Raw genomic sequence first — 110622 nt, 5'->3', positions numbered from 1 at the left:
CATGGCGCACGTGACGACAGCCCGGTCGAGGTGCTGGCCGCAATCCGTCGCTGGAAAGATCGGTTCTGACCATCCGGCGCCGGATCAAACGCTTGCGTTGACAGCGGTGTCGGGGGTCGGCACCATCCTGCAACTGATTAAAAAATGAGCGTGCATCATGCGTTTCCTTTCCCTGGCCGGGCTGCTCGCCGGCCTGAGTTTCGCCAGCGCGTTCGCAGCGCCCCAGCAAGCGGGCCTGAATGCCGACGGCCAGCTCAACAACCCCCAATTCCGCATTACCGACGACACCAGCCGTACCGTCGACACGCTGTTCGGCGAAGTGGCCCGTGTCCAGTCGTACGACGACTTGTGGGGCCGTGTCCGCGCCGGCTTCGCCATGCCCGAACTCGACGATCCGCTGGTCGAGAAATGGGAAAACTATTACGCCAGCCGTCCGGAGTACCTGAACCGCATCATCGAACGTGGTGGCCGCTACCTGTATTTCGTCGTCGACGAAGTCGAACGCCGCGGCATGCCGATGGAGCTGGCGCTGCTGCCGATGATCGAATCGGCGTACAACCCCAAGGCCGAGTCGTCTGCCAAGGCCGCCGGCATGTGGCAGTTCATTCCGGCGACCGGCAAGCGTTACGGCCTCGAACGCACCTGGTGGTACGACGGCCGCCGCGACGTGATCGCCGCAACCGATGCCGCGCTCGACTATCTCGACACGCTGCACGGCCAGTTCAACGACTGGCAACTGGCGCTGGCCTCGTACAACTGGGGTGAAAATGCCGTCGCACGCGCCCAGACCAAGAACACTGCTGCCGGGCTCGGAACGACCTACAGCGATTTGCGCATGCCGAACGAGACGCGCAACTACGTGCCCAAGCTGATGGCGGTGCGCAACATCATCGCCAATCCGTCGGCCTACGGCGTCACGCTCGCCAGCGTGCCGAACAAGCCCTACTTCGCCGCGATCACCACCGGTCGCCACATGGATGTGCAGGTGGCGGCCGAGCTGTCGGAAACCCCGGTGCAGGAGCTGCTCCGGCTCAACCCGGGCTTCATCCGCCCGGTGATCGCCTACAAGGACGACCGCAAGCTGGTGATTCCGGCCGACAAGGTCGCCGCCTTCCAGCGCAACCTCGCCAACTACGACAAGCCGCTGCTGAACTGGCAGCCCTACGTGACCAAGCGTGGCGAATCGTTCGCACAGCTCGCCGGCCAGTTCGGCATCAACGTCAGCGAGCTCAAGGACATCAACGACATCGGCAACGATGGCATCGCCCGCGGCCAGACCATTCTGGTGCCGAACCTGCCGGGTCTCGACGTCTCCGACCGCCAGACCCTGGTCGCGCTGCACGAGAACCGTGCTGCCGAGCCGGTCGACACCGGCGCCAGCGATGCGCCGCTGGCCGTCATCAAGCATCGCGTCACCCGTGGCGACACGCTGTACAACATCGCCAGCCGCTACGGCATGAATGTCGCCGACCTGCGCAAGCTGAACAAGCTCGACGGCGACGACGTCCGTCTTGGCACCACGCTCAAGGTCGCCAGCGTCACCCGCACTGCAACCGGCAAAAAAGCGCCGATCCAGCGCGAGTACGTGGTCAAGAGTGGTGACACGCTGGCGTCGATCGCCCGCAAGCATCGCGTCGATGCCGAAGACCTGAAACGCTGGAACCCGCAGAAACTGTCGCCGGGCACCCGGCTGGTGATTTACCAGCCGGGTTGACCGCTGCCGCTGCAGCCGGGAGCGTGATCCGGCAACAAAAAAGCCCGTCGTTGGACGGGCTTTTTTGTTGCCGGCTGCTGCCGCATCAGTCCGGCGTGTAGTCGGCCACGTAGGCGAGCAGCGCCTCGACCCGACCGCGCATGCCATCGTAGCGGCAGTACAGCAGCTGGCGTTCCGGTGCCCCCTTCTTCAGGCCGTTGAGAAACCAGGTCACGCCGCCGCTGCTGGCCTGATACGGGCTGGGAAACTTCAGCTGCTTGTAGCCGGCCGCGCGCGCGGCCGATGCGCAGGCGTCGCGGGCGACGCCGGCGGTCGCCTTCCAGGCATCGCCGCTGGTCGCCCAAGCCGGGCCGGCCAGCAACAGCGCCAGCACCATCATCCGGCATTTCATTCGGAGGCGGCACCGTTCGGCTGACCTTCGGCCAGCCACTTGGCATGGTGTTCGCGCATCAGGTGGACCGCGTCTTCGATCGTGTCGACCACGACCGGAATCTGCATGTCCACACCGCTGGCGAGACCGGCGCCGTTGTCGACCATGTAGCGCTTGGCCCAGTCGACCAGCTCGTGCCACATATCGCCGACGAGGATCAGCGGCGTACCGTACAGCTTGCGGACCTGCAGCAGCTGCCAGACCATCGCCAGCTCCAGCAGCGTGCCGACGCCGCCTGGCGTGACGATGAACGCGTTCGAGCGCAGGATGAAGTGGTGCAGACGCGAGAAGAAGGTCTTGTGCTCGAACACCCGACCGACGAAATCGTTGACGTGCTGTTCGAAGTCGAGATCGATGCGGATGCCGACCGATGCTTCGGGCTTGTCCGGCGCGCCTTCGCGGGCGCCTTCGTTGGCGGCCTGCATCAGGCCCGGACCGCCACCGGTGACGATGCGGCAACCCATTGCGGCCAGTTCGGCTGCCAGCTGCTTCACCGCCTCGTAGGCGGGCGTGGCTTCTTCGATCCGGGCCGAGCCGAAGATCGTCACGTGATAATGCGGCGTATGTTGCGGACGCAACTTCGACAGATCGTCGACGACATCCCACAACTTGAGTACCGCGCCCGTGACCAGGCGCAATGTGGCTTCGCTGTCGGCCGGAGTATCGGATTTTACGATTTGATCCATATCGCTCTGCAGTGCATCCAAAGTATGAAACTTAAACGCAACCCTTTCTTCACAAAAGGGAAATCTTGAAAAAAGCCAGCCCGAACCGCCACCAGCCAGCCGGAGCGGCAGCGCAGTTGAAGGGGCGGTTATGGTAGCAGATTGCGCGCTGCACAACGCGATGCCGCAGCGGGAGTGCGCAACGGCAGCGGCATTGCCGCAGCGGCTCCGTCGCCAACGCACTCCCGCGCCGGACGGCTGTCGCTACCGTTCCGGCAGGACGGCGCAGTACACCCCGTCACCGACTGCGGTTGCAGCTTGATGCACGCACTTGCTGGTAACGGGATAGCCTGCGCCGAAGACGCGTAGGCCGCCAGCACAGCGAACGTGTGCGCTCAACGACGCGCCACGATGGCCGCCGCGCCACCCGCGTGTAGCGTCAGCGTGCCGTCGGCGGCGATCGAAAAGCGCTGCACCTGATTCAGCGTTTTCAGGAAGGCCGCTTCCTGCTTCATCACCGCGGCATCGCACCCCATTCGCGTCGCCGCGACCTGCGAGAAGGTCAGCGCGTCGCCGTTTTGCGTGTACTGGCCGAAGTAGCGGTTGCAGCCGGCAACGCCGGTGATGCGGCCGTCGGGCGCAAAGTTCAGCGTTGCCGGTCGAGGCCCGGCGTCGACCACGCGCCACTCGGCGCCCTGCAGCATCGCAGCATTCATGCCCCTGACCTCCTGCTTCACCGGTGTGCACTCGGGGTACTGTTTCCCGTTCAACTGCAGCATGCCGCCCTGCCCCTTGGACCAGAACCAGGTCTGCGCGTCGCTGTCGGCGACGTACTTGGCGCCCGACGCGGTCCGGACCTGCGTCAGGGCAAAGCGCTTCTGGCCGGCCTGCAGCACCATCGTGTCTCCCTTGAAACCGGCATCGATCTGCTGATCGCCGCATTGCAGGCGGCTGGCGAACGCCAGTGCCTCGTGCGGCTGCAGCTGGACCGTTCCCAGTTGCAGCGTTCCGGCCTGTTGCGACAACGGCACCGGCGCGCTCACCCAGACCGGTTGTCCGCCCTGCTTGATCCCGCCGCGCACCTCGTAATCGCCGTCGGCCCTCAGCGCGCCGTTCGGAACCGTCAGCAGCATCGGCACCGGTACCTGTTTGCCCTTGAGTTCGATGCGTTGTTCGGCAACCACCTGCCCGGAAATCAGGTCGCGGACTTCCAGCACGGCCACCGCACTCTCGGGCAACGCGATCCGCGCGCGGTACGCGAGCGAGCCCATGATGACCAGCTCGCCCCCCGGCGCACTCGGAAACGACGTTGCCGACGCCGGCTCGGCGGCGGACGGTGCCGGCAGCGTCGTGCAACCGCCCAGAACCAGCCCTGCACCCAGCAGGACCGACAGCATGGTTCGAGTCATCGGTTTCTCCTTTTTGCAATGCCTTCGTCCACAGTCTAACCAGCCGTCATCGTCGGGGCATGGGGATTATTGGCAACGCAGCCGCGCCTGCCGCACGGGCGCGGCGCAAAAAAACAGCCCGGGGTGAGCCGGGCTGCGAGGGATCAGGTCACGCGGCAATGCGGGTCAGAACGGCACGCCGAGCATCAACCGGACCGCCTGCTCATAGCCCGAGCTGTTGTTGAGCGTGCTGCTGTAATCGAGCGACAGCGTCAGCTGGTCACGCAACGCCAGTTTGCCGCCAAACTCGATGATCCACTGGTTCTGCTCCATCGGCACCAGATGCGCCACATAGCCCAAACCGTAGGCCGCGAGGTCGGCATAGCCCATGCGCGCATCGTCGCTGCCTTCGAACTGGTGCTGGTACTCGATCCGCAGCCGCGGCATGAGTTTGCCGACCGGGACGTCGAAGCTGGTCTCTCCCCGCAGGCCGAGCTTGCCGGTCGTCATCCTCACCTTCTGCTCGCCGTAGCGCAGGGCATTCAGACCTGCCGCCGACTCGGTATAGGCGTCCAGCGTCGCCGACATCAGGTCGATGCGGCCGTATGGCGAGATCAGCCACGTTCCGTTGCGGTACTCATAACCGGCGGCAAGCAGGCCGAACAGCTGGCTGCCGTCACGCGAGCCCGAGGCAAAGCCGCCGTTGCCGGTGATGTAGCGGTCCAGATCGAAGTTCAGCCAGCCGTAGCCGAGCATGCCGTCGACGAACATCGACTCGGTCGGACGCAGCGTGCCGTAAACCGCGACGACGCCGCTGCGGCCCTCGCTCTTCGAGCCGTTGTCGCCGACATCGCTGACATCGCGGGCGAAACCGCCGCCGGCCCCGATCGAAAGCAGATCGTTGACGCGGTAGTCGCCGCCGATGCTGATGCCGTCGGTACTGAAACGGAACTTGTCCTGACCGGTTTCGGCATCGCGACGGCCGAAGTTGAGCGCACCGCCGATCCAGAACGCCAGCTCGTCGCGCTGGACCTCCTTGTTGCCGCCCTCGCCCTCGCCGGCGTCGGTCTTCGTCGCGTTGCGGCCCGACGCATCGGCCAGTCGGGCCGGGTTGCGCCGCGCATTGCGGTCGGCGTCGCGATCGGCGTGCAGGCCGAAGGAGTTGGCACTCAGACCGAAGTCCGACTCGCCCCAGCCCTTGCCGTGCAGGCTTTCCAGCCGGCGACTGAAATTGTCGAGCTGCACACGGGCAAAGCGCCGCGTCGCCTCGGTCTGTGCCGACAGCAGCCCGGTCACTTCCGCGTCTTTCGACGGATCCGGACGGGCATTGACGGTGACCGTCGCCGTGCCCTGGGCCGTGCCCCAGGCATTGCTCAGTGCATAGCCGATCGTGACCACGCCGGCGAACGTCGGCCCCGGGGTATAGACGATGCTCATCCCGCGCACTTCGGCCGTACCATCAGCCGGCGGCGTGACGATGGCGAGACCGGTGAACGGGCCGCCGGTCGCCTGCGCGGTCACGTCGAGGGTGACCGGCGCACCGGACACCGTGGTCGCGCTGACCGGTGCGAGAACCGGCGCCGGCGGTGTCACCTGCAGCGTTACCGTGGCCGCAGCCGAGGTCCCTGCGGCGTTGGTCGCGGTGTAGCTGAAGCTGTCGGTGCCGGCAAAGCCCGGATTCGGGGTGTAACTCACCGCCGGCTGAACGCTGCCCGGCGCCGTCATGCTTCCGAGCACCTGACGGTTGGCACCGAGGCCGATCAGCGTCAGCTTGCCGTTCTGCGGCGGCGTCACCACGGTGATGCTGGTGGCCGGGCCGCCATCGATCTGCAATGCGATTACGGTCGCGCCGCTGTTGGCCGGAATCGTTGCCGCCATTGGCTGCGGCGCCGGTACCGGCGGGTTGACGACGATGTCGACCTTGGCCGGTGCCGACGTACCGCTGGCGTTGGTGCCGGTGTAGGTGAAGCTGTCCGTGCCGGTGTAACCCGCCGTCGGCGTATAGCTGATGGTCGTGCCGCTGACGGTGGCGGTGCCGTGCGCCGGCGCCGTGGCGACGGCAACACTGGTGACTGCGCCACCGCTCAGGTTGAGGGCGATCGGGTTCGCACTGCTGTTGAACGCAACGGTACTGGTGACCGCGCCGGCGACAACGCCTTGCGGATTGACCGTGATGCTGACGATCGCCACCGAGACGCCGCTGACGTTGGTCGCGGTGTAAGCAAAGCTGTCGCTGCCCGAGTACCCCGGCGCCGGCGTATACGTCGCCACGGAACCGCTGATCGTCACGCTGCCGTGCCCCGGTGCCGTGCTGACCGTCACGCTGCTCGCCGGCCCACCGGTCATCACCGCCGCCAGATCGATCGGCGTTGCGGTATTCCACGGCACGGTTGCGCTGACCGGGCCGGCCACCGGCACGGCCGGATTGGTCAAGATGCTGTAGCTACGGCTGGTCGTGAACGCGTGGGCATCGGTCGCGGTGATGGTGAAGGTCGAGCTGCCGGTCGCCGTCGGCGTACCGGACAGCACACCCGCACTGCTCAGCGTCAGCCCGCTCGGCAGGCTGCCGGTTGTCACCGCATAACTGTAGGGCGCGCTGCCGCCCGCCGTACTCAGCGGCTGGTTGTACGCCGTGCCCTGGACCGTATTCGGCAGTGTACCCGGCGACAGTACCAGCGTCGGCGCAGCCACCGTCAGCGTGTACGAGTGGGTGACCGGGGTCGAGCCGGCGCCGCCGGTGCTGTCGGAACCGGTGATGTCGAACGCCACGGTACCGGCGCTGGTTGGCGTACCGGACAAGACGCCGGTCGCGGTATTGAAGCCCAGCCCGGTCGGCATCGTGCCACCGGTCACCGACAGTGTGGCGAACTGGTACGGCGCCACCCCGCCGGAGACGGTAAAGGGCTGGCTGAAGCCGGTCCCGACGTTGCCGTTGAACGCGGTGCCGCCGGGCGGGCTCAACGCCAAGGTGGGCGCGTTGACGTTCAGGGTATAGGCGCGGCTGTTCTTGTACGGCGCACCGGTGCCGGTACTGCTGTCGGTGGCCTCGATCGTGAAATTGAACGCACCGGCCGCCGTCGGCGTGCCGCTAAGCGTGCCGTTGGCCGTATTCAGGCTCAGACCGGCCGGCAAGGCGCCGGCCGTTACCGCATAGCTGTACGGCGCGGTACCGCCGCTGGCCGAAACCGTCTGGTTGTAGCCGGCCGCCACCGTGGCCGCCGACAGACTGGTCGGCGAAACCGAAATCGTCGCTGCCCCGACGGTCAGCGTGTAGGACTGAATGCCGTTGTACGGGCCACCGCTCGCGCTATCGGTCGCCTTGAGCTGGAAGTTGTACGTGCCGCCGGCAGTCGGCGTACCGCTGATGCCGCCGGTACTGACGTTCAGGCTCAAACCTGGCGGCAACGCGCCGGAATTGAGCGTGTAGGTATAAGGCCCGACCCCGCCCGACGCGGAGACGGCCCCGCTGTAGGACGTTGCCACCGTGGCCGATGCCAGCGTGGTCGGATTGAGCGAAATCGTCGGCGAGCTGATCGTCATCGACAAACCCGTCGTGATCTTGTTGAACGGCCCGTTGCCGGTACTGCTGTCGGTTGCCTTGATCGTGAAGTTGAAGGTGCCGTGCCCGGTAGGCGTACCCGACAGCAGACCGTTGCTGGCCAAGGTCAGCCCTGCCGGCAGGCTGCCGGTTTCCAGAGTGTAGATATAAGGTGCCGTGCCACCACTCGCCCCGCCCAACGACTGGCTGTACGCCACGCCGACCGTGCCGTTGTTGGGCGTGGGCGCGTAGCTGATCGTCGCGTCGCTGACAGTGACGGAGACCGTTGCCGGTGCCGACGTACCGCTGGCATTGGTCGCGGTATAGGTGAAACTGTCGGTCCCGGAGTACGACGAGACCGGGGTATAGCTGATCGTGGTGCCGGCCGCGGTCGCGGTGCCGTGTGCCGCTTGCGTGCCAACGGCCACGCTGGTCGCGGTTCCGCCGGAAAGGTTCAGGGTAATCGTATTGCTGCTGCTGCCATGGCTCACAGTGGCATTGGCACTGCCGGCGACCGGGGCTGCTACATAGGTGAACTGATCCGCTGCACTGGTCGTGCTGGTGCCGCCGGGCGTCGTCACGGTGATGTCGACGGTGCCCGAACCGGCCGGTGATGTCGCGGTAATCGAGGTATCGCTGTTGACGCTAACCGATCCGGCATTCGTCGCACCGAACTTGACCGCAGTCGCACCGTTGAAGCCGGTACCGCTGATTGTGACGCTGGTGCCGCCGGCGGTCGGGCCGGAGTTGGGGGAAACACTGGAAACGGTCGGTACGGGCGCGGTGTAGGTGAACGCATTCGTCAACGTAGCGGTGCCGCCGGGCGTCGTCACGCTGATGTTGACCGTGCCCGAACCGGCTGGCGACGTCGCGGTCACCGACGTTGAAGTGGTGGCGGTAATCGAACCGGTGTTACTACCGAATTTGACCAAAGTTGCACCCGAAAGATTGGTGCCATTAATCGTCACGCTGGTGCCACCAGTACTCGGGCCGGAGGTCGGGGAGACCGATCCCAATGTGGGAGCGGCGCCGGTCACGTTGATGGTGACCGTGATCGGCCGATAGTTCACGTCATACCAGATCACGTTATTCGTGCCGGTATAGTTAGGGCTGGGCGGCGTGTAGTACACAGTATTGGACAGATTCTGCCAGTCGACCCCCTTGACGCCGCCACCTTCCGCGGGCTGGTCGCCAGTACCACCATCGGGAGCAGCGGCATTTCCGGTGTAGGGACCATCGCCCGAAAGACATGCCGAAGCCTCACCTAGGCTAAACAGGTGAGCGTAAGAGCCGGTTCGTCCGTCATTGGTGATATTCCACGTAAACGAGCAGGGTGCGGCAGCAACCATGGACGACGACAGGCCTATCATCAGTCCCGCCAAGCAGGCCAGCCGCGATCGGCGAAACATGCCTGCCACCGAGCCGGTCAACGGCATGATCCGTCTGCCCAGGCCGACAAGCGCCAAAATCAACGCAAGCACGCCGGACAGTCCTTGCCACCGCAGCCTCGCCCCGCCGAGCACATCGCCATTATCCATTTCCGCCCCTTCCCGTCTTACACGGAATCATCTTTTATCTGAAATCAAGGCTGCCACCTGCAGCTACCCGGCGACGAAAAAAAACCGTCTCCCGAAGCCATGCGCCAAGCGAGGCCAGTCAACCTTACTACCTGGAATCTACTGCCGACGTCGATTGCCCGGCTGATGTGCAACGCTTGTCCACGCCGGTCTGCAAGTCGAATACAGCGCCGAACAATTGAAAAAGCAACACAATGCCGAGAGGATACTTGCATCCGACTGCAAAGCGTGGCGAAAGGACTGACCAGCTTCATTGTGGTGTTTGTATGCAACGCACCACCCTTCAAGACAGCCTTTTCATTACAAACAACAAAATAACCGCGTATATCATCTGTCGATTAAATACGGGCGAACTGGTCGCGAATTGCGGCCGGCCCGCTCTCCCCGCTTGCCGGCCACGGCAAGCGTTTTGTCGACGCAGCGCTGAATAGCTTCAGAAGGAGGTTGTTGTGGATCCCTACCTCGGAGAAATAAAGCTGTGTGCCTTTCCGATCGCCCCGAGAGGCTGGGCGTTCTGTAATGGTGCATTGCTCCCGATCAATCAGAATCAGGCCCTGTTTTCGCTGCTCAGCACCCAGTACGGCGGCAACGGCACTACCAACTTTGCCCTGCCGGACCTGCGCGGCCGTACGCCGGTACATCGCAACCCGGCAGACGTCAGCTACCAGCAAGGCAAGAGTGCTGGCCAGGAAACCGTGGCGCTGACGACAGCCAATCTGCCGCCGCACACCCACACCTTCGCGGTATCCGGGCAACCGGCGACGGCAGCGAATGCCGGAACGAACGGCGACAGGCTGCTTGCGACCAGCAACCTGCACAGTGATACCGACCCCAACATCTCCGGTGCCGGCCCCAATCTGTACGCCAGCGCCGCCAATCTGACGGCCCTGCAGGACGAAGCCTGCGGCATCACCGGCAGTGGCGAAGCCCGCAACAACATGCAGCCCTCGCTGGTGATGAACTACATCATCTGCCTGAGCGGTATCTACCCGACCCGATCCTGAGGAGACACCATGTCAGAACCGTTTGTGGGTGAAGTACGGCTGTTTGCCGGCAATTACGCACCGGTGGGCTGGGCCTTTTGTCAGGGTCAGGCATTGCCGATCAGTGAAAACGAGGTGTTGTATACCCTGATCGGCACCACCTACGGTGGCGACGGCGTCACCACCTTTTGCGTCCCGAACCTGACCGGCCAGTTGCCGATCGGCCAGGGCCAGGGGCCGCAAACCAGCAACCGCGTCATCGGCCAGAAGCTGGGGACCGAAAGCGTCACCCTGACGCAAGCCCAGCTGCCGGCACACACGCACACGCTGTCCGCCAGCAGCAATCCGGCCACCAATATCGGCGCCGACAACAACTTCGCGCTGGCGACCGGCCCCGCGGCCTTCTACAACAGCGGCCTTGCCAACTCGCCGAGCAAACAGCGGCTGTCGCCGCAGGCGCTGACCAGCACGGGCGGCAACCAGCCGATCCCGAACCTGATGCCGACGCTGTCGATCAACTACATCATCGCCACGGCGGGTTACTTCCCGTCGCAAGGCTGAGTGCGAGGAGCCAGAGACATGTCAGATCAGTACATCGGAGAAATCCGGATTTTCGGCTGCAACTACGCACCGGAAGGCTGGGCATTCTGCGACGGCCAGATTCTGCCGATTTCGCAGAACACCGCGCTGTTCACGCTCCTCGGGACGACCTATGGCGGCGACGGCAGGACGACGTTCGGCTTGCCCGACTTGCGCGGCCTGGCGGTCATCGGCACGGTCAACAACCAGTCCGGGGTACGCCTGGGCACTGCAAGCGTCACGGTGACCACGGCGAACATGCCGAGCCACACCCACACGGCCTACGCGGACATCGGCAGACCGGCGTCGACGACAGCAGCCGGCCGTCTGCCCGGTCGGTACTTCACGCCGACCAACGACACCTTCATTCCGGCCGACAAGGCGGCGCCACTGACCGCGCTGGCACCGCAGGTCGTGCAGGCCGTCGGCGCCGGCACGGCGCACGAAAACCGACAGCCGTATCAGGCAGTCAACTTCTGCATCGCCCTGCAGGGCGACTTCCCGCCCCGGCCATAAACCGGGTTCGCGCCCGGCCGCACATGCGGCCGGCGCCCCCTGACACACGGGGATGCCATGCACGCGACAATCGATGCCCTTACCTTCGCTCATCCGCACCTGCGTTTGCGTACGGTGACCGCGGAAGACCAGTCCTTTTTGCTGCAGCTCTACGCCTCCACCCGGGCCGACGAACTGAACGCACTGGGCTGGCAGGACGCGCAGCGTGATGCCTTCGTGCAGATGCAGTTCGTCGCCCAGCAACGGGCATACTTCGCCTACCCGGACGCAGCATTCTGGCTGGTGCTGCACGACGAAACGCCGGTCGGTCGCCTTTACCTTCAGGACGGTGTCACCGCCTTGCGCGTGATCGACCTGAGCCTGCTGCCCGAGTACCGCAATCGCGAGCTGGGCACGGCGCTGCTCGCGGCCTGCTGTACACAGGACAAGCCCGTGCAGTTGCACGTCGACAAAACCAATCCGGCATTGCGGCTTTACCTGCGACTCGGCTTCGTGCCCGTCGAGGACAAAGGCGTTTACCTGCTGATGGAACGGCGCCCCGATCGCGAATCGATCGCGAATCGGCAATAAAAAACCCCGCAACATCGCGGGGTTTTTGTTGGTGCCTCCGAGTACAAGGCACATTTCAGAACGGAATATCGTCCTCGAAATCGTCGAAATTGCGCTTCGGCGCCGGTGCCGCCTGCGGGCGCGCCGCCGGTGCTGCAGCCGGAGCCGGTGCGTAGCTCTGGTTGAAATCGTCGTAACCGCCGCCGCCCTGGTCCATCGAGCCGCCACCGCCACCACCCGAGCGACCGCCGAGCATCTGCATCTGGTCGGCGATGATTTCAGTGGTGTAACGGTCGGCGCCGGTCTGCTTGTCCTGCCACTTGCGGGTCTGCAGCTTGCCTTCGATGTAGACCGAGCTGCCCTTCTTCAGGTACTGGCTGGCGATTTCAGCCAGACGGCGGTACATGGTGATGTTGTGCCACTCGGTTTTTTCCTGCTTCTGACCGGACTTGTCCTTCCAGTTTTCGGTCGTGGCGATGCTGAAATTGCACACCGCGTCGCCGTTCGGCAGGTAGCGGACTTCGGGATCGCGCCCGAGGTTGCCGATCAGGATGACCTTGTTCAAGGAAGCCATCAGTGCGTCTCCATAATCAATTGTTTAGCCTCGTCTTCATTCCAGCCGTCCTGCATCACCTTGAGCAGGGCTACCCGCTCGTCCAGCAACACGACGGCTTCGGAAACGCCGGCAATCCGTGAAAGTTTATCAGACAGCGCGGCCGGATCGCCCTGCCATGCTTCGCCAATGTGAAAGAGTTGGGTCCGGACCGGCTTGGGCGCACGCATCCGCCACGCCACGGTCAGCCAGAAGCCGACCAGCACAGCCGACAGCGCAAACACCGGCACCGGCGAATCGAAACGCTGATACAGCCAGCCCGCCAGCGCCGAGCCGAGGAACATCGCCGCGGCCTGGCAGGTGTTGTAGACCCCCATGGCCGTACCTTTGGCGTCGGCCGGGGCAATCTTGGAGATCAGGCTGGGCTGGATCGCTTCCAGTACGTTGAAGGCGATGAAATACAGTGCCAGCCAGACGACGATCATCGTCAGGCTCGGCATGTACAGCGTCATGCCGATCTGCGCGGCGAACATCAGTCCGATCGCCCAGAGGAAGACACGCTTGAGCTGCCGCTTCTTCTCGCCGTAGATCACCGCCGGCACCATCAGCACGAAACTGAGCAGCACCACCGGCAGGTACACCCACCAGTGCCGCGATACATCGAGGTGGCCGACCTTGGCGAGCAGCAGCGGCATCACCGTGAACATCGCCATCTGGGCAGCGTGCAGTGCAAACACGCCGTAGTTGAGTCGCAGCAGCTGCGGATCGCGCAGCACCGACGGCAAGCGCCGGGCGCTGGTCTCGGCATCGGAATGGAAGCGTGACACCGCCGGACTCGGAATCACCCGGGCGACACCGACAATGGCGACCAGCGCCAGCACCGCCGTCAGGACGAAGATCCCCGGCAGACCGATCCAGCCGGCCAGTTTCGGTGCCACGACCAGCGACACCGCAAAGGTACCGGCGATGCTCGCGCCGATCATCGCCATCGCCTTGGTCCGGTGTTCCTCGCGCGTCAGGTCGGCCAGCAGCGCGGTGATCGCCGCCGAGATCGCCCCGGCGCCCTGCACCGCTCGGCCGACGATCAGCCAGACGATGTGGTCGGCCATCGCGCACATGATGCTGCCGAGTGCGAACAGCGCCAGACCGATGTAGATCACCTTCTTGCGGCCGACGTGGTCGCTCCACATGCCGAACGGCAGCTGCAGTAGCGCCTGCGTCAGTCCGTAGGCCCCGAAGGCCAGCCCGACCAGCGCGTGGTTGTCGCCACCGGGCATGTGGCCGGCGTAGACGGCAAAGACCGGCAGCACGAGGAACATGCCGAGCATGCGCAAGGCGTACAGCCCGGCAAGCCCGGAGGCGGCGCGTAGTTCGAGCGGGGACATGAGGATAGCGGCAAGGCGAAAGACGCGATTCTAACAGGCGGCCGGGATGCTGCCGACCTCGGCCGGAAGGTCGCCAAGCAGAACAAACGTACACCAGGACAAATGTTCTCCGGTAAACTTGGTGGTTGCCTTTTCAACCTTGACGAGCACGCCATGAGCTACCGCCCCGCTGACGCAGACACGCCGCTGATCCGCATCCGCGGCGCGCGAACGCACAACCTGAAGAACGTCAATCTCGACATCCCGCGCGGCAAGCTCGTGGTGATCACCGGCCTCTCGGGTTCGGGCAAGAGCTCGCTGGCGTTCGACACGCTGTACGCCGAAGGCCAGCGCCGTTACGTCGAATCGCTGTCGGCGTATGCGCGGCAGTTTTTGCAGTTGATGGAAAAGCCCGACGTCGACCTGATCGAGGGTCTGAGCCCGGCGATCTCGATCGAGCAGAAGGCCACCAGCCACAACCCCCGCTCGACCGTCGGCACCGTGACCGAAATCCACGACTACCTGCGGCTCCTGTTCGCACGCGTCGGTACGCCTTACTGCCCCGACCACGAGCTGCCGCTGCAGTCGCAGACCGTGAGCCAGATGGTCGATCACGTCCTGGCACTGCCCGAAGACACCAAGCTGATGGTGCTGGCGCCGGTCATCGTCGGCAAGAAGGGCGAAAACCTCGACCTGTTCGACGAGCTGCGTGCGCAGGGCTTCGTCCGCGTGCGCGTCGACGGCGAAGTCTACGAGATGGACGCGGTTCCGAAGCTCGACAAGAACAAGAAGCACACGATCGACGTCGTCATCGACCGCCTCAAGGTCCGCGCCGACCTGCAGCAGCGGCTGGCCGAATCGTTCGAGACCGCACTCCGCCACGCCGACGGTCGCGCCATTGCGCTGGAAATGGACAGCGGCAAGGAGCACTGGTTTTCGGCCAAGTTCGCCTGCCCGGTGTGCAGCTACAGCCTGCCCGAGCTCGAGCCGCGGCTGTTCTCGTTCAACAACCCGATGGGCGCCTGCCCGAAGTGCGACGGTCTCGGCCAGATCACCTACTTCGATCCGAAGCGGGTCGTCGCCCACCCCGAGCTGAGCCTCGCCGCCGGCGCGATCAAGGGCTGGGACAAGCGCAACCAGTTCTACTTCCAGATGCTGCTGAGCCTCGCGAACCACTACGACTTCGACGTCAACACGCCGTGGGACGAACTTGGCGAGCCGGTGCAGCAGGTGGTGCTGCACGGTTCGGGCCGCGACGAGATCGCCTTCACGTACATGAACGAGCGCGGCAGCAAGTTCGAACGCATCCACGCCTTCGAGGGCATCATCCCGAACCTCGAGCGCCGCTACCGCGAGACCGACTCGTCGGCTGTTCGCGAAGAACTCGCCAAATACCAGAACAACCAGCCCTGCCCCAGTTGCTTGGGCTCACGCCTGCGCCGCGAGGCGCGGCATGTGAAGGTGGGTACCGAGAACCTGCACAACATCGCGCAGATGGCGCTGCGCGACACCGCGGCGTTTTTCGAAGGGCTCCAGCTTGAAGGTGCGAAAGCACAGATCGCCGAAAAGATCGTCAAGGAAATCCGCGAACGCCTCGGCTTCCTCGTCAACGTCGGCCTCGACTACCTGAGCCTGGAGCGCAGTGCCGACACGCTGTCGGGTGGCGAAGCGCAGCGCATCCGTCTTGCCAGCCAGATCGGCTCGGGCCTGACCGGCGTGATGTACGTGCTCGACGAGCCGTCGATCGGCCTGCACCAGCGCGACAACGACCGGCTGCTCGGTACGCTGATGCGGCTGCGCGACCTCGACAACTCGGTGATCGTCGTCGAACACGACGAGGATGCGATCCGCGCCGCCGACTTCCTCGTCGACATCGGCCCCGGCGCCGGCGTCCACGGCGGTGAAGTCATCGCCGCCGGCCATCCGGACGACATCATGAAGGAACCGCGTTCGATCACCGGCCAGTTCCTCTCCGGCGCACGCAAGATCGAAATTCCGGCCAAGCGCCGCGATCCGGAACCGGACCGCTGGCTGACGCTCAAGGGCGCGCACGGCAACAACCTCAAGTACGTGAACCTGGCGCTGCCGGTGGGACTGTTCGTCGCGATCACCGGCGTGTCGGGCTCGGGCAAGAGCACGCTGATCAACGATACGCTGTACACGCTGGCAGCGAAGGAACTCAACGGTGCATCGGCCGAGCCGGCACCGTTCCACGAAGTACACGGACTCGACCACTTCGACAAGGTCATCAGCGTCGACCAGAGCCCGATCGGCCGGACGCCGCGCTCGAACCCCGCGACCTACACCGGGCTGTTCACGCCGATCCGCGAGCTGTTCGCCGGCGTGCCGTCGAGCCGCGAGCGCGGCTACGGACCCGGGCGCTTCTCGTTCAACGTCAAGGGTGGCCGCTGCGAGGCCTGCCAGGGCGATGGCGTGCTCAAGGTCGAAATGCACTTTCTGCCCGACGTCTACGTGCCGTGCGACGTCTGCCACGGCAAGCGCTACAACCGCGAAACGCTCGAAGTCCAGTACAAGGGCAAGAACATCACCGAAGTACTGGAGATGACCGTCGAGCAGGCGCTGGCGTTCTTCGAGGCGGTACCGACGGTCGCTCGCAAACTGAAGACGCTGATGGACGTCGGCCTCGGCTACATCCGTCTCGGCCAGTCGGCAACGACGCTGTCGGGCGGCGAAGCGCAGCGGGTCAAGCTGGCACTCGAGCTGTCCAAGCGCGACACCGGCCGCACGCTCTACATCCTCGACGAGCCGACCACCGGCCTGCACTTCCACGACATCGACCTGTTGCTGTCGGTACTGCAGCGCCTGTCCGAACACGGCAATACCGTGGTGGTGATCGAGCACAACCTCGACGTGATCAAGACCGCCGACTGGGTCGTCGACCTCGGCCCCGAAGGCGGTGCCGGCGGCGGCCAGATCATCGCCTGCGGGGCCCCGGAAGCCGTCGCGGCGAACCCGGCCAGCCATACCGGCCACTATCTGGCGCGTGTCCTTGCCGCCTGAGTCCGGCCTCCGTCAATGACAAAGCCGCCCTCGGGCGGCTTTGTCGTCTGGCGTCAGGCCATTCAGCGGCTGCGAACCGGCGCCAGTTTGTCCAGCCACTTCATCGCCGTCAGCCGCTGCTCCATGCTGCTGCCATGCAGCAGCGCCTGCTCGAGCAGCTGGTAGGCAGCGTCCTGTTCGCCCAAGGCCAAGTGACGTGCGACCTGCTGCAACTGCGGATCATTGCTGACGAAATCGGCCGGGTCGGCCTGAAAACGCTCGCCATCCCCGGAATGCGGCGCGGGTGCTGGCGTGGCCAGGATCGCCGGCGACTCGCCGAAGGGCTCGAGCTGGAAGTCGAGCTCTTCGATCGTCGGCAGCGGCGGCACGCCGTCGTAGTCATCGTGCGCCTCCGGCAACTCCACCACCGAAGAGGGCGGCGCAAGCCCGGCGTCCTGATGCATGACCGCCGCGAAGTCGAATGCTTCGTCGGCCAGGATCGGTCCGGCGGACTTTCCGAGATCGAGCTGATGATCGATGCTGTCGTCGAGCGAGCGGTACAGCGGGTTCTCCGGATCGACACGCAGGCCGATCGACTGGACCTGCTGCCACAGCGCATCGCTGGCGAACTGCAGCCGGAACGCCACCGCCCGCTCCTGGAACGGCTGCTTCATGTCGTTCTGGCGATAGACGTCGAACAGCTTCATCCACAGCACCAGCACGGTCGGGTGCTGCTCGATTTCATGGTTGAGCAGGTTGATCGCCTGCTGGATCAGGCCATGGTCGATCAGCAGTTGCGCTTCCTCGGACACATTGCCCGGCAGCACGACGTCGACGTCCTCGTTGTGGAATTCGTCGGCGATCTGGCCGATGTTCTGTACCAGCGTCGTCGCCCCGAGGGCGGTACGCACACGCGGCTCGGACGGCGGCAACGTGACCGGCCGTAGCGACAGGGTGCCGTCGGATTCGCGCGGATGAGCCAGCGAGAAGGCGTCGCCGTAATCCTGCTGGCGGGTACGCCAGCGCCAAGCGACGAAACCCAGCGGAATCAGCAGCAGCAGCGACAGCCACCATGGCGACAGACCGTCGTCACCGGCCTCGCGGCTTCGTGGCTTCACCGCGCTGGCCTGCTCTGCCGGCTCGCCCTGCCGCAGGGTGTTCAACTGTTTTTCAAGCTGGGCAACCTGGTACTTCAGTGCCATCAGTTGCGAAGTCTGGTCGTCCGACGTCAGCGTCAGCAGCCGCTCGCGCAGCTTCAGCCGCTCCTCCGGCGACAGCTCGGACTCGCGTCCGAGGTCGAGACTGGGAGACGACAGCTGCAGGCGGAACTCGCCCTGCACTTGCGTCGCCTGCGATGCCGGCAGCGCCGGCACTTGCGGCAACGGTTCCGGAACGGTCACGCTCAGCGTGTCGGCCGGCTGCGGCGCCAGTCGCAGTGGCGGCACAACCGGCTTGGGCGTGGCTTCCACCGCACTGCTTGCGCGCGGCAGCGCCAGCAACACATCTTCCGGCAGCGGTGCGTCGAGCCCCTGTGGCAGATCCGGATTCTGCTGGTACAGCGCATCGACAAAGCGCGCCCGTGCGGCCCGGTCATCTGGAAAATAGTGTCGCGCCAGTTGCGAGACGGTATCGCCCTCGGCCACCCGCAGGCTGCCGCCAAGCGCCGGATAGCGGCGCTCGTTCCGCACCGGCGTCGCACGCCGGCTGCCGCGCGGCATTGCATAGTCGCGCGGGTCGACCAGTACGTTGTAACTGCGCTGGAAGCGCGGCTGCTCGTCGTCACGGCACTGCACGCGCACGACGAGTTGCAGCATCGGTTCCTGCAAGGGTTCGGTACCGACGATTTGCAGCTCGCCACGGCCCCCTTCGCCCTGATAGCGCAGCCGCGCGTTGACGAGCGCCGCAGCATCGCCATCGACCGCGTCCGGCACCAGACGGAAACAGGCGCTGCCAAGGTTCTCGCCTGCGCCAAGCCGGACCGGAATCGATGCATCGAACCGCTCGCCGAGTGCCGAATGCACCTGCAGCTCGCCCAGGGTCGCAGCCAGCCCTGCCGCCGGCAGACCGAGCAGCAGCGTCATCAGACAGCGGGACAGTGGACTGGCGTTCATGGGATGCGTAAAACGTCGCCGGCTCAAACGATGTCCAGGTGATCGAAGCCGCTCAGCACGTCCTTCTGTTTCGCTTCGGAACCATTGAGCTTGATCTGCAGGCGCAGGTCATTGACCGAGTCGGCGTTGCGCAGCGCGTCTTCGTAGCTGATCTTGCCGGCCTCGTACAGGTCGAACAGGCTCTGGTCGAAGGTCTGCATGCCCAGTTCGCGCGAGCGCTTCATGATTTCCTTGATCTCGTGCACGTCGCCCTTGAAGATCAGCTCGGAAATCAGCGGGCTGTTGAGCATCACCTCGACCGCCGCGACGCGGCCCTTGCCGGCGCGATGCGGGACCAGCCGCTGCGACACGAAGGCCTTGAGGTTGAGCGACAGGTCCATCAGCAGCTGGGCTTTGCGCTCTTCGGGGAAGAAGTTGATGATCCGGTCGAGGGCCTGATTCGACGAGTTGGCATGCAGCGTCGCCATACAGAGGTGACCGGTCTCGGCAAAGGCGATCGCGTAATCCATCGTTTCGCGGTCGCGGATTTCGCCGATCAGGATCACGTCCGGCGCCTGGCGCAGCGTGTTCTTCAGCGCCGCCATCCACGAGTCGGTGTCGACGCCGACCTCGCGCTGGGTCACGATCGAGCGCTTGTGCTCGTGCACGTACTCGATCGGATCCTCGATCGTGATGATGTGGTCGTAGGCGGTTTCGTTGCGGTGGCCGACCATCGCCGCCAGCGACGTCGACTTGCCCGAGCCGGTACCGCCGACGAAGATCACCAGACCGCGTTTGGTCATGGCGATGTCCTTCAGCACCGGCGGCAGGCCGAGGTCCTCGAGCCTCGGGATCTCGGAGTTGATCGTCCGCAGCACCATGCCGACGCGACCTTGCTGCATGAAGGCATTGACGCGGAAGCGGCCAAGGTTGCCCGGGCTGATCGCGAAATTGCACTCCTTGGTACCTTCGAACTCCTCGGCCTGGCGGTCGTTCATGATCGCGCGCGCCAGCTCCTTGGTGTGCTGGGCGCTCAGGACCTGGTTCGACACCGGCGTCACCCGGCCGTCGATCTTCATCGCCGGCGGAAAATCGGCGGTGATGAACAGGTCGGACGCTTCCTTGGCGCGCATGTGGCGCAGCAAGTCATGCATGAACTTGGCGGACTGTTCTTTCTCCATGATCCTGCTCTTCTTCTACGGCGCTGCCGCCTTGTGGTTGTCGCTGGTCTGGCGGCCCCGCGGGACTCAGCCTTTGAAGTGATCCGGATTCGCGGCTTTGGTTCGCGCTTCGGCCACGGAAACGATATTGCGCTGCACCAGCCCCTGCAGGCACTGGTCGAGCGTCTGCATCCCGTACTGCTGGCCGGTCTGGATCGACGAGTACATCTGCGCGATCTTGTTTTCGCGGATCAGGTTACGGATGGCGGGAATGCCGATCATGATTTCGTGTGCCGCAACCCGGCCCTGACCGTCCTTGGTCTTGAGCAGGGTCTGCGAGATGACCGCGCGCAGCGATTCGGACAGCATCGCGCGGACCATTTCCTTCTCGGCAGCCGGGAACACGTCAACGACGCGGTCGATGGTCTTGGCGGCCGAACTGGTATGCAGCGTACCGAACACGAGGTGACCGGTTTCGGCAGCGGTCAGCGCCAGCCGGATCGTTTCCAGATCGCGCATTTCGCCGACGAGGACCACGTCCGGATCTTCACGCAGCGCGGAGCGCAGCGCGTTGGAAAAGCTCATTGTATGCGGCCCGACCTCGCGCTGGTTGATCAGGCACTTCTTCGACTGGTGGACGAATTCGATCGGATCCTCGACCGTGAGGATGTGGCCGTAGTCGTTCTCGTTGATGTGGTTGACCATTGCCGCCAGCGTCGTCGACTTGCCCGAGCCGGTCGGCCCGGTCACCAGCACCAGCCCCCGCGGGTTCTGGGCGATCTCGGCAAACACGCGCGGCGCATTCAGCTCCTCGAGCGTCAGCACCTTGGACGGAATGGTCCGGAACACCGCGCCGGCGCCGCGCTGCTGCACGAAGGCGTTGACGCGGAAACGGGACAGGTTGGGGATCTCGAACGAGAAGTCGCACTCGAGCGTGTCTTCATAGACCTTGCGCTGGCCGTCGTTCATGATGTCGTAGACCATGTCATGAACGTCTTTGTGTTCCATCGCCGGCAGGTTGATGCGCCGGACATCGCCGTGCACGCGGATCATCGGCGGGAGGCCGGACGACAGGTGCAGGTCGGATGCCTTGTTCTTGACGGCAAAGGCCAAGAGTTCAGAAATTTCCATTTATAATTTTGTCCTTCTGCCCAGGCAGATCCGAACGCAGAAAAAGGCCGCAACACGAGGGCCAGATCAAGGCAAATCCATTATGGCAACGATGTTTGAAGCGTGGCAAGACGTGCTCCGGCGCATCGACGAGGCGGTTGTAAGCATCCAACGCCCGCGCGATTCGGTGCGTCTGCTCGCGGTCAGCAAAACATTTCCTGCCGAATCGGTCCGCGCCCTGTACGGCCATGGCCAGCACGCATTCGGCGAGAACTACGTCCAGGAGTTTATTGCCAAGCGTGAAGCACTGGCCGATCTGGACGGAATCGAATGGCACTTCATCGGCCCGCTGCAGAGCAACAAGACGCGCAGCGTCGCCGAAGGTGCCGACTGGGTGCATGCGATCGACCGGCTGAAGATTGCCGAGCGGCTGTCGGCGCAGCGTCCGGACGCGTGCGGCGAACTCAACGTCTGCCTCCAGGTCAATGTCTCGGGCGAGACGAGCAAATCCGGAGTCGCACCGGACGGCGTCGCGGCACTGGCCGCCGAGGTCGCCGCCCTGCCACGGCTGAAGCTGCGCGGGCTGATGTGCATCCCCGAGCCGACTGACGACAAGCGCAAACTTTCCAGCCAGTTCGCACTGTTGCGCAAATTGCAGCAAGGACTGAACGACCTCGGTTATCAGCTCGATACACTCTCGATGGGCATGTCCGCCGACCTCGACATCGCGATCGCCGAAGGCGCGACGCTGGTCCGCATCGGCACGGCGATCTTCGGCCAGCGGACGGCAGCACACTAATCAGGAAAGCGTGGCCAACAGGCGACGCGCGAACAAGGAGACAGCGGAATGCGAATTACCTTTATCGGTGGCGGCAATATGGCGACCGCCATGATCGGCGGCATGGTCGCGCGCGGTTTTGCCGGTAGCGAAGTCCATGTCGTCGAGCCGGACGCCGCCAAGCGCGCAGAGTTGCAAACCGGCTTCGGCGTCACGACGTCGGCGCCCGACGAGGCCCTGCCAGCCAGCGATGCCGTGGTATTCGCGATCAAGCCGCAGCAGTTCCGTACCGTCGCGGAGGCACTCGCACCGCAACTCGGCAATGCGCTGGTGGTGTCGATCGCCGCCGGCATCCGCAGCGACGCGATTGCCCGCTGGTCGGGCGCCGAGCGCGTGATCCGGGTGATGCCGAATACTCCGGCCCTGGTCCAGGCCGGCATCTCCGGGGCTTATGCCGCGCCGGCAACGACCGATGCCGACCGCGCGCTGGCAACGCGCATTCTCGAGTCGACCGGCGAAATCGTCTGGGTCGAAGCGGAATCCGATCTCGACGGCGTGACCGCGATCTCCGGCTCCGGCCCCGCCTACGTGTTCTACTTCATCGAATCGCTGCAGGCCGCCGCGCGCGCGCAGGGCTTCGACACCGATACCGCACGCCGTCTCGCCTATCAGACCTTCGCGGGCGCGGTGAAGCTGGCCCAGCAAAGCGACGACGACGCAGCCACCCTGCGGCAGAAGGTCACCAGCAAGGGGGGCACGACCGAGCGCGCGATCAATGCACTGGAAAACAGTCAGGTCCGCAGCACCATCATCGCCGCCGCCGCCGCCGCTGCAGCGCGCTCGAAGGAACTCGGTGACGAACTCGGCCGCGATGCCGAATAAGGACGCCGGATGCTGACCGATACGCTGAATTTCCTGATCCGCAATCTGGCGGAATTCTTCATCCTGCTGCTGCTGACGCGGTTTTTCCTGCAGGCGGCACGGGTCTCGTTCTCGCACCCGCTCGGCCAGTTCGTACTGGTGCTGACGAGCTGGGCCGTGCTGCCGGTGCGCCGCTGGGTCAAACCGTTCCGGGGCTACGACAGTGCCAGCCTGCTGCTGGCGTGGCTGACGGCCTTGCTGATGCACGGCCTGCTGCTGGCGATCACGCCATGGCCGTTCGTGTTCGGTTCGTTCACCACTGTGATCGCTCTGGCGCTGGTTGCCCTCGTCGAACTGCTCAAGCTGTCGCTTTACCTGCTGTTCGCCGCGGTCATCGGCCAGGCGCTGATGTCGTGGATTGCGCCGTACAACCCGCTGATGCCGATTCTCAACGGCCTGACCGGGCCGTTCCTGAAGCCGCTGCGCCGGATCATCCCGCCGATCGGGGGCGTCGACATCACCCCGCTGATCCTGATCCTGCTGATCCAGCTGGTGCTGTCGGTCTTTGTCGCCCAGCTCGAGCCGGCGATCCTGCAGCACGTCAGCGTTGCGGCCTGATGTGGTACGAAGCGGTCGCCGGCGGCGTGCAGCTACGGCTGCACGTCCAGCCCGGCGCCAGGCGCACCGAGGTCGTGGGCCTGCACGGTGACGCGCTGAAACTGAAACTGGCCGCACCGCCGGTTGATGGCAAAGCCAACACCAGGCTGATCGCCTGGCTGGCCGATGCGTTCGGCGTGCCGCAACGTCAAGTGACGATCAAGGCCGGCCAGACCTCGCGGCAGAAGCTCGTCGTCATCGAGGGCAGCGAGCGCGATCCGGCCACACTGCTCGACCCGTGCTGAAACCGTGCCGGTTGCTCAGCGCTCGTCCAGCCGGTGGCTGCTGCGCGGATCGACACGGCGATATTCACCCTCGAGGACGTCCGATGGCGGCGGAACCTTTGCGCCGTCCCGGCGTCCCCAAGGCAGCAGCATCAGCACCGCAAGCACGTCGCCGATGAAGCCCGGCACGATGAACAGCACTGCGGCAATGTAGTACCGCGCGACCCAGAACAGGCTCTGCGGCGTCAACCGGCCGCTTTTCAGATCGTTGACCAGCGACCATGCAACGGCGATACGATGGTGGCGCAGCATACCGATGCCGATCAGCGCCGACAGCAACAGGGCAAGGAACACCCAACCGGCACCGATCCAGTCGGCCATGACCACCAGCGAGGCAATCTCGGCCAGCGGATACACGATAAAGGCGAGAAACAAATAAGGCATGAATACTCCCGATCAATCTGCCACGTCGCACTGCGCCGTGGTCGTCATCTGTAACTGTCCCGATGCGGCTACCGCCGATCGGCTTGCAACGGGCTTGCTCGAGGCGCGGCTGGCTGCCTGCGTCAACCGGCTTGCGCCGGTCCAGTCGATCTACCGCTGGGAAGGCAGAATCGAAACCGCCGAGGAAGTTCCGCTGCTGGCAAAAACCACGCTCGCCGCGTTCCCGGCGCTGCAACTCTGGCTGGCGGAAAGACATCCGTACGAGGTACCGGAAATCATCGCCCTGCCGGTCACGGCCGGGCTGCCCGCCTATCTGGACTGGCTGAACGACGAGGTGCTCTCGTGATGGTACGCCTGTTGTTCGGCCTGCTGCTGGCAATGCTCACATCATTGAGCCACGCTGATCCGGCCTCGCTGCTGCCGCCCGAAAAGGCCTTTCAGGCCCGGCTGGTCATGAATGAAGATGGCGGCTATGCGGTGCATTTCAATGTCGCCCCCGGCTACTACCTGTACCGGGACCGGATGAGCCTGACGCCGGAACCCGTCTCGGCACTGAAGGCCACGCTCCCCAAGGGGGAAATGAAAGACGACCCGAGCTTCGGCCGGGTTGAAGTCTTCAAGCACGACGTCGTCGTCCCGTTGCAGGGCATTCCACCGGCCGGCACGGCGATCCGAGCACGGTTCCAGGGGTGTGCAGACGCCGGTGTCTGTTACCCGCCGCAAACCGTGCTGCTGCACCCGGGCGACGAACGGGAAAGCGGGGTCGCCGCGCTGTTCGGCACGACGGGGGCTGCCGGCGGCAATGTACCGGGCCCGGATGACGAAGGCTACTTCAGCGGCAGCAAGGCCGCGACGATTGCACTGTTTTTCGTCGCCGGCATCGGCCTGGCATTGACCGCCTGCATGTACCCGCTGCTGCCGATCATTTCCGGCATCGTGCTCGGCCCGGGCCGGACCGGTCGCGGCAAGGCCTTGTGGCTGTCGGCCGTCTACGTCCAGGGCCTGGCGCTGACCTACATGCTGGTTGGCGTCGCCGCAGCACTGACCGGCACGCTGCTGACGGTCTGGCTGCAGCAGCCGGTGGTGATCGGAGCCTTCGCGCTGTTTTTCGTCGCCATGGCGGTCTCGATGTTCGGCGGCTATCAGCTGCAGCTGCCCGGAAGCTGGCAGAGCCGCCTCAACGACGTCGCCAACCGGCTTCCCGGCGGCCACGCCGGCCCGGTCTTCCTGATGGGCGCGCTGTCGGCGCTGATCGTCGGCCCCTGCGTTGCACCGCCGCTGGCCGCCGCCCTTGCCTACCTCGGCCAGCAGGGCGACGTCGCACTCGGCGGTGGCGCACTGTATGCGCTGGCGCTCGGCATCGGAACCCCGCTGCTCGTGATCGGCGCCGCCGGCAGCGCCGTGCTGCCGCGACTGACGGGCAAAACAATGTCGCGCATGAAGATGCTGTTCGGCGTCGTCCTGCTCGGCATGGCGGTGTGGATTGCCCGCCCGCTGTGGCAGGGCTGGCTGCCCGGCGAACATGCGGTGTCATTCGAACCGGTCCGCACGGTAGCCGAGCTGCAGGACAAGGTCGCCTCAGCACGCGGCAAACCGGTGATCGTCGACTTCTACGCCGACTGGTGCGTCAGCTGCATCGAGTTCGAGCGCGAGACGCTGCCGGATCCGCGCATCAAGGCAAAGCTCGACGGCTTCGTGCGCCTGCGTGCCGACGTGACCGGCAATACCGCCGACGATGCCGCGCTGCTCAAGCATTTCGGCCTGTACGGCCCGCCCGCCTTGCTGTTCTACGGCACCGACGGCCAACTCGTCCGCGAACGCGTGATCGGCTTCCAGAACGCCGACGCTTTCCTTGCCACACTCAACCGTATCGAAGGGCGCCCATGACCCGTCTTCACGCGCGGCTCGCCGCCGCCACACTGGCTTTCATTTCCCTGACCGCCAGCGCCGGCAGCTTCTTCGACGCCGAACTCAAGGACCTGAGCGGCAAGCCGCAAAAACTGGCAACCCTGCAGGGCAAACCGCTGGTGGTGAATTACTGGGCCACGTGGTGCTCGCCGTGCCGCGAAGAAATCCCCGAATTCGTCACGCTGTCGAAGAAGTACGCCGGCAAGGTGAACTTCGTCGGCATCGCCATCGACGACGCCAAATCGGTCGGTGATTTTGCCAAGCAGTACAAGATCAGCTATCCGACGCTGATCGGCGAGGCCGATGCGATGGCGCTGATGAAGGCCGAGGGCAATGCGATCGGCGGCCTGCCCTACACGGCGATCTACGACGGACAGGGGCGGCGCGTCACGACGCATACCGGCCGGCTCAGCGCAGCGCAGCTGGAAAGCACGCTGAAAACGCTGAAGTGACCGGCGCAGGCCGGGCGGACGTTTACTTCGAGAAGCCGCAGAACACGTCGCGCAGCAGCTCGACCAGTTCGAGCGTACGGATGTCGCCGACGCGGTAGAACACGCGGTTGGCGTCCTTGCGCGTCCGCAGCACGCCCTTCTCGCGCATCAGCGCCAGGTGCTGCGAGATGTTCGACTGGGTTGTGCCGACGGCATCGACGATGTCCTGCACGCTCACCTCGTTCTCGCCCAGCACGCACAGAATCTTCAGCCGCAGGGGATGCGACATGGCCTTCATGGCACGCGACGCTTGCTGGATGTGCTCGTCGCTCATCAGTTCGGGGGGGTTGAGCATGGCGGTAACTAGTAATCAGGTGGCGAATCGGCGCGGCCGAAGGCGGAATTTGTGACGACGGCAAAGCGATGCCATTGCGGTAGAATACTACCGATATTTGCAACCCGACCGCAACGCCAGCTTACAGCCCCGTCGCGGTTTTGCCTAAAGGTACTAGCAAGATGACGCAAGCGAACTCTGCCGTATCGGTCAAACCCGTCCTTCTCCTGATTCTCGACGGTTATGGTTACCGCGAAGAGACACAGGACAACGCGATCGCGGCAGCCAGAAAACCGAACATCGACCGCGTTCTCGCGCAGTACCCGTGGACCACGATCAACGCCTCCGAACACTTCGTCGGCCTGCCTGACGGCCAGTTCGGCAACTCCGAAGTCGGCCACCTGAACATCGGCGCCGGGCGCGTGCTGTTGCAGGACATCAGCCGCATCGACGTCGATGTCGCCGCCGGTACCCTCGGCCAGAACCCGGTGTTCGCGCAGGCCATCGAAACCGCCAAGTCCAGCGGCAAGACGCTGCATGTGATGGGTCTGGTTTCCGATGGCGGCGTGCATGCGCACGAAGCGCACATCCACGCGCTGATCAAGGATGCCGCCGCTGCCGGCGTCAAGTCGATCCATGTCCACGCTTTCCTCGACGGTCGGGACACGCCGCCGCGCAGCGCCGAGCAGTACCTCGCCAAGCTGCAAAAGGTCTGTGACGACGCCAAGGTCGCGCGCATCGTCGGCATCGTCGGCCGCTACTGGGTCATGGACCGCGACAAGCGCTGGGAACGTGTTGCGCCGGCCTACGAGCTGATCGTCGACGGCAAGGGCCTGCACCACGCCGACACCGCCCTCGACGGCCTCAAGGCCGCGTATGCCCGCAACGAGAACGACGAGTTCGTCGGCGCGACCAGCATCGGCGCACCGGCGCGGATCGAAGACGGCGACGTCGCGGTGTTCATGAACTTCCGTGCCGACCGCGCCCGCCAGATCGCCGTCGCGCTGACCCACGCCGCATTCGACGGCTTTGCCCGTCCGCGCGTGCCGCAGTTCGGCTACTTCTGTACCGCGACGCGCTACGCCGAAAGCTACCCCTTCCCGGCCGCGTACGAGAAGGAAAAGGTCAAGAACAGCTTCGGCGAATACATCGGCTCGCTCGGTCTCAAGCAGCTGCGCATCGCCGAAACCGAGAAGTATCCGCACGTCACCTACTTCTTCTCGGGCGGCGAGGAAAAGGAATTCCCGGGTGAAGACCGCGTGCTCGTCCCGAGCCCCAAGGTCGCGACCTATGACCTGCAACCGGAAATGAGCGCACTCGAAGTCGCCGACAAGATCGTCGCCGCGATCGAATCGAAGCAGTATGCGGCGATCATCTGCAACCTCGCCAACGGCGACATGGTCGGCCACACCGGCATCTTCGACGCGGCGGTCAAGGCGGTCGAAACGCTCGACGTCTGCGTCGGCAAGTGCGTCGAGGCGATGCAGAAGATCGGTGGCGAAGTACTGATCACCGCCGACCATGGCAACTGCGAACTGATGTACGACAAGGATTCGCACCAGCCGCACACCCAGCACACCACCGACGTCGTGCCGTTCATCTACGTCGGCCGTCCGGCAATGATGGCACCGCGTGGCACCGGCGCACTGCGCGACATCGCACCGACGCTGCTCAAGCTGATGGGACTGCCGCAACCGGTCGAGATGACCGGCCGCTCGCTCGTCGACTTCGCCTGATCGTGCGGCGCGTCCTCGCCCTGACCGTGCTGCTTTCGGCCGGTGCCTTCGCGGCGCCGGCCGAACCCGTTTCCCGCCAGCAAAGTACCGAGAAGCAGCAGGAGCTCAAGTCGCTGCGCGGCCAGATCGACGCGCTGAAAAAGGACCTCGCCGACACCGAGTCGGACCGCAAGGAAGCGAGTGACGCACTGAAGGATTCGGAATCGGCGATTTCCGACGCCAACCGCATCCTCGGCGACCTGAACAGCCAGCGCTCACTGACCCATGCCGAACTGGTCCGGCTCGAAGGCGACATCGCCGCGGTGCGCAGCCGCATCGGCCAGAGCCAGCAGCGTCTCGCCCGGTTGATCAAGACCCGCTACAAGAGCGGCGAGCTCGAAGCCTGGCGCCTGCTCCTCAACCAGCAGGACCCGAACCAGGTCAACCGTACGCTGGGTTATTACCGTTACCTCGTGGCAGCACAACAGCAGCTGGCAAACCAGCTCGAAAGCCAGCTGGCCGAGCTGAACCGGCTTGCCGAGGAAATCCGCGCCAGACAGGACGAACTGGCGTCGATGAGCGCGGAAAAACAGCGGCAGAAAGCCCGGCTGCAAACCGAGCAGAGCAACCGCAAGACACTGGTCGACCAGCTATCGGCCGAAATCAGCAGTCAGCGCGGCCAGATCCAGAAGCTCAGCGCCGATGAAAAGCGCCTGACCGGCCTGATCGAACGCCTCAACGCGCTGATCAAAAAGCAGGAAGCCGAGCGTGCCCAACTGGCAGCAAAAAAACGTGCCGAAGCGGCCGCACGCGCCAAGGCCGTGCGCGAAGCCAATGCACGGGCCGCCGCCCAGGCCAGGGCGGAAGGCAAGGCGGCACCGAAACCGGTGCCGGAGCCCAAACCGGAAGTGAATGACGACGTGCCGGACGCGAGCCTGTCCGGCAAGGCGTTCAGCTCGCTCAAGGGCAAGCTCAAGCTGCCGACCAAGGGCGAAATCGTCGGCCGCTACGGCACGCCACGCAGCGAAGGCACGACCTGGAAAGGCATGATGATCAAGGCGGCGCCGGGCCAGCCGGTGCATGCCGTCGCCAGCGGCCGTGTCGTGTTCGCCGACTGGCTGCGCGGCTTCGGCAACCTCGTCATCGTCGAGCACGGCGGCGGCTACATGAGCCTCTACGCCGGCAACGAAGCCGTGCTCAAGCGTGTCGGCGACAGTGTCAGCGCCGGCGACACGATCGCCACCAGCGGCAACAGCGGTGGCATGGCGGATTCCGGTGTATATTTTGAACTCAGACAAAACGGCCGTCCGCTCGACCCGCAGGGCTGGATAGGCTAAACCTTTACCCGGACAAAAAGCCCCTCACGATGAAGCAAAAACTGCAGAAACTGGGTCTCCTCTGCGTCGGCGCCAGCCTCGGCGTCGCCGTCTCGCTGTCGTTCAACGCGGTCGCCGACAAGGACGCGAACACCAACCCCTTGCCGATCGACGAACTCCGGGCATTCTCTACCGTTTTCGGCCTGATCAAGCAGAACTACGTCGAACCGGTCGAAGACAAGAAGCTGATTTCCGAAGCGATCAAGGGCATGGTAGCCGGCCTCGATCCGCACTCGACCTACCTCGATGCCAAGGATTTCAAGGATCTGCAGGAAACCACCCAGGGTGAGTTCGGCGGTCTGGGCCTCGAAGTGAACATGGAAGACGGGCTGGTCCGCATCGTCTCGCCGATCGAAGACACCCCCGCCGACAAGGCCGGCATCAAGGCCGGCGATTACATTGCCAAGATCGACGACACCCAGGTCCAGGGCATGTCGCTGACCGATGCGGTGAACAAGATGCGCGGCAAGGCCGGCAGCAGCGTCACGCTGACGATCCTGCGCAAGGGTGAAGCCAAGCCGCTGGTGCTGACGCTCAAGCGCGCAGTCATCCAGGTGCAGAGCGTCAAGTTCAAGCTCGCCGAGCCGGACTACGGCTACATCCGCGTAACCCAGTTCCAGGAACGGACGACCGAAACGCTCGCCAAGGCGATCGAGACGCTCTACAAGGACAACAAGGCACCGCTGAAAGGCATCGTCCTCGATCTTCGCAACGATCCGGGCGGCCTGCTCAACAGCGCCGTCGGCGTCTCTGCCGCCTTCCTGCCCAAGGGCTCGCTGGTCGTGTACACCGAAGGCCGCACTGCCGACGCCAAGATCCGTCTGACGGCGGACCGCGAGAACTACCTGCGTCCGGGCAACAAGGGCGATTACCTGGCCAGCCTGCCGAAGGACATCAAGAACGTGCCGCTGGTCGTGCTGGTCAACGGCGGCTCGGCTTCGGCGTCGGAAATCGTCGCCGGTGCGCTGCAGGACCACAAGCGCGCGCTCGTGGTGGGTACGCAGTCGTTCGGCAAGGGCTCGGTCCAGACCATCCTGCCGATCGATGCGACCTCGGCAGTCAAACTGACCACTGCGCGTTACTACACGCCGAGTGGCCGCTCGATCCAGGCCAAGGGCATCACGCCGGACATCGAGATCGAGGAAGCCACGCTCAACGGCCGCGAGGACAACGGTCTGCGCATCCGCGAAGCCGATCTGGAACACCACCTCGACAACCCGAGCGACAAGGGCGGCAAGAGCGATGCGTCCAAGCCCAAGGCGGTCATCCGGCCGAAGACGCCGCTGCCCAAGGTCGATGCCAGCGAACCGGACAGCGACAGCCCGCGCGAGCTGGTCTCGAAGAAGGACTACCAGCTGCAACAGGCCTTCAACGTGCTCAAGGTACAACAGTTGCTGCAGCAGAAGGATCAGCCCAAGGCCGATCCGGCGCCAAAGGCCAAGACCGCCAAGTAAGCACCAAACCCCGCCCGCCGGCGGGGTTTTTTGTTGCAGGGCAGAATGCGCAGCCCACGCGGGACGGATAGACTGGACCAAGGGGGAGTCCACCATGACCGACCACCACGACATCCGGCAGCACGATCTCGCGCTGGCACCGGGCACCAGCGCAGCGCAGGCGGCACATGCCGCAGACCTGCTGACGCAATTGCCCGGCGTCAGTGCATCCTTGGCATCAAATGCCTGCGTATTGCGCGTGCGTTACGCGCTGTCGACCTGCACGCTGGCCGAGCTTGAAGCGGTGCTCGCCGCCAGTCACATCGGGCTCGATCAGCGGGCCCTGCAGAAACTCAAGCGCACGCTGGCGCATTATGCCGACGACGTCGAACGCGACAACCTCGACCTGCCCGAACACAACGTCAAGACCCGCGATGTTTACGCCAGGGTCTGGGACCAGCATCCGCACGGTGATCACGACGACACGCCGGACGAGCTGCGCCGCTACCTCTGACTCCTGCGCCAGCACAAATCGTCCCGCTGACGGGTACGGGTATACTGGCGGCTACGTCCGAGCCCGATTGCCATGACCCATTGCGCCACCCGACACGCCGACCTTGATGACGCCGCCCTGCTGCGTTACAGCCGCCACATCCTGCTCGACGAGATCGGCGTCGAGGGCCAGCAGGCACTGGCGGACGCGCATGCGCTGGTCATCGGCGCCGGCGGCCTCGGATCGCCGGCACTGCTTTACCTCGCCAGCGCCGGTGTCGGCACGATCACGGTCGTCGATGACGATGCGGTCGATCTGACCAACCTGCAGCGCCAGATCGCCCACACCGAAGCCCGCATCGGCGTCAACAAGGCCGAGTCGGCCCGGACGGCCATGCTGGCCCTCAATCCGGCGCTGACCGTACATACGATCAAAGCGCGCGTCGATGCCACGCGGCTGGCCGGACTCGTCGCCGCCGCCGACGTCGTGCTCGATTGCTGCGACAACTTCGCCACGCGGCATGCCGTCAACCGTGCGTGCGTCGCCGCGCGCGTGCCGCTGGTTTCCGGTGCAGCGGTCCGGTTCGACGGACAACTGACGACCTTCGACCTGCGCGATCCTGCCAACCCGTGTTACCACTGCCTGTTCGGCGAGGAAGGCGACGCATCGGACGGACCGTGCGCCACGTTCGGCGTATTCGCACCGCTGACGGGCATCATCGGCGCCGCCCAGGCGGCCGAAGCACTGAAACTGCTGATCGGCCTGCCGACGCTGACCGGGCGGCTGCAACTGCTCGACGGCCGTACGCTGCAATGGCGCGAAATGAAGTACCGCAAAGACCCGTCCTGCCCGGTGTGCGGCACGGCGGTTTAGCGCGGATACGGGTTATCCCGCATTCCAAGCCGGAGTCATCCGCGTAGAGTAGCCGGCATGAACTCCAAGTCCCTGCCCCTTTCCCGCCAGAATTATTGGTACCGCCCGTATATCTAAAGGCGGCTAGGACTTATCACGAACACATGCCGCCGATCAGGCGGCATCGTTGTTTGTAGCACTCCAAGATACCCTCCCTGGTCGGTGGTCCAAATCCAAAGGACCGATACCATGACCGAACCCCGCAATCCCGTCACCATCCTGCTCGGCGACCCGGCACAGCAGGCCATCACCGTCGGCGACACGCTGGCAACACTGAATCGCCGTCTGCCCTTCCTCGAGCGCCACCGCCCTTTCCTGATGCTCGATGACGGCGCACAGGCGCCGCTCGACACGGTGCTCGACCATCTGGCCGTGGGCGTCGATGCCGAACAATGCACGATCTTCGTCGCCGAGCAGGTGCCGGAGCTGGGCGAGATCGGTCGCTGCTTCGCCCCGTTGCTGCCTGCCAGCCGTACCGCCACGGCGATGACCGCGATCCGCCCTGCGCTGGCCGCGCTGCCGCAGTCGGCCCAGCTGTCCGAAGCCAACCGCATCGCCCGTCACTGCAACAGCCTGGCCGGCCGCGAACTGCTGCCGGAAGCGCTGGCACTGCCCGAGACCCGGCGTGCGCTGGCGCCGCTCGGCCGCGACGTCGGGCTGAACTCGACGCCGGCCGAGCTGCGTGCGGCGGTACTGACAATGGTGCTGCCGACCGAAAAGCTGGCCGTCGAACAGCATCCGATTTTCGCCTATCTCGATGCCTTCGAATCCGACATCCATTTCCTCGACGACCTGAAGGCCAAGTTCCGCCGCGGCGGCCTTGCCGACGACGTGCTGCAGCTGCACCTGGCTCACTGCCTCGAAGCCTTCGTCTCGCCGTTGCGCGCCCGCCGCGCATCGCTGTCACGCGACGCGGTTTCACAGCAACTGCAACGCGGCATCGAACGCACCCGCGATGTGGCCGCGCAGACGCTTGCCGAGGTCCGGCATGCGCTCGGTTGAAACGGCGTCATTCACCAACAAAAAGCGGAGCTCGAAGCTCCGCTTTTTGTTGCCCGCATCGCTGCGGTCAGAAGTAGTTCAGCCCCAGTGCGCCCTTCACGTCGGACAGCGTCCGCGCCGCCACGGCCCGCGCCTTGTCGGTACCCTGCGCCAGCATGCGCATCACTTCGGCCGGATCACCGGCGAACTCCGCCCGGCGCTCGCGGATCGGCGCCAGCAGGGCCTGCAGCCGCTGCTCCAGATGCCGTTTGATCACCATGTCGCCCAGACCGCCACGGCGATACTTGGCCTTCAGGTCGTCGACGAAGGCAATGTCCGGCTCGAAGGCATCGAGGTAGGTGAACACCACATTGCCCTCGACCTGCCCCGGGTCGTCGACACGCAGGTGGTTCGGGTCGGTGTACATCATCTTCACCGCCTTGCTGACCTCGTCGGCACTGGCCGACAGCGCCAGCGCATTGCCGAGCGACTTGCTCATCTTGGCCTTGCCGTCGATGCCCGGCAGCCGGCCCATCGCCGGAATCACCGGCGCGGCTTCGACGAGAATGTCCTGGCCGACGTTGGCATTGAACTTGCGGACGATTTCGTTCGACTGCTCGATCATCGGCGCCTGGTCGGCGCCCACCGGCACGAGCGTCGCCCTGAACGCGGTGATGTCGGCCGCCTGACTGACCGGATAGGCGAGAAAACCCGCCGGGATGTCGCGCTGAAAATCGCGCAGGCGGATTTCCTCTTTCACCGTCGGATTGCGCTCGAGCCGCGCCACGGTGACGAGGTTCAGGTAATAGAAGGTCAGCTCCGTCAGCTCGGGCAGCTGCGACTGGATGAAGATCGTGCTCTTGGCCGGATCGATGCCGACGGCCAGATAGTCGAGCGCGACTTCGAGCACGTTGCGCCGGACCTTGTCGCGGTCGCCCATATTGTCGGTGAACGCCTGCGCGTCGGCGAGCATCAGGAACTGCGTGTGCAGGTTCTGGAAAACCACGCGGTTCTGCAGCGAGCCGACGAAATGGCCCAGATGCAGCGGCCCGGTCGGACGGTCGCCGGTGAGGATGATCTGGTTCGGAGGGATGGCGTTGGTATTCATCGGGCGGACTCCTCTGGGATTGGGGCCGCCGGACCGGTACCGCAGAAAAACACATGCCGCCCGGTCCGGCGGCATGGTTCACGCAACGTGGCCTGCCGCTAGTTCAGCGGCGCCACCAACGGCCCAAGGCCGGACGGATCGTTGCAGGAAATCGGTACATACGGGTCATTCTGGGCGCGATCATTCCGGCTGTCCAGCCTCGTGAACCGAACCCAACGGTCCGAGTACCGCCTCCGCATTGGCCGCAGTGGCGGCCAGCAGCGCACCGGCCTCCATGCCGCGCAACGCGGCCATTTCCGCCGCAATCCGCGGCAGCTGATCCGGCGCATTGCGCCCCGGCGGTGGCCCGGCCAGCCAGGCCGGTGCGATGTCCGGGGCATCGGTTTCGAGCACGATGGTATCGAGCGGCAGGTCGGCCGCCAGCCGGCGGATCCGCTGCGAGCCGCTGTAGGTCATCGCCCCGCCGAAGCCGAGCTTGAAACCCAGCTTGATGAACTCGTCGGCCTGCTGGCGGCTGCCGTTGAACGCATGGGCGATCCCGCCCCTGACCCGCCATTTGCGCAGGTACTTGAGCACCTGGTCCTGGCTGCGGCGGATATGCACGATGACCGGCAGATCGAACTCGCGGGCAATGCGCAGCTGGGCTTCGAACAGCGCCGTCTGTCGGGCCGCATCCAGCCCGGGCACATAGAAATCGAGGCCGATTTCGCCCACAGCGACCGCCGGCTCCCGTCGCAACCAGTCGGCCAGTTCGGCCAGATGCGCATCCAGATGCTCGGCCACGTAGATCGGGTGCAGGCCATAGGCCACTGCGCAGCCATAACGCGCGCGCATCTGCCGGGTGCCGGCAAACGTTGCCGCGCTGACGGACGGTACTACCAGCTGCCGGACCCCGGCAGCCATGGCTGCGGCAACGACCCGGTCGCGATCGGCATCGAACTCCGGCGCGTCCAGATGGCAATGACTATCGATCAGCACGGAACTCTCACAAGCATTTACTATCTGTGTCTAACTGGCGGCCGCCCGCTGCGGCCACTACATAGCTAAATAATGCCATACCGAATGGGGATCATATGGGCAGTGAAATATGGATTTGGGGCGTGTTCATCGGCGTTGTACTGACGCTGCTCGCCTTCGACCTCGGCTTTCTGAACCGTGGCAACAATGAAATCAGCATCAAGAAGAGCCTGAAGCTCTCGGCGTTCTACATCGGCGCAGGCCTGCTGTTCGGCGCCTGGGTCTGGTCGTTCAAGGGGCCGCAGGCCGGGATGGACTACTTCACCGGCTTCCTGGTCGAGAAATCGCTGTCGATGGACAACGTGTTCATCATCTCGCTGATCTTCACCAGTCTGGCGATTCCGCGCGAGCTGCAGCACCGCGTGCTGTTCTGGGGCATTCTCGGTGCCATCGTCATGCGTGCGGTCATGATCGGCCTCGGCGCGGCACTGGTCCACCAGTTCAGCTGGATCCTGCTGGTGTTCGGCGCCTTCCTGATCATCACCGGCATCAAGATGCTGCTCGCCAAGGACGAGGATCCGGACATCGAAAACAACCGGATGTTCAAGTTCTTCAAGCGTCACCTGCGCATGGTGCCGACCTTGCAGGGCTCGCACTTCTTCGTGCGCGGCGAAACGCTGGGCCAGAAGGCCGGCTGGTGGGCGACGCCGCTGTTCCTGGCGCTGGTGATGGTCGAGGCTGCCGACCTCGTGTTCGCGGTCGACAGCATCCCGGCGATCTTCGCGATCACGCAGGACCCGTTCATCGTCTACACGTCGAACATCTTCGCCATTCTGGGCCTGCGCGCGCTGTACTTCGCGCTGGCGGCGATGGTGCACCGTTTCCACTACCTCAAGTACGCACTCGCGGTGGTGCTGGTGTTCATCGGCTGCAAGATCGGTCTCGTGTACATGAACGTGAAGATCCCTTCGGTGCTCTCGCTGACGGTGACGTTCGGCCTGCTGCTCGCCGGCGTGCTGTACTCGCTGTACAAGACCCGCGGCGAACCGCTGCCGGAGAACTGAGCCCGGCACCGGGACTCGCCATGAAAAACGGCCCCGCGGGGCCGTTTTTCATTTGCGGTCGGCCTCGCGCCGGTTCAGCCACCACGAGTGCAGGGCAGCGGCAATGATCAGCACCGCCGCGATGCCGCCGGTCAGCGCTTCGGGGACGTCGAGCAACGGGGCAAGCAGCATCACCGCCGCGAGCGAACCGATCGCCCAGAATGCGCCGTGCTCGAGGTAACGCAAGGTCGACAGCGTGCCCTTCTCGACCAGCAGGATCGTGAAGCTGCGAACGAACATCGCGCCGACGCCGAGCCCGATCACGATCAGGAAAATGTTCTTGGTCAGCGCAAACGCCCCGAGCACGCCGTCGAACGAAAACGACGCATCGAGCAGTTCGAGATAGATGAAACCGGACCAGCCCGTCTTGGCTGCCGCGCCGTCGTCGCCCAGCAACGCGCCCAGGCTCTCGACAACGGCGTAGACCACCACACCCCACAGGCCGGCGGAAAGGAAACGGTAGGCCTCGTGCTCGGGCAACTCGCTCGCCAGCGCCAGCAGCACCGCCAGCGACAGGATGGCCGCCGCCATGTTCAACCGGCCGATGTGTGCAAGTCCGGCCTCGAGCGGCTTGATCCAGTGTTCGCGCTTTTCGCGGTTCAGGAAGAACGCCCAGAACACCATCATCAGGAAGGCACCGCCGAAGGCAGTCACTTCGATGTGCGCCGACGTCAGCGTCGCCGCATAGTGATCGGGGCGCATGACCGCCATCGTCAGGACGTCGCTGGCCGGCCAGTGCCCGTTCACCGCCCACTCGTACAACGAGATCGGCCCGGGCAGCGGCGACGCCTGCGCGATCACGCCGACGATGACCAGGGGAAACAGCAGGCGCATGCCGAACACGGCCACCAGCATCCCCCAGAGCAGGAAGCGGCGACGCCATTTTTCATCCCAGTGTTTCAGGATCGAGGCGTTGACGACGGCATTGTCGAACGACAGGCTGGTTTCGAGCAGGGCCAGATTGAACGTGACCCAGAGCCCGGCCCAGCCGCCGATCACCCATGCCAGTCCGAGGCCGATGGCGGTGACGGCAAACGAGGTATGGAAATAGCGCAGCATGACGCACAGCATAGTGGCAAACCGCCATTATGCCCCCGATTCCGCCGGCCCCCGGCCAGCGCCGACCGCGCGCCTCTGATCCAGCACAACGGCGGTGCAAGCGGCCATGGTTCGTGCCCGGCAAAGTCTCTATACTTTTGGCTTTGCACAATAAGCTGTTTCCCCCGAACGGAGCCCCGCATGAGTCACGCTTATCTCGATCTGGTTCAAGCGCACGACGCGCTGTTGCAAAAACAGGATGCCCCGCTGTACGCCTCGCTCGACGGCCTGAATCTGCCCGCCCGTGCCGCGCCGGCAGCCGACGCGCCGGTCGTGATGATTTTCGCCCCGCACCCGGACGATGAATGCATCATCGGTGCGCTGCCGCTGCGCTTGGGCCGCGAAGCCGGTTTCCGCGTCGTCAACGTCGCCGTCACCCAGGGGTCGAACCTCAAGCGCCAGCCGGAACGCTGGGTCGAAGTGTCGAACGCCTGCGCACTGCTCGGCTGGGAACTGCAGGAAACCATCCCGGGCGGCCTGATGGGCGTCTCGCCCAAGACCCGTGCCGAAGACCCGGTCGCGTGGGCAGAGAAGGTCAACGTGCTCGCGGCCCTGATCGAGCAGTACCGGCCGGCGGTCTGTGTCTGCCCGCACGACAACGACTACCATTCGGCACACATCGGCACCCATTACCTGGTCGTCGATGCACTCAAGCAGGCCGGCCATGCGTGCACCGTCGCGCAGAGCGAGTTCTGGCGCCAGATGGACGCCCCGAATGCGCTGATCGCGACCAGCACCAGCGACACTGCCGACCTGATCGCCGCGCTGGCCTGCCACGTCGAGGAAGTGCGTCGCAACCCTTACCACCTGCGCCTGCCGGGCTGGATGGCCGACAATGTTCGTCGCGGCGCCGAAGTCTGCGGCGGCCAGGGTGCGGCGGCGCCGACCTTCTCGTTCGGCACGATCTACAAGGTCAGCCGCTTCGACGGTGGCAAGCTGCTCGAAAACCCGACCAAGTACACGCTGACCGAAGGCGACGACATCAAGGCCGTTCTCGGCTGATCGGGATGCGTCACCGCACGGAACGGCTGCCTCGGCAGCCGTTTTGTTTTGCTCCGGCCGCGCATGCGCTGTGCCTGTCCGTACGTCGTGCGATCGGCGATGCTGGAGAGGTTCGAACAACGGAGCGCGGCATGAAAACCATCGGCCTGATCGGCGGCATGAGCTGGGAGTCGACCGTCGTCTACTACCAGGAAATCAACCGCAGTGTCGCCCGCCGCCTCGGCGGCGTACACGGTGCGCGCATCGTCGTCGACTCGATCGACTTTGCCGAGCTGGTGCCGTTGCAGCAGCGCGGAGACTGGGCCGCGGCAGGCGAGTTGCTCGCCGGTTCGGCACGGCGCTTGCGGGCAGCCGGTGCCGGCATCGTGCTGATCGGTGCCAACACCATGCACAAGGTCGCCGCCGACGTGCAGGCCGTCCTGCCGCTGCTGCACATTGCCGACGCGACCGCGGCCCGCCTGCGGGCCGGCGGGCATACCACCGTTGGCCTGCTCGGCACCCGCTACACGATGGAACAGGACTTCTATACCGGCCGGCTGGCCGAACACGGCATCGCCACGCTGGTTCCCGATGCCGGCGGACGCGAGCGCATCCACGACGTGATCTACGACGAGCTGTGCAAGGGGGTATTTGCCGAAGCCAGCCGCGCGTTGTATCGCGAAGAAATGGCCAGACTGGCTGCGCGCGGCGCCAGCGCCATCGTGTTGGGCTGCACCGAAATCGGCTTGCTGGTCAGCCGCGACGACTGCACGCTGCCGCTGTTCGATACCGCGCTGATCCATGCCCAGGCCGCGGCAGACTGGGCGCTGGCGGACTAGAAGCGCAAGACCTGGCCGGCACGGCGCTTGAGTTCGAACGCGATCAGCTTGTAGGCATCGTAATCGAACTCGCGCGGCGCTTCGGCCAGCAGCCCGGGCAGTTCGTCGATCGACCGGATGCGTCCCAGATGGCACCAGCGGTCGATGACATGAATCTCCGGCGCCCAGTCCGGCCCCTCGCTCAAGCCGACCGGGCCCGAATAGGGCCACTCGGCAAAGCGGTGCTTGGCGAGCAGCGACAACAGCCGCGCGTTGTGCGTCGCCAGCGGCTCGCGACCGACGCAGGCGCCACGGCAGCGCCCCGGTGGCTGGGCACTGCATGGTCCGCTTGTCGCTGCGTACGGCGCGCCCCCCTCGAGCCCCAGCACCTTCCGGCACAGGCCGGTGCCGTCGGCGAGTTTCTCCAGCAGCCGCTGCGCATCGCGGCGGGCCCGGAACGGCCCGAAGACGAAGTCGCACCGCGGCTCGACCTCACCGAGCGCAGCCAGTTCGACGATGGCCGGCACCAGTGCTCCATCGTGCTCGTGCAGTTGCAGCACGCAGGCCGCGGTGCTTTTCTTCGGCCGCGGGTTGTAGGCCGGCTTGAGCGTGCGGATCAGTCTGGCCTCGTCGACCATTGCGCCGAAATCACCGCTCGCCTCCTGCCAGTCGATGCGGGCCAGCCGGGCCAGCATTTCCAGCTCGCGCGGTTTGCGGGCATCCGCGGCAAAATGCTGCAGCACCCGCTTGCGGAGGTTGGGACTGCGCCCGACCAGCAGCGGCGCGCCGTCGGCCGCATAGAAAGTGTAGCAACCGCCGGTTTCGGGCAGCTCGTCGACCACCGCCGGATCCACCCCGGCCGGAATGCGCGGTTGGCGCAGCAGTTCGGCGATGGCCTGCTGCAGCGCCGCAGCCGGATGGTCGCGCAGTGCCGCGTCGAGAAAGGCCGGCAGCAGACGGGCATCGCTCAGCGCGCGGTGGCGCTCGCCGTCGACCGTCAGGCCGTGGCGGGCAACCAGCGCGTCGAGGCTGTGCTTGAATTCGTTCGGGTACAGCTTGCGCGACAGCTTGACCGTGCACAGCACCGGCGCCGAGAAACGCAGCCCCAGTCGCTGGAATTCCTGCTTCAGGAAGCCGTAGTCGAAGCGCGCGTTGTGCGCCACGAACACCCGCCCCTGCAGCTTCGCCAGCACCGTTTCGGCCAGCTCGGCAAACGTCGGCGCGCTGGCGACCATGGCGTCGTCGATGCCGGTCAGCCGCTGGATGAAGGGCGGAATCGGCTGTTGCGGATTGACGAGGCTGGACCAGGTCCGCACGCCGTCGGCATCGACCTGAACGATGCCCACCTCGGTGATCCGGTCGCTGGCCGGGGTCGCACCGGTCGTTTCGAGGTCGACGAAGACCAGCGGTTCGTTGTAGTACGGATTCATGGCTTGTGCGGATTCGATTCGCGGATGTCCGGTACTCACGCCTTCACGAAGCGGAAGCACTGGTGGATGCGCTTGTTGCGGAAGTCCTCCGGCACCGATTCGGCCGAGATGTCCTCGCACAGCGGCGCCAGCGCTTCGTCGAGCTTGAAGCGGCGCAGGTTGTTCGAGAAGTACAGCACGCCGCCGGGGTTGAGCAGGTCCAGCGCCGTTTCGACCAGATAGCGCTGGTCGCGCTGGACGTCGAGAATGCCGGCCATTTTCTTCGAGTTCGAAAACGACGGCGGATCGCAGACGATCAGGTCGAACTTCTCGCCGGCACGCTCGGCGTCGCCGAGCCACTGCAGCACGTCGGCCCGCACCTGGGTATGCGCAGCGGTGTCGAGGCCGTTTTCGGCCAGATTGCGTTTGGCCCAGGCCAGATACGTGTTCGACAGGTCGACCGACACGGTCTCGCGCGCGCCACCGGCCGCCGCGTAAACCGAAAACGCGCCGGTGTAGCAGAAGAGGTTGAGCATGCGCTTGCCGGCGGCTTCGCCGCGCACGCGCTTGCGGGTATTGCGGTGGTCGAGGAACAGTCCGGTATCGAGATAGGCATCGAGGTTGACGATGAACTTGAGCCCGTCTTCCTCGACGACGAATTCGTCCCCCTCGTTGCCGGTTTTTTCATACTGCGCCTCACCCTTCTGGCGCCGGCGCAGCTTGACCGAAATTTCGTCTTCGGGAATGCCAAGCGCTTCGCCGGTGGCATACCAGAGCTCGGCCAGCCATGCCTCGTGGTCTTCCTCGGTCTGTACCCAGCCGGTTTCGACCTCGGCCAGATGCACCTTGCCGGCGTACCAGTCGACAACCACCGGAAACTCGGGCACGTCGCGGTCGTACAGCCGGTAGCACTGGATGCCCTGACGGCGGGCCCACTTGCCCCAGTGCTTGGCATTCTTGGCAAGGCGGTTCTTGTAGCTGGAAAGGTCACTCATCGGACGGCGGTCGGCGAGAAGGTAAAGCCGCATTCTACCGGATGCACTCCGCTTGCCGGACGTAGAAAAGGCGGCCACGGGCCGCCTTGTTGATGGTCACGAAAACACCAGGTCCTACATGCCGCCATGGCCGCCAGACAAACCGCCACCACCGCGACCACCGCCACTACCGCCGTCGTTGCTACCCGGGCCGGCCTGTTTTTGCAACCAGTTGCTCTGGTCGATTCCCGAACCGTGATCGCTGGTCGGAATATCGTTGGGTGCAACCATGGCGGCAAACGCCGCTGCCGAAAACAAACTGGCCATGCAGAAGGCAATCCACTTGGTGAGAGCACGCATTGTTACAGTCCTCCTCGTTGAGGTCCTGCTATGACCCCGACATTTGCGAAGAGTGCCACGCAACAATACAAGTCCGGATGGACGGCGGAGAACCGGTCGGGCCGCCAGCGCAAGCAGTCAGGCAGAACGGCAGCCATCATCGGCAAAACACGTGCTGAATGCGGTAAAGAAACGTTCAATTGCCCCGAAACGCAGTGACTCGACAGAAACCATGCGTCAGCTGAAACGATACCAGTCGTCGCCTTGCAGCCCCACCGGAAGAAACCCGCGTTCGGCTAGCCTTGCGCCTGCCAGTGCAGCAGGCGCTCGAACACCGCAGTCGGCACGTACTGGCGTACCACACCCTCCCAGCCGTGCGGCCCGACCAGCCCCTTGACCATGGTCGAGCTGATTTCGGCAATCTCGCGTGGCGGCATCAGGAAGACGGTATCGATGTGCGGCGCCAGATCGGCATTCACGTAGCGCATCTTGCGTTCGAACTCGTAGTCGGCCGCCTCGCGGATCCCGCGCAGGATGTAGTGCGCGCCTTCCTCGCGGGCATAGTCGACCAGAAAGCGGTTTTCGAAGGTTTCGACCCGCAGGTTGGGCAGATGCGCCGTGGTTTCGCGCAGCATCGCCAGACGTTCGTCCTGCGAGAACGTATAGCGCTTGTCCGGATTCTCGCCGATCGCGATGATCATCTCGTCGAAGAGCTGCACGCCATGCTCGATCATCCACAGATGACCGTTGGTCACCGGGTCAAAACTGCCTGCGTAAACGCCTCGCCGCATGGGCGCCATCCGCTGTCGGGTTGTCGATGGCCCCACTATAACATCGCGTCCGGACAGCAATGTTGCGCCATGTCGATGCACGTACCCGCGCGGTTTGTCTGCCAGCACGCGCTAATTTAAGATGGGCCGACATCAAAACGAGGAGACCGCCGTGTTGCGCAAGTTGCTACTGGGAGCCGCGCTGGCGCTGTCCCCGCTCGCCCAGGCCGATATCATCATCGGCCAGTCGGTGCCGACCACCGGCCTCGTCGCCAATACCGGCAAGGCGCTGGCGCTCGGTGCCTCGCTGTACTTCTCGCGCGTCAACGCCAATGGCGGCATCAACGGCGAACCGATCAACCACCTCGTCCGCGATGACGGCTACGATCCGAAGCGCACCATCGCCAATACCCGCGACCTGATCGACAAGGAAGGCGCAATCGCACTGGTGTCGTACTACGGTACCGCCACGATGACCGAGCTCGAGAAATCCAAGGTGCTCGACAATGCCGGCATCGCACTCGTTGGCGTGCACTCGGGCGCCGACGTACTGCGCGCGCCCAGCAGCAGCCTGTTCGTCTTCCATACCCGTGCCAGCTACCGCCAGGAGGTCGACCGCATCGTCAACCTGCTGGCCGGCAACCTCGGCGTCACCCGGATCGGCGTCATCGCGCAGCAGGACGGCTACGGCCAGGCCGGCTACGGCGCGCTGAAGGACGCACTTGCCAAGCGCAACCTGACACTGGCCGGCGAAGCCTGGTACGACCGCAACACCGGCGACACCGGCAAGGCCGCCAAGGAACTGGCGAAGGCCAATCCGGAAGCGGTAGTGCTGATCACCGTCTCCAAACCGGCCGCCACCTTCGTCAAACAGTTCCGCGCTGCCGGCGGCACCGCCCAGCTTTACGGGCTGTCGCCGATCCAGTTCGAGGAAGTGATCCAGACCGTCGGCAAGAAGGAAGCGCACGGTCTGGGGATTTCCGAAGTACTGCCCTATCCGCGCAACGAGCAACTGCGCTTCGTGCGCGAGTTCCAGCAGGATGCCGCCGCAGTGCTGAGGAATGGTGACGTGCCGTCGTATGCGGTCATGGAAGGCTACCTGTCGGCCCGGCTGGTCGTCGAAGCACTCAAGCGCGCCGGCAAGAGCCCGACGCGCTCGGCGGTCTACAACGGCCTGACCTCGCTCAAGCGTTACGACCTTGGCGGCTTCATCATCGATTTCGGCGACAAGAAACGCACCGGCAGCAACTTTGTCGAGCTGACGATGATCTCGCCGACCGGTACACTGACACGCTGAACCGTGCAATGACGATCCCGACGATGCCCCGCCCGCGGGGCATCGTCGTTTCGAACGGCTTTTCGAACAAAAAGGAGACCGCCATGACCGACTTCCCCCGCCCGATCGGCCCCGCCGACAAGAACAGCCAGACCTTTGCCGTGCTGGTCTGGATCGGTACGATTTTCTTCAGCTTCGTTCCGGCGCTGATCGTCTACCTGCTGAAGAAGGACGATGCCTTCCTGCAGGAGCACAGCAAGGAAGCGCTGAACTGGGCAATCACGATGCTGCTGCTGACGCTGATCGGCCAGGTGCTGACCATCGTGCTGATCGGCTTCCTGCTGATCGGCATCATGGTCATCGCGCAGCTGATCTTCTGCATCATCGGCGCCGTCAAGGCCAGCAACGGCCAGCCCTGCGTGCTGCCGTTCAACATCCGCCTGATCAAGTAATCCGCGCCCGTCATCAAGCAAAAAGGCTGCCCTCGGGCAGCCTTTTTGTTGACCGGCATCCGGTCAGGTCCGGCAAGGATTCGTCTTGCTGGCGCGAAGCCAGCGAGACGAAGGCCGCACCGGCAGCGACAGGATCAGGAGAAGAAGTCCTTCACCTTGTCCATGAACGACTTCTCGCGCGGGTTGTGCTTGCCAGGCTCACCCTGGCTGATCTCGTCGAACTCGCGCAGCAACTCCTTCTGACGACTGGTCAGGCTGACCGGCGTCTCGATCACCACATGGCACATCAGGTCACCGGTGATCGCGCTGCGGACGCCCTTGATGCCCTTGCCGCGCAAGCGGAACACCTGTCCGGTCTGGGTGCCGGCCGGAATCGAGATCCGCGCCTTGTTGTCGAGCGTCGGGATCTCGATCTCGCCGCCCAGTGCCGCCACGGTAATGCTGATCGGCATTTCGCAATGCAGGTCGTTGCCTTCGCGCTCGAACACCGAGTGCGACTTCAGGTGCACCACCACGTACAGGTCGCCCGGCGGGCCGCCGTTGACGCCCGGTTCGCCTTCGCCGGACAGGCGGATGCGGTCGCCCTCGTCGACACCGGCCGGAATCTTCACCGCCAGCGTCTTGTTCGACTGCACGCGGCCGGTACCGTGGCAATTGCGGCACGGATCGGGAATGTACTTGCCGCTGCCGTGGCAGGTCGGGCACGTTTGCTGGATGCTGAAGAAGCCCTGCGACACCCGCACCTGACCGACGCCACCGCAGGTGTGGCAGGTCTTGGCCTCGGTGCCGGGCTTGGCACCGGAACCGTGGCAGAGCTCGCACTCGTCGTGCGACGGGATCTTGATCTGCTTCTCGACGCCGCGCGCGGCCTCTTCGAGCGAGATTTCCATGTTGTAGCGCAGGTCGGCCCCGCGGTAGACGTTGGACCGTCCGCCGCCACCGCGCTGACCACCACCGAAAATGTCGCCGAAAATGTCGGAGAACGCATCGGCAAAACCGCCGGCGCCGCCGCCGAAGCCACCGCCCATGCCGGCCTGCGGGTCGACCCCGGCATGGCCGTACTGGTCGTAGGCCGCGCGTTTCTGCGGTTCGGAGAGGATCTCGTAGGCCTCCTTGGCCTCCTTGAACTTCTCTTCGGCTTCCTTGCTGTCCGGATTGCGGTCCGGATGGTACTTCATCGCCAGCTTGCGATAGGCCTTCTTGATGTCGTCGTCCGACGCATCGCGATTGACGCCCAGCACATCGTAAAAATCTTTTTTGGACATGATCTCACCTAAGCAAAAAGGCACGACGGCCCGCTGCGCGCGCCGAAGTGCCTTTTTCTAATGCAGCAGCCGGATTACTTGTTGTCTTTCACTTCGGTGAACTCGGCATCGACGACATTGCCGTCATCCTTCTTGTCGTCGCCAGCCTGGGCGCCTGCAGCACCGGCCGCGCCAGCGTCACCGCCCTGTTGCGCATACATCTGCTCGGCCAGCTTGTGGCTTGCCTGCATCAGCGCATTGGTCTTGGCTTCGATGACTTCCTTGTCGTCGCCCTGCACGACTTCCTCGAGGTCCTTGATCGCGGTTTCGATCGCGGTCTTTTCCTCGGCGGAGATCTTGTCGCCGAATTCGGTCAGCGACTTCTTCACCGAGTGGATCATCGCGTCGCCCTGATTGCGCGCACCGACGAGTTCGGCCAGCTTCTTGTCCTCTTCGGCGTTCAGCTCGGCGTCCTTGACCATGCGGTTGATCTCGTCTTCCGACAGACCCGACGATGCCTGGATCTTGATCTTGTTTTCCTTGCCGGTCGCCTTGTCCTTGGCCGACACGTGCAGGATGCCGTTGGCGTCGATGTCGAAGGTGACTTCGATCTGCGGCGTACCGCGCGGCGCCGGCGGAATGTCCGACAGGTTGAACTGGCCGAGGCTCTTGTTCGCTGCGGCCTTCTCACGCTCGCCCTGCAGCACGTGAATGGTCACGGCGTTCTGGTTGTCGTCGGCGGTCGAGAACGTCTGCGATGCCTTGGTCGGAATCGTGGTGTTCTTCTGGATCAGCTTGGTCATGATGCCGCCCAGCGTTTCGATGCCGAGGCTCAGCGGGGTCACGTCCAGCAGCAGCACGTCCTTGCGGTCGCCCGACAGCACCGAACCCTGGATCGCGGCACCGACGGCCACGGCTTCGTCCGGGTTCACGTCGCGACGCGCTTCCTTGCCGAAGAACTCCTTCACCTTTTCCATCACCTTCGGCATGCGGGTCTGGCCGCCGACGAGGATGACGTCATGGATGTCCGACACCTTGAGGCCGGCGTCCTTCAGTGCGATGCGGCACGGCTCGATCGAACGCTCGATCAGGTCGTCGACCAGCGACTCGAACTTGGCGCGGGTGATCTTCAGCACCAGGTGCTTCGGACCGGTCGCGTCCATGGTGATGTACGGCAGGTTGATTTCGGTCTGGGCCGCCGACGACAGTTCGATCTTGGCCTTTTCCGCGGCTTCCTTCAGCCGTTGCAGCGCCATCACGTCCTGCTTCAGGTTGATGCCCTGTTCCTTCTGGAACTCGCCGATGATGTAGTCGATCAGGCGCTGGTCGAAGTCTTCGCCGCCGAGGAAGGTGTCACCGTTGGTCGCAAGCACTTCGAACTGCTTGTCGCCGTCGACATCGGCGATTTCGATGATCGAGATGTCGAAGGTACCACCGCCGAGGTCATAGACCGCGATCTTGCTGTCGCCCTTCTCGTGCTTGTCCATGCCGAAGGCCAGTGCGGCAGCGGTCGGCTCGTTGATGATGCGCTTCACTTCCAGACCGGCGATGCGGCCTGCGTCCTTGGTCGCCTGACGTTGCGCGTCGTTGAAGTACGCCGGCACGGTGACGACGGCTTCGGTCACTTCTTCGCCGAGATAGTCTTCGGCGGTCTTCTTCATCTTGCGCAGCACTTCGGCGCTGATCTGCGGCGGCGCCATTTTCTTGTCGCGCACCGACACCCAGGCGTCGCCGTTGTCGGCCTTGACGATGCTGAACGGCATCAGGTCGATGTCCTTCTGCACTTCCTTGTCTTCGAAGCGGCGGCCGATCAGGCGCTTCACTGCGTACAGCGTGTTCTTCGGGTTGGTGACCGCCTGACGCTTCGCCGGTGCACCGACGAGGATCTCGCCGTCTTCCTGGTAAGCGATGATCGACGGCGTGGTGCGCGTGCCTTCGGCGTTCTCGATCACCTTCGGCTGGCCGTTTTCAAACACGGCCACGCAGGAGTTGGTCGTACCCAGGTCAATACCGATGATTTTTGCCATGTTCCGTTTCCTTCCAATAAGTCGGTCCCGCCTTGGCGAGACCATCGATTTGAATAACCTTGTTGGCCAAGTGGGGATGTCGTTCGGGTTTTCAAGAGCCCATCTTGGTCCGGGCCGCCGCAACGGCGATCTTCAGTCCGTCCAGCCCGCGCCAGCCCGTCATCCGCCCGAGCGTGAAGCCGCGGTGCAGGAAAAAGAAGCTGGGCGTGCCATGCAGTACGAAGCGCGTCGCAAGTTCCGGATCGGCGTGGGCACCGGCCTCGAACCAGGCAAGGCCAAGCGCCCTCACCTCGTCGGCAGCGGCCAGCAACTCGCGCTGGGCGACGCCGCAGTTGAAGCAGGAGCTCGCCCAGACGAACACCACCGCCAGCGCGTCGCCGGCCTCCAGAATGCGGCGGTCGAAATCGGCACTGCCGATCGCGCGAATGCCAAGGGCCTGCGACAGGCCGGTTTGCTGCGGCGACACGGGCGGTCCTGCGTACGGACTCAGGCCGCGGCGACGATGACCATGGCCGGACGCAGTACGCGACCCGACAGGGTATAGCCCTTCTGCAGCACGCGAACGATGGTGTTCGGCTCCTGCTGGGCCGGTTCCGTCGAGATCGCCTGGTGCACGTTCGGGTCGAGCTTGTCGCCGACGGCCGGCGCCACTTCGATGAGTTCGAACTTCTCGAATGCCGACACCAGCGCCTTGTTCGTCAGGTCGACGCCCATCTTCAGCGCGTCGAAATTGCCCGACTGGTCGAGCAGCGCCATTTCCATTGCATCCTTTACCGACAGCAGCTCGCGGGCGAACTTTTCGACGGCAAACTTGCGCGCCTTGTCGTTCTCCTCGGCGGCACGGCGGCGGACATTGTCCATTTCGGCCTTGGCGTACAGCACGTCCTGGCGCGCACGGTCGAGATCGGTCAGCGCAGCCGACAGCTGTGCCTCGAAATCGACACCCTGCACTTCGTCTTGTGTGACCGCGACTTCGTGTTCGGCGGCTAGATTTTCAGATTTGTGTTCGGTGCTCATGGCTTGCTCCCTGCAAAACATCACGATGCAGGCGCAAGTGAGGGCAAATGCGCTGAATTCAAGTGCCCGGCAAACGGTGGAGGCCGTAGCCTCCACCGTCGGGACTAGCTGTCGCCACCCGCCGGGCTGGCCACGAACGGGCCGCCCAGCGCCAGATAGGTCGAGACCCGCTGCCGCAATTGCGCAGCCCGGACACCGACCTCGGCCATTTCGGTTTCGGTCGCCAGTTGCTGCCGCGCCAGCAGGTTCAGCGGGCTGCGCGAACCGACCCGCACCCGCACCGTTTCCGCCTGCACCTGCTTGGTCTGAGCAACCAGGTCGCGTTTCAGCAGGTCGTGCTGTTTCGCCAGCGACGACTCGCTCGACAGGCTCGATTCGACCTCGCGGATCGCGCTCATCGCCGTCTGGCCGTAGTTCAGCACCGCCTCGCGCTGTTTGGCCGAGAACGTATCGACCTGCGCCTGCAGCGCGCCGGCGTTGAAGATCGGCGCCAGCAGGCTGATCGCGCCGCCGCCGGTCGGATTGCTGAAGTCCTTGAGCACGAACAGGTCGCTTTCGATGTAAGACAAGCCGGCCGACAGCGACACCTTGGGCAGCCGTGCCGCCTTGGCTTCCTCGGTGCGGTAGAACGCCGCGGCAACGCGGCGCTCGGCGGCGATCACGTCGGGGCGGCGTTCGAGCAACTGCGTCGGCGTTCCCTGCGCCGGTGTGTCGGGCAGTGCCGGCAAGCCGGCGCGATCGTTCAGTTCACCGGCCGGATAGCGGCCCAGCAACAGTTCCAGCGCCTGCAGGTTCTGTTTGCGTGCCAATGCGATCTCGGCTTCCTTGCGCTCGCCGGCCTGCAGCTTGAGCTGCTGGTCGGTGGCCTCGGTGGCGGCAACGATACCGGTGGTCACCCGCTGTTCGGTCAGCGCGACCAGCTTGCGCTGTTGCGCCACCCAGCTTTGCTGCAATGCCAGTCTGCGGCTCAGCTCGAGCGCGCTGAACCAGTACTGGGCGACATCGGCCGCCAGCGACTGCTGTGCCCAATAATAGTCGGCCTCGACCGACGCGTACTGTGCCTGACTGCCCCTTGCCTGTGCCCGCACCCGGCCCCACAGGTCCAGCTCCCAGCTGGCACTGATGTTGGCGCCGTTGAGGCCGCCCTGGCTGTTGTCGGCCTTGACGCCGGCACGCCCGCCCAGATTGACCGAAGGCAGCGTGTCGGCGCTGTCGACCGTAACCTGCGCCCGCGCCGCATCGAGTCGGGTTGCGGCCGCCTGCACGTTGCGATTGGCGGCCAGCGCCTCTTTCACCAGCGCGCTCAAGGTCGGGTCGTTGAACTGCGCCACCCAGTCGCCGCTGACCGCACCGGCGTTGGCGCCGGCCTGCCAATGCTCGCGCTGCCCCAGCTCGGTCAGTGCCTGCTTGTACAGGGTCTGGCTTTGCGGCGGCTCCGGCACCGCGCAACCGGCCAGCGTCAGGCCGGCCGACAGCGTCATCAGAAGTCGTTTCATGCCCACTCCTTAGTGCAGCTTGGGCACGATGTAGTTGAGCTTGCTCGACACACGCAGGAACACCTTGCGGATCACGTGGGTCATCTTGGCGCTCTGGGTGTAGATGGCACCATCGCCGATCGCACCGGCCGGCAGCAGCATGTCCGCCGACTTGCCCACGAGCTTGAGCCGCACGGCAAAGCGGTTCGGCGTTTGCGCCGCGACACCCGTCGTCGGCAGGTTGCCGCTCTGGGCAATCTGGCCCTGGGCATTGGCCCAGACAATGGAGTCGACCTTGGCCTTGATGATCTCGCCCGGATGGGTCTTGAGCGCCACCTCGGCCTCGTCGCCCGGCGCCACGTTCACCAGCTCGTTCTGCTGGTACAGCGCGAGCATTTCCTGGTCGTTCTCGACAAAGGTCATGACCGGCGAAAACGGCAGTGCCGCCGCCATCGTGCCGACGCGGACCTGCAGGTTCACCACGGTACCGTCAGCCGGCGCGCGGAAGGTCGTCTGGTCCAGCTCCCACTTGGCGTTGTCGAGCTGCGCCTGCGTTGCGGCCTGGCGCGAGCGCGCATCGGCAATCGCCGCATACTCGCCCTCGCTTTGCGCCGACAGCTTCTGCCTGACCTCTTCTTCGCCCGCCCTGGCCGACTGCAGCTCGGCTTCGAGCTGGGCCACGGTCGAGCGCGCGTCTTCGAGCGCGAACTTTTCGCCGGCACCGGCACCGACCAGTTCCTCGTGCTCCTTCAACCGCTTGCGCGCCAGATCGAGCTTGGCCTGTACCACGCCGACCTTGCCAGCAGCGGCACGCGCGCTCTGGTTGAGCTGGCGGGCCTGCGACTCGGCGTCGGCCACCCGGGCCTGATCGGCCTTGAGGGCCGACGACAGACGCTTCACTTCGGCCTCGAACGGCGTCGGATCGATGCGCAACAGCACGTCGCCCTTCTTGTAGGTGCGGTTGCCTTCGACCGGGACTTCGATCACGCGGCCGCGCACCTGCGGCACCACCTGCAGCACCTTGTTGACCACGCGGACGTCGGCGGTCGACGGCGCCACGACGTTCAGGGTCAGGATCAGCGCGGTCAGCGCGACCACCGGGATGGTGAAGACGATTGCCATGGAAATCTTGTTCCACGGCAGCCATTTGAACTTGAAAAAGATCAGCCAGACGAAAAAGGCGTAGATCCCCAGCAGCAGGATATCCATCAGGCGGCTCCGTTACCCGTTTGTTTTTTGAGTTCTTCCAGCTCGGCCCGCAGCCGGGCGATCTCGTCGCTGTCGCGGTGCACTTCGTCGACCAGATCTTCGGCGACCAGTGCATCCGGATGCTTGTCGGTCCCGTAGGCCCGCTTGTACATCACCGGCTTGGTCTTGGCCCACAGGAAGGCAAACGGCCACAGCAACCCGCCGAACACCAGTGACAGCAGGCAGAGCATGTGGATCGCCTCCTTCTGCGGGTGATGGTTCTGGTGCGCGATCTTCTCGGGAAGGATGTGCACCATCCAGAACAGATAGATACCGATCACCGGCACCAGGATCAGCACGATCCACGACAGCACGTCCGCCGCAGTATCGAGCGCATCGCCGTGCAGAAACGACGCGTGTCCGATCGCCGGCAGCGCCAGCAGCACCCCCGCTCCCAAAATTCGCCTCATTGCATCCCCCTTGTTTTGAAATTCGACACTGAAACCAGTGTAGTCGGCGCATGGAGAAGGAAATTACATCACCCGGCCTGCCGCCGGTCGGGTGGCATCAAAAAAAACTCAAACGCGGTTACGATCAAGGTGGTACGGGCAAGCCCCAATATGTAGTCAAAACCAGAGGACTACACTTTATTGGTGCACCGCAAAATGATGTTGCGCTGCAGAAGTTTTGTGCTTGAATTTCTTTTGTTTTCGGCGGAAACGCCAGTCACCACGCGGGAGAGAGAGATGACTACACGGGAAGAGCGCATTGCACAACTCGAGAAGGAATGGGCTGAAAACCCACGCTGGAAGGGCATCCAGCGGACTTACAGCGCGGCCGATGTTGAAAGGTTGCGCGGTTCACTACAAATCGAACACACGCTGGCGCGTCGCGGTTCGGAAAAACTCTGGAAACTGCTGAACGAAACGCCCTACGTGCATGCGCTGGGCGCGCTGACCGGCAATCAGGCAATGCAGCAGGTCAAGGCCGGCCTGAAAGCGATCTATCTGTCGGGCTGGCAGGTCGCCGCCGACGCCAATATCGCCGGTGAAATGTACCCGGACCAGTCGTTGTACCCGGCCAACTCGGTCCCGGCTGTGGTGCGTCGCATCAACAACACTTTCCAGCGTGCCGACCAGATCAGCCACGCCGAAGGCGACGACAGCATCGATTACTACGCACCGATCGTGGCCGATGCCGAAGCCGGTTTCGGTGGCGTGCTGAACGCATTCGAGCTGATGAAGGGCATGATCGAAGCCGGCGCCGCCGGCGTGCACTTCGAAGACCAGCTGGCGTCGGTGAAAAAATGCGGCCACATGGGCGGCAAGGTGCTGGTGCCGACGCGCGAAGCCGTCGAAAAGCTCGCCGCGGCCCGTCTGGCTGCCGACGTCATGGGTGTACCGACCCTCCTCGTCGCCCGGACCGACGCCGAAGCCGCCGACCTGCTGACCAGCGACGTCGACGACAACGACAAGCCGTTCTGCACCGGCGAGCGCACGCCGGAAGGCTTCTACCGGACCAAGCCGGGTCTGGAGCAGGCCATCAGCCGTGGCCTCGCCTACGCGCCGTACGCCGACCTGATCTGGTGCGAGACCGGCAAGCCGGATCTGGAATACGCGCGCGCCTTCGCTGCTGCGATCCACGCCAGGTTCCCGGGCAAGATGCTGGCGTACAACTGTTCGCCGAGCTTCAACTGGAAGAAGAACCTCGACGACGCGACGATCGCCAAGTTCCAGAAGGAGCTCGGCGCGATGGGTTACAAGTTCCAGTTCATCACGCTCGCCGGCTTCCATGCGCTGAACTACGGCATGTTCAACCTGGCGCACGGCTATGCCCGCACCGGCATGAGCGCCTTCGTCGAACTGCAGCAGGCCGAATTCGCCGCCGCCGACCGTGGTTTCACCGCGGTCAAGCACCAGCGCGAAGTCGGTACCGGCTACTTCGACTCGGTCACCCAAGTGATCCAGCAGGGCCAGTCGAGCACCACCGCGCTGACCGGCTCGACCGAGGAAGAACAGTTCCACTGAGCACGATGCCCCTGCCGCCCCGGACATGATCGACGGGCGGTGTGGCTGCCAGGACGGTCCTACTCCCTCCCGCGCCGACTTCGGCAGCCCGGAAAAAACCGCACGCTACCCGCGTGCGGTTTTTTCTTGCGCCGCATTCTTGTCAGCCGGGCAACACGACCTTGGCGTAGCAGTCACGGTCCATGTCACGCACATCGACGGTGAGCTGCACGCCGGAATGACCGGCCGGCAGGGTCGTCTGCAACGCCTCGGCAATCCGTGCGCCCAGCGCCTGCTTCTGCTCGGCCGTCCGGCCGCTGAGCAGGGACACCTGCACATGGACGAAGGCGGTGTCGGTATCCGAGGTACCGACGAGATAACCGGCAAGACATTGCGCCCGACCCTTGATGTCGGCCTCGCCGAACAGGCCGGAATCGAACATGGCCTGCCCCAGCGTACGCAGCGCGGCAGGGGCGTCGTAGCCGGTCAGGTTCTGGGTGTACTCGAGTGAAAGATGCGGCATCGATGGTGACTCCGGGCAAGAAGCCGATCAGGTTTGGGTGACCACGCCCGGTATCAAGTCCAGCGCCACCGGATGCACTTGTTTCAAGCAGACCTCATCGTGTCGCACCGCAGTGGATGACGCGCCGCCCGGGCGAAGGCGAACGTCACCGGCCGACTCCATGCGCCTGGCTCAATCCCAGTACCCCTGCGCCCCGTAGGCTGCCCTCAGGTGGTCGACGAACCGCCGCACCCGTTGCGGCAGGTGCTTGCGCTGCGGCATCACCGCGTAGACCGGGTAATCGGGCGAGGCGTAGCCGTCGAGCACCGTGACGAGGCGGCCGTCGGTGAGGTCGTCCTTCACCTCCCACAGCGAGCGCCAGGCCAGGCCGTAGCCGGCCAGCGCCCATTCATGCAGCACGGCGCCGTCGTTGCATTCGAGCACGCCGCTGACCTTGCGGGTGACCAGTTCGCCGTCCTGCCGGAAGGTCCAGCCGCGGGCCTGGCTGCTGCCGAGCGACAGGCAGTCAAAGCGGTCGAGGTCGTCCAGCGTCTGCGGCACGCCGCGCGCGGCCAGATAGCTCGGCGCGGCGACGACGACGCGGCGGTTTTCGGCCAGCCGCACCGCGACGAGACTGGAGTCTGCCAGCTCGCTGATGCGGATGGCACAGTCGATGCGCTCGCCGGCCAGGTCGACCAGCCGGTCCGACAGGTCCAGCGTGACGCGCAGCTCCGGATGCAGGCGCTGGAAGGTGGCGATGTGCGGCGCGACGTGGCGGCGGCCGAACCCGGCCGGCGCACTGATGCGCAGGTGGCCGCGCACCCGCGCACTGCCCGAGCCGACGGCGGCCTCGGCATCGGCCAGATCGGCCAGGATGCGCTGACCGTCCTCGAAGAACGCGGCGCCCTCCTGCGTCAGCGTCACCCGGCGCGTGGTGCGCACCAGGAGCTTGGCACCCAGCCGCTCCTCCAGCGCGTCGACCCGGCGGCCGATCACCGCCGGCACCACGCCTTCGGCCCGCGCAGCGGCGGAGAGACTGCCGAGATTCACCACTGCAACAAAGGTCTGCAGCTGCTTGAGCGCATCCATTATGTACTCGAAAGTAAAAGAAGCTATCGCATTCTAGGGCTTTTTTGTCACGCGGACGGCGTCTAGACTGGGTGCACTGCAACATCCATACCCGCTTGGCCAACGCATCCCATCAGACAAGGAGTCCGCAATGAGCACGCTGCCGCAAGGTGTCCAGATCCACGCCCCGATTTCCGCCGAGTTCGCCGCCATCCTCACGCCGGAAGCGCTGGCCTTCGTCGCCAGGCTGCATCGCGCCTTCGAAGGCCGCCGGCAGGAACTGCTCGGCCGGCGCGTACTGCGCCAGCAGGAGCTCGACGCCGGCAAGCGCCCGGACTTCCTCGCCGAAACCGCGCACATCCGTGCCGGCGAATGGCAGATCGCGCCGGTCCCGGCCGACATCGCGCTGCGTCGCGTCGAGATCACCGGCCCGGTCGAAAAGAAGATGATCATCAACGCGCTGAACTCGGGCGCGGACAGCTACATGACCGACTTCGAGGATTCGAACACGCCGAACTGGAGCAACCAGATCCAGGGCCAGATCAACCTCAAGGAAGCGGTACGCCGCACGCTCGCCTTCCGCAACGAGGCCGGCAAGGAGTACAAGCTCAACGCCAGGATCGCGACGCTGATCGTCCGTCCCCGCGGCTGGCACCTTGATGAAAAGCACGTCACCGTCGACGGATCGCGCGTCTCCGGCGGGCTGTTCGACTTCGCACTGTTCCTGTTCCACAACGCCAGGGAACAGCTTGCCCGCGGCACCGCGCCTTACTTCTACCTGCCGAAGATGGAATCCCACCTCGAGGCACGGCTGTGGAACGACACCTTCGTGCTGGCACAGGACGAGCTCGGCATCCCGCAGGGCACGATCAAGGCCACGGTGCTGATCGAAACCATCCTCGCCGCATTCGAGATGGAAGAAATCCTTTACGAACTGCGCAACCACTCAGCCGGACTCAACGCCGGCCGCTGGGACTACATCTTCAGCTGCATCAAGAAATTCAAGACCGACCGCGACTTCTGTCTGGCCAACCGCGCCCAGATCACCATGACCGTCCCCTTCATGCGTGCCTACGCGCTGAACCTGGTCAAGACCTGCCACAAGCGCGGCGCGCCGGCGATCGGCGGCATGAGCGCGCTGATCCCGATCAAGAACGACCCGGAGGCCAACGAGAAGGCAATGGCCGCAGTGCGCGCCGACAAGACCCGCGACGCCGGCGACGGCTTCGACGGCGGCTGGGTTGCCCACCCGGGGCTGGTGCCGATCGCGATGGAAGAATGGGTCAAGGTCCTGGGCGAGCGGCCGAACCAGTTCGACAAGCAGCGCCCGGATGTCGCCGTCACCGCTGCCGACCTCTTGAACTTCCAGCCCGAAGCGCCGATTACCGAGGCCGGCCTGCGCATGAACATCGACGTCGGCATCCAGTACCTCGGCTCCTGGCTGGCCGGCAACGGCTGCGTGCCGATCCACAACCTGATGGAAGACGCAGCGACGGCCGAAATCAGCCGCTCGCAGGTCTGGCAGTGGATCCGTACCCCGAAGGGCGTGCTCGACGACGGTCGCAAGGTCACCGCCGACATGGTGCGCGGCATGATTCCGGAAGTGCTCGACGCGATCCGGGCCGAACACGGCGATGCCGTCTTCAACGCCACGCCGTACGCGCAGGCGGCGCAGATCTTCGAAACCATGAGCACCAGCGACGACTTCGCCGAATTCCTGACGCTGCCGCTGTACGAAAAACTCTGATCCGGCATCGACAGCCAGTAAAAACGGCACCGCACGGTGCCGTTTTTCGTGTGCGCTAGTACACCGACGCCTCGCCTTCGGGCCGGTGCTTGAAGCGCTTGTGCACCCAGTAGTATTGCGCGGGCAGGCGCCGGACCTGCGTCTCCAGAAACGCGTTCATCGTCCGCGCATCGGCAACGGCATCGTGACTCGGATAATCGGCCAGCGGTTCGAAGATCGTCAGCTTGTAGCCGCGATAACCGGGGAGCACTTCGGTGACGAAGGGCACGACCCGCGCACCGCTCAGTCTGGCCAGGCGCGACACCGAGGTCAGCGTACAGGCCTGTACACCGAAAAACGGCACGAAGGCCGAGTGGGTCAGGCCGAAGTCCATGTCCGCCGCCAGCATCACCGGCACGCCGCGCCGCAGGCACTCCAGCGCCGCACGGACACTGTCGGCGCGCGAGATCATCTCGGCGCCGAAACGGCTGCGCTGCGCCTTGGCCAGGGTATCGAAGCGCAGGTTGGACATCGGCGTGTACAGCGAAGCCACCGGCAATTCGCACGAATAACGCATCGACCCCGCTTCGATCGCGACGAAATGGAACCCCATGAAAATGGTCGGCGGTGCGGCCGGGTCGTGCAGATCGATCGCGCTGTCGAGTTCGATCAGCCGTGCCATGGTGCGCGCGCTGCCGAACCACTGAAAACCGCGTTCGAGGTAACTGCGGATCACGTGGCCGATGTGGGCTCTGGCCAGCGTCTCGCGGGCCGCGTCGTCCAGATGGGGAAAGCACAATCGCAGATTGGTGTGCACGATGCGCTTGCGCGAGGTCGGCAAGCGGTACAGCAAGGCGCCCAGCGCCTCGCCAAGCCGCGCGACAACGCCGTACGGCAGGAAGGCCAGCAGGCGCAGCAGGGCCAGGCTCAGGTAAAAACCGATCTTCCGCTTCACACGTCTGTTCCCGCGGGCAATCTCACCGGCATCGTCAGCCCGGAACGATGCGCGGCCAGCATACGCGGGAGTGGCCGTACCCGAGCGGAATAGATTGTGAACGGCGCCACACTGCCGGTTTATGCAACACACGACCGGCAGCCCGGCCCCGCCCGCGGCACGGCCCCGTGTCCGGCGGCAGCCCGGATCAGGTCAGGATGTACTGGTCGTTGGGCTGAAGCGCCGGCGGCAGTTGCGGCGCATCGGTCATCTCGAGCAGGGAACGCTCGACCGTGCGGCAGATCGCGTCCAGGGCCAGATCGTTCGGTTCCGTGCCGAACGGCGTTTCCAGCTCGCCGGCAATCGATTCCAGCGCCATGAAGGTATAGGCGACGAAGACCGAGATCAGCGGTGTCAGCAAGCCGATGCTGTCGACCAGCCCCAGCGGCAGCAGCGAGCAGTACAGATAGATCGTCCGGTGCAGCAGCACGCTGTAGGCGTACGGCAGCGGCGTGCTGGCGATACGCTCGCAGCTGCCGAGAATGGCCGACAGCTGGTTCAGGTTTTCGTCCATCGATTGCCAGAGGATGTCGCTCAGCCGGCCGGCCGCGCGTTCGTCCGCCAGCCATTGCGCCAGTTCGCGCAACACCATCGCCGGGACGAACTGCGCGGCGGCCAGCCGTTCCGCGGTGGCCAGCGGCAGCAAACGCGCGAGGTCGTCGTGCGGGTCGGTCTGGCGCAACTGGTGCTTGAGGGCGTAGGCAAACGCCTGCAACAGCACCGCGAACTGGACGATGCGCGGATCATCCGGCGTGCGGCCGGTCATGGTGATCGCCTGCCGCAGCAGCGAGCGGGTATGGATCAGCACCCCGCCGCACAGCTTGCGGGCCTCCCAGAAGCGGTCGTAGCTGGTGTTGTTGCGAAAGCCGAGGAAGATCGCCAGTGCGATCCCCATCAGGCTGAACGGTCCGATCGACAGGCGCAGGCCGAAGCCTTCGACCCAGCCGTGCAGTACCACGACCAGCAGCGCGAACGCCAGATTCAACGCCAGGCGCGGCAGGATGGACGACAGTACCGATCCCCGCCAGGTGAAAACCATGAAAAACCAGTGTTGCGGCGGACGGACGATCATCGGGCGGACTGCTGGGACATCGGGGCCCCGATTATAGCCAGCCGACAGCGTGCGGCAGGTTACCGCTTGCTACGCCGGCAATGCGTTTCCCCGCCAGCGCGAGGATGGCGTACCCTGCCCGGATTGCACCATCCCCCCGCCAGGAAACGCATGCCCACGCCACCGAATGCCCGCCGCATCACGCCGCTGCTGGGGCTCGCCCCCTTCCTGCGCCCCTATCTGGGCCGCTGGCTGCTGGCCTTCGTGGCGCTCGCCGTCGCCGCCGGCGCGACGCTGGCGCTGCCGGTCGCGTTTCGCTATCTGATCGACCTCGGCTTCTCGCCCGGCCATCGCGGCGAGATCGACCGCTACTTCATTGCGCTGTTCGCGGTGTCGCTGGTGCTCGCCGCGGCAACGTCGCTGCGTTTCTATCTGGTGTCGTGGCTGGGCGAACGCATCACCGCCGACCTGCGCCGCGCGGTCTACGAACACGTGCTCGGCATGAGCCCGCAGTTTTTCGAGACGACGCAGACCGGCGAAGTGCTGTCGCGCCTGACCACCGACACCACGCTGATCCAGACCGTCGTCGGCACCAGCCTGTCGATGGGACTGCGCAATTTCTTCCTGTTCACCGGCGGCACGGCAATGCTGATCGTCACCAGTCCGGTGCTGTCGAGCTACATCCTCGCGACGCTGGTCGTCGTCATCGTGCCCATCCTCGTGTTCGGCCGGCGGGTGCGCAAGCTGTCGAAAGCCAGCCAGGACCGGGTTGCCGACGCCAGCGCGCTGGCCGGCGAGGTGCTGAACGCGATGCCGACCGTGCAATCGTTCACGCAGGAGCCGTTTGAAAACGCCCGCTTCGGCAGCGCGGTCGACACCGCGTTCGGCACCGCGCTGGACCGCATCCGTGCCCGCGCCTGGCTGACCGCGATGGTCATCGTGCTGATGTTCGCCGCCGTGGTCTTCGTGCTCTGGCTCGGCGCACAGGCGGTGCTCGGCGGCACGATGAGCGCCGGCGAGCTGTCGCAGTTCATCCTCTATGCGGTCGTCACCGCCGGTGCGGTCGGCGCGATTGCCGAAGTCTGGGGCGATCTGCAGCGTGCCGCCGGCGCCACCGAACGCCTGCTGCAGCTGCTCGGCGCCCGCTCGCCGGTGCAATAGGCAGCCGCGCCGCAGCCCTTGCCGGCCAGCGACCTCGGCATCGAATTCGACACCGTCGACTTCGCCTACCCGTCGCGTCCCGACACCCCGGCACTGGCCGGCCTGTCGCTGCACATCCGCCCCGGCGAGCACATCGCGCTGGTCGGCCCGTCGGGTGCCGGCAAGACCACCCTGTTCCAGCTGCTGCTGCGTTTTTACGAACCGCAGTCGGGCAGCGTCCGTGTCAACGGCATCGATACCAGGCAACTGTCGTTTGCCGATTTGCGCCGGCATATCGGCGTGGTGCTGCAGGAGACGGTGATCTTTGCCGGCAGCGTGGCCGACAACATCCGCTACGGCCGGCCCGATGCGACGCAGGCCGAAATCGAACAGGCCGCCGAGGCCGCGGCAGCAGCCGGTTTCATTGCCGAATTGCCTCAGGGTTACGACACCTTCCTCGGCGAGCGCGGCGTGCGGCTGTCGGGCGGGCAGCGCCAGCGCATCGCGATCGCCCGGGCCATCCTGAAAAACCCGCCGGTGCTGCTGCTCGACGAAGCGACCAGCGCGCTCGACGCCGCCAGCGAGCGGCTGGTGCAGCAGGCGCTCGACAACGCCTCGCACAACCGCACCACGCTGGTGATCGCCCACCGGCTGGCCACGGTGCTCGAAGCCGACTGGATCGTCGTACTCGAACACGGCCGCATCGTCGCGCAGGGCCGGCATGCCGACCTGCTGCACAGCTCGCCCCTGTATGCCCGACTCGCGGCACTGCAGTTTGCCGATGCCGCGCGGGTCGCTGCTGCAGCAGAAAAGCTGACTTGAATATGCAAACAGGCTGATGTGTTGCTTGCAGACAACCCTAATGGCCGAAGCGCGGCCGGCCGATTAGAATCGGCTCGCCTTCCTTCTCGCGTGTCTCAGCCATGAAACTGATCAGCTCGCTCACCAGCCCGTTCGGCCGCAAGGTCCGCATCGTGCTCGCCGAAAAGCACATCGACTATCAGCTGGTCGAAGACTCGCCCCACGCCCCGGACAACCAGATTGCCGCGCTCAACCCGCTCGGCAAGGTGCCGGTGCTGATCCTCGACGACGGCAAGCCGCTGTACGATTCGAGCGTCATCGTCGACTACCTCGACCAGATTTCACCGGTCGGCAAGCTGATTCCGGCCGAGCACCGCCAGGCGATCAGCGTCAAACGCTGGGAAGCGCTCGCCGACGGCATCACCGACGCCGCCGTGCTGATCGTGATGGAGTCGCGCCGGCCGGCCGAACAGCAGAGCGCCGACTGGATCGCCAAGCAGCAGCTCAAGATCGAACGCGGTCTCGAACGCGTCGCCACCGACCTGGCCGACCGCAAATGGTGTACCGGCGAAGCGTTCACGCTCGCCGATGTCGCCATCGGCTGCATGCTCGGCTACCTCGAGCTGCGCTTTCCGGAACTGCAATGGGCCGAACATCATCCGAACCTGGCCGGACTGCGTGCCCGGCTCGACGCCCGTGCCTCGTTCGGCGACACCCGGCCGCCGGCGGTCTGAACCGCGTTTCCGCACACATGAACAAGGGCGCCGACGGCGCCCTTGTTCATTTCGGTGCCGCGCGCTGGCGGCCGTGCGTCTTGCCCGAATTGAGGAAGCTGGCGATGTAGTCCTGCGAGACTTCACCGTTGTAGCGGCCGTCGGCATCGAGTACCGGCATCCACGTCAGGTTGTGCTCGTACAGTTTCGACAGCACCACGCGCAGGTTTTCGTCGGGGTTGGACGTGATCGTGATCGGGTTGAGCCGGTCGGCACAGACGCCGTCGCTGGCCTTGGCGTCCTTGCGCTTCACGTAGCCCAGCGGCTTGCCGTCGGCATCGACGACGGTCAGATAGCGCAGATCGTGATCGTCCATGGTGCCGAAGGCCTGCTGCAGCGGCGTATCCAGCGATGCCGTCAGCGTCGGCTGGGCGTCGGCCACGTCGCCGGCCTGCACCAGCAGCAGGCGCTTGAGCGTGCGGTCGTGACCGACAAAGGACGCGACGAACTCGTCGGCCGGTTTGGCGAGGATCTCGTCGGCACCGGCACACTGGACGATCCTGCCCTGACGGAACACGGCAATCCGGTCGCCGAGCTTGATCGCCTCGTCGATGTCGTGACTGACCAGCATCACCGTCTTGCCTAGCTGACGCTGCATCAGCAGGAATTCGTTCTGGATCTGCTCGCGGTTGATCGGGTCGACCGCACCGAACGGCTCGTCCATCAGCAACACCGGCGCATCCGCCGCCAGCGCGCGGATCACGCCGATGCGCTGTTGCTGGCCACCGGACATTTCCTTCGGATAGCGGTGCAGGAAACGGTCCGGATCGAGCGCGACCATGCTCATCAGCTCGCGCGCACGTTCACGGCAGCGTTTCCGGTCCCAGCCGAGCATGCGCGGCACGACCATGATGTTGTCTTCGATGGTCATGTTCGGAAACAGGCCGATCTGCTGGATCACGTAGCCGATATTGCGACGCAGGCTCACGGTATCGATGCCGGCGGTGTCTTCGCCGTTGATCAGCACCTGGCCCGACGTCGGCTCGATCAGCCGGTTGATCATCTTCATCGTCGTGGTCTTGCCGCAGCCCGACGGGCCGAGCAGCACGCAGATCTCGCCTTCCGGCACCACGAGGTTGACGTTGTCGACGGCGTTGAACGGCTGGCCGTTTTTCTGGACGAATTGCTTGCAGAGGTTCTTGAGTTCGATCATCAGCGGATTCCTTTGGGAGTGAGTACGCGCTGCAGTCGAAGCAGCAACCAGTCCATCGCGACGGCGAGCACGCTCACCACGACGGCGCCGGCAATCAGCTTGCGGATGTCGCTCTGGCTGATGCCGTGCAGGATCAGCGTGCCGAGCCCGCCGGCGCCGACGATGGCGGCAATCGCCATCACGCCGATATTGAGAACGACGGCGGTACGGATGCCGCCGAAAATCAGCGGCACCGCCAGTGGCAGCTCGACCCACTTGAGCCGCTGCCAGAAGGTCAGGCCGATGCCGCGACCGGCCTCGCGCACGCCGGCGTCGAGCGTCGTCAGTGCGGTGTGCGTGTTGCGCACGATCGGCAACAGCGAATAGAGGAAAGCGGCGGTAATCGCCGGTACGGCGCCGATGCCCTGCCCGATCAGCGAGAACAGCGGGATCATCAGCCCGAACAGCGCGATTGCCGGAATCGTCAGCACCACGGTCGCGAGGCCCAGCACGATGCCGGCCAGCGGCTTGAAGCGGACGATCAGCACGCCGAGCGGCACGCCGATCAGCACCGCCAGACCGACGGCGATGCCGACCAGCGTCAGATGCTGCTGTGTCAGCCCGAGGATGAAGGGCAGGTTGTGCCAGATGTAGGCCAGCGTCTGGTTCAGTGTCTCCATGCGCTCAACCTCCGATCAGGCCGTGCTGGCGCAGGAATTCGCGCGCCACGTCGTCGACCGGGCGGTGCTCGATGTCGACCCTGGCGTTCAGCGCCGACATGGTGTCGTTGTCGAGCAGTGCCGCGAGCGTGTTCAGGTCCGCGGCCAGCCCCGGGTTCTGCGCCAGCACCTCGGCACGCACGACCGGCGTCGCGGCGTAGCTCGGGAAGTAGTGCAGGTCGTCGTCGAGCACCACGAGATCGAAGCCCTTGACCCGGCCGTCGGTGGTGTAGACGAGGCCGGCATCGACAAAGCCGTCACGGATCGCGTTGTAGACAAGGCCCGGATCCATCTGGCGGATCTGCGGCCGGTTCAGCTCGAGCTTGTACAGCGCCTGCATCGGCTTGAGGCCGTCGGAGCGGCCGGCGAATTCCATGTCGAAACCGAGTTGCCACGGCTTGCCGGACTTGGCGGCGTCCATCTTCGCGACCAGATCGGACACGCTGCGGATGCCTTCCGCTTCGGCGCGCTCGCGCTTCATCGCCAGCGCATAGGTATTGTTCAGCGGCGCCGGGTCCAGCCACGTCAGGCCCTTGGCTTCGTCGATGCGCTTGACCGTTGCATAGGCGTCGGCGTCGCTCATCCGTTCGGTGATGTGGTTGTAGATGATCAGCGCGGTACCGGTGTAGTCCCAGACCAGATCGAGCTGCCGGTTCTCGAGTGCGTTGCGCTGGATGATGGTCGCCAGATCGGTCTTCTGCTCGACCTGATAGCCCTTGCTGCCGAGGTATTGCGCGGTCAGCGACGACAGGATGTGCTGCTCGGTGAAGTTCTTGCTGCCGATCACCAGATTGGCGGCCAGCGCAGGTGCGGCCAGTACGAGCGCGGCGGCACACAGCGCCATGCGTTTGGAAAGAGACGAAAGTATCGTCATGGTGCGTCCTCCATGCGGGGTCCCGACCGCCCGGCACGAGCCGGGCAGCGGGATACAGGGGGTAAAGCGGTCGTCAGGCGACGCCGCGCGGGCTCATGAACTTGCCGAGGCTGGCGACCAGCAGGTCGAGTACCAGCGCGATCGCGGCGGTCCCGACGGCACCGAGCAGCAGCGCGGTGTGATTGTTCAGGTAGATGCCCGGGAAGATCAGCTCGCCGTAGCTGCTGGCACCGATCAGGAAGGCCAGCGGCGCGGTGCCGACATTGATCGCCAGCGCAATGCGCACGCCGGACAGGATCACCGGCAGCGCATTGGGCAGTTCGACCCGCCACAGCCGTTGCCGCGGCGTCATGCCGATGGCGTCGGCGGCCTCGATCAGCGTCGGCGACAAGCCGGACAGGCCGGCATAGGTATTGCGGACGATGGGCAACAGGGACGCGAGGAACAGCGCCACGATGGCCGGCTTGTCGCCGATGCCGACGACGACCATCGCCAGCGCCAGCACCGCCATGGGCGGCAGCGTGTTGCCGATGTTGAACACCTGCATGCCGTGTTCGGCATAACGCTTTGCCCACGGCCGGCTCAGCAGCACGCCGCTGGGCAGGCCGACGACGAGGGCCAGCGCCATCGAGACGAACACGAGATGGAGATGCTGCAGGCCGAGGTAGACGAGGTCTTCCCGGTAATGCGAGAGCTGGGCGGGGCCAATGCCATAGACCAGCGCGGCGATGACCGCGGCGGCGAGTACGAGCCCGATACCGATGCGCTTGATAAACGCTCTATTGTTCATGCGTCCTCCTTGGCGGAAAGCACGACGACGCAAGCGCCGACAGCGATCCGCTGTAATGATCGCGACAACCAGAGAGCTGCCTTACGAGAGAGTCCGGCGACGCCGGACGCGATGCGCCCGGGGGCGCGGCGGCAGCCGCAAAACGGCCGCCAGATTGAGTGGCGCCGGAGCGCCGTCTGACAGAGGCTTATGTTTATAACACTTTGTTACCGGACATTACAAACCAAATACTTTTGATTCTATGCCCGATGGAAATGTGCCCGGCGGCAGCGGACTCACTCCTTTTCGGTATCGATGTGGCGGATGATCCGCGCCGGATTGCCGCCGACGATGGTGTCCGGCGGCACGTCCCTGAGCACGACGGCGCCGGCACCGACGATGGCCCGTGCACCGATGGTCACGCCCTGGCAGATGACGGCATTACCACCGATCCACGCGTCATCTTCGACGGTGATCGGCTTCCAGCGGGCAACCCAGTCGCGCCGCGCGATGTGGTCGATCGGGTGACTGGCGCCGTAAAACTGCACGTTCGGTCCGACCAGCACGTTGTTGCCGATGGTGATCGCCGTGCCGTCGAGAAAGGTCACGCCGGCGTTGAGGAAGGAGTGCGCGCCGATGCGGATCGACTTGCCGTACTCGCAGAACAGCGGCGCCCGGACCCAGCTGCCCTCGCCCAGCGTACCGAACAGCTCGCGCCACAGCGGATCGTGTCCGGACGAATCGCTCTGCGCGATCTGCCTCAGCAGCCGTTCGGCGTTCTTGCGCATCGCGACCATTTCGGGCGCGGCAAAATCGAAAGGCTCGCCGGCGAGCAGTTTGTCGAGTTCGGACATCGGGCGGCTCCGCAGCGCTATGGAAGCCGCCAGCTTACCGCACGGCCGGCCGTACGCCAGCCGGTTCTTGCTCAGCCGCCGAGCTTGGCCAGCATGCCCGCCAGCATCGCCCGGCCTTCCTGCTTGCTGATTGCGCCCTCGGCCTTGTCGCCGGCCAGCCGTCCGGAGAAGCGCACGTCGTCGCCGGGCAGCTCGCGCAGGAAGCGGCTGGGCTGGACAATCTGCCACTCGCCGCCACGGCGGCGTTTGCCGCAATAGCTGATCGTCAGGCTGCGCTGCGCCCGCGTAATGCCGACGTACATCAGCCGCCGCTCCTCCTCGACCATGTTCGACTCGATCGAATTCTGGTGCGGCAGGATGTCCTCCTCGCAGCCGACGAGGAACACGTGCGGATACTCGAGCCCCTTGCTCGCGTGCAGGGTCGACATCTTCACCGCGTCGACCTCGTCCTCGTCCCGGCCCTGCAGCATCGTGATCAGCGCGATCGTCTGGCTGATCTCGATCAGGTTCTTGCCGTTGTTCTCGCCCTGCTTGGCGACCCAGTCGACGAGTTCGAGCACCGTTTTCCACTTGGTCTCGGCCGGCTTCGGCTCGTCGCTGTCGTACAGCCAGGTCTCGAAATCGATTGCATCGAGCAACTGCTTCAGCAATTCGCCCGCCGGCGCGCGCGGCGCCTCGAACTGCATCCGGCCGATGAAGTCGCAGAACTGCTTCAGCGGTTCGTACTGTGTCGCCTGTACCTGCCAGACGAAGCCTTCTTCGTAGACGGCGGCAAACAGCGAGATGTGCCGTTCGGCCGCATAGGCGCCCAGTTTTTCCAGCGTGACGTTGCCGACACCGCGCTTCGGTGTCGTCACCGCGCGGATGAACGCCGGATCGTCATCCTCGTTGGCGATCAGCCGCAGATAGGACAGCACGTCCTTGATCTCGGCCTTGTCGAAGAACGACTGGCCGCCGGAGATCGTGTACGGAATCTTGTGCATGCGCAGCTGGGTTTCGACGATGCGCGCCTGATGATTGCCGCGATAGAGGATCGCGTAATCCTTGAAGCCGGTGCCGGCCTCGAACTTGTGCGCCAGCAGCTTCATCGCCACGAGTTCGGCCTCGTGCTCGTCGTTCCTGGCCTCGATCACCTGCACCGGATCGCCGATGCCGAGGTCGGACCACAGCGTCTTTTCGAACAGCTTCGGATTGTTGGCAATCACCGCATTCGCGCAGCGCAGGATGCGTGCGACCGAGCGGTAGTTCTGCTCCAGCTTGATCACCTTGAGCTTGGGAAAGTCGGTGCTCAGCAGCCGCAGGTTTTCCATATTGGCACCGCGCCACGCGTAGATCGACTGGTCGTCGTCGCCGACCGCGGTGAAGTGGCCGGTGATCCCGGTCAGCTGCTTCACCATATCGTACTGCGTGGTGTTGGTGTCCTGGCACTCGTCGATCAGCAGGTAGCGCAAGCGGTGCTGCCACTTGGTCAGCACCTCCTCGTTGCCTTCGAACAGGTCGACCGGCAGACGGATCAGGTCGTCGAAGTCGACCGCCTGATACGCCTGCAGCGTGTCCTGATAGGCCCGGTAGAGCTTGGCCAGATGCATTTCACCGTCCGAGTTCGCACGCACCAGCGCGGTATCGGGTGAAATCCGGTCGTTCTTCAGCAGGGATATCTGGCTGACCGTCGAGCGGATCAGCTGCTTGTCGGTCGTCGTCAGCAGGTCGGAAATGATCTTGCTGGCATCGGCCGAATCCAGAATCGAGAACTGCGGCTTGTAGCCGAGGTGGCGCGCTTCCTCGCGCAGGATGCGCATGCCGAGGCTGTGGAAGGTCGACACCGTCAGCCCCTTGAGCCGGTTCGCGTCCATCAGCGCACCGACACGCTCCTGCATTTCGCGCGCCGCCTTGTTGGTGAAGGTGATCGCCGCGATGTTGCGCGCGTCCATGCCGGCCTGACCGATCAGGTAGGCGATCTTCTGCGTGATCACCCGCGTCTTGCCCGATCCGGCGCCCGCGAGCACGAGGCACGGCCCGCCGAGGTATTTGACGGCTTCGCGTTGCGGGTCGTTGAGCTTGTCGAGCATAAAGCGGTTTTCCTTCAAGGGCTTGCGATTCTAGCACAGCCCCGCCACCACCCTGCCGGCCGCACGTCCCGGCGTCGGTTTTCCGGCCTTTCCGCCGGAAGCCGCCCGAAGCGGACGCCTCCCCGAGCGCCCCGACGCTAGACCCGGAACTGCCCGACCACGCCGTCCAGCCGGGCCGCGGTGGCCGCGAGATGCGCCGACGCGGCGGCGATCTCGCCGATGGCCCGGACGTTCTGCTCGCCGGTCTGCGAAATCGCCTCGACGTTGCGGGCAATGTCCTCGCTCGCTTTCGACTGCTCGCCGGCCGCCTGGGTAATCTCGCCGAGAATGCCCGAAACCTCGCGCGTCCGCTCGTCGATGCGCGACACCGAACTGCCGGCTTCGCCGACCAGCGCCACGCCGCTCAGCGCCAGCCCGCTGACGCTTTCGATTCCGGCCACCGCCTCGCCGGTATCACGCTGGATCGCATCGGTCATCGTCGTGATCTGCTTGGTGGCCTGGCTGGTCCGCTCGGCCAGCTTGCGGACCTCGTCGGCGACGACGGCAAAACCACGGCCGGCCTCGCCGGCGCGGGCGGCTTCGATTGCCGCATTCAGCGCCAGCAGATTGGTCTGGTCGGCAATTTCGTGGATCGTGGCGACGATGGCCGAAATCTGCCCCGAACGCTCGCCCAGCGTCTGAACCAGCCGGGTCGATTCACCCACCGATTCGGCGATGCGCTCCATCTCGCCGGTGGCCCGTCCGACCGCGGCGCGGCCCTGCCGGGTCAGTTGCTGTGCGTCATCCGACAGCCCCGCCACCTCGCCCAGATGGCTGCTGATCTGGGCGATGCTGGCACTCATTTCCTCGACGGTGGCCGCGGTCGCCATCGCCGAACGGTTCTGCGTGGCCGAGCTGTCTTCGATCACCTTCATGCTGCGGGCCAGCTCGGCAATTTCGCTGGCGACTTCCTTCGAACCCTGCGTGACCTCGCGGAGGATGTCGCGGAAGCGGTCGATCAGCGAGAAGAACGCCGCGCCGATCTCGCCGGCCTCGCCGCCGGCGCTCGGACGGTTGCCGATGGCGAGGTTGCCGGTAGCGGCAATCTCGCCCATGTGGTCACGCAACCGTTCGAGCGGCACGCTGATGCTGCGTGCGATCAGCCAGGCCACCAGCACCAGCACGGCCAGACCGATGCCGATTGATCCCCCCCAGGCCCACGCCTTGCGGCCGAATTCGGTCTCGACGTCGTCGATGTAGACCCCGGTCGCCACGACCCAGCCCCAGGGGGCATACAGCCGGCTGGTGCTGACCTTGTCGACCGGTTTCTTGCTGCCCGGCTTGGCCCACTGGTAATCGACGAATTCGCCGCGATTACGCACGGCGGCATCGACGAGCTCGACGACCATGCGCACGCCGCGCGGGTCCTTGAGCTGGCTCTGGTCCTTGCCGTTCAGCTCCGGTTTCATCGGATGGCGCACGATGGTGTAGCGCGTGTCGTAGAGCGCGACATAATTGCCGCCGTCGTAACGCAGGCCGGCGATCGCGTCGGCGGCCGCCTGCCTGGCCACGTCGGGCGCCAGCCTGCCGTCGCTGGCCAGCTGGCCGTAATGCACCAGCACCGAGTAGGCGGCATCGACGAGATGCCGCGTGGTCGTGCGCCGGGCATCGAGCAGGTCCCGGCGCTCGTTGAACAGGGCCCAGCCGGCCGCCGCCGATACCGCCACCACCACCAGCAGGATCAGCAGCCACAACTTGTGACGTATCGTCGCGCTCGACAGCATTTTCCGCTCCTTTCCATGCTCGCCCGTACGTGACGGACAGGACCTGATAAATACAGACTGGAAATATAGGAGTCAGCATAAATTAAGCAATCAACATTCGCGCAAACCCGACGGGCGTTACCTAATGCGTCGAGCAGTGAGCAAAACACTGCCTTACAGCGGATTCATGCATCACTCGCCATGTAAGCAAACAGGTCGGGGGCCGCCAATGCAGCTCGCCCTTGCGGTCGGACCACACCGCACCACCGGATTGCGGCAGATCAACATTGGGAGAAATCACGATGGCCGATGACTACGTCGTTTTGCTACATTCGACCGGGCAAGCTTCCCCCGTGTTCGGATGAAGGTCGCAGGAGAGTGCCCAGCAAGACATCAAGGTGTCGGGCCGCCGAAGAAGTGAATCTTTCAGGCGCCGGGAAAACCCGGCAGGGACTGCGACTGGACGAGCCTCTGGAGAGCCCCGGCGTGCATCGCGCATGCACCGGCCGGGCACCGAAGGCGAAAGGCGTTCCATCAGGAACGCTGAAACGCTCAGGTAAAAGGACAGAGGAAGGACGGCCGCTTGCCGTGCCTGCCCGCGTCCCGGGCCGGTGCGGCTGGCCGTCCCCTCTGTCAGATCGATGTTTGATGCTGACGGAGACCTACAAACCATGCCCCCATTTCCCCCGGTCCAAGACCTGCTGCAGACGATCGACAACCTCGTCTGGGGCCCGCCACTGCTGATCCTGCTGGTCGGCACCGGCATCTACCTGACTGCCCGGCTGGGCCTGCTGCAGGTGTTCCGTCTGCCGCTGGCGCTCAGGCTGGTGTTCCGCGCCGACAAGAACCCGCACCTGCCCGGTGACGTGTCGAGCTTTGCCGCGCTGTGCACCGCGCTGTCGGCCACCGTCGGCACCGGCAACATCGTCGGCGTCGCCACCGCGATCAAGCTCGGCGGCCCCGGCGCGCTGTTCTGGATGTGGATGGCGGCGTTCTTCGGCATGGCGACCAAGTACGCCGAATGCCTGCTGGCGGTGAAGTACCGCCAGGTCGACGACAAGGGCCAGATGGCCGGCGGGCCGATGTACTACCTGACACACGGCCTAGGCCTGCCGTGGCTGGGCAAGCTGTTCGCGCTGTTCGGCGTCGGCGTGGCGCTGTTCGGCATCGGCACCTTCGCGCAGGTCAACGCGATTTCGGAAGCCGTGCATTCGACCTTCGACGTTCCGGTGCTGTGGACCTGCCTGACGCTGGCGGTGCTGGTGGCGATGATCACGCTCGGCGGGATCAAGTCGATCTCGCGCGTCGCCGAAGCCATCGTGCCGTTCATGATGGTGTTCTACGTCACCGCGTCGGTGGCACTGCTGGCGATGAACGCCAGCGCGCTGCCGCAGGCGATCGTGCTGGTGATCCAGTCGGCGTTCACCGGCCATGCCGCCGTTGGCGGCTTCTTCGGCGCGACGATGATGCTGGCGATCCAGAGCGGCGTTGCCCGCGGCGTGTTCTCGAACGAGTCGGGCCTCGGCAGCGCGCCGATCGCCGCCGCCGCTGCGCGCAGCAACTCCTGCGTCGAGCAGGGGCTGATTTCGATGACCGGCACCTTCTTCGACACCATCATCATCTGCACGATGACCGGGCTGGTGCTGATCGTCACCGGCGTCTGGTCCGGCGATGCCAGCGGCGCGCGGATGACCAACCTCGCCTTCCAGCAGGGGCTGTCGCAGGACTGGGGCAACCTGATCGTCACCATCGGCCTGCTGTTCTTCGCCTTCACCACCATCATCGGCTGGAACTACTACGGCGAGCGCTGCATGCAGTACCTTGCCGGCCGGCGCGGCATCATCCCGTTCAAGCTGGTCTTCATTGCCTGCATCGTCGGCAGCGCCTTCCTGCATCTGGACCTGATCTGGGTACTGGCCGACATCGTCAACGGCCTGATGGCGATTCCGAACCTGATCGGCCTGATCTGCCTGCGCCATGTGATCGCCTCCGAGACCAAGCGCTACTTCGCCGGCCAGCTGGATGACGACGACAACGGCGTGCTGCAGCCGGCGCTGGCGCAGCGCTGATTGCCGCACCACGCACACAAAAAACCCCGGCCGAGGCCGGGGTTTTTCTTTGCGGTAACGATTACTGCTGACCGGAAACGCTCAGCGGGCCCGCCAGCGGATCGGCATCGACGCGGTACTTGCCGTCGCCCAGCGCCTTGACCGCCAGCGCGCTCCCCCCCTGCCTGACGCTGATGGCCGCACTGGCGCTCAGGTCCAGCGTCAGCGGCGTGGCGTACTTCACGCAGTCTGCACTGGCAGCGTTGAACACCACCTGATTGCCGTTCAACACCGGCGCGCACGCATCGCGGGCAAAGCGGTAGCGGATCACGTTCGACGGCGTGGCGACCCACAGCAGCCCGGCGTCGACCTTGGCCTTCACGTAATCCAGATGACCAAGGTAACGGGCCACCGGCACCGGCTCGTACCCCTCATTGGCATTGTCGCTGACGCCATGCATCGTCCGCGTCGCCCAGCCGCCCTGATCGATCGCCGCATCGACGTGCAGGTTGAGGATTTCGCTGCCCATCGGATAGAGCGACCACTGCCCGGACGCGGTGAACACATCCCACTTCACCATGTACGGATCGCTGAAGTTGGCCGCATTTACCCCCGCCGGACGACCGACATACTCGATGTTGCCGCCCCCCAGATCGCGATTTGTGCCCCGCCCGCCCAGATAGCCCGGCTGCGCGCGCAGATAGGCAAGTGCCGCATCGGTCGCGGTATCGTACGGCCAGATGAAATAGGTCATCTGGTAGCCGTTCAGGTTCGTTTTCACGTCCTGCACCGAGTCGCCGATTTCGACGCTGTTGACCCAGTTGGCATCGCTGCTGCCGGCCGGCAGATGGTTGCGCGAGTGGTTGGCGATTTCATGGCCGTGCGCCACGAAGGTCTGCGCGGCAGTCCAGTGAGCGGGCTGGCACTCGGCCGTGATGGCGCCAAATGCGGCTACGAGCCCGCGCTTGCTCAGCTCCGGCTCGGCAATCGTCGTATGGCTCTGGCTGACGCTGCTGTTGCAGAAGTCGTCGTGCACCATCGAATACGCGCCCCTGGCGCCGCCGTGCCAGGTTTTCACCTCGAGCGCCGACAGCTGCACCGGAGCCGGCGTAGGAACGGGGGATGGCACCGGCGTCGGGCAGGGCCTCGGATACACAGCCGCTACCGTCCAGAGATTCGCATCAAACGACACGCTGTCCTGGCCGAGCACCTTCGGCTCGTTTGCTGCCGATGCAGTATGCGTCTGCCTTGCAACAAAGATGCCCGGTGCGAAACTGCTGTTGTAGTAGACGCGGAATGTCCCCGCTGCGGGCTGCACAGCGGTACCTGCGGTGTAGCTTGCGCCGGCCGACCACACCGGATGCGGTGCCTCACCCGGGCAGACACCGCCGACGATCTGCGATGCAAAGACCGGGGTCGGGGTCGGGGTCGGGGTCGGGGTCGGGGTCGGCGTCGGCGTCGGCGTCGGCGTCGGCGTCGGCGTCGGCGTCGGCGTCGGCGTCGGCGTCGGCGTCGGCGTCGGCGTCGGCGTCGGCGTCGGCGGCAGGACGTCGCCAAGATATTCCCACGGTCCGTACTGCTGGGCTCCGGGTACCTCACCCTGCACCCACCACTTGGCGCGGTACATCTTTCCCTGATAGATCACGCACTGACTGCTGGTGTAGACCACGGTCGAGCCCCAGGGCGTACAACCGCCCGGGGTCGGAGTCGGAGTCGGAGTCGGAGTCGGAGTCGGAGTCGGAGTGGGCGTGGGCGTTGGCGTTGGCGTCGGCGTCGGCGTCGGCGTACCGCCGGTGGAAGCGCCCAGATCCTGCCACAGGGTCGGCGTTGTCGACGGAGTCCAGCCGGCGCCCACGTAGGCGGTATGCGCCACCAGCGCCTGATAGTCGCGCCCCTGATAGCTGACCCGGGTACCGGCAGAATAGGCCGAGCCTTCCAGCCAGGCCGGATAGGCAGCGTACGCCGGTGCCAGGGCCAGCACGGCGGGAATGGCGCTCAGCGCCAGACGATTGAAGTACTGCATCGGTCGTGTCTCCATCCTCTTGTTTTTTGGATTGCGGTTGTCGCGCCCCCAACTCTGGCAGCGGCCATGCCATGCGAACAGAAACGCCGGCCCGCGATTTCGCGAACGGTGATGGACGCCGGAATAATCTCTTTTCGGTCAACCACTTGGATGGTCCGCTACGCGGTGGGCACTTCATGAACGGCTGTCTGATCGACGCAAAATTTACAACCGGACAAATTTCTTATTCAGAAAATGCAAAGATCACTGACGATCTTGTTTGCCATCAAACCGCATGCGATGCTCGGCCATCGCCCTTCGCTGACCGCACCATGGCCAATGCCCATCTGATCGAATACAGCCGCCGGATGAACCGGGTGCTCGATCACATCGACCGCCACCTCGACCAGTCGCTGGAACTCGCGCAACTGGCCGACGTCGCGCATTTCTCGCCCTTCCACTTCCACCGGGTGTTCCAGGCCTGGATGGGCGAAACGCTCGGCGACTATCTGCGACGGCGGCGGCTCGAGGCTGCCGCCGCCACGCTGGCGATCCATCCGGACGAGCCGGTGCTGAACGTGGCACTCGGTGTCGGCTTTGGTTCGGGCGAAGCATTCGCGCGGGCGTTCAAGCTCCGTTTCGGCATGACACCCAGCGCCTGGCGGGCACAGACCCCGGCGCGCTGGCAGGCCGAAGTCGCCGCGGTGCACGCCCGTCAGGCCGAGCGCCTGCGCAATCTGGATCAGGCGCTGCGCAAGCCCGATCAGACGTCAGCCGATGCCGACGGGCACACTGGGCACAGCTTTTTCGATCTGGAGACCCTGATGAACGTCAGCATTCAAACCCTGCCTGCGGCACGCATTGCCTATCTGCGCCATATCGGCCCCTACGGCCCGGCGCTCGGCCTGTTCTGGCGGCAGAAATTCGCGCCGTGGGCACGCATCCATGGTCTGGCAACACACACCGCCTACGGCATCGGTTACGACGACCCGAGCATCACCCCGGCGGAGAAGTGCCGCTACGATGCGGCAGTGGAAGTCCCGGCCGGCTTCGTCGCCAGCGGCGAAGTGGGTGTCGCCGAACTGCCCGGCGGCCGTTATGCCGTTGCCCATTTCAACGGCGATGTCCGCACCATCGGCGACGCCTGGCTGGCGCTGACCCGCGACTGGCTGCCGTCGAGCGGCTACCAGTTCGACCACCGGCCCTGCTTCGAGCGCTATGCCGGTGCACCAGACGAAAACACCGATCGCGAGCAGTTCGAATGCGATCTGTGCATTCCGGTGCGGCCGCTGTAGCAAAAGGCGCCGGGCCGGAAAGAACGACTCAAGGCGGCGAGTGCTCCGCCCCGTCAGCACTGTGCCCCAAGGGCGGAAGATCGCCCCCCTCGTTCTCGTGACCAGCCGATGGATCGAATCGGGGGCTGTCGAACTGCGAATGCAAAAAGCCCCCGATCAGCGCCGGGCCAATCATCGGCAAAAGCCAGATCAGGACGATCTGGCACCACTTCTGTCCGGTCTCGTAAAGCGGGCAACGAAGGACCGCCACGGAAACGGCCAGATTCAAAGCCACGCAAAGCAGCAGCAGCGCCATCGCAACAGTCGCCATCACGCCCTTCCCGACTCAGGTTTGCCTTACCGGCGCGACTCCTGCAGCGCCGCGCCAACCGGCCCGGAATCGTGCAGCTTCCGGGCCGTTTCGGTCTGGCCCAATCAGGACAGATAACCCTTGTCCTGCCACTCGCCCGAGTTCGGGTTGTAGATCTTGTCCGGCTTCTGCACCGGGCCGGAAGCACCGGAGCCCGTATGCCAGTCTTCGATGCGCTCAACCTTCCCGATCGGCACTTTGTCCGTCCTGCCCGAATACACAGTGCTTTCCAGATGGACGAGGCCGGCCTCTTCGTCGAGCTTCACGAATGTCCCTTGCAGGCACTCCTGATTGATCGACGAGCCGTAGTGGCCCCAAAGCCGCAGATAGGTTTTCAGGGGAATGCTCTTGAAGTCATCAACTGTTGCCATGGCTGAATCCTCATTCCGGATCGTGAACGCCCCGATGCAGCGCATCAGGCTCGTGGCCCTGCAAGTGCGCAAAGCTGCTTCCAAGGCTAGTCGCCGGAATTGCCCTCGACCGTCCCCGCTGGTCGTCACACCGTTGAGACAGTCAGGGCATCGTTCGCATTGCTGAGACACCGCCGAACCACTCGTACGGAAATAACGCGTCCGATGCCGCGGCAAGCCGCCGGATACAGGACTAGCGCCCCTTCGGCGGCACCATTTCCTTGTCCTTGTAATCGCACAGGTCGGCCACGACACAGCGCCAGCATTCGGGCCGGCGCGCCTTGCAGATGTAGCGGCCGTGCAGGATCAGCCAGTGATGGGCGTGCAGCATGTATTCCTTCGGCACGACTTTCAGCAGCTTGAGTTCGACCGCGAGCACGTCCTTGCCCGGCGCCATGCCGGTGCGGTTGCCAAGGCGGAAGATGTGGGTGTCGACCGCCATCGTCGGCTCGCCGAAAGCAACGTTGCGCACGACGTTGGCGGTCTTGCGACCGACGCCGGGCAACGATTCGAGCGCGGCCTGGTCGTTCGGCACTTCGCCGCCGTAGCGCTCGAGCAGGATCGCACAGGTCTGCAGCAGGTGCTTGGCCTTGCTGCGATAGAGTCCGATCGTCGCGATGTAGGACTCCAGCCCTTCCTGCCCCAGCGCCAGAATCGCCGCCGGCGTATTGGCCACCGGAAACAGCCGGCGCGTGGCCTTGTTGACACCGATGTCGGTTGCCTGCGCCGACAGCAGCACCGCGGCCAGCAACTCGAACGGGGTCGAGTATTCGAGCTCGCTTTTCGGCGCCGGATCGAGCTCGGCGAGGCGGCGGAAGAATTCGCGGCGGGTATCCTTGTTCATCTCGACTCCAAACGAAAAAACGCCCCGCATCGCGGGGCGTCCATTCTAACCGGTGATGCGGGCAAGCCGGCGGCCTCAGACCGTGGCCGTCTCGCTTGCAGGCGGCGGCGGTGCGGCCTTGGCGCGTGCCTCGGCACGGCGGTCGAGCGCCAGCTTGCCGGCGACGAGGAAACCGAGGCCGATGAAGGCGCCCGGCGGCAGCATCGCCAGCAGGAACTGGTAGTTGGCATCGGCCGGGATCACGTGAATCATCCAGTCCTTGGCCTGCGGGCCGAACAGCAGGTCGATGCTCGACAGCAGCGTGCCCTGCCCGACCAGTTCGCGCATCGCGCCGAGTACCGCCAGCACGCCGGTCAGTCCCAGCCCCATGAACAGGCCATCAAGACCGGACTGCAGCACGCCGTTCTTGCTGGCGAACGCCTCGGCCCGTGCCAGCACGATGCAGTTGGTGGTGATCAGCGGGATGAAGATGCCGAGCACCACGTACAGGCCGTGGACCCAGGCGTTCATCGCCAGATCGACCATGGTCACCAGCGCGGCGATGATCAGGATGAAGATCGGCGTGCGCAGCTCGTTCGGCACGAAGCGGCGGATTGCCGCGACCGCCATGCCCGAAATCAGCATCACCAGACTCGTTGCCAGCCCGAGGCTGACGCCGTTGATGATGTTGTTCGACATCACCAGCACCGGGCACATGCCCAGAATCTGCACGATGCCGGCGTTCTGCTTCCACAGGCCGTTGTGGACGATGGCCTTCGCTTCGCCGCTATCGATCAGCTTGTCCATCAGTTCCGGACTCCAAACAGTTGCAGACGGTGGGCGTCGACATAGACCAGCGTCGCGTGGATCGCCTTGACCACGGCGCGCGGGCTGATCGTCGCACCGGCGCGACTGTCGAACTCGCCGCCGTCCTTCCTGACCTTCCACTGCGCATCGCTGCCGATGCGCTTGCCGCGAAACTGGTCGATCCAGTCGGATTTGGCAATGTCGATATAGTCGCCCAGCCCCGGCGTTTCCTTGTGGCTGACGACGCGCACGCCGAGTACGGTACCCGCGGTATCGACACCGATCAGCAGGCGGATCTTGCCGGCGTAGCCATCGGGCGCAGTGGCCTCGACCACGGCACCAACAGGCTTTCCGGCCTTTTTGGCCAGATAGATGCGGCTCTCTGCCTCGTTGCCGAGCTGCGTCGCCTCGGCCTTCGGCACCACGACGGCATCATCAAGCAAGGCATTGTCGTAGCTGCCGGCCGGCAGCACCTGCGCCAGCAGCGCGACCTTGGCGTCGAGCTCGTTCTTTTTCACCGTGTCACGGGTCAGCGCATAGGTACCGGCCATCAGCGCGGTGAACACCAGCGCGAACACCGCCAAGGTCGCTGCGCCGCGCACGCCGGATTTGACCATCCGCTTCATGCCGCCTTCCCCTTGCGGCCGAACACCTTCGGCTGGGTGTACTGGTCGATGAAGGGGGCGGCCAGGTTCATGATCAGCACCGCGAACGCCACGCCGTCCGGGTAGCCGCCAAACACGCGGATCACGTAGACCAGCACACCGATCAGCGCGCCGTAAATCAGCCGTCCGCGCGGCGTCGTCGGCCCCGAGACCGGGTCGGTGATGATGAAAAAGGCGCCGAGCATCGCCGCGCCCGAAAACAGGTGGAACAGCGGCGAGGTGAACCGCGCCGGATCGACCAGATGCAGCACGCCCGACAGCGCCGCCAGCGAGGCGATGAACGCCACCGGCGTCTGCCACGGAATGATTTTCGACGCGTACAGCCAGAGTCCTCCGGCGAGGTAGGCCAGCGCGATCCAGCCCATCATGCTCGGCAGCCACCCTGCCCCGAGTTGCCCGGCGTGGAACAGCGGCGCGGCAAACAGCTCGCCGATGCCGCCATGCTGCAGGATCGTCGTCTTGACGGTATCGAGCGGCGTCGCCGACGCGATCGCGTCGAACGGCACAGCCAGATGGCCGGTGAAAATGAAGGCCAGTTGGCCGGCGGCACCGAGTTCTGCCTGCGGCGCCGCCCAGCGCGACATCTGCGCCGGGAACGACACCATCATCACCGCAAAACCGACCATCGCCGGGTTGAAGGTGTTCTGCCCCAGTCCGCCGTACAGGTGTTTGGCGAGGCCGATCGCGATCGCCGTCGCCAGCACGATCATCCACCACGGCGCCAGCGGCGGCAGCGACAGCGCCAGCAGCCACGCGGTGACAATGGCCGAGCCGTCGGTGATGAAAGGCTTGATCGGGAAGTTGCGCAGCTTCAGGCACGCAGCCTCGACGCCCAGTGCGGTCAGCGTCGCCAGCAGCAACTGGATCAGGATGCCGGCGCCGAACACGTAGACGTAGACGGCAATGCCCGGCAACAGCGCCAGCAACACCTTGGTCATGACGAGCTGAAGGGGTGTCGGCTTGGTCAGGAACGGAGAAGTGATCATTCGACGTCCGCAATCAGGGGGGCGAGATCGGTCACGCCGAGATCGACGCCGGCCTGGCTCAGCAGGGTGCTCGCCTGGCCACGATGGTGGGTCTGGTGGTTGAAGAAGTGCAGCAGCACGTCGCCCAGACGCTTGCTGTAGGCCACGCCATTGGCGCGGGTGTAGTGCAGCGTCTCGGCCAGCACTGCCTGCGGCACGCTGCCGATCCAGCCGCCGATCGAGTGATCGAGCAGCGCGCGCCGCTCGGAAAGCGACGCGAGGTCGGCGCAGACGATCGCGTCCAGTCCGGCCGGCATCGGCAGTGCCACCACCGGCGCCAAGGCCTTGGCGTGGTTGTTCGAACCGGAGGCCGGGTGCGCTGCAAAGCGCTTGAGCCACATCGTGTCGCCGACGACGAGATGATTCAGCGTCGCGAACAGCGACCCGAAAAACGCCCCGCGATCGCGCATCAGCTCGGCCTCAGACAGGCTCGCCGCCGCGGCGTACAGCCTGGCGTTCATGTGCGCGTTGTAGCGCGCCATCAGCGCCAGCTGTGCAGGGCCGATCACCGTGTCGGCAAGACCCAGCCCCTGCAGCAGGCACCAGCCTTCGGCCCAGTCGCCAAGGCCGGATTCGGCGTTCAGGTGGCCGCGCTCGCCGGCATCGACCAGCTGCACGCCCCACTCCATCGCCACCTGCCGGCTGAAAGCCCAGTCCGCGTACGGATCATTGCCACTGGCAACCATCGTCGCCGAAAACGGCAAGCGCGCCGTTGGCACCGGGCCGAAGCCGGCGGCGGCCTGCGGAAACGCCACGCCTTGCGGATCGGGCACCGCCACCAGCAAGGCCCCGGCAATCGGCCGCAGCGAACGCGCAGCCCAGTGGGCGACAAGCAGGCAGCCGAGGCTGTGCGCGGCGATTTTGACGTCAGGCCCGGCGGCGAGCACGGCAGCATCGAGCTGCGCGACCCAGGCATCAAGGTCTGGCGCGTCCCAATCGGCCTGTTCGACGCGAACGCATTCGGGATGCAACGCCTGCCAGTGGCTTTGCCAGTGCGCGGGGCCGGAGCCACCGTAGCCGGGGACGATCAGGATGCTCACTGTTCACTCTCCTTTTTCGCCGCGGCACGTGCCTTGGCGGCGTCGATCCGGGCCTGGCGCTCGGCATCGAGTGCCGCGCGCTCCTCGGGGCTCATCGCCGCCAGCCGGGCTTTTTCCTCGTCTCGCTTCTGCATCGCCGCACGAATGCGCTCGGCCTTTTCCGGGTCGAGTGCGGATGCGGCCGGCGCGGCTTCGGCAACCGGGACTGCCGCCTGCAGCGATTCGCGATGCGCCTTGCGTTGTGCGGCCGCTTCCATCGCGGCGCGGATCTTCGCCGCCTTGGCGTCATCCATTGCCGTTGACGCAGCATCGGCCTCGCCGGCCTGTGCCGGCGTGTCGGCCTTGGCCGCATCGCGCGCCGCCTTGCGCTGTGCGGCCGCTTCCATCGCGGCGCGGATCTTCTCGGCCTTGGCCTTGTCCATCGCTTCCGCCACGGGCGCTTCACCGCCCTGCAGCGATTCGAGATGGGCCTTGCGTGCTGCCGCCTTTTCCATCGCAGCGGCGATTTTTGCGCGCTTCTCGGCGTCCATCGCATCCGTGGCCTGCGTATCGCCGGTCTCGCCTGCCGCCTTGCGTTCGGCCGCACGCGCCATCGCCGCCTTGATCTTGGCGGCCTTGGCTTCGGCATCGTCGGCCGCAGCTGCGGCATCGGCTGTCGTAGCCGGCTTGGCCGCCGCAGCCTGTCGCGCGGCGAGCCGTTCGGCCTTCTCGCGCTTTTCCCGTTCCTCGCGGAACTGCTTGAATTCGTGACGTTCGCGCGCCTTGTCGGCGGCCTTCTTGCTCGCTTCGGCCGCCCAGATCTCGGACTTTGCAAAGCGGTAGTAATCGACCAGCTGGATGCTCGACGGGCAGACGTAGGCACAGGCGCCGCACTCGATGCAGTCGAACAGGTTGCGCTCCTGCGCACGGCCGAACTCGCGGCTGCGCGAGAACCAGTACAGGTCCATCGGCTGCAGCTCGGCCGGGCAGGCGCTGGCGCACTCGCCGCAGCGGATGCACGGCATCTCGCGGCCCTTGTCGGGGAACGCGGCCGGCGTGGTCGCGATGATGCAGTTGCCGGCCTTGGTCAGCCCCGCCGTCAGCCCCGGCAGCGCAAAGCCCATCATCGGCCCGCCGTAGATGTGCTCGCGCGTGCCGGTCTGCTCGCCGGCGAACGCCATCAGGTCAGAGAGCGGCGTGCCGATCAGCGCTTCGACATTGCCGGGCCGCGCGACATTGCCGGTCAGCGTGACGATGCGGCTGATCACCGGCTCGGCGTGTTCGAGCGCGCGGTAGATCGTGTAGACCGTCGCGACGTTGAAACACTGCACGCCCAGATCGGTCGAGCGCACGCCGCTCGGCACCTCGATATTGGTCAGCAGTTTGATCAGCTGCTTGGCACCGCCGGACGGATACAGGGTCGGCACGACGGCGACCTCGATGTCGGCGCCGTCGATCGCGGCGCGCAAGGCCGCCGCCGCCTCGGGCTTGTTGTCCTCGATGCCGATGAGCACCTCGCGCGCATTCAGCAGCTGCCGGACGATCCGGATGCCGGCGACGAGGTCGGCGGCGCGTTCGCGCATCAGCCGGTCGTCGCAGGTGATGTAGGGCTCGCACTCGGCACCGTTGATGATCAGCGTGTCGAGCGCGTCGCGGCCGGCCAGTTTCAGGTGCGACGGAAACACCGCACCGCCGAGGCCGACGACACCCATGTCGCGCAAATAATCGCGGATCGCCCTGCCGTCGCCGGCGTCGTGCGCGGCACGCCAGTCGAAGCGCGTTCGCGCTTCCCACTCGTCGCGCCCGTCGCTGTCGATGACGATGCAGGTCTCTGCAAGTCCCGACGGATGCGCGACCAGCCGGTCCTCGATCGCGGTCACGGTGCCCGACGTCGGCGCGTGCAGCGCTGCCGAGACGCTGCCATCGGCGGCAGCGATCGACTGGCCTTTGAGCACGCGCTCGCCGACCGCGACCAGCGGCTTGGCGGCATTGCCGATGCTCTGCCGCAAAGGCAGCACCAGTTGCGCCGGCAGCGGGCCGGGGACAACGGGCGTACCGGACGATTCGAGCTTGTGCTCCGGCGGATGCACGCCGCCGTTGAACCTGTAAATCGGCCGCGCGCTCACGCCGCCACCTTCTTGAGCCGGATCACCGGGTAGCGCCATTTCCACGTCGCAGCTTCCTCGCCGACGTCGACCATGTTGATGCAGTCGACCGGGCACGGCGTGATGCACAGCTCGCAGCCGGTGCATTCGGACGCGATCACCGTATGCAGCTGTTTGGCTGCGCCGACGATCGCGTCGACCGGACAGGCCTGGATGCACAGCGTACAGCCGATGCAGATGTTCTCGTCGATCACCGCCAGCGCCCGCGGCTTCTCGGCGCCGTTTTCGGCGTTCAGCGGCTTGTATTCCTTGCCGAGCAGCTCGGCCAGCTTGCGCACGCCGTCATCGCCGCCCGGTGGGCACTGGTTGATCTCGGCCTCCTCGTTGGCGATCGCCGTCGCGTACGGCTTGCAGCCGGGGAAACCGCACTGGCCGCACTGCGTCTGCGGCAGGATGGCATCGATCTTGTCGACCAGCGGGTCTTCGTCGACCTTGAAGCGGATTGCCGCAACACCGAGAATCGCGCCGAGCAGCAGCGCCAGCGCGATCATCAGTCCGAGGGCCAGCCAGAAACTCATCGCGCCCTCCTCACTTGACCAGACCGGAGAAGCCCATGAACGCAAGGCTCATGAGTCCGGCGGTAATGAAGGCGATCGGCGTGCCCTTGAAGGGTGCCGGAATGTCGGCCCCTTCGAGCCGCTCGCGGATCGCCGCGAACAGGATCAGGATCAGCGAAAAGCCGACCGCGCTGCCGAAGCCGAACACCAGCGACTCGACAAAGCCGTTCTTCGCCTGCGAGTTAATCAGCGGCACGCCGAGCACCGCGCAGTTGGTCGTGATCAGCGGCAGATAGATGCCCAGCGTCTGGTACAGCGCCGGGCTCGTCTTGTGGATGAACATCTCGGTGAACTGGACGATCGCCGCGATGATGACGATGAAGGCCAGCGTGCGCAGGTATTCGAGCTGCCAGGCGATCAGCAGCTGGTCGGTCAGCCACGAGGTGCCACAGGCCAGCGTCAGCACGAAGGCCGTCGCCAGCCCCATGCCGATCGACGCCTCGAGTTTTTTCGAGACGCCCATGAACGGGCACAGGCCGAGGATGCGCACCAACACCACGTTGTTGACGAGCACCGCGCCGACCAGCACCAGCAGGTAATGGTTCAGTTCCATCCGCCAGTCACCAGTAAACCCGGGATTCGAAGCCCGGTATTATCCGGCTCGGCCCTCGGGCAACAAGCCGGTTTGATCAACATCGTAGCGCCTTGCAAGCAAAAAGGGCGGCCTCTCGCCGCCCCGCCTGCGGAAGGTGCGCCCGACTCAGTCGTGCAGCGCGGCAATCGCCTCGATGCTGTCGGCCACAAGCTGCGGGCCGCGATAGATCAGCCCGCTGTACAACTGCACCAGACTGGCACCGGCGCGGATCTTCTCGACCGCATGCTCGCCGGCGAGAATGCCGCCGGCCCCGATGATCGGCACCTTGCCGTGCAGCGCCTCGGTCAGATCGCGGATCACGTGGGTCGACTTCGACCGTACCGGCGCGCCGGACAGGCCGCCGGCCTCCTTGCCGTGCTTCAGGTGCTCGACCCCGGTGCGCGCCAGCGTGGTGTTGGTGGCGATGACCGCATCGATGCCGCTGTTGATCAGCCGTTCGGCAATGTCCTCGACCTGATGGGCATCGAGGTCCGGGGCGATCTTCAGCGCCAGCGGCACGTAGCGCCCGTCCCGGTTCGCCAGCGCCAGTTGCTTGGCCTTGAGCGCGTCCAGCAGGTGCGCCAGCTCGTCGGCCTGCTGCAGCTGCCGCAGATTCTTGGTGTTCGGCGAGCTGATGTTCACCGTCACGTAGCTGGCGTACTCGTAAACCTTTTCCAGACCGATCAGGTAGTCGTCAGTGGCCTTGTCGATCGGCGTATCGGCGTTCTTGCCGATGTTGATGCCGAGCACGCCCTTGTACTGCGCGCGCTGGACGTTCTCGATCAGCGCATCGACGCCGCCGTTGTTGAAGCCCATCCGGTTGATGATGCCTTCGGCCTCGGGCAGACGGAACAGCCGCGGCTTCGGATTGCCCGGCTGCGGCCGTGGCGTCACCGTGCCGATTTCGAGGAAACCGAAACCCAGCTCGGCCAGCGCATCGATATGTTCGCCGTTCTTGTCGAGCCCGGCGGCCAGACCGACCGGGTTGGGAAACTCGATCCCCATCACCGTCACCGGCGACGGTTCGGTCTGATGGTTGAACGCCCGCAGGAAGCCGAAGCTGTGCAGCGTGTCGATCAGACCCAGCGTCAGACCATGGGCGCGTTCGGCGTCGAGCGCGAACAGCAGCGGACGAATCAGCGAGTAGCTCAACTCAGGCGCCCCGCTTCTCGCACGCGTCGAGCGTGTTCTGCATCAGCGTCGCTACGGTCATCAGGCCGACACCGCCCGGCACCGGCGTGATCCAGCTGGCTTTTTCCTTCGCCACGTCGAACTCGACGTCGCCGCACAGCTTGCCGCTTTCGAGCCGGTTGATGCCGACATCGATGACGATCGCGCCGTCCTTGATCCATGCGCCCTTGACGAAATTGGGGATGCCGACGCCGGCCACGACGATGTCGGCACCGCGGACCTTGTCGGCCAGGTCACGGGTCTTGCTGTGGCAAACGGTCACCGTCGCACGCGCCAGCAGCAGCTCGAGCGCCTGCGGGCGCCCGACGATGTTCGATGCGCCGACGACGACCGCGTCCTTGCCGACGAGGTCGATGCCGGTTTTTTCCAGCAGCGTCATCACGCCACGCGGCGTGCACGGGCGCAGCAGCGGCATCTTCAGTGCCAGCCGGCCGATGTTGTACGGATGGAAACCGTCGACGTCCTTGGCCGGATCGATCAGCTCGATGATCTTGTCGGCGTCCAGATGCTTGGGCAGCGGCAGCTGCACGAGGATGCCGTCCACCGCGTCGTCCTTGTTCAGCCTGTCGACCAGCGCCAACAGCTCGGCTTCGCCGGTGTCGGCCGGCAGGTCGTACGCCAGCGAAGTGATGCCGGCGTTTTCACACTGGCGCTTCTTGTTGCCGACATACACCTGGCTTGCCGGATCGCTGCCCACCAGCACCACCGCCAGCGCCGGGGCGCGCTTGCCAGCGGCCACACGGGCATCGACACGTGCACGCACGTCGCGGATGAGTTCTTGAGAAATGGCTTTCCCGTCAAGGATCTGGGCGGACATCGGGCAACTCCGGAAGCAACTGTCTGAATAATCGGCGCATTCTCTCATTGTTGCGCGATTGCACTCAATCACCGGGTATCAGGGGCTTGACGGGCCTGCGGCAGTCAGGCTATATTCCGCCCTCTGTTCGGGGCGTAGCGCAGTCTGGTAGCGCACCTGGTTTGGGACCAGGGGGTCGTGAGTTCGAATCCCACCGCCCCGACCAGATCAAGCAATCAACGCTGGAAACACGGCGCCCGTAGCTCAACCGGATAGAGCAACGGCCTTCTAAGCCGTAGGTTACAGGTTCGATTCCTGTCGGGTGCGCCAAGTTTTCCCGGCAGTTGGCAGTGGTAGCAACACCGGTTTCAGTGGTGGCTGTAGCTCAGTTGGTAGAGTCCAGGATTGTGATTCCTGTTGTCGTGGGTTCGAGCCCCATCAGCCACCCCAGGTTAAAACGCCCTTGAGCAATCAAGGGCGTTTTGCTTTTCCGCGTCCGGAGCGCCTCAGCGCTTCCGCTTCACGATGACCAGCAGGATGCCGCCGAGGATGACCGTCGAAGCCAGGACCAGCCGCCAGTGCAGGGGCTCCCCCAGCACCACGACACCTCCCGCCGCCGCGATCGCCGGCACGCTGAGCTGCACCACGGCCGCCTTCGTCGCGTCCAGCGACGGCAGCACCGAATACCAGATCGCGTAGCCGACACCCGACGCCAGCACCCCCGAGGCCAGGGCGTAGATCACCCCGGCGCCATCCACCACGGCGCGATCCTGCATCCACAGGCTGCACAGCAGGGCCATCGGTACCGCGCGGACGAAGTTGCCCGCCGTCACCCGTACCGGATTCGCAGCCCCCTTGCCGCGCAGCGAATAGACGCCCCACGCCACGCCGGCCCCCAACATCAGCAGCGATGCCGCCAGCGGCGGCGCCGACAGCCCCGGCATGAGCAGCACGATGACGCCCGCCAGCGCCAGCACCAGCCCCGCCCACTGTAAACGGGCCAGCCGCTCGCCGTGCCACAGGCCATAGCCGACCATGGTCACCTGGACCGCACCGAACAGCAGCAAGGCACCGTTGGCGGCCGGCAGGCTCACGTAGGCCCAGGAAAACCCGGCAGCGTAGACAAACAGCGCCAATGCGGCCCCCCAGCTGCCGGTAGCACCGTGGCGATGGCGGGACGCACAGGCCAGCAGGCCCAGCATCAGCGCACCGGAGCCCAGCCGGATGAAGGTAAAACTGGCCGGATCGATCGCCGTGTGTTTCAGCGCCAGCCGGCACAGCAGGGAGTTGCCGGCGAAGGCGACCATCGTCAGCACGGTCAGCCCGGCAACACGTACTGGCGACATCGCCTCCCCCTGCTCGTGATTGCGGCAAAACACCGCTTCTTCCTCTCTAGCACGCCGAACCGGCACACCCCAAGACGGCCCGCAGCACGCAAGCAAAACGCGCCGGACTGGCCGGCGCGTCGTACAAGGACACCGTCGTGCGGCAGCCCACTCAGCGCGGCGGGTTGACCACCACGTACTGCACCGTCGTGCCGGCGTACTGTGGCTGATACCACGTGCTGCCGCATTGCTGATAGGTCACGCCGCCGACACCGACCGGCACGCAGCTCGGCGGCAGCGTACGGGTGATCGAGCCGATCACCGCCGAGGTCACCGCCACCGTTGCGGTCACGGCCGCCGCAGTGGCGAGCGGGTGGTAATCATCGTCGTCGTACCAGCCGCCGCCATGATGGTCGACGTCGACGTGCACGTCGCGATTGACGTTGACGTTGCGGTTCACGTTGCGGTTCGAGTTGACGTTCCGGTTGGCGTTGACGTTGTGGTTGGCATTGACGTTCGCGTTGCGCGCATGGTTGCCCGCGCGGTTGACGCTGGTGCGCGCCTGACCGTCACGGGCTTGTGCCGCCTGCGGCACGATCAGCGCCACGGACAACAGTGCCAGGGCGAGCGAGGAAAGCGGTCGTTTCAATTCGGATCTCCTGTGCTTACTGCGCATCGGCGGCCGGGGCCGCGTTCAGCACGATCGGATGGGCGTTCTTCGGCGCGGAGAACTTGAATGTCGACGGCAGGAAACGCTTGCCGGTACGCCACTGGTAGGTCATCACGCTTTGCGGACGGGCCGGATCACCGGCATCGACAATGGCCAGCCTGCACGGCAGGGGCTGGTCGCCACGGGCAATCCACAACTGCCAGTCGACGTCGTCCTGACGGAACGCGTACTGATCGCACACGCGCTCGCCGACGATCGACGGACCGACATAACGCGCCGCCTCGATCGTGTCGACCGGCGCCTTGTCGCTGCCCCACAGGAACAGGTCCGCCAGCGGTACTTCGATACCGTAGCGATCATCGAGCTGTTCGAGCAGTTCACCGATGGTGGCCGGCGCCTTCACCGTGGCGTAGTAGTTCAGCTTCTTGCCGTACAGCGTGAAATTCTGGCCGTCGTAGTACATCTGGCGGTCGGCCCGGCCGTTGACGATGCTGGCGTACAGGCGGTTCGGTTTCTCGACCTTGTAGCTGACGTCGTTGCTGAACTTGATCAGCTGGCCGGCATCGTCGAGGCGATCGACATCGCTGTGGGCGGTGACCTCGAAGCGGTCGAGCGCGCGCAGGCTGCGCGACATCCGCTGCAGCGCCTCGATCGCGCGGGTTTCACGAACCGGTGCAGTGGCCTGGCTTTCGCCGCCCTGCACCCTGGCGTCGTCCGCATGCGCCGGAACGGTGCTGATCAGGGCCGCGATACTCAGGCCCAACATGGTGCGCACAAGCATGCAATGTTCTCCTTTGGGGTTTATTGCTTCGTCTTATTTCAATAGACCAGAATGTTGCCTATTACAACAATACAAAAAAATACCTTTGCCATTCATGTGCTTGGACGAATCCGGCCGTCCACGATATTGGCCGAACCAGGTGAAAAGCACATGAATCCGGCGCCAATACCGGTCGGCAAGCCCGCGGCAAAACCGGCGCAATCGGCCCGAAGCCGGCACAAATAGAAGAATATGAACAAATTCTAATTATTTAGACATTTCGCCGGCTGGCGACGACTTTCCGGTTCCCGTCCCGGCTTCAGTCCTCGTTGAGCGCCTCGAAGCGCATCGCCAGATAGTTGATCAGCGCCCGCACCGCCGGCAGCTGGCCGCGACGCGACGGAAACACCGCATGGATGACCTCGCGGCGCGGCGTCCAGTCGGGCAAAACGGCCACGAGCGCGCCGTCGTTCAGCTGTTCGCGTGCCATCATCACCGGCAGTTGCACCACCCCGACGCCGGCAACGGCAGCGGCCCGCAGCGCGATCATGTCGCCGGTAACGAAACGCGGCGTGTGATTGAGCGTCATCTGTGCCCCGTCCGGGCCGAACAGCGACCAGTGGTAACCCTGTTGCGGCACGCCGAGCGCCAGGCTGGGCCAGGCAGCCAGATCGGCCGGTGCGCGCGGCGGCCCCAGCCGTTCGAGCAGTGCCGGACTCGCCATCAGGCACTGGCCGCGGTCGGCAAACCGCCGCAGCACCAGATCGCTGTCCTGCAACGGCGGCGGCCGGACCCGGATTGCCACGTCGATCGCCTCGCCGACCGGATCGACGCGCCGGTTGGTCGCTTCGAGATGCAGCGTCACGCCGGGATTTTCCGCCATGAAATCGGCGAGCATGCAGCCGACGTAGGCCTGCAGCAGCGCCACCGGGCAGGTGATCCGCACCACGCCGCGCGGCTCGGCACGCGTGATGTCGATTGCCGCCTGCGCCGCCTCGGCCTCGACCAGCATCGCCTTGCAATGCTCGTAGTAGGTCTGGCCGATGTCGGTGACGGCAAAATGCCGGGTCGAACGCTGGATCAGCCGCACGCCGAGGCGCTCCTCGAGCGCCGAAATCCGCCGGCTCAGCTTCGACTTGGGCGCGCCGAGTCCCCGCCCCGCCGGTGCGAAGCCGCCGTGCTCGACCACCTGCACGTAGTAGTACAGATCGTTCAGATCCTGCATGGCCCCTCCGTCACGCCGCTGCATTCCATCGTTCCGGAAACGGAACACTGACATCCTTTTTTGCAGTCTACTGCGACGACCGTTGCGAATCCATACTCCACTCATCGACGAGTTCATCGTCACAAGGAGACGGACATGAAACGGATTCTCGGTGTGTACAGCGCCCCCCGCGGCCATTGGGTCGGCGACGGTTTTCCGGTGCGTTCGCTGTTTTCGTACCAGAGCCACGGCGCCTCGCTCAGCCCTTTCCTGCTGCTCGACTACGCCGGCCCGGCCGACTTCACGCCCGCCAACCGGCCGCGCGGCGTCGGCCAGCATCCGCACCGCGGCTTCGAGACGGTCACCATCGTCTACAAGGGCGAAGTGGCCCACCGCGACTCGACCGGCCAGGGCGGCGTGATCGGCCCGGGCGACGTGCAGTGGATGACGGCCGGCGCCGGCATCCTGCATGAGGAGTTCCATTCCGAAACCTTCACCCGCAACGGCGGCGCACTCGAAATGGTCCAGCTCTGGGTCAACCTGCCGGCGCGCGACAAGCTGGCGGCACCGGGCTATCAGGCGATCACCGACGCGAGCATTCCGGTCGTCCCGCTGCCCGGCGCTGCCGGCCAGGTCCGGGTGATCGCCGGCGACCTGGCCGGCCGCCAGGGCCCGGCACGGACGTTCACGCCGATGCACGTCTGGGACATCCGGCTGCAGCAAGGCAAGCACGCCGGGTTCGACCTGCCCGAGGGCTGGCACGGCGCGCTGGTGGTGCTGCACGGCACGGTGCAGCTCAACGGCGATACGGTACTGCGGGAGGCACAGATGGCGCACCTGGCGCCGGAAGGCGTCCGCCTGAGCATCGAGGCCAATAGCGACGCGACCTTGCTGCTGCTCAGCGGCGAGCCGATCGACGAACCCATCGTCGGTTACGGCCCCTTCGTGATGAACAGCGAAGCCGAGATCGCCCAGGCCGTCGAGGACTTCAACAGCGGCCGCTTCGGCCTGATGGGCCGCTGACCGGATTCCGCCGGCCTGCCGGCCGGCGGCCGTGCCCGACCGGGCGCCTTACCACCAGGAGAACGTCATGAACCAACCCTACACACGTCTCGACAAGGACAACGCAGCCGTACTGCTCGTCGATCACCAGGCCGGACTGCTGTCGCTGGTCCGCGACATCGACCCGGACAAGTTCAAGAACAACGTACTGGCGCTGGCCGACCTCGCCAGGTACTTCGACCTGCCGACGATCCTGACCACCAGTTTCGAGAACGGCCCGAACGGCCCGCTGGTGCCTGAACTCAAGCAGCTGTTTCCCGACGCGCCGTTCATTCCGCGCCCGGGCCAGATCAACGCCTGGGACAACGAGGACTTCGTCCGCGCGGTCAAGGCCACCGGCAGGAAGCAGCTGATCATCGCCGGCGTCGTCACCGAGGTCTGCGTGGCCTTCCCGGCGCTGTCGGCACTGGCCGAGGGCTTCGAGGTCTTCGTCATCACCGATGCCTCGGGCACCTTCAACGAGATCACCCGCCATTCGGCCTGGGACCGGATGTCCGGCGCGGGCGCCCAGCTGATGACCTGGTTCGGCGCCGCCTGCGAACTGCACCGCGACTGGCGCAACGACGTCGAGGGTCTGGGGGCGCTGTTCTCGAACCACATTCCCGACTACCGCAATCTGATCAACAGCTACACCACGACCAGCCACGCGCGCTGATGCGGGCCGGAAAGGAGCACACCATGAGCAGCCCCGCCAACTTCGACGGCCAGAAGCCGATCATCGATCCCGCCGACGCAGCCCTGCTGCTGATCGACCACCAGAGCGGCCTGTTCCAGACGGTGAAGGACATGCCGATGCCGGAACTGCGCGCCAACGTCACCACGCTGGCCAAGGTCGCCACGCTGGCGAAGATGCCGGTGATCACCACCGCCTCGGTGCCGCAAGGCCCGAACGGCCCGCTGATTCCCGAAGTCCACCAGTACGCACCGCACGCGCGGTACGTAGCCCGGAAAGGCGAGATCAACGCCTGGGACAACCCGGACTTCGTCGCCGCGGTGAAGGCCACCGGCAAGAAGCAGCTGATCATCGCCGGGACCATCACCAGCGTCTGCATGGCCTTCCCGAGCATTGCCGCGGTCCACGAAGGCTATCAGGTCTTCGCTGTCATCGACGCATCGGGCACGTACTCGAAGATGGCGCAGGAAGTCACGCTGGCACGCATCGTCCAGGCCGGTGTCGTGCCGATGGACACCGCTGCCGTGTGCTCCGAAATCCAGCAGACGTGGCACCGCACCGACGCGCACGAATGGGCCGGCGCCTACGCCGCGGTCTTCCCGCCGTACTCGCTGCTGATCGAAAGCTACCGGAAGGCGCAGGACGTGGTGACCAACCGCGAAGTGCTCGACTCGCAGCGCTGAGTCCCGCCCAAAACAAAGCCCCTGTCCGCGAACAGGGGCTTTGCCATACGGGCGCCGCGGCAATCAGTCGGCCAGCACCGTGGCGATCGATCTGGCGACGTAGTCGATGTTGCCCGGGTTGAGCCCGGCGACGCACATCCGCCCGGTCTGGATCAGGTAGACCGCGAACCCCTCGCGCAACCGGTCGACCTGCGCCGGCGTCAGCCCGGTATAGCTGAACATGCCCCGCTGGGTGAGCAGGTAGCCGAAATCGCGCGCCGGGAACGCCGCCGACAGGCAGTCGAACAGCGCCTTGCGCATGGCCTTGATCCGTTCGCGCATCTGCGCGACTTCGCCGGTCCACAGGTCGAGCAACGCCGCATCGTCGAGCACGCGCGCGGCGATGCGCTCGCCGCTGGTCGGCGGGCTCGAATAGTTGCGGCGCACGGTCAGCTTCAGCTGGCTCAGCACCCGCGCCGCATCGTCGGCGGTGTGGCAGACGACCGACAGGCCGCCGACACGCTCGCCGTACAGCGCGAGGTTCTTCGAGAACGAATTGCTGACGAAGAATTCCAGCCCGGCGTCGGCCATCGCCCGGATCGCGTACGCGTCGTCGTCAAGGTTGTCGCCGAAGCCCTGATAGGCGATGTCGAGGAAGCCAATCAGCCCGCGCTCGGCAACGATGCCGATCACGCGTTGCCATTGCGCGCGGTCGAGGTCGACGCCGGTCGGGTTGTGGCAGCACGGGTGCAGGATCACGATGCTCTGTGCCGGCAGCGTGTTCAGCGTTGCGCACATCGCGTCGAACGCCACGCCACCGGTCGCTGCGTCGAAGTACGGGTAGTCGTGCACCTTGATGCCGGCGCCTTCGAAAATCGCCCGGTGGTTGTCCCAGGTCGGATTGCTGACCCAGGCCTCGCTGTTCGGGAAGTAGCGCTTGAGCAGGTCGGCACCGACCTTGAGCGCGCCCGAGCCGCCCAGCGTCTGGATCGTCGCGATGCGGCCCGCCGCCAGCACGGCGCTGTCGGCGCCGAACAGCAGCTTCTGTACCTGCGCGCGATAGCGGGCATCGCCTTCCATCGGCAGATAGGGCAGCCGCGTCGGGCCGGCCAGTGCGGCCTGCGCCTGCGTCACCGACGGCAGCAGCGGAATCACGCCGGTTTCGTCGTAATAGATGCCGATCCCCAGATTGACCTTTTCCGGCCGGACATCGCGCTGGAAGGCTTCGACCAGCGACAGGATCGGATCGCCGGGATAGGTATCGACATGGGCAAACATGGGCGCACTCGCTTCAATCGGGTTTGGGCGGGCCGGCGTCACCCTGACGCGGCCCGATGGTTTGAGGGCCGTACCGCAGCACGGCCCGAAGCGCCGATTGTGCGCGATCCGGGCCGGCTTCGTCACCTGCGGAATCAATGACGACCGCGCACGGCTTCGCCGCACTGGCTCGCAGCCCCGGACGGCGTCCGCGGTATCATGGCCGGCCTTCAGGAGTCCATATGAGCAATCCACCCAAGCGCCCCGGCGGCGCCCCGCGTGTCCAGCGTTACCTGGCCGTCCCCTTTGCGGAAAAGGATGCCGCCAAGGCGCTCGGCGCGCGCTGGGATCCGGCAAAGAAGAAATGGTATGCGCCGCAAGGTGTCGATCTGGCGCCCTTTGCGCAATGGCTGCCGCCCGATGACGGCCCCGCCGAAGCCGCACGCGGCGATACCCTGCGCGAACCGGTGCTGCCACCGGGTTTTGTCGCCTACGACGGCGAGATCCCGCCCTGGGAGTGAACGCCTCGTCTGCCCGCCAGCCTGATTCGTCGGTACACAAAGGCCAGTATGCAACTTGTCGCCGCGCGCCCGGATCGACCATCATGTCGGCAATCCTTCTACCCGGCCTTCCGCCCATGAGCAGCAGCTTTTTCTGGCACGACTACGAAACCTTCGGCATCGTCCCGCGCCGCGACCGTCCGGCACAGTTTGCCGGCATCCGCACCGACCTTGAACTGAACGAGATTGCCGCGCCGGTCGAGCTCTTCTGCCAGCCGACGCCGGACTTCCTGCCCGATCCCGAGTCCTGTCTGCTGACCGGCATCACGCCGCAGCAGTGCCTCGAACGCGGCGTGAGCGAGCGCGATTTCGCCGCCGGCATCGAGGCCGAGCTGGCGCGGCCGGGCACGATCGGCGTCGGCTACAACACCATCCGTTTCGACGACGAAGTCACCCGCTTCCTGTTCTGGCGCAACCTGTACGACCCGTACGCGCGCGAATGGCAGAACGACTGCGGCCGCTGGGACCTGCTCGACACGGTCCGCACCACCTGGGCGCTGCGCCCGGACGGCATCAACTGGCCGAACCACGACGACGGCCGGCCGAGCTTCAAGCTCGAACACCTGTCCGCGGCCAACGGTCTTGCCCACGAAGCCGCGCACGATGCGGTCTCGGACGTCCGCGCGACGATCGCCTTGGCACGGCTGATCCGCGACCGCCAGCCCAAGCTGTTCGACTTCTGCCTGAGCCTGCGCAAGAAGGACGCCGTACAAGCGCAGATCGGCGCCGAACCGAAGCCTTTCTTGCACATTTCCGGCATGTTCGGCACCGAACGCGGCTGCATGGCAGTGGTCTGGCCATTGGCCACGCACCCGACCAACAAGAACGAACTGATCGTCTGGGATCTGGCGTTCGATCCGCGCGAGCTGTTCTCGCTCGACGCCGAAACGATCCGCACCCGGATGTTCAGCCGCGCCGATGCACTGCCCGAAGGCGTCACGCGCCTGCCGATCAAGACCATCCACATCAACAAGTCGCCGATTGTCATCGGCAACCTGAAAACGCTGCAGCCGGCGCAGGCCGAACGCTGGGGCGTCGATTTCGAACTGGTCGAGCGCCATGCGGCACTGCTGCGCGATGCGCCGGCGCTGCCGTGGGCGCAGGTGTTCAAGCGCGATCTGCCACCGGTCACCGATGTCGATCAGGACCTGTACGGCGGCTTCCTGTCGAACAACGACCGGCGCACGCTGGAAAAGCTGCGCGGCCTCGACGGCGACGCGCTGGCCACCAGCCGTATCAGTTTCGACGACCGCCGGCTCGACGAGCTGCTGTTCCGCTACCGCGCGCGCAACTTCCCTGCTTCGCTGACCGAAGCCGAGGTCGAGCGCTGGCAGCTGCTGCGCGGCGAGCGGCTGTTCGAAGGCCGTGACGGCTATCTGACGCTCGAAGACTATTGCGGCCGCATCGACACGCTGGCCGAGACCGCCGACGAGCGCGGCGAGCAGATTCTGGCCGCGCTGTACGACTACGCCGAAACCATCGCGCCCGAGTACGCGGGATGAGGTACACGCTCAGGCAGCTCGAAGTCTTCGTCGCGGTCGGCCGCTTCGAGTCCGTCTCGCGTGCCGCCGAGGCGCTGAGCCTGTCGCAGTCGGCAACCAGCACCGCGCTGGCCGAGCTGGAAAAGCAGTTCGACGTGCGCCTGTTCGACCGCCACGGCAAGCGGCTGCAGCTGAACGAATCGGGCCGGGCACTGTTGCCGCGCGCGATCGAACTGCTCGACCGCGCCGGCGAAATCGAAAGCATGCTGGCCGGCAACGCCGGACTGAACGGCTTCCGCTTCGGCGCCACGCTGACGATCGGCAATTACCTGGCGACCCTGCTGGTCGGCGAATTCATGCGCCGGTATCCGGGCTGCCGGGTCCAGCTCGACGTGCACAACACCGCGCGCATCCTGCGGCAGGTCGCGCATTTCGAGCTCGACTTCGGCCTGATCGAAGGCGACAACCCGAACCCCGAACTCGCCGCCGAACCGTGGATCGCCGACGAACTGGTGGTATTCGCCGCGCCGGACCACCCGCTGACGCGGGAAAAGCACGTGACGCTGGACATGCTGGCGCGCCAGCCGTGGATCGTGCGCGAATCCGGCTCGGGCACGCGACAGGCGTTCGAGAACGCCTTCCATCAGGTCCGCTCGCAGATGGACGTGCGGCTGGAGCTCGAGCACACCGAAGCCATCAAGCGCGCGGTCGAGGCCGGCATGGGCGTGTCCTGCATCTCGCGGCTGGCGCTGAAGGAAGCGTTCCGTCGTGGCAGTCTGGTGCCGATCGAGGTCGACGACCTGAACCTGCAGCGGCAGTTCCACATCGTCTGGCACAAGCAGAAATTCCATACCCCGGGCATGCAGGCCTTCATTGCCCTGTGCCGCGAAGTGACCGCCGGCGCGGCACGCAGCGACGAAATCGTCATGCGCGACGCCAGCGGCCGGGCGATCGAGTACCGCTGAGCTCAGTCGAACAGCTCTTCCCAGATCGACTTGCGCTTCTTGTACGGCTTTTGGTCGTAATGCGGCTTCTGATCGTAATGCTGCGGCCGGTTGTCGTAGCGGACTTCCTGCGGCCGCGGCTCGCTGCGCGGCGCTTCGCGGGCGGGCTGGGCGTCCTGGATCCGGGCGCGCTCGATGATCTTGTCGAGCTCGCCACGGTCGAGCCAGACGCCGCGGCAACGCGGGCAGTAATCGATCTCGACGCCCTGGCGTTCGCTCATTACCAGACGCTCATCAACACAAGTCGGACATTGCATGGTGCTCTCCAGTTTGAATTGGCACTGACGAATCGGAGCTAGCAACGCAACAACCGCAATCCGTTGCCGACCACCAGCAGACTGGCACCGACATCGGCAAACACCGCCATCCACATCGTGCCGAGCCCGGCCAGCGTCAGCGCAAGGAATACCGCCTTGATGCCGAGGGCGAGCACGATGTTCTGCACCAGCACCGCATGCGTGGCCCGCGAGAGCCTCACGAAGGCAGGCAGCTTGCGCAGGTCGTCGTCCATCAGCGCGACGTCGGCGGTTTCGATTGCGGTATCGGTGCCCATGGCGCCCATGGCGAAGCCGATGTCGGCCCGCGCCAGCGCCGGCGCATCGTTGATGCCGTCGCCAACCATCCCTATGATGCCGTCGCGACCGAATTGTTCCACGGCCGTCAATTTGTCCTGTGGCAACTGGTCGCCGCGCGCCTCGGTCACGCCCACCTGTGCGGCGATCGCGTCGGCGGTATGCGGGTTGTCGCCGGTCAGCATCACCGTTTTCACCCCCAGCGCGTGCAGCTCGGCCACCGCCTGCCGGCTGCTATCCTTGACGGTGTCGGCCACGGCGAACAGCGCGAGCACGCGCTCTGCGTCGACCAGCATCACCACGGTCTTGCCCTGGCGTTCGAGCACGTCGAGCCGTGCCTCGAGTTCGGTCGAGCAGCGGCCCTGTTCGTGCACCATCCGGTGATTGCCGAGCCAGTACGCCTTGCCGTCGATCTCGCCCCGGACGCCGCGGCCGAGCAAGGCTTCGAATCCTTCAACGTCGGCATGTGCAACCCCGGCCGCCGCACGGGCAATGGCCTGTGACACCGGGTGGTCGGAGCGGCCGGCCAGGCTTGCCGCCAGCGCCGTTGCCGCGCCCAGATCGCCGCCGTTCCAGGCTTCGGACTCGGTCTGTTCGGGCTTGCCGTGCGTTAGCGTGCCGGTCTTGTCGAGCGCCAGCGTTTTCAGCTTGCGCCCTTCCTCCAGGTACACGCCGCCCTTGATCAGGATGCCGCGCCGTGCGGCAGCAGCGAGACCGCTGACGATAGTCACCGGCGTCGAGATCACCAGCGCGCACGGGCAGGCGATCACCAGCAGTACCAGCGCCTTGTAGATCCACGCGAGCCACGCACCATCGAACAGTGGCGGCACGACCGCGACCAGCAGGGCCACGGCAAACACGATCGGCGTGTAGACACGGGCGAACTGGTCGACGAAGCGCTGCGTCGGCGCCTTCGCGCCCTGCGCTTCCTCGACGGCATGGATGATGCGCGCCAGCGTGGTGTTGGCCGCAGCAGCGGTGACGCGGTAATCGAACGAACCCGATGCGTTGATCGTGCCGGCGAACACCGGGTCGCCTTCGCCCTTCTCGACCGGCAGGCTTTCGCCGGTGATCGGAGCCTGGTTGATTGTCGAGCTGCCTGAGACGATCTCGCCGTCGAGCGCGACGCGCTCGCCCGGCCTGACGCGAACGACGTCGCCAACGGCGACTGCCTTGGCGTCGACCTCCAGCCAACCGCCGTCAGGCTGGCGTACCGTGGCGCGCTCCGGGGCCAGATCCATCAGCCCGGCGATCGCGTTGCGGGCGCGGTCCAGCGACTTGGCCTCGATCAGCTCGGCCAGCGTGAACAGCACCATCACCATTGCGGCCTCGGGCCACTGGCCGAGGATCAGCGCACCGGTGACGGCGATGCTCATCAGCGCGTTGATATTGAGGTTGCCGTTGCGGATCGCGACCCAGCCCTTGCGGTACGTCGTCAGCCCGCAGGCCAGCACCGCAGCGATCGCCAGGACCGCGGCGATCCACGTCGGCAGCCCGGTCCACTCGATGACCTCCGCCCCCACCGCCAGCACGCCAGCCAGCGCCAGCGGCCACCACGGTTTTTTCACCGCAGGTGCCGGCGCGACACCGGCCTCGGGCAGCTCGGGCGTGAAACCGAGCGAGCGGATCGCGGCCAGCACTACATCAAGCGCGTCCGGCGCGTGGACGACGGTCAGCACGCGCTGCATCAGATTGAATTCGAGCCGGCGCACGGCTGTCATACCGCCGAGCTTCTTGCGGATCAGTGCTTCCTCGGTCGGGCAGTCCATCTCGCCGATGCGGATCTGCGTGGTGACGCCGTCGGCACCGGCAACGCTCGCCGCCAACGGCTGGAGCACCGCGGCCGGCGCGCTGCAGGCCTCGCCATGCGCGTGGTCGTGGTCGTGGTCGTGGTCGTGGTCGTGGTCGTGGTCGTGGTCGTGGTCGTGGTCGTGGTCGTGGTCGTGGCGGCGAGGTTGACCGACGGCGCGGTAGCGGCTGGCCGGTTTGGCGGCGCCATCCGTCGGTCCGTTTGTCGGACCATTGCCATGATCGTGATCGCAACAGCTGGACATGGTGGACTCCGGTTGCGGTATAACGGGAGTACACACCCTGAAGCCACTACAAGGTCAAGCGATGAAGATCGGTGAACTGGCGCAGACCGCGCAATGCAGCGTCGAAACCGTCCGCTACTACGAAAAGGAGGGGCTGCTGCCCGCTGCCGAGCGCACCGCCAGCAACTACCGCAGCTACGGTCCGGCACACATCGAGCGGCTGCGCTTCATCCGCAACTGCCGCGCGCTGGACATGACGCAGGACGAAATCCGTACCCTGCTCGGTTTCGTCGACGACCCGGCCGCCGGCTGCGGCGCGGTCAATCATCTGGTCGACGAGCACCTCGGCCACGTGCAAGCGCGCATCGCCGAACTGCTCGAGCTGGAAAAGCAACTGGTCGAGCTGCGCCACCGCTGCAACGGCGAATTCCCGGTCGACGCTTGCGGCATCGTCCAGGGCCTGAACCAGATGGACACCGAGCCCAAACCGGCGCACCGGCACACGCACCTGGGCTAGCACTCACCCAGCGCCCGGAAATGCAAAAACGGCCCCGAAGGGCCTTTGCGGATTGCACCTGAATAAGCGAGCGGTGTGGATGCAGGACGCGAAGCAAGCCGCGACGTGTACGCACAGTACACGAGCGGCGCAGCGACAAAGTCCTGCGCCGCACCGCGATGCTTACTTCTCGACGAAGGCGCGCTCGATCACGTAGTCACCCGGCTGACCGATCCGCTTGCTGACCTGGAAGCCGCGCGCGTCGAGCAGCTTGCACGTGTCTTCGAGCATCGCCGGACTGCCGCACAGCATCGCACGGTCGGTTTCCGGGTTGAACGGCGGCAGGCCGATGTCTTCGAACAGCTTGCCCGACTCCACCAGATCGGTCAGACGGCCCTGATTGCGGAACGGCTCGCGCGTGACGGTCGGGTAGTAGATCAGCTTGTTGCGCACTTCCTCGCCGAAGAACTCGTTGTTCGGCAGCTCGTTCTGGATGAAGTCGGCATAAGCCAGTTCCGACACGGTGCGCACGCCGTGGAACAGCACGATCTTGTCGTACTGCTCGTACGCTTCCGGATCCTGGATCAGCGACATGAACGGCGCCAGACCGGTACCGGTGCTGAGGTAGTACAGCGTCTTGCCCGGCTTCAGGTCCGACAGCACCAGCGTGCCGGTCGGCTTCTTGCTGACGAGGATTTCGTCACCGACCTGGATCTTCTGCAACTCGGAGGTCAGCGGGCCGTTCGGCACCTTGATGCTGAAGAACTCGAGATGCTCCTCGTAGTTCGGGCTGGCGATCGAGTAGGCACGCATCACCTTCTTGCCGTTGATCTCGAGGCCGATCATCACGAACTGGCCGTTTTCGAACTTCAGGCCCGGGTCGCGCGTGGTCTTGAAGCTGAACAGCGTGTCGTTCCAGTGGTGGACCGAGAGGACTTTTTCGGAGTTGTAAGTGCTCATTATTATTTTTCCAGTGCTTTGGTGAGTTGCGGCACGGCATCGAACAGGTCGGCAACGAGGCCGAAGTCGGCGACCTGGAAGATGGCCGCATCCGGATCGTGGTTGATCGCGACGATGACCTGGCTGTCCTTCATCCCGGCCAGATGCTGCTGGGCGCCGGAAATGCCGGCGGCAATGTACAGCTCGGGGGCGACCACGGTGCCGGTCTGGCCGACCTGCTGCTCGTTCGGCGCAAAGCCGGCGTCGACCGCGGCGCGGGTGGCGCCGATTGCCGCGCCGAGCTGGTCGGCCAGCGGGCCGAGCAGCGCTTCGAAACGCTCGCCGAACGAACGGCCGCCGGACACGACGACGCGCGCCGACGCCAGCTCCGGCCGCTCGGACGTGTTCTTGCTTTCCGACACCCAGCGCACCCGGGTGTCGGCCGCCGGCGCAGCCAGCGTCTCGATCGTGGCCGGCGTTGCGGTCGCAGCAGCAGCTGGGAAGCTGGTCGCGCGAACCGTAACGACCTGGATCGGGTCACTGCTTTCGACCGTCGCCAGCAGGTTGCCGGCATAGATCGGCCGGACATAGGTCGCCGGTGCGGTGATGGCAACGGCGTCGGCGATCATCGCCACGTCGAGCAGACCGGCGACGCGCGGCAGCGCGTCCTTGGCCAGCGTCGAATGCGGTGCGAGGATGACCTGGAAATCGGCTGCCAGCGATTTGACGATATTGGCGACGTCGGCCGCCAGCGGATGAGCCAGATGCGGTGCGTCGACGCGCAGCACGCGGGTCACGCCTTCGAGTTGTGCGGCATCGACCGCCACGGCGGCGGTGTCGCCACCGAGCACCAGCACGTGGACCGGCGCGTTCCAGGCTTGGGCGGCACCGACGGCGCGACGGGTCGCGGCCTTGAGTTGGCGGCCGTCGTGATCGGCCAGAATCAGTACGCTCATTACAGCACCCCCGACGCGCGCAGTTTTTCGACCAGCTCGGCCACGCTGGCGACCTTGATGCCCGCCTTGCGTTGTTCCGGAGCGGCCACCTTGAGGCGCTTGACGCGCGGCGTGAAGTCGACGCCGGTCTCGGCGGCATCGAGCACTTCGATCGGCTTTTTCTTCGCCATCATCAGGTTCGGCAGTTTGACGAAGCGCGGTGCGTTCAGGCGCAGATCGCAGGTCACCACCGCCGGCAACGCCAGCGCGATGGTTTCGACGCCACCGTCGACTTCGCGCGTCACCACCGCTTCGCTACCTTCGACCTTCAATTCCGACGCGAACGTCGCTTGCGGCCAGTCGAGCATTGCGGCGAGCATCTGGCCGGCCTGGCCGGCGTCGTTGTCGATCGCCTGCTTGCCGACGAGGACGAGCCCCGGCTGTTCGCGTTCGACCACGGCCTTGAGCAGCTTGGCGACAGCCAGCGGCTGCAGGAAGGCGCCGCCGGTCTCGACCGTCAGTGCACGGTCGACGCCCATCGCCAGCGCATGGCGCAGCGCTTCCGGGCTGGCCGCACTGCCGAGGCTGACGGCGACGATTTCGGTGGCGACGCCCTTTTCCTTCAGGCGCAGCGCCTCTTCGACGGCGATTTCGTCGAAGGGGTTGATGTTCATGCGAACGCCGTCGAGTTCCACATCGCTGCCGTCCGGCTTGGCGCGCACGGGGACGTTGTGGTCGACGACGCGTTTGACGGCGACGAGAATCTTCATGGGCACTCCTACAGTTTGCCCGACATTTTATTCGGCATTAAAATATCAGTTAATCGGATTGTTTCTATATTTTATATCCGTTATTTAGATATGCGAACGAGTAATTAATGCAACGCGACGAAATGGAATACGACGTTGTGGTCGTCGGCGCCGGCCCTGCGGGTCTGGCTGCGGCGATCCGCCTGAAGCAACGCGCGCCCGACGTGAGCGTTTGCGTACTCGAAAAAGGGCCGGAAGTCGGCGCCCACCTGCTGTCGGGCGCGGTGATCGACCCGCGAGCGCTCGACGAGCTGCTGCCCGAATGGCGCAAGGCACCGCTGAAATTGCGCGTACCGGTTGCGCGCGAGGAGATGCTGTTCCTCAAGCAATCCGAAGCCGAAACGCTGCCGCACGCGCTGTTGCCGAAAATACTCAAGAACGACGGCTGTGAAATCCTCAGCCTCGGCGAGCTGGCGCGCTGGCTGGCAACGCAGGCCGAAGCACTCGGGGTGGAAATCTACCCGGGTTTTGCCGCCGCCGAACTGTCGCTCGACGAACACGGTGCGCTCAACGGCGTGATCACCGGCGATTTCGGCATCAAGCGCAACGGTCAGGCCGGCCCCGAGTACGCGCCGGGCATGCTGATCAGGGCGAAATACACCCTGCTGAGCGAAGGCGCGCGCGGCTCGCTGACACGCAAGGCCGAAACGCAGTTCAAGCTGCGCACCGACAGCGACGTGCAGAAATTCGGCATCGGCCTGAAAGAGCTGTGGCGGGCCGCACCGGCCCGGCACCAGCCCGGCACCGTCGTGCATTCGCTCGGCTGGCCGCTCGACAACAGCACCGGCGGTGGCGGCTTCCTCTATCACCAGGCCGACGGGCTGATCGCGGTCGGTTTCGTCGTCCACCTCGACTATGCCAACCCGTACATCAACCCGTACGAGGAATTCCAGCGCTTCAAGACCCATCCGGCGATCCGCGCCCACCTCGACGGCGGCGAGCGGCTCGAATACGGTGCCCGCGCCATTGCCGAAGGCGGCCTGCAGTCGCTGCCGAAGCTGACGTTCCCGGGCGGTGCACTGATCGGCGACTCGGCCGGCTTCATCAATCTGCCGCGGATCAAGGGCATCCACAACGCGATCAACTCCGGCATGATCGCTGCCAATGCCGTCGCCGACGCCATTGCCGCCGGTCGCAGCCACGACGAACTGGCCGCCTACCCGGCCGCGCTGAAACAGTCGTGGACGTGGAAGGAGCTCGACGTCGTCCGCAATGCCAAGCCGATGCTGTCACGCTTCGGCACGCTGCTCGGCGTCGCCTGTACCGGGGCCGAACTGACCCTGCGCCAGTTCGGCATCCGCCTGCCGTGGACGCTGAAGCATGCCGGCGCCGATCATGCCAAGCTCAGGCCGGCGAACGAGTTCAGCCCGATCATCTATCCGAAACCCGACGGCGTGCTCAGCTTTGACAAGCTGACCTCGCTGACGTTTTCGAGCGTCCAGCACACCGAGGATCAGCCCGCCCATCTGCGGCTGACCGACCCGGCCAAGGCCATCGACGTCAACCTCGCCAGGTTTGCCAGCCCGGAATCGCGCTACTGCCCGGCCGGCGTCTACGAGATCGTCGAGGACCACTACGGCCCGCGGCTGCAGATCAACGCCAGCAATTGCATCCACTGCAAGACCTGCGACATCAAGGACCCGACGCAAAACATCGTGTGGGCCACGCCCGAAGGCGGTGGCGGCCCGCAGTACAGCCGGATGTAGCCATGCAAGAGAAAAACCGCCCGAAGGCGGTTTTTCTTTTTTGCGGTCTCAGTCGACCAGTCCCTGCCACAACGTGGTCAGCAGCGTATCGGTTTCGTCCTCGGTGTATTCCCAGAAGAAACCGCCGGCGAGTCCCTCGCTGCGGATGAACGCCGTCTTGGCACGGATCGATTCGGCATCGTCATACGAAATGAAGGTATCGCCGTCGACCAGCAGCCACGGCGCCTGCGCATCCGCATCCCAGTGGCGCACCGCCCGGCCGGAGGCCAGCAGTTCGGTAATCAGCGTGAACGAATCGAAGCCGTTGCTCTTCGGCGTCCCCGGCGCCCCCAGTCCGGCGGCGCCGACCCCCTTGAGACTGCGGCCGTAGAAGGCGCAACCGAGCACCAGCTTGTTCCGCGGCACACCGGCCGCCGTGAACAGCGCAACCGATCTGGCGCAGCTGTCGCCCTCGGGATCGACCGGCGTGTTGTAGAGGTTGGTGTGGTGGCCGGCGCGGGTCGCCCAGCCGTTGTAGAAGTCGTAGGTCATCAGGTTGACGAAGTCGCATTGCGCCGCGACGGCCTCCATCTCGACGCCGTCGAGATAGTACTGGCCGGCACCGGCGGCGATCGTCAGCAGGTGGTGCACACCGCGGCCGTCGGCCGCCGACAGGGCGTCGAGCTGGCGGCGCAATTCGGCCAGCATCAGCGTGAAGTTGGCCTTGTCTTCCGGCCGCGCCTTGATGTCGGCCATGTCGTGGGTCGGGTACTCCCAGTCGAGGTCGATGCCGTCGAAACCGTACTGCTGCATGAAGGCGATCGCCGATGCGGCGAACGCGGCACGGCTTTCCGCGGTCAACGCCGCGTCGGAGAAACCGTCGGCGCTCCAGCCGCCGATCGAGATCAGCAGTTTCAGGTGCGGGTGACGGCCGCGCAACGCAACCAGATCGGCGATGCGCGATTCGGCGCGCGGCTGGCCGCCTGCCTCTTCGCTGTTGGTGAACAGCACCACCTCGCCGTCGCGGATGTTGGCAAAGGCGTAGCAGATGTGGGTGAGCCGTTCCGCATCGCGTTCGAGCGGCAGTCGGGAAAAATCTTGCCAGCCGGCAATGTATGCCAGCAGGATCGGTGCAGCCATGTGTCCTCCGTTGCGGGACCGGCTGCAGCGAAATCAGAGTGCAGCGATCACCGACATTTCAACCTTGTAGCGCGGATCGGCGAGGCGGGCCTCGACCGTCGCCCGCGCCGGCGTATGCCCCTGCGGTACCCATGCCGACCACGCTTCGTTCATGTCGTCGTAGTCGGCCATGTCGGCCAGATAGATCGTCACCGAGAGGATCTTCTGCTTGTCCGAACCGACCTCGGCGAGCAGCCGGTCGATACACGCCAGCACCTCGTCGGTCTGGCCGCGAGCATCTTTGTCTAGCGTATCGGCAATCTGGCCGGCCAGATAGACGGTATTGTTGTGCACGACAATTTCGGCCAAGCGCGGGCCGATGTGGTAACGCTGGATGCTGGACATGACGTTTCCTCGGTGGGTTCTTCCCAAGCATAAAACAAAAGGCGGGCCATCTGGCCCGCCTTTGTTCGCTTGACGCCGCCGGGATCAGACCACGGCAACGGTACGCAGACGCATCGAGAAGTCCTGCAGCGACTTGATGCCGCTGGCCTCGGCACGGGCGCACCAGTCCTGCAGGTGCTTGACCAGCTCCGGCCGCGACAGGGCCGAGCGTTCCCACAAGCGGGTCAGCTCCTGGCGCATCTGGTAAACCTGCGCCAGTACCTTGCTGTGCGCGAGGATGGCATCGAGCTTCGGCTTGTCGCTCTCGGCGGTGTCCTTGGCGTCCTGCTTCAGCCAGACCTTCATCTGCTTCAGGTCGACCTGCGGCAGGTGGGCATGTGCGCGCAGCTTGTCGAACTCGTCGGCCACGGTTTCCTTGAAGGTGCGCGCGTAATGCGCAGCGATCGCGTAGCGGTTGGCGACGATGGCGCTCAGCGCCTGCTCGTCGAGCTCCGGCCGGGCACCGACGGTCTTCATCTTCGGCGCAACGCGACGGACCTTGGCCATGCGCAGCATTTCCATCGCACGGATGTAGCCCCAGCCGATGTCGAACTCGAACCACTTGTACGAGAACTTCGCCGACGTACCGAAGGTGTGGTGATTGTTGTGCAGCTCCTCGCCGCCGACGATGATGCCCCACGGTACGAGGTTGGTCGACGCATCCTCACACTCGAAGTTGCGGTAGCCGACGTAGTGGCCCAGACCGTTGATGACGCCGGCGGCCCAGAACGGAATCCAGACCATCTGCAGCGCCCAGATCCAGATGCCGTTGACGCCGAACAGCGCCAGATTGACGATCATCATCGTCGTCGGGCCCATCGCGCTGTGCTTGCTGTAGAGGTTGCGTTCGAGCCAGTCGTCCGGCGTACCGTGGCCGAACTTCTCCATGGTCTCGTCGACCTTGCAGGCGGCACGGTACAGCTCTGCGCCCTCGAAGAAGACCTTCTTGATCCCGAGCACCTGCGGGCTGTGCGGATCTTCCGCGGTTTCGCACTTGGCGTGGTGCTTGCGGTGGATCGCGGCCCACTGCTTGGTCACCATGCCGGTGGTCAGCCACAGCCAGAAACGGAAAAAGTGGCTGGGAATCGGTCCCAGGTCGATGGCGCGGTGCGCCTGATGGCGGTGCAGATAGATCGTCACCGACGCGATGGTGATGTGCGTGAACACCAGCATCACCACGATATAGCCCCACCAGGGCAGGTCGATCAGGCCATTCAGCCAAGTCATGATCGTCGATTCTCCAGTCGTGTAAAAACGCCCGCGCAGCGGATGCGCGCGGGCGAAGCGTTGATCTTACTCAATTTTTTGCGACAGTGCTTGACCGTTCATACCAAACGCGGGTACGGCAGTTTTCACTCCGGCTGCGAGCACCCCTGCAGGTTGCCGTCACCGGCCTGGCGTTCGTTCGGACGGAAGTGGACCACGTCGAGGCGGTTGAACGGAATGTTGACGCCGTGTTCGCGGAAAGCCGCCCAGATGCGCTGATTGATTTCCGAACGCAGGCTCAGCTGGCCGTTTTCCGGATCCTTGAGCCAGAAGCCGACCGACATGTCGACCGAACTGGCGCCGAAGGTCTCGATGTAGGCGCGCGGCGGCGGATCCGTCATGATGCGCGGATGCGCCGACGCGATGTCGACCAGCAGCTTCATCACGTGGTCGAGATCGCTTTCGTACGCGACCGACACCGGCACCTTGGTCCAGATCTTCCTTTCCAGATACGACTGGTTGACCACGGTCGAAGTGACCAGCGTGTCGTTCGGAATCAGCGCCTCGGTCCCGTCGGCACTCTTGAGCACGACATAACGCGAAGTGATGCTCGCGATCACGCCCTGCCGGTTGTCGATGGTCACGAGATCGCCGATCTTGATCGACCGGTCGATCAGGATGATGAAGCCCGACACGTAGTTCGACGCGATCTTCTGCAGGCCGAAACCGAGGCCGACGCCGAGTGCACCGCCGAATACCGACAGCACGGTCAGGTCGATGCCGACCAGCGGCAGCGCGATGATCACGGCCAGCACCACGAGGCCGGTCTGCACCAGCTTGACCAGCACGACGCGGACGTTCATGTCGATCACCGACGCACGCATCAGCCGGCGTTCGAACAGCCTTGCAACCCACAGCGCGATCAGCAGCGTCGCGGCGACCGAAGCGATGCCCTGCAGGATCAGCAGGACCGAAATGCGGCTCTTGCCCATCGTGAAGCTGATCGCATCCAGCGCTTCCGCCACCTCCGGCAGGATGCCGAGGACGTGCAGCACGTACACGCCCCAGATCGCCGCGGCGATGTAGCGCTCACCCCGCCTGACCCAGTGCGCGCCGTCGAACACGTGCTGCAGCATGTAGACCAGCACGCGGATGTTGGCCATGGCCGTCAGCAGCACGGCCGAGATCGCCAGCAGGGAATGGCGTTCCGGATAGATCAGCCCCAGCACGCGGCCGCCGATGAACAGCAGGATCAGCGCGTTCAGCGGGAAGAAGATCCGTAGCAGCCCCTCTCCTCCGGCGCGCCAGCGGCTGTTTTCGAGGCCGAGTTTGGGCTTGAGATACGTGTTCCCGCACCAGGCAAGGAGCAGCACCAGCAACAGGACGCCGGCCTGCGCCAGCATCTGCGGGTGGAGCAGGCCCGACCGGTTGACGTCGGCCAGCAGGTCGATGACCAGGTTCTGCCGGTCAGGAATTTGCACTGCGGATCTTCTCCAGTGTGCGCGTGGTCGAGGTCTGGTGCAGGAACGGGATCGAATGCACGGCACCGCCCCAGCCGAACACCTCCCTGGCGCCAACGATGTTGTCGACCGCCCAGTCACCGCCCTTGACGAGAATGTCCGGGCGGACCGCCAGAATCAGCTCGTACGGCGTATCGGCGTCGAACCACGTGACCAGACTGACGCTCTCGAGCGCCGCGATCACTGCGGCACGCTGCTCCAGCGCGTTGATCGGCCGATCGTCACCCTTGCCCTGCCGGCGGACGGAGGCATCGGTATTCAGCGCGACGACCATGCCGGCACCGAGCGAGCGGGCCTGCGCCAGATAGGTCACGTGACCGCGGTGCAGGATATCGAAGCAGCCGTTGGTGAACACCAGCGGCCGCGGCAGAGTCGCCAGCCGGTCGGCCAACTGTTCGGGCGGACAGAGCTTCTGCTCGAAGGAGACCGACAGCATGCTCATTCGCCCTGGCCGGCCAGCAGCTGCTTGCGGTAGCGGTTCAGCTCGGCCGGTGTTTCGAACTTCTCGCCGAACAAGCTCGACAGGTTGCGCAGGATGCCGCCGATGACCCGGCCTTCGCATTCCTTGTCGAACTGGATCTGCTCGTCCAGCCAGCGCTCCAGCCACTCCGGGTCCGGCAGACGGCTCTGGATGGTATCGCGCGGAAAGTGTTCCTTGCTGACGTGCAGATTGGTCGGATGCATCGGCTTGCCCGAACGCGCGCTCGACGCCATCAGGAAACCGATCTTGGCAAAGGCCAGCCTGGCTTCGTTGCCCGTGCGGTCGATCGCCCGTTTCATGTACTTGAGGTAAGCACCACCGTGGCGCGCTTCGTCCGTCGACAGCGTCTTGTAGATCTGCTTGATCACCGGTTCGGTATGCCAGTCGGCCGCACGGCGATACCACTGCGTCAGGCGCACTTCGCCGCAGAAATGCAGCATCAGCGTTTCCAGCGCCGGCGCCGGATCAAAATTGAAACGGATTTCGTGCAGCTCTTCCTCGGTTGGCGCCAGTTCGGGGCGGAAACGACGCAGGTATTCCATCAGCACCAGCGAGTGCTTCTGCTCTTCATAGAACCAGATCGACATGAAGGCCGAGAAGTCGCTGTCGTCCTGATTGTCACGCAGAAACATCTCGGTCGCCGGCAGGGCCGACCACTCGGTGATCGCGTTCATCTTGATCGTCATCGCTTGTTCGTCGGACAACAGGCTGGCGTCAAACGCATCCCATTGGATATCGTCGGCCATATCCCAACGGGCTTTTTCGAGGTCGGCGAACAATTGCGGGTAAAGCATCGGGATCGACTCCTGCGCCGGGGCGCGGCAAACTGAACAAAATAGATAAACCCCTAATTAGACCTGCTGCCAACGCGAGCGGCAAGCGTTTGCGGCCAAGTCATCAGAGTGTCATATGGAATTTGAACTTTTCATCATCGGCGACGAAATCCTTTCGGGACGCCGTCAGGACCGGCACTTTGCAGCGATCCTGGCACTACTTGAAGAGCGGGGCCACCATCTCGCCGGCGTCTACTATCTGCCCGACCAGCCCGATCGTCTTGAGGCGGCCTTCCGGCAACAGCAGGCGCGAGGGCTGCCGCTCATCAGTTGCGGCGGCATCGGCGCGACACCGGACGACCATACACGCCTCGCACTGGCACGTGCACTGGACCTGCCACTCGTGCGCCATACCGAAGCGGGCGGTTTGATCGAACAGCGTTTTGGCGAAGCCGCCTATCCGCATCGCATTCACATGGCCGATTTTCCCGCTGGCGCCGGCCTGATCCCCAACCCGGTCAATCAGGTTGCAGGTTGCCGCTGCGGGCACACCCATCTGCTGCCGGGATTTCCGGAAATGGCCTGGCCCATGTGCGCCTGGCTGCTCGACCAATACTACCCTGCCGTTGCTGCCGAGATCCGCCATTCGCTGATTGCCATCGACGCACGGGAGGGCGAGCTGATCGACCTGATGCAGGAACTGGTCCAACACTGGCCGGCAGTGCGCTTCAGCAGCCTGCCGTCGTACGGCAATGAACGCCATCCGGCACCCCACATCGATTTCAGCGTCAGCGGTCAGGAACCTGAGGTCGATGAGGCTTACGACTTTCTACGGCAGGCCCTGTCACTACGCGGCATCAACCTGATCTGAGCGTGGCCGGCGCAGCGAAGTTCCTGCCCGGATAGCGGCATTCTTCACGGCAATAGCCCCAGATCTGCCGCAGCCGTCGCGTCGCGCCAAAGCAAAAACCCCCTGCAGCATGGCTGCAGGGGGTTTGCATGGGGAG

General features: G+C 65.0%; 107 protein-coding genes, 3 tRNA genes, 1 pseudogene and 1 riboswitch (1 of these 112 only partly in view). Of the genes and pseudogenes, 45 read left to right on the top strand and 66 right to left on the bottom strand.

Annotated features, from left to right (window positions below; translation table 11 throughout):
- Together gloB and IE097_RS13435 are read left to right on the top strand one after the other, a co-directional pair.
- Nucleotides 1–69, top strand: partial view of a hydroxyacylglutathione hydrolase gene (gloB, locus tag IE097_RS13440; RefSeq protein WP_229797588.1) — the 3' end only. The gene continues 684 nt to the left of window position 1, outside the view; 69 of the gene's 753 nt are visible here — the last part of the coding sequence; the start codon falls outside the window, past its left edge; its stop codon occupies nucleotides 67–69.
- A gap of 88 nt (nucleotides 70–157) precedes the next feature.
- Nucleotides 158–1714 (top strand): lytic transglycosylase, encoded by a 1557-nt coding sequence (locus tag IE097_RS13435; RefSeq protein WP_189461370.1) that lies wholly within the window; start codon nucleotides 158–160, stop codon nucleotides 1712–1714.
- 85 nt (nucleotides 1715–1799) lie between these two features.
- Here the strand turns inward: IE097_RS13435 and IE097_RS13430 are convergent, their stop codons facing one another.
- The 5 genes and pseudogenes from IE097_RS13430 to IE097_RS19635 all read right to left on the bottom strand — a co-directional run.
- Nucleotides 1800–2105: a hypothetical protein gene (locus IE097_RS13430; protein WP_189461369.1), complete on the bottom strand. Its 306-nt coding sequence runs from the start codon at nucleotides 2103–2105 to the stop codon at nucleotides 1800–1802.
- Nucleotides 2102–2830, bottom strand: coding sequence for an LOG family protein (locus IE097_RS13425; RefSeq protein WP_189461368.1), 729 nt, complete (start codon nucleotides 2828–2830; stop codon nucleotides 2102–2104). Before IE097_RS13425 ends, IE097_RS13430 begins: the two co-directional genes overlap by 4 nt.
- A 374-nt stretch (nucleotides 2831–3204) precedes the next feature.
- Entirely contained in the window at nucleotides 3205–4218 is a 1014-nt protein-coding gene (locus IE097_RS13420; RefSeq protein WP_189461367.1) for an META domain-containing protein, read from the bottom strand.
- A 165-nt stretch (nucleotides 4219–4383) separates the two neighbouring features.
- Nucleotides 4384–8541, bottom strand: coding sequence for a putative Ig domain-containing protein (locus tag IE097_RS13415; protein WP_229797587.1), 4158 nt, complete (start codon nucleotides 8539–8541; stop codon nucleotides 4384–4386).
- 39 nt (nucleotides 8542–8580) lie between these two features.
- A pseudogene (locus IE097_RS19635) lies at nucleotides 8581–9084 on the bottom strand (IPT/TIG domain-containing protein); the annotation flags it as partial.
- Nucleotides 9085–9761: 677 nt separating this feature from the next.
- Here IE097_RS19635 and IE097_RS13410 point away from each other — a divergent pair.
- The 4 genes from IE097_RS13410 to IE097_RS13395 are packed head-to-tail and all read left to right on the top strand — an operon-like array spanning nucleotide 9762 to nucleotide 11960.
- Nucleotides 9762–10316, top strand: a complete 555-nt coding sequence (locus IE097_RS13410; protein ID WP_189461365.1) for a phage tail protein — start codon at nucleotides 9762–9764, stop codon at nucleotides 10314–10316.
- A 9-nt stretch (nucleotides 10317–10325) separates the two neighbouring features.
- The gene (locus tag IE097_RS13405) at nucleotides 10326–10856 is read left to right on the top strand and encodes a phage tail protein (RefSeq protein WP_189461364.1); all 531 of its coding nucleotides are present in this window, start codon (nucleotides 10326–10328) and stop codon (nucleotides 10854–10856) included.
- A gap of 18 nt (nucleotides 10857–10874) precedes the next feature.
- Nucleotides 10875–11390 (top strand): phage tail protein, encoded by a 516-nt coding sequence (locus tag IE097_RS13400; RefSeq protein WP_189461363.1) that lies wholly within the window; start codon nucleotides 10875–10877, stop codon nucleotides 11388–11390.
- 57 nt (nucleotides 11391–11447) lie between these two features.
- Nucleotides 11448–11960: a GNAT family N-acetyltransferase gene (locus tag IE097_RS13395; protein WP_189461362.1), complete on the top strand. Its 513-nt coding sequence runs from the start codon at nucleotides 11448–11450 to the stop codon at nucleotides 11958–11960.
- Nucleotides 11961–12015: 55 nt separating this feature from the next.
- Here IE097_RS13395 and IE097_RS13390 read toward each other — a convergent pair whose 3' ends face one another.
- Both IE097_RS13390 and IE097_RS13385 read right to left on the bottom strand, forming a co-directional pair.
- The gene (locus IE097_RS13390; RefSeq protein ID WP_189461361.1) at nucleotides 12016–12513 is read right to left on the bottom strand and encodes a single-stranded DNA-binding protein; all 498 of its coding nucleotides are present in this window, start codon (nucleotides 12511–12513) and stop codon (nucleotides 12016–12018) included.
- Complete coding sequence (locus tag IE097_RS13385) at nucleotides 12513–13877, bottom strand: MFS transporter (protein WP_189461360.1); 1365 nt, start codon at nucleotides 13875–13877, stop codon at nucleotides 12513–12515. Before IE097_RS13385 ends, IE097_RS13390 begins: the two co-directional genes overlap by 1 nt.
- 153 nt (nucleotides 13878–14030) lie before the next feature.
- Between IE097_RS13385 and uvrA the strand changes: the two genes are divergently transcribed.
- Entirely contained in the window at nucleotides 14031–16877 is a 2847-nt protein-coding gene (uvrA, locus tag IE097_RS13380) for an excinuclease ABC subunit UvrA (protein ID WP_189461359.1), read from the top strand.
- Between the two features lie 62 nt (nucleotides 16878–16939).
- On the opposite strand, the gene IE097_RS13375 is transcribed toward uvrA, so the two are convergent.
- The 3 genes from IE097_RS13375 to IE097_RS13365 all read right to left on the bottom strand — a co-directional run bounded on the left by IE097_RS13375 (nucleotide 16940) and on the right by IE097_RS13365 (nucleotide 21237).
- Nucleotides 16940–18967 carry a type IV pilus assembly protein FimV gene (locus IE097_RS13375; protein WP_189461358.1) on the bottom strand — a complete coding sequence of 676 codons (2028 nt, stop codon included), beginning with the start codon at nucleotides 18965–18967 and terminating at the stop codon, nucleotides 16940–16942.
- 23 nt (nucleotides 18968–18990) lie between these two features.
- The gene (locus IE097_RS13370) at nucleotides 18991–20127 is read right to left on the bottom strand and encodes a PilT/PilU family type 4a pilus ATPase (protein WP_189461357.1); all 1137 of its coding nucleotides are present in this window, start codon (nucleotides 20125–20127) and stop codon (nucleotides 18991–18993) included.
- Nucleotides 20128–20193: 66 nt separating this feature from the next.
- The gene (locus IE097_RS13365; RefSeq protein ID WP_189461356.1) at nucleotides 20194–21237 is read right to left on the bottom strand and encodes a type IV pilus twitching motility protein PilT; all 1044 of its coding nucleotides are present in this window, start codon (nucleotides 21235–21237) and stop codon (nucleotides 20194–20196) included.
- 82 nt (nucleotides 21238–21319) lie between these two features.
- Here IE097_RS13365 and IE097_RS13360 point away from each other — a divergent pair, with 82 nt between their 5' ends.
- The 4 genes from IE097_RS13360 to IE097_RS13345 are packed head-to-tail and all read left to right on the top strand — an operon-like array spanning nucleotide 21320 to nucleotide 23757.
- A complete protein-coding gene (locus IE097_RS13360; RefSeq protein ID WP_189461552.1) occupies nucleotides 21320–22015 on the top strand; it encodes a YggS family pyridoxal phosphate-dependent enzyme in 696 nt (231 codons plus the stop codon).
- A gap of 48 nt (nucleotides 22016–22063) precedes the next feature.
- Nucleotides 22064–22876, top strand: coding sequence for a pyrroline-5-carboxylate reductase (gene proC / locus IE097_RS13355; protein ID WP_189461355.1), 813 nt, complete (start codon nucleotides 22064–22066; stop codon nucleotides 22874–22876).
- Nucleotides 22877–22885: 9 nt separating this feature from the next.
- Nucleotides 22886–23473, top strand: coding sequence for a YggT family protein (locus IE097_RS13350; RefSeq protein ID WP_189461354.1), 588 nt, complete (start codon nucleotides 22886–22888; stop codon nucleotides 23471–23473).
- Entirely contained in the window at nucleotides 23473–23757 is a 285-nt protein-coding gene (locus tag IE097_RS13345; RefSeq protein WP_189461353.1) for a DUF167 domain-containing protein, read from the top strand. Before IE097_RS13350 ends, IE097_RS13345 begins: the two co-directional genes overlap by 1 nt.
- Before the next feature lie 15 nt (nucleotides 23758–23772).
- On the opposite strand, the gene IE097_RS13340 is transcribed toward IE097_RS13345, so the two are convergent.
- The gene (locus IE097_RS13340) at nucleotides 23773–24180 is read right to left on the bottom strand and encodes an FxsA family protein (protein ID WP_189461352.1); all 408 of its coding nucleotides are present in this window, start codon (nucleotides 24178–24180) and stop codon (nucleotides 23773–23775) included.
- Between IE097_RS13340 and cutA the strand changes: the two genes are divergently transcribed.
- Genes cutA through IE097_RS13325 form a run of 3 tightly spaced genes read left to right on the top strand, consistent with a single transcriptional unit; the run spans nucleotide 24179 to nucleotide 26540 of the window.
- A complete protein-coding gene (gene cutA / locus IE097_RS13335; protein ID WP_189461351.1) occupies nucleotides 24179–24526 on the top strand; it encodes a divalent-cation tolerance protein CutA in 348 nt (115 codons plus the stop codon). The two genes, IE097_RS13340 and cutA, sit on opposite strands and share 2 nt — an antisense overlap.
- The gene (gene dsbD / locus IE097_RS13330; protein ID WP_189461350.1) at nucleotides 24526–26067 is read left to right on the top strand and encodes a protein-disulfide reductase DsbD; all 1542 of its coding nucleotides are present in this window, start codon (nucleotides 24526–24528) and stop codon (nucleotides 26065–26067) included. Before cutA ends, dsbD begins: the two co-directional genes overlap by 1 nt.
- On the top strand, nucleotides 26064–26540 hold the full coding sequence (locus IE097_RS13325) for a TlpA family protein disulfide reductase (protein ID WP_189461349.1): 477 nt from the start codon (nucleotides 26064–26066) through the stop codon (nucleotides 26538–26540). Before dsbD ends, IE097_RS13325 begins: the two co-directional genes overlap by 4 nt.
- Before the next feature lie 22 nt (nucleotides 26541–26562).
- On the opposite strand, the gene IE097_RS13320 is transcribed toward IE097_RS13325, so the two are convergent.
- A complete protein-coding gene (locus tag IE097_RS13320; RefSeq protein WP_229797584.1) occupies nucleotides 26563–26874 on the bottom strand; it encodes an ArsR/SmtB family transcription factor in 312 nt (103 codons plus the stop codon).
- Between the two features lie 161 nt (nucleotides 26875–27035).
- Here IE097_RS13320 and gpmI point away from each other — a divergent pair, with 161 nt between their 5' ends.
- The 6 genes from gpmI (at nucleotide 27036) to IE097_RS13290 (ending at nucleotide 33784) form a co-directional block, all read left to right on the top strand.
- Nucleotides 27036–28589 (top strand): 2,3-bisphosphoglycerate-independent phosphoglycerate mutase, encoded by a 1554-nt coding sequence (gpmI, locus tag IE097_RS13315; protein WP_189461348.1) that lies wholly within the window; start codon nucleotides 27036–27038, stop codon nucleotides 28587–28589.
- A gap of 2 nt (nucleotides 28590–28591) precedes the next feature.
- On the top strand, nucleotides 28592–29905 hold the full coding sequence (locus IE097_RS13310) for a murein hydrolase activator EnvC family protein (RefSeq protein ID WP_189461347.1): 1314 nt from the start codon (nucleotides 28592–28594) through the stop codon (nucleotides 29903–29905).
- Nucleotides 29906–29934: 29 nt separating this feature from the next.
- Entirely contained in the window at nucleotides 29935–31398 is a 1464-nt protein-coding gene (locus tag IE097_RS13305; RefSeq protein ID WP_189461346.1) for a S41 family peptidase, read from the top strand.
- Between the two features lie 94 nt (nucleotides 31399–31492).
- Nucleotides 31493–31891, top strand: a complete 399-nt coding sequence (locus tag IE097_RS13300) for a hypothetical protein (RefSeq protein WP_189461345.1) — start codon at nucleotides 31493–31495, stop codon at nucleotides 31889–31891.
- Nucleotides 31892–31963: 72 nt separating this feature from the next.
- Nucleotides 31964–32743, top strand: a complete 780-nt coding sequence (locus tag IE097_RS13295) for a HesA/MoeB/ThiF family protein (RefSeq protein ID WP_189461344.1) — start codon at nucleotides 31964–31966, stop codon at nucleotides 32741–32743.
- A gap of 228 nt (nucleotides 32744–32971) precedes the next feature.
- Nucleotides 32972–33784, top strand: a complete 813-nt coding sequence (locus IE097_RS13290) for a hypothetical protein (protein ID WP_189461343.1) — start codon at nucleotides 32972–32974, stop codon at nucleotides 33782–33784.
- A 67-nt stretch (nucleotides 33785–33851) separates the two neighbouring features.
- Here IE097_RS13290 and trpS read toward each other — a convergent pair whose 3' ends face one another.
- Together trpS and IE097_RS13280 are read right to left on the bottom strand one after the other, a co-directional pair.
- Nucleotides 33852–34871, bottom strand: a complete 1020-nt coding sequence (trpS, locus tag IE097_RS13285) for a tryptophan--tRNA ligase (protein ID WP_189461342.1) — start codon at nucleotides 34869–34871, stop codon at nucleotides 33852–33854.
- A gap of 180 nt (nucleotides 34872–35051) precedes the next feature.
- Nucleotides 35052–35849, bottom strand: coding sequence for a TatD family hydrolase (locus IE097_RS13280; RefSeq protein WP_189461341.1), 798 nt, complete (start codon nucleotides 35847–35849; stop codon nucleotides 35052–35054).
- A 95-nt stretch (nucleotides 35850–35944) separates the two neighbouring features.
- Between IE097_RS13280 and IE097_RS13275 the strand changes: the two genes are divergently transcribed.
- Nucleotides 35945–36892 carry a TerC family protein gene (locus tag IE097_RS13275; RefSeq protein ID WP_189461340.1) on the top strand — a complete coding sequence of 316 codons (948 nt, stop codon included), beginning with the start codon at nucleotides 35945–35947 and terminating at the stop codon, nucleotides 36890–36892.
- A 48-nt stretch (nucleotides 36893–36940) separates the two neighbouring features.
- On the opposite strand, the gene IE097_RS13270 is transcribed toward IE097_RS13275, so the two are convergent.
- The gene (locus IE097_RS13270) at nucleotides 36941–37990 is read right to left on the bottom strand and encodes a DUF475 domain-containing protein (protein WP_189461339.1); all 1050 of its coding nucleotides are present in this window, start codon (nucleotides 37988–37990) and stop codon (nucleotides 36941–36943) included.
- Between the two features lie 180 nt (nucleotides 37991–38170).
- Here IE097_RS13270 and IE097_RS13265 point away from each other — a divergent pair, with 180 nt between their 5' ends.
- Both IE097_RS13265 and IE097_RS13260 read left to right on the top strand, forming a co-directional pair.
- Nucleotides 38171–39031, top strand: coding sequence for a PIG-L deacetylase family protein (locus tag IE097_RS13265; RefSeq protein ID WP_189461338.1), 861 nt, complete (start codon nucleotides 38171–38173; stop codon nucleotides 39029–39031).
- Nucleotides 39032–39162: 131 nt separating this feature from the next.
- Nucleotides 39163–39849: an aspartate/glutamate racemase family protein gene (locus tag IE097_RS13260; protein WP_189461337.1), complete on the top strand. Its 687-nt coding sequence runs from the start codon at nucleotides 39163–39165 to the stop codon at nucleotides 39847–39849.
- Here the strand turns inward: IE097_RS13260 and IE097_RS13255 are convergent.
- The 4 genes from IE097_RS13255 to coaD form a co-directional block, all read right to left on the bottom strand.
- Nucleotides 39846–41258 (bottom strand): exonuclease domain-containing protein, encoded by a 1413-nt coding sequence (locus IE097_RS13255; RefSeq protein WP_189461336.1) that lies wholly within the window; start codon nucleotides 41256–41258, stop codon nucleotides 39846–39848. The two genes, IE097_RS13260 and IE097_RS13255, sit on opposite strands and share 4 nt — an antisense overlap.
- A 35-nt stretch (nucleotides 41259–41293) precedes the next feature.
- Nucleotides 41294–42232, bottom strand: a complete 939-nt coding sequence (locus IE097_RS13250; protein ID WP_189461335.1) for a class I SAM-dependent methyltransferase — start codon at nucleotides 42230–42232, stop codon at nucleotides 41294–41296.
- A gap of 114 nt (nucleotides 42233–42346) precedes the next feature.
- Nucleotides 42347–42571 carry a hypothetical protein gene (locus IE097_RS13245; RefSeq protein WP_189461334.1) on the bottom strand — a complete coding sequence of 75 codons (225 nt, stop codon included), beginning with the start codon at nucleotides 42569–42571 and terminating at the stop codon, nucleotides 42347–42349.
- 275 nt (nucleotides 42572–42846) lie between these two features.
- On the bottom strand, nucleotides 42847–43341 hold the full coding sequence (coaD, locus tag IE097_RS13240; RefSeq protein ID WP_189461333.1) for a pantetheine-phosphate adenylyltransferase: 495 nt from the start codon (nucleotides 43339–43341) through the stop codon (nucleotides 42847–42849).
- Nucleotides 43342–43492: 151 nt separating this feature from the next.
- On the opposite strand from coaD, the gene IE097_RS13235 reads away from it, so the two are divergent.
- Together IE097_RS13235 and IE097_RS13230 are read left to right on the top strand one after the other, a co-directional pair.
- A complete protein-coding gene (locus IE097_RS13235; protein ID WP_189461332.1) occupies nucleotides 43493–44617 on the top strand; it encodes an ABC transporter substrate-binding protein in 1125 nt (374 codons plus the stop codon).
- An 83-nt stretch (nucleotides 44618–44700) separates the two neighbouring features.
- Nucleotides 44701–45048 (top strand): DUF4870 domain-containing protein, encoded by a 348-nt coding sequence (locus IE097_RS13230; RefSeq protein ID WP_189461331.1) that lies wholly within the window; start codon nucleotides 44701–44703, stop codon nucleotides 45046–45048.
- A 134-nt stretch (nucleotides 45049–45182) separates the two neighbouring features.
- On the opposite strand, the gene dnaJ is transcribed toward IE097_RS13230, so the two are convergent.
- The 7 genes from dnaJ to IE097_RS13195 all read right to left on the bottom strand — a co-directional run bounded on the left by dnaJ (nucleotide 45183) and on the right by IE097_RS13195 (nucleotide 52469).
- Nucleotides 45183–46313 carry a molecular chaperone DnaJ gene (gene dnaJ, locus IE097_RS13225; RefSeq protein ID WP_189461330.1) on the bottom strand — a complete coding sequence of 377 codons (1131 nt, stop codon included), beginning with the start codon at nucleotides 46311–46313 and terminating at the stop codon, nucleotides 45183–45185.
- A gap of 74 nt (nucleotides 46314–46387) precedes the next feature.
- On the bottom strand, nucleotides 46388–48319 hold the full coding sequence (gene dnaK / locus IE097_RS13220; RefSeq protein ID WP_189461329.1) for a molecular chaperone DnaK: 1932 nt from the start codon (nucleotides 48317–48319) through the stop codon (nucleotides 46388–46390).
- Nucleotides 48320–48410: 91 nt separating this feature from the next.
- The gene (locus IE097_RS13215) at nucleotides 48411–48785 is read right to left on the bottom strand and encodes a thioredoxin family protein (protein WP_189461328.1); all 375 of its coding nucleotides are present in this window, start codon (nucleotides 48783–48785) and stop codon (nucleotides 48411–48413) included.
- Nucleotides 48786–48805: 20 nt separating this feature from the next.
- Nucleotides 48806–49336, bottom strand: a complete 531-nt coding sequence (grpE, locus tag IE097_RS13210) for a nucleotide exchange factor GrpE (protein ID WP_189461327.1) — start codon at nucleotides 49334–49336, stop codon at nucleotides 48806–48808.
- Between the two features lie 104 nt (nucleotides 49337–49440).
- Nucleotides 49441–50832, bottom strand: a complete 1392-nt coding sequence (locus IE097_RS13205) for an efflux transporter outer membrane subunit (protein ID WP_189461326.1) — start codon at nucleotides 50830–50832, stop codon at nucleotides 49441–49443.
- Between the two features lie 9 nt (nucleotides 50833–50841).
- Entirely contained in the window at nucleotides 50842–52020 is a 1179-nt protein-coding gene (locus IE097_RS19500; protein WP_189461325.1) for an HlyD family secretion protein, read from the bottom strand.
- A complete protein-coding gene (locus IE097_RS13195) occupies nucleotides 52020–52469 on the bottom strand; it encodes a DUF3302 domain-containing protein (protein WP_189461324.1) in 450 nt (149 codons plus the stop codon). Before IE097_RS13195 ends, IE097_RS19500 begins: the two co-directional genes overlap by 1 nt.
- A 50-nt stretch (nucleotides 52470–52519) precedes the next feature.
- Between IE097_RS13195 and IE097_RS13190 the strand changes: the two genes are divergently transcribed.
- Nucleotides 52520–52696 carry a hypothetical protein gene (locus tag IE097_RS13190; protein ID WP_189461323.1) on the top strand — a complete coding sequence of 59 codons (177 nt, stop codon included), beginning with the start codon at nucleotides 52520–52522 and terminating at the stop codon, nucleotides 52694–52696.
- Between the two features lie 49 nt (nucleotides 52697–52745).
- Nucleotides 52746–54026, top strand: a complete 1281-nt coding sequence (aceA, locus tag IE097_RS13185) for an isocitrate lyase (RefSeq protein ID WP_189461322.1) — start codon at nucleotides 52746–52748, stop codon at nucleotides 54024–54026.
- Between the two features lie 142 nt (nucleotides 54027–54168).
- Here aceA and IE097_RS13180 read toward each other — a convergent pair whose 3' ends face one another.
- Together IE097_RS13180 and IE097_RS13175 are read right to left on the bottom strand one after the other, a co-directional pair.
- Nucleotides 54169–54528, bottom strand: coding sequence for a 5-carboxymethyl-2-hydroxymuconate Delta-isomerase (locus IE097_RS13180; protein ID WP_189461321.1), 360 nt, complete (start codon nucleotides 54526–54528; stop codon nucleotides 54169–54171).
- A 171-nt stretch (nucleotides 54529–54699) separates the two neighbouring features.
- On the bottom strand, nucleotides 54700–55596 hold the full coding sequence (locus IE097_RS13175; RefSeq protein WP_189461320.1) for a LysR family transcriptional regulator: 897 nt from the start codon (nucleotides 55594–55596) through the stop codon (nucleotides 54700–54702).
- A gap of 130 nt (nucleotides 55597–55726) precedes the next feature.
- On the opposite strand from IE097_RS13175, the gene aceB reads away from it, so the two are divergent.
- Nucleotides 55727–57322, top strand: coding sequence for a malate synthase A (gene aceB / locus IE097_RS13170; protein WP_189461319.1), 1596 nt, complete (start codon nucleotides 55727–55729; stop codon nucleotides 57320–57322).
- Between the two features lie 55 nt (nucleotides 57323–57377).
- On the opposite strand, the gene IE097_RS13165 is transcribed toward aceB, so the two are convergent.
- Nucleotides 57378–58256 carry a lipid A biosynthesis lauroyl acyltransferase gene (locus tag IE097_RS13165; protein WP_189461318.1) on the bottom strand — a complete coding sequence of 293 codons (879 nt, stop codon included), beginning with the start codon at nucleotides 58254–58256 and terminating at the stop codon, nucleotides 57378–57380.
- A 187-nt stretch (nucleotides 58257–58443) separates the two neighbouring features.
- The gene (locus IE097_RS13160; RefSeq protein WP_189461317.1) at nucleotides 58444–59367 is read right to left on the bottom strand and encodes a bestrophin family protein; all 924 of its coding nucleotides are present in this window, start codon (nucleotides 59365–59367) and stop codon (nucleotides 58444–58446) included.
- Between the two features lie 150 nt (nucleotides 59368–59517).
- Between IE097_RS13160 and IE097_RS19365 the strand changes: the two genes are divergently transcribed.
- From IE097_RS19365 to IE097_RS13150, 3 genes are all read left to right on the top strand, one after another.
- Nucleotides 59518–60507, top strand: coding sequence for an ABC transporter transmembrane domain-containing protein (locus IE097_RS19365; RefSeq protein ID WP_229797583.1), 990 nt, complete (start codon nucleotides 59518–59520; stop codon nucleotides 60505–60507).
- Between the two features lie 18 nt (nucleotides 60508–60525).
- Entirely contained in the window at nucleotides 60526–61308 is a 783-nt protein-coding gene (locus tag IE097_RS19360) for an ABC transporter ATP-binding protein (protein ID WP_229797582.1), read from the top strand.
- Between the two features lie 101 nt (nucleotides 61309–61409).
- Complete coding sequence (locus IE097_RS13150) at nucleotides 61410–62021, top strand: glutathione S-transferase (protein ID WP_189461316.1); 612 nt, start codon at nucleotides 61410–61412, stop codon at nucleotides 62019–62021.
- 46 nt (nucleotides 62022–62067) lie between these two features.
- Here IE097_RS13150 and IE097_RS13145 read toward each other — a convergent pair whose 3' ends face one another.
- From IE097_RS13145 to IE097_RS13115, 7 genes are all read right to left on the bottom strand, one after another.
- On the bottom strand, nucleotides 62068–63213 hold the full coding sequence (locus tag IE097_RS13145) for an osmoprotectant ABC transporter ATP-binding protein OsmV (protein WP_189461315.1): 1146 nt from the start codon (nucleotides 63211–63213) through the stop codon (nucleotides 62068–62070).
- The gene (locus tag IE097_RS13140; protein ID WP_189461314.1) at nucleotides 63213–63872 is read right to left on the bottom strand and encodes an ABC transporter permease; all 660 of its coding nucleotides are present in this window, start codon (nucleotides 63870–63872) and stop codon (nucleotides 63213–63215) included. The genes IE097_RS13145 and IE097_RS13140 overlap by 1 nt, the downstream gene beginning before the upstream one ends.
- Before the next feature lie 4 nt (nucleotides 63873–63876).
- Nucleotides 63877–64785, bottom strand: a complete 909-nt coding sequence (locus tag IE097_RS13135) for a glycine betaine ABC transporter substrate-binding protein (protein ID WP_189461313.1) — start codon at nucleotides 64783–64785, stop codon at nucleotides 63877–63879.
- 73 nt (nucleotides 64786–64858) lie between these two features.
- On the bottom strand, nucleotides 64859–65575 hold the full coding sequence (locus IE097_RS13130) for an ABC transporter permease (RefSeq protein ID WP_189461312.1): 717 nt from the start codon (nucleotides 65573–65575) through the stop codon (nucleotides 64859–64861).
- A 275-nt stretch (nucleotides 65576–65850) separates the two neighbouring features.
- Nucleotides 65851–66408, bottom strand: coding sequence for a sugar O-acetyltransferase (locus tag IE097_RS13125; protein ID WP_189461311.1), 558 nt, complete (start codon nucleotides 66406–66408; stop codon nucleotides 65851–65853).
- Between the two features lie 71 nt (nucleotides 66409–66479).
- Nucleotides 66480–68477 (bottom strand): UvrD-helicase domain-containing protein, encoded by a 1998-nt coding sequence (locus IE097_RS13120; protein WP_189461310.1) that lies wholly within the window; start codon nucleotides 68475–68477, stop codon nucleotides 66480–66482.
- A gap of 137 nt (nucleotides 68478–68614) precedes the next feature.
- Nucleotides 68615–70240 (bottom strand): methyl-accepting chemotaxis protein, encoded by a 1626-nt coding sequence (locus IE097_RS13115; protein ID WP_189461309.1) that lies wholly within the window; start codon nucleotides 70238–70240, stop codon nucleotides 68615–68617.
- Between the two features lie 440 nt (nucleotides 70241–70680).
- A riboswitch (glycine riboswitch) is annotated at nucleotides 70681–70797 on the top strand.
- A gap of 93 nt (nucleotides 70798–70890) precedes the next feature.
- Between IE097_RS13115 and IE097_RS13110 the strand changes: the two genes are divergently transcribed.
- Nucleotides 70891–72288, top strand: coding sequence for an alanine/glycine:cation symporter family protein (locus IE097_RS13110; protein WP_189461308.1), 1398 nt, complete (start codon nucleotides 70891–70893; stop codon nucleotides 72286–72288).
- A 61-nt stretch (nucleotides 72289–72349) separates the two neighbouring features.
- Here the strand turns inward: IE097_RS13110 and IE097_RS13105 are convergent, their stop codons facing one another.
- A complete protein-coding gene (locus tag IE097_RS13105) occupies nucleotides 72350–74290 on the bottom strand; it encodes a carbohydrate-binding protein (protein ID WP_189461307.1) in 1941 nt (646 codons plus the stop codon).
- A gap of 311 nt (nucleotides 74291–74601) precedes the next feature.
- On the opposite strand from IE097_RS13105, the gene IE097_RS13100 reads away from it, so the two are divergent.
- Nucleotides 74602–75564, top strand: coding sequence for an AraC family transcriptional regulator (locus tag IE097_RS13100; RefSeq protein ID WP_189461306.1), 963 nt, complete (start codon nucleotides 74602–74604; stop codon nucleotides 75562–75564).
- A gap of 28 nt (nucleotides 75565–75592) precedes the next feature.
- Here the strand turns inward: IE097_RS13100 and IE097_RS13095 are convergent, their stop codons facing one another.
- The 12 genes from IE097_RS13095 to folD form a co-directional block, all read right to left on the bottom strand.
- A complete protein-coding gene (locus tag IE097_RS13095) occupies nucleotides 75593–75859 on the bottom strand; it encodes a hypothetical protein (RefSeq protein WP_189461305.1) in 267 nt (88 codons plus the stop codon).
- Between the two features lie 119 nt (nucleotides 75860–75978).
- Complete coding sequence (locus IE097_RS13090; RefSeq protein WP_189461304.1) at nucleotides 75979–76284, bottom strand: hypothetical protein; 306 nt, start codon at nucleotides 76282–76284, stop codon at nucleotides 75979–75981.
- 232 nt (nucleotides 76285–76516) lie between these two features.
- Complete coding sequence (nth, locus tag IE097_RS13085) at nucleotides 76517–77167, bottom strand: endonuclease III (protein ID WP_189461303.1); 651 nt, start codon at nucleotides 77165–77167, stop codon at nucleotides 76517–76519.
- A gap of 75 nt (nucleotides 77168–77242) precedes the next feature.
- On the bottom strand, nucleotides 77243–77953 hold the full coding sequence (locus tag IE097_RS13080) for an electron transport complex subunit E (RefSeq protein WP_189461302.1): 711 nt from the start codon (nucleotides 77951–77953) through the stop codon (nucleotides 77243–77245).
- On the bottom strand, nucleotides 77953–78579 hold the full coding sequence (gene rsxG, locus IE097_RS13075; protein WP_189461301.1) for an electron transport complex subunit RsxG: 627 nt from the start codon (nucleotides 78577–78579) through the stop codon (nucleotides 77953–77955). Before rsxG ends, IE097_RS13080 begins: the two co-directional genes overlap by 1 nt.
- A complete protein-coding gene (locus IE097_RS13070; RefSeq protein ID WP_189461300.1) occupies nucleotides 78576–79604 on the bottom strand; it encodes an RnfABCDGE type electron transport complex subunit D in 1029 nt (342 codons plus the stop codon). The genes rsxG and IE097_RS13070 overlap by 4 nt, the downstream gene beginning before the upstream one ends.
- Nucleotides 79601–80683 (bottom strand): DinB family protein, encoded by a 1083-nt coding sequence (locus IE097_RS19355; protein ID WP_229797581.1) that lies wholly within the window; start codon nucleotides 80681–80683, stop codon nucleotides 79601–79603. The genes IE097_RS13070 and IE097_RS19355 overlap by 4 nt, the downstream gene beginning before the upstream one ends.
- A complete protein-coding gene (gene rsxC / locus IE097_RS13055) occupies nucleotides 80680–82827 on the bottom strand; it encodes an electron transport complex subunit RsxC (RefSeq protein ID WP_189461549.1) in 2148 nt (715 codons plus the stop codon). Before rsxC ends, IE097_RS19355 begins: the two co-directional genes overlap by 4 nt.
- The gene (rsxB, locus tag IE097_RS13050; protein WP_189461299.1) at nucleotides 82785–83345 is read right to left on the bottom strand and encodes an electron transport complex subunit RsxB; all 561 of its coding nucleotides are present in this window, start codon (nucleotides 83343–83345) and stop codon (nucleotides 82785–82787) included. Before rsxB ends, rsxC begins: the two co-directional genes overlap by 43 nt.
- 10 nt (nucleotides 83346–83355) lie before the next feature.
- Nucleotides 83356–83937 (bottom strand): electron transport complex subunit RsxA, encoded by a 582-nt coding sequence (gene rsxA, locus IE097_RS13045; RefSeq protein WP_203538859.1) that lies wholly within the window; start codon nucleotides 83935–83937, stop codon nucleotides 83356–83358.
- 147 nt (nucleotides 83938–84084) lie between these two features.
- A complete protein-coding gene (locus IE097_RS13040; RefSeq protein ID WP_189461298.1) occupies nucleotides 84085–85110 on the bottom strand; it encodes a quinone-dependent dihydroorotate dehydrogenase in 1026 nt (341 codons plus the stop codon).
- Nucleotide 85111: 1 nt separating this feature from the next.
- Entirely contained in the window at nucleotides 85112–85966 is an 855-nt protein-coding gene (gene folD, locus IE097_RS13035) for a bifunctional methylenetetrahydrofolate dehydrogenase/methenyltetrahydrofolate cyclohydrolase FolD (protein WP_189461297.1), read from the bottom strand.
- Nucleotides 85967–86094: 128 nt separating this feature from the next.
- Here folD and IE097_RS13030 point away from each other — a divergent pair.
- The 3 genes from IE097_RS13030 (at nucleotide 86095) to IE097_RS13020 (ending at nucleotide 86395) form a co-directional block, all read left to right on the top strand.
- Nucleotides 86095–86171: transfer RNA gene (locus IE097_RS13030), tRNA-Pro, on the top strand.
- 27 nt (nucleotides 86172–86198) lie between these two features.
- A tRNA-Arg gene (locus IE097_RS13025) sits at nucleotides 86199–86275 on the top strand.
- A gap of 44 nt (nucleotides 86276–86319) precedes the next feature.
- Nucleotides 86320–86395, top strand: a tRNA-His gene (locus IE097_RS13020).
- A 56-nt stretch (nucleotides 86396–86451) separates the two neighbouring features.
- Here the strand turns inward: IE097_RS13020 and IE097_RS13015 are convergent.
- From IE097_RS13015 to IE097_RS13000, 4 genes are all read right to left on the bottom strand, one after another.
- Entirely contained in the window at nucleotides 86452–87291 is an 840-nt protein-coding gene (locus IE097_RS13015) for a DMT family transporter (protein WP_189461296.1), read from the bottom strand.
- A 151-nt stretch (nucleotides 87292–87442) separates the two neighbouring features.
- A complete protein-coding gene (locus IE097_RS13010) occupies nucleotides 87443–87919 on the bottom strand; it encodes a hypothetical protein (protein WP_229797580.1) in 477 nt (158 codons plus the stop codon).
- Between the two features lie 16 nt (nucleotides 87920–87935).
- Nucleotides 87936–88721, bottom strand: coding sequence for a DUF2092 domain-containing protein (locus tag IE097_RS13005; protein WP_189461294.1), 786 nt, complete (start codon nucleotides 88719–88721; stop codon nucleotides 87936–87938).
- Between the two features lie 298 nt (nucleotides 88722–89019).
- Nucleotides 89020–89925, bottom strand: a complete 906-nt coding sequence (locus IE097_RS13000) for a LysR family transcriptional regulator (protein ID WP_189461293.1) — start codon at nucleotides 89923–89925, stop codon at nucleotides 89020–89022.
- Nucleotides 89926–90060: 135 nt separating this feature from the next.
- Here IE097_RS13000 and IE097_RS12995 point away from each other — a divergent pair, with 135 nt between their 5' ends.
- The 3 genes from IE097_RS12995 (at nucleotide 90061) to IE097_RS12985 (ending at nucleotide 92322) form a co-directional block, all read left to right on the top strand.
- Nucleotides 90061–90927: a pirin family protein gene (locus IE097_RS12995; protein WP_189461292.1), complete on the top strand. Its 867-nt coding sequence runs from the start codon at nucleotides 90061–90063 to the stop codon at nucleotides 90925–90927.
- Nucleotides 90928–90994: 67 nt separating this feature from the next.
- Nucleotides 90995–91621, top strand: coding sequence for an isochorismate family cysteine hydrolase YcaC (gene ycaC / locus IE097_RS12990; RefSeq protein WP_189461291.1), 627 nt, complete (start codon nucleotides 90995–90997; stop codon nucleotides 91619–91621).
- 23 nt (nucleotides 91622–91644) lie between these two features.
- Entirely contained in the window at nucleotides 91645–92322 is a 678-nt protein-coding gene (locus IE097_RS12985) for a hydrolase (RefSeq protein WP_189461290.1), read from the top strand.
- 63 nt (nucleotides 92323–92385) lie between these two features.
- Here the strand turns inward: IE097_RS12985 and IE097_RS12980 are convergent, their stop codons facing one another.
- Nucleotides 92386–93579, bottom strand: coding sequence for an amino acid aminotransferase (locus tag IE097_RS12980; protein ID WP_189461289.1), 1194 nt, complete (start codon nucleotides 93577–93579; stop codon nucleotides 92386–92388).
- Nucleotides 93580–93800: 221 nt separating this feature from the next.
- On the opposite strand from IE097_RS12980, the gene IE097_RS12975 reads away from it, so the two are divergent.
- From IE097_RS12975 to IE097_RS12965, 3 genes are all read left to right on the top strand, one after another.
- Nucleotides 93801–94079, top strand: a complete 279-nt coding sequence (locus IE097_RS12975; protein ID WP_189461288.1) for a DUF5710 domain-containing protein — start codon at nucleotides 93801–93803, stop codon at nucleotides 94077–94079.
- Nucleotides 94080–94195: 116 nt separating this feature from the next.
- A complete protein-coding gene (gene sbcB / locus IE097_RS12970) occupies nucleotides 94196–95620 on the top strand; it encodes an exodeoxyribonuclease I (RefSeq protein WP_189461287.1) in 1425 nt (474 codons plus the stop codon).
- A complete protein-coding gene (locus IE097_RS12965; RefSeq protein ID WP_189461286.1) occupies nucleotides 95617–96564 on the top strand; it encodes a LysR family transcriptional regulator in 948 nt (315 codons plus the stop codon). Before sbcB ends, IE097_RS12965 begins: the two co-directional genes overlap by 4 nt.
- A gap of 2 nt (nucleotides 96565–96566) precedes the next feature.
- Here the strand turns inward: IE097_RS12965 and IE097_RS12960 are convergent, their stop codons facing one another.
- Both IE097_RS12960 and IE097_RS12955 read right to left on the bottom strand, forming a co-directional pair.
- A complete protein-coding gene (locus tag IE097_RS12960) occupies nucleotides 96567–96860 on the bottom strand; it encodes a TFIIB-type zinc ribbon-containing protein (RefSeq protein ID WP_189461285.1) in 294 nt (97 codons plus the stop codon).
- A 38-nt stretch (nucleotides 96861–96898) separates the two neighbouring features.
- Nucleotides 96899–99229 (bottom strand): heavy metal translocating P-type ATPase, encoded by a 2331-nt coding sequence (locus IE097_RS12955; RefSeq protein WP_189461284.1) that lies wholly within the window; start codon nucleotides 99227–99229, stop codon nucleotides 96899–96901.
- Nucleotides 99230–99290: 61 nt separating this feature from the next.
- Here IE097_RS12955 and cadR point away from each other — a divergent pair, with 61 nt between their 5' ends.
- Nucleotides 99291–99725: a Cd(II)/Pb(II)-responsive transcriptional regulator gene (gene cadR / locus IE097_RS12950; protein WP_189461283.1), complete on the top strand. Its 435-nt coding sequence runs from the start codon at nucleotides 99291–99293 to the stop codon at nucleotides 99723–99725.
- A gap of 162 nt (nucleotides 99726–99887) precedes the next feature.
- Here the strand turns inward: cadR and IE097_RS12945 are convergent, their stop codons facing one another.
- The 3 genes from IE097_RS12945 to IE097_RS12935 are packed head-to-tail and all read right to left on the bottom strand — an operon-like array spanning nucleotide 99888 to nucleotide 102348.
- Nucleotides 99888–100664, bottom strand: coding sequence for a ferredoxin--NADP reductase (locus tag IE097_RS12945; protein WP_189461282.1), 777 nt, complete (start codon nucleotides 100662–100664; stop codon nucleotides 99888–99890).
- Between the two features lie 2 nt (nucleotides 100665–100666).
- Entirely contained in the window at nucleotides 100667–101599 is a 933-nt protein-coding gene (locus IE097_RS12940) for an electron transfer flavoprotein subunit alpha/FixB family protein (RefSeq protein WP_189461281.1), read from the bottom strand.
- A complete protein-coding gene (locus tag IE097_RS12935) occupies nucleotides 101599–102348 on the bottom strand; it encodes an electron transfer flavoprotein subunit beta/FixA family protein (RefSeq protein WP_189461280.1) in 750 nt (249 codons plus the stop codon). Before IE097_RS12935 ends, IE097_RS12940 begins: the two co-directional genes overlap by 1 nt.
- A gap of 107 nt (nucleotides 102349–102455) precedes the next feature.
- Here IE097_RS12935 and IE097_RS12930 point away from each other — a divergent pair, with 107 nt between their 5' ends.
- Nucleotides 102456–104093 carry an electron transfer flavoprotein-ubiquinone oxidoreductase gene (locus IE097_RS12930; RefSeq protein ID WP_189461279.1) on the top strand — a complete coding sequence of 546 codons (1638 nt, stop codon included), beginning with the start codon at nucleotides 102456–102458 and terminating at the stop codon, nucleotides 104091–104093.
- A 48-nt stretch (nucleotides 104094–104141) separates the two neighbouring features.
- Here IE097_RS12930 and IE097_RS12925 read toward each other — a convergent pair whose 3' ends face one another.
- From IE097_RS12925 to IE097_RS12900, 6 genes are all read right to left on the bottom strand, one after another.
- A complete protein-coding gene (locus IE097_RS12925) occupies nucleotides 104142–105212 on the bottom strand; it encodes a glycoside hydrolase family 18 protein (protein WP_189461278.1) in 1071 nt (356 codons plus the stop codon).
- A 33-nt stretch (nucleotides 105213–105245) separates the two neighbouring features.
- Entirely contained in the window at nucleotides 105246–105596 is a 351-nt protein-coding gene (locus IE097_RS12920; protein ID WP_189461277.1) for a RidA family protein, read from the bottom strand.
- A gap of 84 nt (nucleotides 105597–105680) precedes the next feature.
- Complete coding sequence (locus IE097_RS12915; protein ID WP_189461276.1) at nucleotides 105681–106862, bottom strand: DesA family fatty acid desaturase; 1182 nt, start codon at nucleotides 106860–106862, stop codon at nucleotides 105681–105683.
- A 125-nt stretch (nucleotides 106863–106987) separates the two neighbouring features.
- The gene (locus tag IE097_RS12910) at nucleotides 106988–108322 is read right to left on the bottom strand and encodes a mechanosensitive ion channel family protein (protein WP_189461275.1); all 1335 of its coding nucleotides are present in this window, start codon (nucleotides 108320–108322) and stop codon (nucleotides 106988–106990) included.
- The gene (rfaE2, locus tag IE097_RS12905; protein ID WP_189461274.1) at nucleotides 108309–108803 is read right to left on the bottom strand and encodes a D-glycero-beta-D-manno-heptose 1-phosphate adenylyltransferase; all 495 of its coding nucleotides are present in this window, start codon (nucleotides 108801–108803) and stop codon (nucleotides 108309–108311) included. Before rfaE2 ends, IE097_RS12910 begins: the two co-directional genes overlap by 14 nt.
- On the bottom strand, nucleotides 108800–109636 hold the full coding sequence (locus IE097_RS12900) for a ferritin family protein (RefSeq protein ID WP_189461273.1): 837 nt from the start codon (nucleotides 109634–109636) through the stop codon (nucleotides 108800–108802). Before IE097_RS12900 ends, rfaE2 begins: the two co-directional genes overlap by 4 nt.
- A 115-nt stretch (nucleotides 109637–109751) precedes the next feature.
- On the opposite strand from IE097_RS12900, the gene IE097_RS12895 reads away from it, so the two are divergent.
- A complete protein-coding gene (locus IE097_RS12895; RefSeq protein WP_189461272.1) occupies nucleotides 109752–110486 on the top strand; it encodes a competence/damage-inducible protein A in 735 nt (244 codons plus the stop codon).
- Nucleotides 110487–110622: the final 136 nt, after the last annotated feature.

Origin of the sequence: Jeongeupia chitinilytica (assembly GCF_014652315.1) — a bacterium.
Taxonomy (GTDB): domain Bacteria; phylum Pseudomonadota; class Gammaproteobacteria; order Burkholderiales; family Chitinibacteraceae; genus Jeongeupia; species Jeongeupia chitinilytica.
The sequence above is the reverse complement of the archived record's forward strand: the minus strand, read 5'-3'. Positions and strand labels throughout refer to the sequence as shown.

What these genes read in the sequence shown, in the direction of transcription:
- IE097_RS13090 (WP_189461304.1), bottom strand. Translation starts at nt 76,284, where the DNA reads ATGGCAACAGTTGATGACTTCAAGAGCATTCCCCTGAAAACCTATCTG.
- IE097_RS19500 (WP_189461325.1), bottom strand. Translation starts at nt 52,020, where the DNA reads ATGGATATCCTGCTGCTGGGGATCTACGCCTTTTTCGTCTGGCTGATC.
- rsxB (WP_189461299.1), bottom strand. Translation starts at nt 83,345, where the DNA reads ATGAGTTTCTGGCTGGCCCTCGGACTGATGATCGCGCTGGCGCTGCTG.
- IE097_RS13205 (WP_189461326.1), bottom strand. Translation starts at nt 50,832, where the DNA reads ATGAAACGACTTCTGATGACGCTGTCGGCCGGCCTGACGCTGGCCGGT.
- IE097_RS13250 (WP_189461335.1), bottom strand. Translation starts at nt 42,232, where the DNA reads ATGAGTGACCTTTCCAGCTACAAGAACCGCCTTGCCAAGAATGCCAAG.
- IE097_RS13305 (WP_189461346.1), top strand. Translation starts at nt 29,935, where the DNA reads ATGAAGCAAAAACTGCAGAAACTGGGTCTCCTCTGCGTCGGCGCCAGC.
- IE097_RS13140 (WP_189461314.1), bottom strand. Translation starts at nt 63,872, where the DNA reads ATGGAGACACTGAACCAGACGCTGGCCTACATCTGGCACAACCTGCCC.
- IE097_RS12920 (WP_189461277.1), bottom strand. Translation starts at nt 105,596, where the DNA reads ATGTCCAGCATCCAGCGTTACCACATCGGCCCGCGCTTGGCCGAAATT.
- IE097_RS13070 (WP_189461300.1), bottom strand. Translation starts at nt 79,604, where the DNA reads ATGATCACTTCTCCGTTCCTGACCAAGCCGACACCCCTTCAGCTCGTC.
- dnaK (WP_189461329.1), bottom strand. Translation starts at nt 48,319, where the DNA reads ATGGCAAAAATCATCGGTATTGACCTGGGTACGACCAACTCCTGCGTG.
- IE097_RS13385 (WP_189461360.1), bottom strand. Translation starts at nt 13,877, where the DNA reads ATGTCCCCGCTCGAACTACGCGCCGCCTCCGGGCTTGCCGGGCTGTAC.
- IE097_RS12980 (WP_189461289.1), bottom strand. Translation starts at nt 93,579, where the DNA reads ATGTTTGCCCATGTCGATACCTATCCCGGCGATCCGATCCTGTCGCTG.
- IE097_RS12955 (WP_189461284.1), bottom strand. Translation starts at nt 99,229, where the DNA reads ATGTCCAGCTGTTGCGATCACGATCATGGCAATGGTCCGACAAACGGA.
- cadR (WP_189461283.1), top strand. Translation starts at nt 99,291, where the DNA reads ATGAAGATCGGTGAACTGGCGCAGACCGCGCAATGCAGCGTCGAAACC.
- IE097_RS13110 (WP_189461308.1), top strand. Translation starts at nt 70,891, where the DNA reads ATGCCCCCATTTCCCCCGGTCCAAGACCTGCTGCAGACGATCGACAAC.
- IE097_RS13150 (WP_189461316.1), top strand. Translation starts at nt 61,410, where the DNA reads ATGAAACTGATCAGCTCGCTCACCAGCCCGTTCGGCCGCAAGGTCCGC.
- IE097_RS13290 (WP_189461343.1), top strand. Translation starts at nt 32,972, where the DNA reads ATGACCGAACCCCGCAATCCCGTCACCATCCTGCTCGGCGACCCGGCA.
- IE097_RS12985 (WP_189461290.1), top strand. Translation starts at nt 91,645, where the DNA reads ATGAGCAGCCCCGCCAACTTCGACGGCCAGAAGCCGATCATCGATCCC.
- dsbD (WP_189461350.1), top strand. Translation starts at nt 24,526, where the DNA reads ATGGTACGCCTGTTGTTCGGCCTGCTGCTGGCAATGCTCACATCATTG.
- IE097_RS13125 (WP_189461311.1), bottom strand. Translation starts at nt 66,408, where the DNA reads ATGTCCGAACTCGACAAACTGCTCGCCGGCGAGCCTTTCGATTTTGCC.
- sbcB (WP_189461287.1), top strand. Translation starts at nt 94,196, where the DNA reads ATGAGCAGCAGCTTTTTCTGGCACGACTACGAAACCTTCGGCATCGTC.
- IE097_RS13115 (WP_189461309.1), bottom strand. Translation starts at nt 70,240, where the DNA reads ATGCTGTCGAGCGCGACGATACGTCACAAGTTGTGGCTGCTGATCCTG.
- IE097_RS13105 (WP_189461307.1), bottom strand. Translation starts at nt 74,290, where the DNA reads ATGCAGTACTTCAATCGTCTGGCGCTGAGCGCCATTCCCGCCGTGCTG.
- IE097_RS13375 (WP_189461358.1), bottom strand. Translation starts at nt 18,967, where the DNA reads ATGAACGCCAGTCCACTGTCCCGCTGTCTGATGACGCTGCTGCTCGGT.
- IE097_RS13395 (WP_189461362.1), top strand. Translation starts at nt 11,448, where the DNA reads ATGCACGCGACAATCGATGCCCTTACCTTCGCTCATCCGCACCTGCGT.
- IE097_RS13120 (WP_189461310.1), bottom strand. Translation starts at nt 68,477, where the DNA reads ATGCTCGACAAGCTCAACGACCCGCAACGCGAAGCCGTCAAATACCTC.
- IE097_RS13015 (WP_189461296.1), bottom strand. Translation starts at nt 87,291, where the DNA reads ATGTCGCCAGTACGTGTTGCCGGGCTGACCGTGCTGACGATGGTCGCC.
- IE097_RS12975 (WP_189461288.1), top strand. Translation starts at nt 93,801, where the DNA reads ATGAGCAATCCACCCAAGCGCCCCGGCGGCGCCCCGCGTGTCCAGCGT.
- IE097_RS12940 (WP_189461281.1), bottom strand. Translation starts at nt 101,599, where the DNA reads ATGAGCGTACTGATTCTGGCCGATCACGACGGCCGCCAACTCAAGGCC.
- IE097_RS13195 (WP_189461324.1), bottom strand. Translation starts at nt 52,469, where the DNA reads ATGAGGCGAATTTTGGGAGCGGGGGTGCTGCTGGCGCTGCCGGCGATC.
- IE097_RS13400 (WP_189461363.1), top strand. Translation starts at nt 10,875, where the DNA reads ATGTCAGATCAGTACATCGGAGAAATCCGGATTTTCGGCTGCAACTAC.
- IE097_RS12995 (WP_189461292.1), top strand. Translation starts at nt 90,061, where the DNA reads ATGAAACGGATTCTCGGTGTGTACAGCGCCCCCCGCGGCCATTGGGTC.
- IE097_RS13345 (WP_189461353.1), top strand. Translation starts at nt 23,473, where the DNA reads ATGTGGTACGAAGCGGTCGCCGGCGGCGTGCAGCTACGGCTGCACGTC.
- IE097_RS13130 (WP_189461312.1), bottom strand. Translation starts at nt 65,575, where the DNA reads ATGAACAATAGAGCGTTTATCAAGCGCATCGGTATCGGGCTCGTACTC.
- IE097_RS13405 (WP_189461364.1), top strand. Translation starts at nt 10,326, where the DNA reads ATGTCAGAACCGTTTGTGGGTGAAGTACGGCTGTTTGCCGGCAATTAC.
- proC (WP_189461355.1), top strand. Translation starts at nt 22,064, where the DNA reads ATGCGAATTACCTTTATCGGTGGCGGCAATATGGCGACCGCCATGATC.
- rfaE2 (WP_189461274.1), bottom strand. Translation starts at nt 108,803, where the DNA reads ATGAGCATGCTGTCGGTCTCCTTCGAGCAGAAGCTCTGTCCGCCCGAA.
- IE097_RS13300 (WP_189461345.1), top strand. Translation starts at nt 31,493, where the DNA reads ATGACCGACCACCACGACATCCGGCAGCACGATCTCGCGCTGGCACCG.
- IE097_RS12900 (WP_189461273.1), bottom strand. Translation starts at nt 109,636, where the DNA reads ATGCTTTACCCGCAATTGTTCGCCGACCTCGAAAAAGCCCGTTGGGAT.
- IE097_RS13095 (WP_189461305.1), bottom strand. Translation starts at nt 75,859, where the DNA reads ATGGCGCTGCTGCTGCTTTGCGTGGCTTTGAATCTGGCCGTTTCCGTG.
- IE097_RS13340 (WP_189461352.1), bottom strand. Translation starts at nt 24,180, where the DNA reads ATGCCTTATTTGTTTCTCGCCTTTATCGTGTATCCGCTGGCCGAGATT.
- IE097_RS13100 (WP_189461306.1), top strand. Translation starts at nt 74,602, where the DNA reads ATGGCCAATGCCCATCTGATCGAATACAGCCGCCGGATGAACCGGGTG.
- IE097_RS13295 (WP_189461344.1), top strand. Translation starts at nt 31,964, where the DNA reads ATGACCCATTGCGCCACCCGACACGCCGACCTTGATGACGCCGCCCTG.
- IE097_RS13430 (WP_189461369.1), bottom strand. Translation starts at nt 2,105, where the DNA reads ATGAAATGCCGGATGATGGTGCTGGCGCTGTTGCTGGCCGGCCCGGCT.
- IE097_RS13265 (WP_189461338.1), top strand. Translation starts at nt 38,171, where the DNA reads ATGAGTCACGCTTATCTCGATCTGGTTCAAGCGCACGACGCGCTGTTG.
- IE097_RS13180 (WP_189461321.1), bottom strand. Translation starts at nt 54,528, where the DNA reads ATGCCGCATCTTTCACTCGAGTACACCCAGAACCTGACCGGCTACGAC.
- IE097_RS13425 (WP_189461368.1), bottom strand. Translation starts at nt 2,830, where the DNA reads ATGGATCAAATCGTAAAATCCGATACTCCGGCCGACAGCGAAGCCACA.
- IE097_RS13175 (WP_189461320.1), bottom strand. Translation starts at nt 55,596, where the DNA reads ATGGATGCGCTCAAGCAGCTGCAGACCTTTGTTGCAGTGGTGAATCTC.
- IE097_RS13420 (WP_189461367.1), bottom strand. Translation starts at nt 4,218, where the DNA reads ATGACTCGAACCATGCTGTCGGTCCTGCTGGGTGCAGGGCTGGTTCTG.
- IE097_RS13360 (WP_189461552.1), top strand. Translation starts at nt 21,320, where the DNA reads ATGGCAACGATGTTTGAAGCGTGGCAAGACGTGCTCCGGCGCATCGAC.
- IE097_RS13390 (WP_189461361.1), bottom strand. Translation starts at nt 12,513, where the DNA reads ATGGCTTCCTTGAACAAGGTCATCCTGATCGGCAACCTCGGGCGCGAT.
- rsxC (WP_189461549.1), bottom strand. Translation starts at nt 82,827, where the DNA reads ATGGCGCTACCCGGTGATCCGGCTCAAGAAGGTGGCGGCGTGAGCGCG.
- rsxG (WP_189461301.1), bottom strand. Translation starts at nt 78,579, where the DNA reads ATGAAGCGGATGGTCAAATCCGGCGTGCGCGGCGCAGCGACCTTGGCG.
- IE097_RS12960 (WP_189461285.1), bottom strand. Translation starts at nt 96,860, where the DNA reads ATGCAATGTCCGACTTGTGTTGATGAGCGTCTGGTAATGAGCGAACGC.
- IE097_RS13160 (WP_189461317.1), bottom strand. Translation starts at nt 59,367, where the DNA reads ATGATCGTCCGTCCGCCGCAACACTGGTTTTTCATGGTTTTCACCTGG.
- IE097_RS13230 (WP_189461331.1), top strand. Translation starts at nt 44,701, where the DNA reads ATGACCGACTTCCCCCGCCCGATCGGCCCCGCCGACAAGAACAGCCAG.
- IE097_RS13080 (WP_189461302.1), bottom strand. Translation starts at nt 77,953, where the DNA reads ATGGACAAGCTGATCGATAGCGGCGAAGCGAAGGCCATCGTCCACAAC.
- rsxA (WP_203538859.1), bottom strand. Translation starts at nt 83,937, where the DNA reads ATGGAACTGAACCATTACCTGCTGGTGCTGGTCGGCGCGGTGCTCGTC.
- IE097_RS12945 (WP_189461282.1), bottom strand. Translation starts at nt 100,664, where the DNA reads ATGAGCACTTACAACTCCGAAAAAGTCCTCTCGGTCCACCACTGGAAC.
- IE097_RS12965 (WP_189461286.1), top strand. Translation starts at nt 95,617, where the DNA reads ATGAGGTACACGCTCAGGCAGCTCGAAGTCTTCGTCGCGGTCGGCCGC.
- IE097_RS13245 (WP_189461334.1), bottom strand. Translation starts at nt 42,571, where the DNA reads ATGCGTGCTCTCACCAAGTGGATTGCCTTCTGCATGGCCAGTTTGTTT.
- IE097_RS12925 (WP_189461278.1), bottom strand. Translation starts at nt 105,212, where the DNA reads ATGGCTGCACCGATCCTGCTGGCATACATTGCCGGCTGGCAAGATTTT.
- IE097_RS13435 (WP_189461370.1), top strand. Translation starts at nt 158, where the DNA reads ATGCGTTTCCTTTCCCTGGCCGGGCTGCTCGCCGGCCTGAGTTTCGCC.
- ycaC (WP_189461291.1), top strand. Translation starts at nt 90,995, where the DNA reads ATGAACCAACCCTACACACGTCTCGACAAGGACAACGCAGCCGTACTG.
- trpS (WP_189461342.1), bottom strand. Translation starts at nt 34,871, where the DNA reads ATGAATACCAACGCCATCCCTCCGAACCAGATCATCCTCACCGGCGAC.
- gpmI (WP_189461348.1), top strand. Translation starts at nt 27,036, where the DNA reads ATGACGCAAGCGAACTCTGCCGTATCGGTCAAACCCGTCCTTCTCCTG.
- dnaJ (WP_189461330.1), bottom strand. Translation starts at nt 46,313, where the DNA reads ATGTCCAAAAAAGATTTTTACGATGTGCTGGGCGTCAATCGCGATGCG.
- IE097_RS13275 (WP_189461340.1), top strand. Translation starts at nt 35,945, where the DNA reads ATGGGCAGTGAAATATGGATTTGGGGCGTGTTCATCGGCGTTGTACTG.
- IE097_RS13000 (WP_189461293.1), bottom strand. Translation starts at nt 89,925, where the DNA reads ATGCAGGATCTGAACGATCTGTACTACTACGTGCAGGTGGTCGAGCAC.
- cutA (WP_189461351.1), top strand. Translation starts at nt 24,179, where the DNA reads ATGAATACTCCCGATCAATCTGCCACGTCGCACTGCGCCGTGGTCGTC.
- IE097_RS13320 (WP_229797584.1), bottom strand. Translation starts at nt 26,874, where the DNA reads ATGCTCAACCCCCCCGAACTGATGAGCGACGAGCACATCCAGCAAGCG.
- IE097_RS13325 (WP_189461349.1), top strand. Translation starts at nt 26,064, where the DNA reads ATGACCCGTCTTCACGCGCGGCTCGCCGCCGCCACACTGGCTTTCATT.
- IE097_RS13260 (WP_189461337.1), top strand. Translation starts at nt 39,163, where the DNA reads ATGAAAACCATCGGCCTGATCGGCGGCATGAGCTGGGAGTCGACCGTC.
- IE097_RS13255 (WP_189461336.1), bottom strand. Translation starts at nt 41,258, where the DNA reads ATGAATCCGTACTACAACGAACCGCTGGTCTTCGTCGACCTCGAAACG.
- IE097_RS13005 (WP_189461294.1), bottom strand. Translation starts at nt 88,721, where the DNA reads ATGCTTGTGCGCACCATGTTGGGCCTGAGTATCGCGGCCCTGATCAGC.
- IE097_RS12915 (WP_189461276.1), bottom strand. Translation starts at nt 106,862, where the DNA reads ATGACTTGGCTGAATGGCCTGATCGACCTGCCCTGGTGGGGCTATATC.
- IE097_RS13370 (WP_189461357.1), bottom strand. Translation starts at nt 20,127, where the DNA reads ATGGAGAAAGAACAGTCCGCCAAGTTCATGCATGACTTGCTGCGCCAC.
- aceA (WP_189461322.1), top strand. Translation starts at nt 52,746, where the DNA reads ATGACTACACGGGAAGAGCGCATTGCACAACTCGAGAAGGAATGGGCT.
- IE097_RS13145 (WP_189461315.1), bottom strand. Translation starts at nt 63,213, where the DNA reads ATGATCGAACTCAAGAACCTCTGCAAGCAATTCGTCCAGAAAAACGGC.
- IE097_RS12930 (WP_189461279.1), top strand. Translation starts at nt 102,456, where the DNA reads ATGCAACGCGACGAAATGGAATACGACGTTGTGGTCGTCGGCGCCGGC.
- IE097_RS13350 (WP_189461354.1), top strand. Translation starts at nt 22,886, where the DNA reads ATGCTGACCGATACGCTGAATTTCCTGATCCGCAATCTGGCGGAATTC.
- IE097_RS13270 (WP_189461339.1), bottom strand. Translation starts at nt 37,990, where the DNA reads ATGCTGCGCTATTTCCATACCTCGTTTGCCGTCACCGCCATCGGCCTC.
- nth (WP_189461303.1), bottom strand. Translation starts at nt 77,167, where the DNA reads ATGAACAAGGATACCCGCCGCGAATTCTTCCGCCGCCTCGCCGAGCTC.
- IE097_RS13365 (WP_189461356.1), bottom strand. Translation starts at nt 21,237, where the DNA reads ATGGAAATTTCTGAACTCTTGGCCTTTGCCGTCAAGAACAAGGCATCC.
- uvrA (WP_189461359.1), top strand. Translation starts at nt 14,031, where the DNA reads ATGAGCTACCGCCCCGCTGACGCAGACACGCCGCTGATCCGCATCCGC.
- IE097_RS13190 (WP_189461323.1), top strand. Translation starts at nt 52,520, where the DNA reads ATGGAGAAGGAAATTACATCACCCGGCCTGCCGCCGGTCGGGTGGCAT.
- IE097_RS13135 (WP_189461313.1), bottom strand. Translation starts at nt 64,785, where the DNA reads ATGACGATACTTTCGTCTCTTTCCAAACGCATGGCGCTGTGTGCCGCC.
- grpE (WP_189461327.1), bottom strand. Translation starts at nt 49,336, where the DNA reads ATGAGCACCGAACACAAATCTGAAAATCTAGCCGCCGAACACGAAGTC.
- coaD (WP_189461333.1), bottom strand. Translation starts at nt 43,341, where the DNA reads ATGCGGCGAGGCGTTTACGCAGGCAGTTTTGACCCGGTGACCAACGGT.
- folD (WP_189461297.1), bottom strand. Translation starts at nt 85,966, where the DNA reads ATGTCCGCCCAGATCCTTGACGGGAAAGCCATTTCTCAAGAACTCATC.
- IE097_RS12895 (WP_189461272.1), top strand. Translation starts at nt 109,752, where the DNA reads ATGGAATTTGAACTTTTCATCATCGGCGACGAAATCCTTTCGGGACGC.
- IE097_RS19365 (WP_229797583.1), top strand. Translation starts at nt 59,518, where the DNA reads ATGCCCACGCCACCGAATGCCCGCCGCATCACGCCGCTGCTGGGGCTC.
- aceB (WP_189461319.1), top strand. Translation starts at nt 55,727, where the DNA reads ATGAGCACGCTGCCGCAAGGTGTCCAGATCCACGCCCCGATTTCCGCC.
- IE097_RS12935 (WP_189461280.1), bottom strand. Translation starts at nt 102,348, where the DNA reads ATGAAGATTCTCGTCGCCGTCAAACGCGTCGTCGACCACAACGTCCCC.